Here is a 115,343-nt window from a genome sequence, read left to right as displayed (position 1 = left end):
CAACACAATCAAAAAAGAGTTTGTTACGTAAAAAAAAACAACTTTACACCTTTTAAGAATTAATGAATTTAAACTGTTTTAACGCTCTAATTTTAGGGTAAAAAAAAACTATAAAAATTAGAAAAGAATAAGCAATATATATATATATATAACTAAAATACATAAAGGAATAAGCTTGCACCAAGATTAAATGAAGTACCTTTTTTAAGACGAAACCTCATCTTCTTTAAGCTTATTAATAAATTTTGAAGGACTGATACCAAGAACGCTTTTAAAACTTGCAGAAAATTTACTATGAGAAGAAAAACCACACTCTTCAGCTAAATAACTAATTTTATAATTTAAGTACTCTTTATCTGTTTTTAATTTCTCTTTAATATATTGTATTCTTAACTCATTAATATAATTAGTATAATCTGTATTTTTGTTATCCTTAAGATACCTTCTAAAATATTTAGAATTGATATTTAACAAGCCTAATAATTTAGGTAAAGACATATTCTTATCTAAAAACTCATCCGACTCCTCAAATTCTTTTAATTTGGCTTCAAGGTAATTCTCTGTCTTTCGAGAAATGGTGAAATCTGATGATTTACTACCAACATCAACAGGATCCTTCTGTCTAGTAGTACTTGTTTTTTTTCTGATAAAGTAAAAACCAAAAGCAGAAAACAATACTATAAACACTACTACATACATTATTGTACCGTTCGATTTATTTTTACCTGGGCGCTCTTGTAGTGAATTGTAAGCACTATTTATCATCAATCTTTTTTCTGCTGTATTTTTAGCTAACTGAGTATTATATTTAGTATTATACAACGTAAAACTATCTATTTCTTTAATTTGAGAGTAATACTCAGACACACTTTTAAATACACGTTGTTTTAAAGAACCATGATTACTATTTTTTGAAATAGAAAGCGATCTCTTTAAATAAACACCAGCACTATCTAAATTCTTAGATTCTAAAAATGCATTTCCTAAACTTTGATATATTAAAGAGGCCCATATGGTATTACCTGCTCCCGCTTCATTTATAAAAAAATTGGACTTAGAAAAATGAGATATAGCCTTATCAACATCACCTAAAAACAAATAAGAACGTCCTAACATCTCTTCCGCATTAGCCAATACAAAACATCTAGTCTGTGCATCTTCTTCTTTCTCAAACGTAAGCATTGCTAACTGTAGGTGTTCTATCGTTTTTTTATAATCTTTTTCTTCTAATGCAAACTCAGCTAATTCTTGATTGCACATAGCAACATAACTGACTACTTGTTTTTTATCAGAAAAAAGGCTACTAACTTTTATTCCTTCATTCAAAAAACTTTTCCCTTTATCTAAAAAGCCAATCATTCTATATTGTGTAGCCAAAAAACCATAATTTCTAGCGAGTAAAACATATTCTTTTGCATCTTTCGCTATCTCTGAAACCTCCAACGCCTTAATAATCGCTTCTCCTCTTTTTTCTTGTTTAGCTAAAATATCTGCAATAAGCATTAGCGATTTAATTTTTTGCTGTTTATTGGCAGAATATAAAGAAAGAGAATCTGCTAAGTGAATTGCTTTAATAGGATTTGCAGAAGAAATATTTACAGCAACCTGATAATAGATAGAGTCAAATTTTTTAGACTGATTCTCTATTTGAGAAAAAACAGAAAAAGGAATTAAGAATAGAAGTAAAAAACGCATTTATACTGAAAATTTTTAATTTTAGTATCTCTAAAAATGACTATAAGCAAGTAATAAAACTAATCAATAGGATACATTTTCATTTTAAAGTATAAAGGTAAAATAATTATTTAATTTGAAACACAAAACATCTTAAAACAAAAGGTAAAAACAAAAAAAGGATAACATTAATTTGCTATCCTTTTTTGTTTCTAAATTTCTTATTTCTTGGAATTTACCATCCAATTTATACCAAATTCATCTGTACACCTTCCATAAAAACCCCATTCCTTCTCTCCGAATCCGGTATGCGTAATTCCATTTTTAGATAAATCATTAAAAACGGACTCCGCTTCATCTTTGTCATTAAAATCAACACTCATATGAACCTGATTCCCTGAATTTATTGGCGTATCGGGAGCAGCATCATAAGCCATAAAACCCACACCCTTACCTTTTAACTCTGCATGCTGTAAATTTTTTCTATACGAAGAAGGAACATCTATTTTTTTATCTTCGTAAGTTGTCTTGTTTTCTATTTTTGCGTTAAATAATTCTCCATAAAAATTTAATGCTTCTTGACAATTTCCATTAAATGCTAAATATGATTGTACTTTCATTTTTATATATTTTTAAAGATTAATATTCTATTTCAATACAAAAATAAAATTTATGTAGAATCCCTTTTAACTTAGATGATATTTATATTAACGCTATCTGTTTAATAAACTTGAAACTAAAAGACTAAAAAAAGAGACACAAATATCAAAAGAACAACAACATTTAATACTTCGTCTACTCACAAACTATAAAAGAAATTTAAATAGTAACTTTGGATGTAATACATCATCTTTTGACAAACCGTGATTACATCTGCTAGAAAAGGTAGTATTCCCGTATTGGAAGAAAATAAATTTGATAACATAAAATTACAAATGAATAGCTACAACGTAAAATTAATAAAAGATACAGAAATAAATATTTCAGCAGATGGCAATAATCCAATTTGGAAAAAAGCAGATTCTTTAACCAATTTTACATCTCCTTGGAATGACAAACCTGTAAAGAAAATAGAATTGAGAGCCCTTCATACTTCAGAAAAAATATTCTTCCAATTTAAAGTAGAAGATCATCAGACACACATACATCCTTCTGGTGATAAAAATAAAAGCATAAATGATTCTGATAGAGTAGAATTATTTTTTAGAAGTAATACTTCTTTAGACCCATATTACTGTTTAGAAATAGATACTACAGGTAGAATTATGGATTTTAAAGCTCGTCCAAATAGAGAATTCGATTTTAATTGGAATTGGCCCACACAAGAAATAGCAGTTAAAACGTCAGTAAACAAAAATAACTTTATTGTAGAAATTGAAATTTCACTTCAATCTTTAAAAGATCTAAACTTGTTAAAAAATGGAGCTATAGAAACAGGAATTTATAGAGCAAAATACAACCAACAAGAAGACAATACATTTAAACCTACTTGGATTACTTGGATAAACCCAAACACAGAAACTCCTGATTTTCATACACCAACCTCATTTGGCGTATTATTGCTTGATAAGTAATCTTACAAAACCGACACAATTACCAACACAAAAAAAAAGCTAAAAATAAAAAACCCTTTTAATCAAATGATTAAAAGGGTTTGCAGTTGGCCTACAAGGACTCGAACCTTGAATGTCGGTACCAAAAACCGGTGTGTTACCAATTACACCATAGGCCAATACTGTAATGCGGGTGCAAATTTAAACCTTTATTTAGAATCTGCAAACATTTTTTTATTTTTTTTTACATTTAACAAACATTTAAGATGAAATTATCAGTTATAATACCAATCCCAAACTAATTTAATTCATATTTATTAGTAAATTCGCCACACATTATTAAAACGACTATGACATCAGCAAACTTTAAAAAATGGGACATCATCTTAGGATGGGCAACATTTGTAATTGCTTTAATTACATACTACCTTACACTAGAACCAACTGTGAGTGCCTGGGATTGTGGAGAGTACATTTCTACATCCGTTAAATTAGAAGTTGGACATCCACCGGGAGCGCCTTTATTTCAAATGTTAGGTGCATTTTTTGCAATGTTTACTACAGATATTACACATATTGCTAAAATGGTAAACTTTATGTCTGCATTAGCAAGTGCATTCACCATTTTGTTTATGTTTTGGACTATATCTAATTTAGCTCTAAAACTTGCTTTAAAAAATGGTGAAGGTTCAGAAGGTAAATACATAGCAATTTTAGGAAGTTCTGTAGTAGGAGCTTTGGCATACACTTTTTCAGATAGTTTTTGGTTTAGTGCCGTAGAAGGAGAAGTATACGCAATGTCATCTTTTTTAATGGCTTTATTATTCTGGTTAGGTTTAAAGTGGGAAAGCGAACTACACACAGCTAGAGGAAACAAATGGTTAATTTTAATCAGTTTTGTGGTAGGATTATCATTTGGAGTACATATTCTTTCTTTGTTGGTTATTCCGGCTATTGTAATGTTATATTTCTTTAAGACGTATAAAAACATCAACATAAAAACAACTGCTATTGCAACCGTAATTTCTGTTTTAGCGTTAATGTTTGTCTTTAAATTCTTATTTCCGTTTACATTAAAATTCTTTAGTGCTTCAGAGTTATTTTTTATCAATTCTATAGGAATGCCTTATAATTCTGGAAGTATTATTGCTGCAATTATTTTAATTATATTATTTTACTTAGGATTAAACTACACTCGTAAGAAAAATAAAATTCACACAAACACCTTAATCCTTTCTGTATTATTTATTATGATTGGTTTCTCTTCTTGGATGATGTTACCAATTAGAGCAAACGCAAACACCACAATTAACGAAAATAATCCTTCTAGTGCACGTGAATTATTAGCGTATTATGATCGTGAACAATATGGTGATGCTAATGTTTTTTATGACACGTATTACTCAAATTCTTACGACAGAGAGCAAGACGCAAAGAATCCTTACAAAGATGATAAGCCAAAATATGAAAAATTAAATGGTAAATACGAGATTGTAAATAACTACGAAGGAGTTGTACCAAACTGGTCTGACAAGCACAAAGGTTTTATACCAAGAATGGTAAACCCTGCTTCAGAAAAAATGTACAAATCTATTGCTGGAATTCCGCAAAACAGTAAACGTAGACCTACTTTTGCAGAGAATGTAAAGTTTATGATGAGCTATCAGTTTGGCTACATGTACGGACGTTATTTTATGTGGAATTTTGTTGGAAGGCAAAATGATATACAAGGAAACTTAGATATTTTTAACGGAAATTGGATTAGTGGAATTAATGCATTAGACGAAATGAGATTAGGTTCACAAAAGGATCTACCTTCTCAAACCTTAGAAAACAAAGGAAGAAACAAATACTACTTTTTACCGTTAATTTTAGGTATTATTGGTTTATTATATCAAATTAAATGGGATAAAGAAAACTTCTTTACACTCTTCTTATTCTTTGCGTTTACAGGATTTGCTATTATATTTTACACAAACCCTAAACCATTTGAACCTAGAGAAAGAGACTATGCCGTTGTAGGAAGTTTCTACATTTTTGCCATTTGGATTGGCTTTGGTGTACTTGCACTCTATGAATACTTTAAGAATTTTGGTAATAAAAAAACAATTGCCATTGCAGTTTCTTTGGTTTCTCTATTAGCAGTACCAACTTTAATGGCTTCTCAAAACTGGGATGATCATGATCGTTCTAACAGATACACAACACACTTAAACGCGAAGGCATATTTACAAAGTTGTGACGAAAACGCCATTATGTTTACCATTGGAGACAATGATACATTTCCACTTTGGTACATGCAAGAGGTAGAAGACTTTAGAACAGATGTAAAACTTGTAAACACTTCACTTTTTGCTACAGATTGGTACATAGACCAAATGAAAAGAGCTACCTATAAGGCAGCTCCTATTCCGTCTCAATTAGAACACGATCAATACAAATACGGAACTTTAGATGTTGCTTATTCTATGGATCACCCGCGTTTTAAAGACTCTGTGATGACTATTAAAAACTTTATGCGTTGGATTGCTTCAGATAGTGATGCAACTTATGTAGAAACAGAAAATGGGCTGAAAGAAAAGTTTTATCCGACTAATAAAATTAGACTTCCTGTTAATAAAGAAGCGGTCTTAAAAAGCGGAATTGTAGCACAAAAAGATGCTGATAAAATTTTACCATACATAGACATTACTATTGATGATAGAGCTTTGTTTAAGAACAGAATTTTAATGTTAGATATTCTTGCCAATAACAATTGGGAAAGACCAATTTACTTTACAGGTGGCGCAAATGCTCCAGAAGAGTACCTTTGGCTAAAAGATTACCTACAGTTAGATGGTTTGGCTTACAAGTTAGTACCTATTAAAACCCCTATGGCTAACAAGAGCTTGTTTGATATGGGTAGAATAGACACCGAAAAAATGTACACCAATGTTCAGAAATGGGATTGGAGAAATATTAACGATGGTAAAATTTATTTAGACGAACAAACCAAAAGAAATTCAATTTCTATGCGTAATAGCTTATTGCGTTTATCTGAAGCTTTCGCAAAAGAAGGAGACACAGCAAAAGCTTTAGAAATTTTAGATTTATCATTAGATAAAATGCCTATTAAAGACTTTGATCATTATAGTTTATCTATGGGATACCCAGAAGCTTATTACAATCTAAAAGACAGTAAAAAAGCTAGAGAAACTGCTAGAACATTGATTGATTTATTTAAAGAAAAATTAATTTGGTTAAGTACTTTCTCTATGGAAGATACTGAATTAATTTTTGATGACATTGATACTACGTTGTACATGTACAGAAACATTATTACACAAGTAGAACAAGGCGAAGTAGATAAAGAATATTTAGATGACTTACAAAACGAATTTATAAGCATTGTAAAACTATTTGATCATCTAATGCCAGATGAAGAATAACACCTTTTAAATGAAAAGTTATTTCCCCAGAACGCCACGTTTTATGATGAGATTTTTCTCTACATATACGTGGCGTTTTCTTTCTGATAAAAAAGAGATTTTTCTCACTTTTGATGATGGACCTACGCCAGAAATCACCGAGTTTGTTTTAACTGAATTAAGAAAACACCAAGCAAAAGCCACCTTTTTTTGTATTGGAAAAAACATACAAAATCATCCAGAAATATTCAGTAAACTTATTTCTGATGGTCATAGCATTGGCAACCATACCCAAAACCATTTAAAGGGCTGGAAAAGTGAAACCAACACCTATGTAAAAAATGCTTTAGAGTGCGAGCAAACAATTAAACAATTTAACACTTCAACAATTACACAGAAACTCTTTAGGCCTCCTTACGGAAAAATAAAAAAGAACCAAGCAAAACAACTAATTGAAAAAGGTTACAAAATTATTATGTGGAGTGTTTTATCTGCAGATTTTGACACCAAAATTTCTAATGAAAAGTGTTTAGAAAACGTTTTAAAAAATACTGAACCAGGAAGCATTATTGTTTTTCATGATAGCGTAAAAGCTTCTGAAAGAATGAAATATGCGCTACCTAAAGTATTAAAACATTTTTCTGATAAAGGATTTGTATTTAAGTCAATATAAAAAAAATAAATTGTTATTTCGAAATGAGCCTTTTCGGTGATTGAGAAATCTCATCGCATAGAAACACAAATTATGCGTCCTAATAGTATTCTCTTAGAAACTCGAAAAGACAAAAGTTAGCAAACAAAAAAATTCTAGCCATTATCGTAACGGCATCCTTTTTGTTTTTTTTTTAAACAAAAAGATATAGTGGAAAGCAGGAAATAGCTTCTAAAAATTAAAGATACTTGAGCACCAAACCAATTAAAGTATTTGCATCTTGAGCACCTGTTTGGCGCCATTTCATTTCGCCATTTTTATAAATCATAAAAGTAGGATTTCCTTTAACTAACAACGCTTCTGCAAGCGCTTCATTTTTAGCGATGTCAATCTTAATTACTTTAGCTTTATCACCTAAAACGGCAGCAACATCTCTTAAAGTATGTACGGTATTATCTACCTCGCTCCAATCTTTATAAAAGTCAATTAGAACAGGCTTTTCAGCACTTATTAAATCACCAAATTTTGCCATAATATAGATTTTTTAAGGGGGAAAAAACGTATAAATAATCACTTGTAACTTAACAAATATATAGAAAAGTAATTAAATGGTCTGAGGATCAGCCTTTTTTCAATTCTATCACTGTAATTTCTGGCCAAATACCTACTCTACCAGGAAATGCATGGTAACCAAAACCTCGGTTTACATTAATGTATCTACCATATTCTTCATACAAACCTGCCCATTGTTTGTAAACGTATTTAGAAGGACTCCATTTTAACCAACCCGGAATTTCGATTCCCATTTGCAAACCATGTGTATGCCCACTTAACGTAAGTTGATAGTTAAAAGGATCTTGTTTTACTTTGATTTCCCAATGGCTTGGATCGTGACTCATTAATATTTTAAAATCTTCTTGTTTTATGTTTGCCGATGCCCTTGCAAGGTCTCCCGCTTGGTTGAATCCTTTTCCCCAATTTTCTACGCCTAATAATGCAATTTTTTGTCCGTCTTTTTCTAAATAACGGTGCTCGTCTAGTAATAAATCGAACCCTATTTTCTGGTGAATATCTTTTACTTTTTGAAAATTATCTATTTTGTCTTGCGGATTATCCCAATCCATATAATCGCCATAATCATGATTACCAAGAATGGAATATTTACCGTCTTTTGCTTCTAACTTATCAAAAACATCCATCCAATCATCCATTTCATCTGCTTTATTATTTACAATATCACCTGTAAATAACATTATGTCCGATTTTTGCTGATTTATCAAATCTACACCATATTTAATTTTTTCTTTGTTGGTAAAACTCCCAGAATGAATGTCTGAGATTTGCGTAATGGTATAACCATCAAAAGCATCTGGTAAATCTTTAAAGCTTAGTTGGTATTTTAAAACTTTGTAATTGTATTTCCCTTGAATAATTCCGTAAATAAAAGCTGCAAAAGGAATTGCTGCCAAACCTAAAGCAATCTGCGAAATAAACTTTCTTCTACCTACAAGCTGTTTTGTTTCTCCGCTTGAAATTGCAGAAAATAATTTTAAAACCCAACGATATGCATCTTCTCCAAAAAGCAAGATGATAATAACCAATTTAGGAATAGAAATTGTTAGCAACAAACCCACGGCCATTTGAAACTGTGGCGTTTGCCCTACACTTCTAGAATATGTTAAGAAAGTGATGAAAAAATTAATGTATACCGCGATACTTATCAATAGAAAAGAATAACGAACTATTTTACTTTTAGAGACTGTTTTAAACGCTTGAAACGTATAAATTTCTACAAGCGTGATAACAATAGTTAATATGATTAAAGGAAAAACCCAACGTGGCATAAATAAATTTTAAAATGTTGGCAAAGGTAGGTTTTTAAGTTTCGATTGGATTTTAACGTCTTGTTAAAGTTTTGTACCTTTCTCGCATCTCAAAAAACACTATTTTTGAGGTCAAATTTTCATCAATTTAAACCACAAAACAAATATAATGTCAGATCAAAAAAGAGTTTTTTTAGTGGATGCTTTTGCATTAATTTTTAGAGGATATTATGCTTTTATAAAAAACCCAAGAATTAACAGCAAAGGTTTAGACACATCTGCAATTATGGGTTTTATGAACTCGCTTTTAGACGTGATAAAGCGTGAAAGACCAGATCATTTAGCGGTTTGTTTTGATAAAGGTGGAAGTGTAGACAGAGTAGAAATGTTTGAAGCTTATAAAGCCAACAGAGATGAAACACCAGAAGCGATTAAATTAGCTGTTCCTTACATACAAGAAATCTTAAAAGCCATGCACATTCCTATTATGGTAAAAGAAGGTTTTGAGGCAGATGATGTTATTGGAACACTTTCTAAACAAGCAGAAAAAGAAGGTTATAAAACCTATATGGTAACGCCAGATAAGGATTTTGCTCAGTTAGTTTCTGAGAATATTTTTATGTACAAACCTCGTTTTGGTGGTGGTTATGATATTTGGGGTGTTGATGAAGTTAAAGAAAAATTTGGTGTAGAAAACCCTGAGCAAGTCATCGATTTCTTAGGAATGATGGGAGATTCTGCAGATAATATCCCAGGTTTACCTGGAGTTGGAGAAAAAACCGCAAAGAAATTTTTAGCTGCTTACGGTTCTATGGAAAATCTTTTAGCAAATACGCACGAGCTAAAAGGAAAAATGAAAGAGAAAATAGAAGCAAACGGAGAATTAGGTTTGCTTTCTAAACAATTGGCAACAATAATGTTGGATGTTCCGGTAACTTTTGATGCCAAAGACTTTGAATTAGATCAGCCAGATAAGGACAAGGTAACAGAACTGTTTAACGAGTTAGAATTTAGAAATCTATTAACCAATTTCTTACGAACTTTTGCTGTAGAAAACGCTGAAAAAGCGAATTCTGCCGAAAATTCTATAGATGTCCCTTCGAGCGCAGTTGAGAAATCATCAACTAAAAAAGCAGCTCCAGTTCCTGAAGGTCAGTTTGATTTATTTGCAGCACCAGGAAGCGGAAGTGTTTCTGAAGAAGAAATTGCATCTGGTTTTAAATCGATAAAAGATACGAGTCATTTTTACCAACATATAGATTCGCCTTTTGCTAGAAAATTATTACTTAAAAAATTAATGGAACAAACTTCGGTTTGTTTTGATACAGAAACTACGGGTTTAAGAGCTTTGGAAGTGGAATTAATAGGAATTGCTTTTTCTTACGAAGTTGGTAAAGGATATTATGTTTCTTTCCCTGAAGATCAAGAGGAAACAAAAGCCATTTTAGAAGAATTTCGTCCGTTTTTTACATCCGATGGAATCGAAAAAATAGGTCATAATTTAAAGTATGATATAAAAGTGTTATCGAATTATGAAATGCCTGTAAAAGGGAAGTTATTTGATACCATGATTGCGCATTACTTAATCAATCCAGATATGCGCCACAATATGGATATGTTGGCAGAAACATACTTGAATTATCAACCGGTTTCTATTGTAGATTTGATTGGTAAAAAAGGGAAAAATCAGCTTTCTATGCGTGTTGTGCCGGTTGCAGATCAAACAGAATATGCGGTAGAAGATGCAGACATCACGTTTCAATTAAAACAACTTTTTACTGGTGAATTAGAAAGCGGAAATGTTAGCACTCTTTTTAATACTATTGAATTGCCTTTAGTTTCGGTTTTAACAGCCATGGAAATTGAAGGAATTAACATCGATATTGATTTCTTAAAAGAATTATCTGTTGCCTTAACGGATGACATCAACAGACTTGAAAAAAATATTTACGAACAAGCAGGTGAAGAATTTAATATTGCTTCACCAAAACAATTAGGAATTGTGTTGTTCGAGAAAATGGAATTAGTTAAAAAACCTAAGAAAACAAAAACAGGTCAGTATAAAACAGGCGAAGATATTTTATCATTCTTAGCAAAAGACCATAAAATTATTAGAGATATTCAAGAATATCGTCAGTATAAAAAATTACAAAGCACGTATGTAGATGCATTGCCAAATGAAGTGAATCCGAAAACAGGAAGAATTCATACGGAATATATGCAAGCGGTTGCTGCTACAGGAAGATTGAGTTCTAACAACCCGAATTTACAGAACATTCCTATTAGAACAGAAAGAGGAAAAGAAGTTAGAAAATCGTTTATTCCAAGAGATGAAAACTATGTATTATTAGCGGCGGATTATTCTCAAATAGAATTAAGAATTATTGCAGCTTTAAGTGAAGAAGAAAATATGATGGAAGCTTTTAAAAACGGCGAAGATATTCATGCTTCTACCGCTGCAAAAGTTTTTAACGTTCCGTTGGATGAAGTTACAAGAGAACAAAGAAGTAACGCTAAAACAGTCAATTTCGGAATTGTCTATGGAGTTTCTGCTTTCGGATTAAGTAATCAAACTGACTTATCTAGAAGTGAAGCTAAAGAATTAATTGACACCTATTATGCAACGTATCCGAAGTTAAAAGCATACATGTCTGCACAAGTAGATTTTGCTAGAGAACATGGATATGTAGAAACCATCTTAAACAGACGTCGATATTTAAAAGATATCAATTCTAGAAATGCCATGGTTAGATCTGGTGCAGAAAGAAATGCTGTAAATGCTCCTATACAAGGTTCTGCTGCAGACATTATAAAACTAGCCATGATTAACATTCATAATCGATTTGAAAAAGAAGGTTTTAAATCTAGAATGCTTTTACAAGTGCATGATGAATTGGTTTTTGACGCGCATAAAGACGAGTTAGAAATTATTAGACCTATTATAAAGTACGAAATGGAAAACGCTTTTAAAATGAGTGTTCCTTTAGATGTTGAAATGGGAATTGGAGAAAACTGGTTACAGGCACATTAAAAAACAAATCAATGAAATATTTAAGACTTTTAATCATCATTACGGTATTTGCTTCGTGTTCTAAAAACATCTATCAAATATCTAAGAACACCTATCATAAAAAAGCAAAACAATTAGGGAAATCTCTAGTTAAAATTGAGTCAGACACCATAGGAAACAGAACGACTAAGGTTATAGAATCTCAGAATTTTAATTTAAGAAAACCTAATTTAGTTGTTATACATCACACTGCCCAAGATAGTTGTATGCAAACCTATAAAACCTTTGCTTTAGAGCGCACACAAGTAAGCTCTCACTACGTAATTTGCGATGATGGAACCATTACACAAATGCTACACGACCTGGTTAGAGGTTGGCATGCAGGTAATGGAAGTTGGGGTAAAAACACCGACATAAACAGCTCCTCTATTGGTATTGAACTAGATAATAATGGTACAGAACCTTTTTCTTATGCTCAAATTAATAGTTTAACTTTCTTATTAGAAAAGCTGACGAAAAAATATAAAATACCTGCGCAAAATATTATTGGTCATTCGGATATTGCTCCTGGAAGAAAAACAGATCCGAGTGCATTATTTCCTTGGAAATCATTAGCAGAAAGTGGTTTTGGAATTTGGTATACTGAAGAGGATTTAAAGACCGTAACACTTCCGGTAGACTTTAATATTACTTTTGCTTTAAAATATATTGGCTACAATACAGACAATATTAAAAATGCTATTTATTCTTTTAAACTTCATTTTAACCCTAAGGAGTTATCTCATGAATTAACGGAAAAAGATAAAAAGATATTATTTTTAGTGATGAAGGAAATTTAAAATACTTTCAGCAATTATTCATTACACCTCACTTTCTACTATAACCTGTAGAAAAACTTATTAAAAACGATAAATGGAATTAGATTATATTGAAAACATAGACGGACATGATCAGAACATTGTTCGTTTATACAATTTTGACAAAGCAGAAGCAATTCTATTTAGAGACCTAATTGTAGATACCATTATTGATAAAAAACAAAAGTTAGATTTAGCTACCTTAGATTTTATAACGCCACGAAATTGCAATTTAATTTTCGGTTTATTTAAAACTGATGAAGGAATCTTAACCAAAGATAACGAAACTTTTTTTTGTATTTTAACCCTAGAAGGGTTTAGAAATATGGCAAGACTTTTGGAACCTTTTTGCAAAAAAGAGTCTAAAGGATATGAATATTTATATGAAATTGACAACCCTACAGATTTATTATTTTGCCCCACAGCTACTTTTGATGAGGAGTAAATTATTCAATAAAAATCAATAGACACGAAATACCGCCCCCTTTAAAAACATACAATATTCCTCCTTTTTAAATAACAAAAAACTCCACTGAATTTCGTAAATTAGTAGTCTGTAAAACAGGAACATTTTACAGTAATAAAGTAATAATTCAAGACAAAGTGACAAAAGAATGTTATGAAAAGAAAAATCGGAATTATTTACTCTTCTATAGACGGACAAACTAAAAAAATTTGTGAAGAACTAAATGCTCATTTCAAGAAAGAGCAAATAAAATCAGCACTATTTTCAATTGAGAATTTTAATGATAATTTATCGGAATTTGACACACTAATAATTGGAGCAAGTATTAGGTACGGAAAACACAACAAACAAGTTTATGATTTTATCTTAAAAAACAAAGAGTACCTTAAAGAAATAAAAACAGCCTTTTTCTCAGTTAATTTGGTAGCAAGAAAAGAAAATAAAAACAGCCCTTCTACAAATCCATATCTAATTAAATTTATAAAAGAGATAAACTGGACTCCTGATTTATTAGAAGTGTTTGCCGGTAAATTAGATTATAAATCATACTCTTTATTAGATAGAATTATGATTAAACTAATTATGAGATTAACTGATGGTCCTACAAAATCCAAAGAACCTATAGAGTTAACTGACTGGAAAAAAGTCAACGATTTTGGTATTAAAATAAGTCAAAATTATAAAGAGACGAAACACATCACCTTGTAAATTTAACAACAAGGCAATGCTCCAATCAATTAAAAAATTATTTCAATAATTCTGGCGTATTAAGAATCAATTCTATTTTTTTGATAATTACAGTAATTTGACTCAATTGTGCTTCAATATTTCTAAAATATAGACTGATATCTCTATTTACCCAACTTTCAGAAATTACTCTGGCCCCCAAACTAATTCTTAAGACTGCACTTTGTATATCGTCTTCAAACTTTACGTTTACTGCCTGCCCAATATGACATTTTTGTGCTGCAAGTCTTATAATTTCTAAAGAAGCTCCTTCAAATTTATTGGAAAGATCAGAATTCAAAAGCGCATAAAGTTTTTTCACTTTATCAACAGACAATGCTTCTTTATTTTTAAGGATGAAAAAAGGAAAAATAGTTCGAATATTTCTTATTCCAAATTCTTCGTCATTATTTGTATTTAAATTAGACTCATAACCATAAACAGGTTCTAAAAAAGTAGCTTCTTTTATAGAGTCTTCTACAAAATTACAAAACATTTCTATTCCCATATTTCTATATAAAATAGGTGTTTTATAATATCGTTCCATCTCTACAATTGCAGCATTCCAACGCATATAAGAACCATAATTAAATCCGTCCGATAATTCTTTAGAACAAAACCAATTAACTGGCCAATCAGAATGATTAAAATATTGCGTTAATCCTTTTGGCAACTTCTTTTTGGCATCATTAATTTGCAGACTTACACATTCCGGAAAAATTAATGCTCCAGAATACGGAGGTCCTGTAAAATATTTACTTCCGGTAATACTAACAATATAACCCTTGTTTAAATAGTTCTGAATATCTGTAGGATCTAATCTTAACTGTGCTGCATCAATAATTACTTGCAATGACAAATCTTTAAGAGCATCTATTTCTCGCATCATTTTTACACTAGGTGACTGATAACCTAATTTAGAATGATCCATCACGTGTAATACAACTTGTCTTCCTAATTTATGAGTTTCAGTAATTGCTGTAAAAACTTCAGAATCTAATTTTTCTGTTGATTTTAATGCTCCTTTTTCATCTCTAAACGGAATTTTAATAAGATCTACGTCTCTAAAACCTTCCATTTTATCACCTTTATTCACCGGAAAATTTAAAGCTGTATTATTTTCGAAATGACATCCTTTTAATGCAGCAGGAACTCCACTACCCGTTTCATCGGAAGCAACTAAAATATGTGTAATTTCTTTGTCTGTAACAATTTGACTAATAGCTGCTATTTGAAGTGATGAATCTGTACCTGAAGGAGAAAAAATTATTTCGCAAGCATCATTTAAAGTAAAAATTTTTCTCAAATTACTTTTTAATAATTCAGAAAATTCTATGGCACTCTCTTTAAATCCATTTTTTAAGCTATTCTTAATTAAAATACTTCTAGCTTTATCTGTTTTATCAAAAGCAAAATTAGAAACACTAGTTGCTGTAGAAGAGGCAAACGTAAAAGCTTCTGGTCTTGGAAAAGGCCTGCAACCATATTTATTTAATAAAGCTATTTCATCAATATTTAATCTATGGTCACCACCATCCATTAATAAATACTCTGTTGGTTTTGCAAGGTTATCAATAATAGGTTTCCAAGATTTTTCAAATACTTTACTCCCTGTATTTAATCCATGAAACGCTTCTAATTCTTCATGCTCTAATAAAGATTCAGCACTTAGACTGTCTTCATTTTTAATCAAATTAATTAAAAAATAATCAACATTTTCTAACTTTTCTTTATCCTCTTTAGGTAGCAACTTGTAAAAAATTCTAGTTACTTCTAAGGCAGCAATATTACATAAAGAAGTATCTTTTTTTTCACTTTCTAAGGCTTTATACCAAAGTTGCCATTCTATTCCGTATCGTAAATAAACCAATGCCAAAACTGGGTTTCTTAAATATAAAGCACCAATTATTATCGATTCATTCGGAACAATTTTAAAAACTTTTGGTACCGTATTAGAAGTAATAATATTAATGTTATTTATTTTTGGTACCGTATTAAATCTCTTTAAAACATGAACTAGATAATTAATATTTTCTTTTTCAAATAAAGAAGTTCTTTTATATTGATCTTCTATCGCTATATTATTTGTCATAAGTGCTTTATTTTAAACGTTTATTACAACGTCGCTTTCTCTAATGAGTATCTTTTACAGATTATTTAACCTGTAAATATTTAGTGTTTTTTCAGGTGCAAAACTCTGAAAAAAAAGGGTTAATTAATGAATTACTTTGTTAATTTTTTATTTATATAAACTGCAATACCACAGAACTGTTTCAGTTTTTAACTCTGCATTATTAAATCAATCACAAAAAGAGACTGTATAGGTTTTTAACCAGATATAATCAGCTTTTAAAATCATTAATTTTATACCGTTTCTTTAAAAAAATAAGCAGCTAGTTTCTTTTCAATAAAACTTGGAATTCTTTTCGGCAAACGAGACAGAAAATCTACAAAAACAACATCTGACTTAGCTTTACTTAGCAACTCCTTTTGTTCATTTGTTATTTCAAAATCAAAACTGAAACGAACTTTTGGCATTTCTTTAATAATTGTTTTTATAGTAATCAACTCATCAAAGTGAGCTGGTTTTCTGTATTTTATATCAAAAGAAACTACAGGTAACATTATTTGATTTTTCTCTAACTTGACTTCATCTAAACCCAATTTTCGCAATAATTCATTGCGTGCTTGATGACAATAGACTACATAATTGGCATGGTAAACATAGCCCATTTTATCGACTTCTCCATAACGAGGTCTTAATTGAAAAAGATTAGTTATCATAACAATTCTGCTCTGATTTTTTACCACTAAGTTGATTCCCCATCTGATGCTTTTTAGTCTTTAAATAATGTATAGATTACTAATGATGACATGCGTGTGCATGCTCTTTTTTATGTTTGTGACCATGACTTGCACAACTAACATCTGTATCAGAAATTTTACCTTCAACAAACTCTAAAATAACGTCTGCAGATTTACCAGAACAACCGCGTATTACGCCAATACCAGCAACCACTAACTTACTCATTGCACTATCACCAATATTACCCGCCAACATAAATGTTACACATTCCTTTACTAAAACACTAACAATATTAGATTTACAACCACACTTACCATCCGACTCTAACAATTTTAAGTCTAAAATTTCATTTGTATTAGAAAAAGTATAGATTTCATAAAACTTACATCTTCCAAAATGGTCTGCAATCTTGTTGTCTTTTGTTATTGGTATTGCTATTTTTTTCATAACGAATCATTTATTATCACTATTGTTCTCGTATTGTCTTTTTTACGTCTTCCTTTTCTAAAAGGTCTATTTTTTGGAGATTGATTGGCATCGGATTTAGTTTTTCTACATTCTCCTAATTTCATTCCTGTTTTTGGACCTAAACCTTGTGGACCATTGTTATCAAAATTTGGCATATTCTATTCATTTAGATTCACTAACTCATCTTTATCATTGGCAGGACAATCACCACATGTTGTAGGATTTGTAACACCATCAATTAATTTAAAACACGTTTTACATTTGTACCAATCTTTTTCAAATTCAAAGTTCCCTCCTTTAATAACAATCGACTTACCTTCCACAAAACCTTGTCCAATTTTTTTTAACGCACTGTTATAAATTCTAGTAAGCGTAGGTCTAGAAACCTCCATTTTTTCTGCCGCAGCATCTTGAGAAAGATTATCATAAATAACCAACTTTACAGCCTCATATTCTTCATACTGCATATCGACATGCTCCGTATCACAAAACCGAATTCCAAACGGCTTAAAACCCAGCATTTTTGGTGGATGATTTACTTTTCTTTTCTTGTGAGGTCTAGGCATCTCTTAAATTTTACACAAAATTAATGAACCTACGTTCATAACAAAATAAAAACAGCATTAATTATCAAAAAAAATTAGATCTTTATTTCTTATCAAACTAACTAAACCTATTTGTGCTATTTTATAATTAAATTTGCGGTCTATAAGAATAATCAATGAGCATCATTTCTAAAGACATACAAAAAGCCATACAATTATTAACCAATGAAGAATTGGTTGCCATACCTACGGAAACAGTTTATGGTTTAGCAGGGAATATTTTTAGCGAAAAAGCAATTAAAAGTATTTTTTTAACTAAAAAGCGTCCGTTTTTTAATCCGTTAATTGTACACATACCTTCTGTTGATGCCTTAGACGGAATTGTAACGCACATTCCTGAAAAAGCAAAGTTATTAGCAGATGCTTTTTGGCCAGGATCTATGACTTTGGTCTTAAAAAAGAACAAAAATATTCCTGATATTATTACTGCAGGCAAAGATACGGTTGCCGTTCGTGTACCTAATCACCAAGTAACTTTAGAGTTATTAAGACAATTACCATTTCCTTTAGCAGCACCAAGTGCAAATCCTTTTGGAAGCATAAGCCCTACAAAACCAGCACATGTAGAACGTTATTTTAAAGACGATATAAAAATGGTGCTGGATGGTGGAGCTTGTACAAACGGAATTGAATCTACCATTATTGGTTTTATAAATGACGAACCTATTATTTACAGATTAGGTGCTTTGGCATTAGAAGATATTGAAGCGGTTATTGGTAAAATTAGCATTAAAAACAAAGAAGAAGTAAGTCCGGATGCTCCAGGAATGTTGGCAAGACATTATGCACCTGCTACTCGTACTTTTTTGGTTGATGATATTGCGAATGAAGTTAAAAAGCATTTAGGTAAAAAAATTGGTGTATTACCTTTTAAAAATTCTTTGAATGATGTTTCTCTAACAGAAATTATATTATCAGAAAAAGGATCTTTGCACGAAGCTGCATCAAAATTATACGATTCTTTACACGAATTAGACCATCTAAAATTAGATGTAATTATTGCAGAAAGATTCCCTGAATTTGGTTTAGGAAAATCTATTAACGACCGTTTACAAAGAGCAACTTTTAGCCTTTAACTTGATATTTTTTTAATTTGACTTATTTTCAAAAATTTAAAGCAGATATTTCTGACATTAAACTTCCAGAAAAATTTACTTTTCCGTTTTATTATCAACCTCATAAATTGGCTATAATTGCCACAAATGAGTTGCAAGAATATTTAGAAAATCAGACAGATTTTAAACATAATTTTGGTCTTACGGAAATAGAAAACGAACTAGCAATTGGTAAAATGTTTGGTGTGTTGGTGGTTAAAAACAAACAAAATGAAATTGGTTATTTAGCTGCCTTTTCAGGAAAATTAGCTGATAAAAGTTTGCCTTTAAAATTTGTTCCTCCTGTTTTTAATATGAGAACAGAAGGAAGTTTTTATATAAAAGGTGAAAAAGAGATAGACCAAATAAACGCTCAATTATCTCTTTTAAAAAAAGATAGAAGTTATTTAAAACTAAAGAAAACGGTTCAGAAACTATCCAAAGAAATAGAAGAAGATTTAGTCCTAGAAAGAAAAAAACTGAAACTTCAGAAAAAAGATAGAAAGAGAAGAAAAACAAACGGACAAGCAACTTTAAATGAGAAAGATTTTAACAACCTCAACAAAGTATTAGTCCAAGAAAGTTTTAACGACCAATTTTATTACAAAGAATTAGTAGAATACTACGAAGATAAAATCGCAAAAAAAAGGACAGAATTAATTCTTTTTGAAGACAAAATTGCAGCATTAAAAAAAGATAGAAAAGAAAAATCAAATTATTTACAACAAACTCTTTTTAGTAAATACGCTTTCTTAAATCAAAAAAAAGAGCAACGTAATTTATTAGATATTTTCAACAATCCTGCAATAAAACCACCAGCTGGTTCAGGTGAATGTTCTGCTCCTAAATTACTACAACATGCTTTTTTAAACGACTATACTCCTATTTGTATGGCAGAATTTTGGTGGGGAATTTCGCCAAACTCAGCAATTAGAAAACACAAGAACTTTTATCCTGCCTGCCAAGGTAGATGTAAACCTATTTTAACACATATGTTAGATGGTATTACAATGGATGAAAATTTATTGTTAGAAAATTTAGCTGAAAAACAAGAATTAGAAATCATTTATGAAGATGATGTTTTATTGGTTGTAAATAAACCAACCGAGTTTTTATCTGTACCAGGAAAAGATATTTCCGACTCTGTGTACACTCGAATTAAAGAAAAATATCCAGACGCTACAGGGCCATTAATTGTACACCGATTAGACATGTCTACTTCTGGAATTTTATTATTGACCAAAACAAAAGAAGCTAATAAAGTATTACAAAGTCAGTTTATAAATAGAACAGTAAAAAAACGATACGTTGCTTTATTAGACGGAAACTTAACCGAAGAAAGCGGAAAAATAAAACTTCCTTTACGTGTAGATTTAGACGACAGACCCAAGCAATTAGTAGATTTTGTTCATGGAAAAAATGCAGAAACTGACTGGAAAATCATCCATAGAGAAAATGGAAAGACAAAAGTCCATTTTTACCCAATTACAGGACGAACACATCAATTAAGAGTTCATGCTGCTCATATAAACGGATTAAACACCCCAATTATTGGTGATGATTTATACGGTAACAAAGAAAACAGGTTGCATTTACATGCTGAATTTATAGAGTTTTCACATCCAACAACTCACAAGAGAATGAGCTTTACAGTGGCACCAGATTTTTAGAAAAACGAAAATCCGATCCCTAAAGAAACACTGTCTAATCTATTATTTTCGAAACCAATGATTCCTTTTCTATGAAAATCTAAACGAACTATTGTGTTCCATCTTTCTTCCCCTGCAACCTGAGTACCTAATCCTATTCGGTAATAATTTCCGTCAGGATAATTACTAGATGGACGCCACATTTTTCCGTAACTCACTTCTGTAAAAAAATTATCTCCTTCATCTTCGGTTATATTATATTTTAAACTCACGTAAGTTGGAAAAGCACTTACGGCATAATTCCAATGATAATCGAAACCACCATTTACACTTATAGCAACTCTTTTTTTAATTTCATACCCAAAGCCCATTCTAAAAAAAATTGCCGAAGGAATTAAAAATGTTTCACCATCATCTGGATCTAACGTATAATGTTCATTAACTGCAAAAGTTAAATTTGCTGAACCTGTAAAAAAAGGTTTTCCAAGTTTTTCTTGTGATAGTAAAGTTTGAATCGTACAAAAAAATAGGAGTAAAAGTAGTATTTTTTTCATTGCATCATATTGGGTACCAAAACTTAAGCAATAACTATTCCATTGCCTATATTCTTGTTAATATTTAATCCTTTAGTATTTTTAAAAATATATTTCTATCAATTTCTTGGGCTCCTAAACTCGCTAAATGATCATTATACATTTGGCAATCTATTAAAGTATACTCTTTCTTTTCAGCTAGATGAATAAATGCCAATTTAGAAGCATTAGAAACTTTACTATACATACTTTCTCCACAGAAAATATTGTTGATCTCTAAACCGTATAAACCACCCACTAATTGATTGTCTTGCCAAACCTCTAAAGATTTTGCAATACCTTTATTATGTAAATTAATGTAAGCCTGCTCCATATCATCAGTAATCCAAGTACCAAAACCATCACTTCTTTCAATGTTTTTACAATGGTAGATTACTTCTCTAAACGCTTTATTTTCTGTGATGGTAAACTCACCTTTATTAATGATTTTTCGCATCGATTTAGAAACTTTAATTTCACCGGGAAACAACACCATTCTTTCCAACGGACAATACCAAACAATAGGTTCTCCTTCTGAAAACCAAGGAAAAATTCCATTTTTGTAGGCACAAATTAACCGTTCATCAGATAAATCTCCACCTAAAGCGATAATTCCATCATTAGTAGTAAATTCATAGGGCGGAAATTCAATTTTATCTGTAAGCCAAATCATAGAAATTTATTTGTTGCTAAATTAAGGAATTCATAAAAGAGTAGGAATATAAATTATTGTTCACTTTATAAAAATTAAGTCCTTATTTTTGTACTCTGTTTAAAGAAAAAGAGAAATCTAAAAATGGCAAAAAAAACAAAACAAAAAACAAAAACGCATAGAGCTAAATTGATGCACTCTTATTTCCATAGAACAGGGTTCTATATGTTTATATGGGAGAGTTTAAAGAAAGCTTTCTGGCCAATTGTAATTGTTGTTGCATGTTTATTTCTTTTTAACGAATATGTATACAACATTAATGATGGATTACATCATTTTACAGAAACAGTTTCTAGACTTACAGTTTTAATATTCTTCTTTGTTTCTGAAACCTTGTTAGGCTTGGTACCTCCAGAAATATTTATTGCGTGGTCTAAAAAAACACCAGACCCAATATTAAACTTAGCAATTTTAGCTACTTTATCATATTCTGGTGGTTTAGTTTCTTACTTTATAGGTAAAACTGCATTAAGAATTAAATCTGTTAAAGAATATTTAGAAGTAAAAATGGCTAAGAATTTAAAAAACACTCGAAAATGGGGTGGTATTTTAATTCTAGTAGGTGCTTTGTTTCCATTACCCTTTTCTATTGCTTGTATTGCTGCAGGAATGATAAAATACCCATTTAATAAAGTTATCTTTTTTGGTTTATTTCGTTTTATTAGATTTGCAATATATGCTTGGGCAATTTTTCAGGTTGTAGATTAAATTCAGATTAAAATAATTATATTAGTATTATGGGATTAACAAATAATGACATTTTAAAAAAACTACGTGTAGCTCATAAATTACGAGATACAGATATTGTAGAGATTTGTGCTTTGGTAGATTTTAAAGTAAGTAAAGCAGAACTAGGTGCCTTATTTAGAAGTGAAGAACACCCAAAATATGTAGAATGTCAAGATCAAATATTACGTAATTTCTTAAACGGATTGGTTGTTCATTTACGTGGACCAATGCCTAAAAAAGGTGAGAAGAAATAAGTTTTTATTTTTTTGATGTTTAGATTGTTTGGCTTTTAGACACAAGAAACAAGGCTAACAAAAAAATAAACAAACCTTTATAAAATATAAAAGAGAGATTTCAATAATGAAATCTCTCTTTTTATTTGTCTTGATTCTTAATGCTAAAAATCTTGATGCTATTTAAAACGGTAAATCGTCTGGCTCTTCATCTGTAACTTTAGATGCTGGCTGAAATTGATCTACTGGAGGCAAATTACCACCACCTGCAGCTGCTTGAGATAAATTCTCTATTCTCCACCCAACTATTGAGTTAAAATATTTAGCTTCACCTTGTGGGTTAATCCACTCTCTACCTCTTAAATTGATAGATACTTTTACATCTTGCCCAACTTTGTAATTGTTTAATAAATCAGTTTTATCTTGTTGAAACTCGATATTAATCATTTGCGGATATTGATCATCTGTTGTAACCACTAATTCTCTTTTTTGAAATCCGTTTGATCCAAATGTTTGAACGTCTCCAATTAATTTTACTTTACCAATAACTTCCATAATTTCTAATTTAATAAAAGTACTTTCCAAGCACTTTCTACATCATTCTTTTTTAAATACTCTTGGGCAAATGTATGTTTTTTTGTGGTTTCTAGTCCAATAAACTCTAAATGATCTTTCTTAAAGTTATTAACATCTGCTTCTGTTGGCAATTGTTCTACATTACCTAACATGCCTAAATTATTCCCCGTTAACACCGTACTATTTCTTATTTCTAAAGGTATTTTGTCAACTCCAATACCTAAAGTACTTACTGGTTTTGGTATCTCAAAAAAACCATCTTTAGCCCTAGTATAAAAATTACCACCAGCTCTTGCTACCAAGTCTATTTTATGCTGATCTATGCTTCCGTCATCTCCTAAAACGTCTTCAGCAATATGTACTTTAACCACCTCGCAAACTATTAAATTTCCAGCCCCACCTTCATCACCAGTAAGAATAACATCATTTACTTTGCATTCTAATTGCACTGGAGATTCTGCTACTCTAAATGGTTTTATAAGATCTGAAAGCAACATGGTAAACCCAGCTTTTTCAAATTCATTTACCCCTTGCGGATATTCTGTACTACTTAAAGACATTTGCTGTACCATGGCATAATTCACCACATTTATAACCACTTCTTTAGTAGACAAGACATTATCTAACGTGTGTTTTGTAGTATTATCTTTTACTCTTCTGGCAGGCGAAAAAACTAATATAGGCGGATTTGCTCCAAAAATATTAAAAAAACTAAAAGGAGATAAATTCGGGTTTCCATCTGCATCAACCGTACTTGCAAAAGCAATAGGTCTTGGCGCAATGGCGCCTAATAAATAACCATGTAATTTTTGGGTAGAAATCTCTTTTGGATTGATGGATAGCATACTTATAAATTTTACTAAATGCCATTTAGAGCACAACTAAAAAGTTTAACGAAATTATATATCTTCGTTTTATACTTTTATCAGAATAAAATTTTGAAAAAAAGTAAAAATGCTAACTGGCAAATATTATTTGCATTGTAAAGATACTATCTAATCTTTAAATGAGTTATACAGAGGAAACCTTATATTTGTTTTGATGAACATCTTTTCTAATACCCTTTTATTTAAACGAATTACCATTCTTGTTTCGTTTATTATTGTTTCTTTAATTTTATGGAACACCTATACTTTCTTTCAGAAATTTAAACATGAAGAGCGTATAAAAATGGAAATTTTAGCAACTGCCCAAAAAGAAATTGCTAGCGATACCAACTTAGATGCCAATGTAGATTTACCCTTAAAAATTATTGAGAATAACAATAATATTCCTATGATTTTGGTGAATGATAAAGGAGAAATAGAATATTTTCAGAACCTTGATTCCGTAAAAGCTTTAAACCCTAAATATCTAGAAAAACAGCTGCTAGAAATGAAGGCAGAAAACCTACCAATAGAGGTTAGCTATAAAGGAAAAAATAAACAGTTTATTTATTATCGGAATTCAGATTTACTAAACAGATTAACCTATTATCCTATTGCGTTAATTTTAATTTTATTTCTATTTTTGAGTGTTATTTATATGTTTTACAGCTCTAATAAAGTTGCAGAAACCAATAAACTTTGGACTGGTATGGCTAAGGAAACGGCACATCAAATTGGTACACCTTTGTCTTCTCTTTTAGGATGGATTGCCATTTTAAAAATGGAAAAAGTAGATGACAAATATGTAGAAGAAATAGAAAAAGATGTTAGTAGATTAAATACCATTGCCAATCGTTTTTCTAAAATTGGTTCTACGCCAGAGCTTGAAAAAGAAAATGTAGTTGCCATAACAAAACAAGCTTTCGATTACCTAGAATCTAGAAGTTCTAAACAAATTTCTTTCTCTTTTACAACTTCAGATACAGAGATTTACACCAATTTAAATACAGAGTTGTTTGGTTGGGTTATAGAAAACCTTATTAAAAATGCTATTGACGCCATGTTAGGCAAAGGCCTACTAGACCTAAACATAGAAAACACACCTAAAAAAGTAAAAATTACAATTTCAGACACCGGAAAAGGAATGTCAAAAAAACTATTTAGACAGATTTTTAAACCGGGTTTTACGACCAAAAAACGTGGTTGGGGCTTAGGTTTGTCGCTATCTAAACGTATTGTTTCTGATTATCACAAAGGAAAAATATTTGTGCAAAAATCTGAAATAGGAAAAGGAACTACTTTTGAGATTCTGTTAGATAAAGTGTAGTTTTTTTAAAACAACACACAAATACCTTTCATAAAACGAGAAAAAGCTTTAAAACACTACACACAGCTACTATTACTCTTTTTTATCAAAAAAAAAATACCGTTTAAAGAAAGTAACTTGCAATTCGTCTAACCTACAAAACGAATCAAATAATAATATCCTAATTTTAAAGAATCTTCTATAAATTTGTATCGCAACAGATTAACTTATAACACTTTGCACATTGTTATACAAATTTTAAAAGACTTATAAAATGAAACATAATTTACATAAAATATTTATCTGTATAGTTTTATTAACCATAACACAAGTTGGTTATAGTCAATTAAGTGACTTACACTTCCTTCCGCCATTAAAACAGGATGCTAATAACCAAGCTATTCAGCAACAAACCATCTATTTATCTACACCAGAAACTTCAAGTTTTAATGTAAAGATCTATAAAGGAACTAGTACTACAGCAGTTGCTACTTTATCTCTATCAAAAACAACTCCAAAAACATACAACCCAGGTAACGGAGACAACAATATAACTTTAGTAACCAACGCAAACACAGGTATCGTATTATCTAATAGCGGGTTACGTTTCGAATCTGAAAATGGTGAAAAATTTTATGTAAACTATAGAGGTAGATCTGCTTCACAAGCAGCTTCAATTACCTCTAAAGGTAGAGCAGCCTTAGGTCAGAAATTTAAATGGGGGGGCGCTCCTATTGAAGCGAATCACAAAACAATGAGTGCTACATTAGGTGTAATGGCTACTGAAGACAATACCTCGATAACAATAAGTGGTTATAATACAGAGTGTAAATTTAGAGCTACAAGTACTGTTGATGGTATTACTGACAACACTATAAATATTACATTAAATAAAGGACAGTCTTATGTTCTTGAAGCTGCAAAAGATGCTACTACAGCCAATATAGACGGATGGATTGGCGCTTCTATTGTGTCTGATAAAGATATTGCTATTAGTAACGGAATGTTAAATTTTGGTGTAAACCCTAATAGTGCTGCTAGAGATGCTGGTGCAGACCAGCCTGTACCTGAAGACAAATTAGGAAAAGAATACGTTTTTGTACGTGGTAACGGAGGTTCAAGCAATGAGTTTGTGATTATCATAGGAACCCAAGCAAACACAGAAATCTATGTAAATGACGAAACCACTCCTTATGCTACAATTGGTGTAGGAGAATATGCAGAAATACCATCTTCTAAATATTCTGGGACTTCAAGTGGTGAAAATATGTTTGTTTCATCAACAAAAGACGTTTATGCATATCAAGTTCTTTCAGGAGATACATCTATTATAACGGTAAGTTTAAATTTCGTTGCTCCCGTAAACTGTTTATTGCCTGACACAATGGATCAAATTTCTAATATTGAAGATATTTCTGGAATTACAGCTTCTGGAGGTTTATATATTATAGCATCAACTACAACACCAAACTCAGCTATTGAAGTCTATAACGGTGCTGACGGTACTACTCAAATTAATTTACCTACAGAAAAAACTGTTGCAGGTTCATCTGACTGGAAAACGTTTTATATTACAGGTCTTACAGGAAATGTATCTGTAAAGTCTACAGGTCCAATAGCTGTTGGGTTTTTAGGTTTTAATGGAGCTAGAGGTATTGCTGGTTATTTTTCTGGTTTTGATACCGTACCTGTTACTGAATTAGCTATAACCGGTGGAGGCTGTTTGCCAGATGGAACCATTGAGGTAGTAACTAAAAATTTTGAAACCTATCAATGGTATGACAATGGTGTTTTAGTACCTGGTGAAAACGGACCTACATATACCCCAACAACATCTGGAGATTATTACGTACGTGTTTCTAAAGGAGGTTGTACCTATGATTCTCAACCAATTTCTGCTTATTATTGTAACCCAGATATCATTATTAACAAAACTGCTGATAAGACTGAAGTTATGGAAGGAGAAAACATTACTTTTAAAATTATAGTAGAAAGTAAAGGTGTTAATCCTGTTACAAATATTAACATTTCAGATGTAATGCCTAATGGCTTAACAGTTGTTAGTGCAAGCCCAAGTACTGGTTCCTGGACAGCTCCTAATTGGACATTAGGAAATCTTACAAGTGGCCAAGTTGAAGCAATTACAATTATCGCAAAAGTAGATCCAATGACAGGAATTAACTCAATTGCCGCTACAACAAATACAGCCACAAATACGCAAGATCAAACAGACAATAATATCACCAGTGATGCTCCTTCTGTTTCTTTTAACATCTTAAGAGATTATGATGGAGATCTTATAGCAGATATATATGATATTGATGATGATAACGATGGTGTTTTAGACACTACTGAAGGAAATAACGACACCGATAACGATGGTATACCAAATCAATTAGATTTAGATTCTGATGGTGATGGTTGTCCAGATACTATTGAAGCTAGTGTACCTGCGGTATTAGAAAGTGCAAACGTAATTAATAATACCACTACAAATACTGCAGATGCTGTAATAAACATTTCAAATAACCCTGTTGGAGACAATGGATTAGCGGCTAGCTTAGAAACTAATGATAATACTACAACCTTTATAAACTATACATCAACCTACAATACATATGCGTTAGATAAAAATACAAATGTATGTGGAGTGGCTATGATTACACAAATATATCAAACAAACACAGAACGTTGGATAGAAATTACCAACAAGCATGCTGCAAATATTGTTGCACCAAATGCAGCTATTATTGCACTCTTTAAAAACACCTCTGGAGATCAAACAGATAATACGCCAAATGCTTTTGTCTCTAACACAAATGCTATTAACCCGGGTGAATCTCTATTAATATCTGCAGGAACTGTTTCTAACAAGCTTTCTACAGCTTCTGAAATAGTTGATACAAATGTTACAGATTTTGATGATGCCAATGATATTATAGCCTTAACTAGAATATCTAATACGAATGCTTGGGCATCAAGGATTGATGTGATAGCATCTATAGAAAACAATACAAGCTATGTGCGTATTGATGAAGTTTTTGCACCAAATAAAACTGCAGATACAACAGAATGGGTTGCTTTTATAGACGATGACATTATTACCTATTCAGATGACGCAAATGATAATGCTATAGAACGTCATGCACATGATCCTTTATTATCTGAAATAGCTACAGCTAATGATGAAGCCAATATAAAACCAGGTTTACATAGATTTCTATTTACAGACAGAACTACCGTATTAGGTAGTAGTGTTTGGACAAACGGATACCCAGATAGATCTAGAAATGTAAAGGTTTCTGAAGATTATAATCATACAGGTAAGTTAAGTGCTAGAAAATTAGAAGTTAAAGAAAGTAGTATTTTTACAATTACAGATAACCTATTAGTAGTTACAAATGAAATAATTATTAAAGATACAAACGATGAAATACGCTTAATTAGTTCAGACAATACTAATAAGGCACAGTTAATTCAAACGCATAAAACAGCATCTAAAGTTACTGGAAACGGTAAATTATTAGTAGACCAAAACTCTACAGTACCAAGTAAGTACAGATACAATTATTTAAGCTCTCCTGTACATACTCTTAATGCTACAACATTTACTATAGAAGATGTTTTAAAAGACGGCACAATACCAACCTCTGCAACTTCTACAATTACAGACATTAACTTTGTGAGTGGTTATGATGGTAATACCACATCTCCTATTTCTATAGCAGATCATTGGATATACACATATGCAACAGGATCTAATGGAAGATCTGGTTGGTCTCATAAATACAAAAGTGAAACAATTTCACAAACCGATGGATTTACTTTTAAAGGTCCTGGTGCTGCACAAAATTATACTTTTGTTGGTACTCCTAAAGACGGAGAATTAACAACTACTATTAATGCAGGAGACTCTTATTTAGTAGGAAACCCGTATGCATCTGCAATGAGTAGTAAAAAGTTTATTCAAGATAATTTAGACGTTACGAACGGTAGTTTATATTTTTGGGAACATGTAGGAGAAGAAAGCTCTAGTAATGGTTCTGAAGGACATAATTATGGTGGATACGTTGGTGGATATGCTGTTAGAAACTTATCTGGAGGCGTTGCTGCAAACAGTGTAGTTGACAATAATAACAGTAATAATGGCACACCTACTTTAGGTAGTGGATCTTATACAGAGCCAAAAGCCTTTATAGCAATCGGTCAAGGTTTTTTTATACAAGGAGATGATGTACTTTCTGGACCTATTGTTTTTAACAACAGCCAAAGGGAATATGTACAAGAAGGAGCAAATTCTTATTTCTTTAAAAGTGAAAATAAAAAATCTGCTGCTAAAACAAGCCTTACAAATACATTACCAATTATTAAATTAGGAATGAGTTATACAAATGATAATAACTTTAATCTACATAGACAATTAGCCATTTCATTTAAAGACAATAACTCTTTTGATTTTGATAAAGGATATGACACAGAAATTTATGATGTAGGAACTACTGATATCTATTGGAAGTTTCCAAACTCTGATGAAAAATATGTAATTACTGGTGTACAAAGTATTTCTGAAGAACTAGAAATCCCTTTAGAGTTGGTTATTTCTAAGAACGGACAAGTAACAATTAGCATTGATGAATGGAATGCGATTGACAGAAACGTTTATATTATAGATAAATTAACAAGCACCTCTTATTTACTTAATGATGAAAGTATTGTTTTAACACTTGCAAAAGGAACCTACACAGACCGCTTTGTACTTGCTTTTTCTGAAACTACTAAAAGCCAAGTATTAGGGATAGAAGATGCAATTTTAGAGAACAACGTTTCTATTTACTTAGATAATAACTCCAAAGAATTGGTAATTGATAACAACAGTAATTTAGAATTAAAAAAGGTAACTTTATTTAATTTATTAGGTCAGAAAGCGGCTGAATGGAATACTATTGAAACCAATACAATCCAAAATAGATTGAAAATTAATACTATTTCTGAATCTATTTATATTGTAAATATTGCTACAGAAAAAGGGAATATTAGTAAAAAGATATTAGTAAAATAAATTTTCTATAAAATATTTTTGATTGAATATTTAAAACCACGTTTTCATAAAAGAAAACGTGGTTTTTTTTTATAAAAATATTATAATGTGAATTATAAAAAAAGACATTTAAAAACCTCTTTTTTACCCCCTTTTTTATTTTATTCAAATTTTGATAAAATACTTGCAGCTAAAGCAACAAATTCATCATTTGTTAATTTTACTTTTTGGCTAAATTCCATATCTTCCATTGCGTTTGTTGGTACTAAATGTACGTGTACATGTGGCACTTCTAAACCAATAACACTCATACAGAATCTTTTACATGAAACTGCTTTTTCTAAGGCTTCTGCAACTCGGTAAGAAAAATCCATAAGGCTTAAATAATCTTCTTTAGATAAATCGAATAATTTGTTTTCTTCCTTTTTTGGAACTACCAAAGTATGACCTTTGGCATTTGGATTGATATCTAAAAAAGCAATATAATTATCGTCTTCTATAGCTCTTTTAAAATAAAGCGCTATCCTCATATAAAAGAAGTAACTAACTGTATATCTACCTTATAAAGTAAAATCAATTAATAATATTCTAAAGTATTTAAGCCTTTATCTTACAACAACTTATATTATTATTATTATATTAGCATTATTATAAAATAAAACACTCTAAATCCCCCCAAAATGAGAGAAAGTTTACATAAAATAGTTATCAGTATTATTTTATTAACCATAACACAGGTTGGTTATAGCCAATTAAGCGATTTACACTACCTACCGCCATTAAAACAGTCTGCTAATAACGCAGCAATTGAGGAACAAACCATCTATTTATCTACACCAGAAATTTCTAGTTTCGATGTAAAAATATATAGAGGTACTAATACTACAGAACTTGCTACTTTATCACTATCAAAATCTACCCCACAAACCTATTCTCCAGCCTCAGGAGACAATGATATAACCCTAGTAAGTGATGCACACACAGGAATCGTGTTATCTGATGGAGGCTTACGTTTTGAATCTGCAAGCGGAGAAAAATTTTATGTGAATTACAGAGGAAAATCTACGAACCAAGCAGCTTCAATTACCTCTAAAGGTAGAGCTGCTTTAGGTCAAAAATTTAAATGGGGAGGCGCACCAATTGAATCCAGCCATAGTACTGTTAATGCAACATTAGGTATTATGGCTACAGAAGACAATACCTCGATAACAATAAGTGGTTATGATACAGCTTGTAGGTTTAGGTCTCCAACTGCAATAGACGGCATTAATTCTAGCACTATAAATATTACTTTAAATAAAGGGCAATCTTATGTACTTGAAGCAGCTAAAGACGGTGCCGCAGCCAACATTGATGGTTGGATTGGTGCATCTATTGTATCTGATAAAGACATAGCCATCAGTAACGGAATGTTAAATTTTGGTGTCACTAATAGAGGAGCTAGAGATGCTGGTGCCGACCAACCTGTACCAGAAGATAAATTAGGTAAAGAATATATTTTTGTGCGTGGTAATGGAGGATCCACTAATGAGTTTGTGATCATTATAGGAACGCAAGCAAATACAGAGATTTATGTAAATGATGAGACTTCGCCTTTTGCTACAATTGGTGTTGGAGAGTATGCCGAAGTACCCTCTTCTAAATATTCTGGTACCACTGCAGGTAAAAACATGCACATAGCAACTACAAAAAACGTATATGCCTATCAAGTTATTTCCGGAGCCGATCATCCTAATACAGTAGGTTTAAATTTCGTAGCCCCAGTAAACTGTTTATTACCAGATACCATGGATCACATTTCTAATATAGAAGATATTGCTGGACTTACAGCATCCGGAGGTTTATTTATTATAGCATCAACTACAACAGCAAACTCAGCTATTGAGGTTTATGCCGATGCTACTCAAATTATTCTACCCCCAGAAGAAACTGTTTCAGGTACTACCGAATGGAAAACATTTTATATTACAGGACTTACAGGAGACGTTTCTGTAAATTCTACAGGCCCCATAGCTGTTGGGTTTATAGGCTTTAATAATGCTAGAGGAATTGCCGGGTATTTTTCTGGATTTGACACTGTACCTGTTACAGAATTAGCTGTTACAGGTGGAGGTTGTTTACCAGGCGGTACTATTGAAGTCGTTACTAAAAATTTTGAATCTTACCAATGGTATGATAATGGTGTTTTAGTACCAGGAGCAACAGACCATACATACACCCCTACAACATCTGGAGATTATTATGTACGTGTTACTAAAGGAGGTTGTTCATATGATTCTCAGCCAATATCTGCTTACTATTGTAACCCAGATATTGTGGTAACCAAAACTGCCGACAAAACCGAAATTCTAGAAGAAGAAACCATTACTTTTAAAATTACAGTAGAAAGTAAAGGTGTAAATGCGGCTACAAATGTTAATATCTCAGATGTTATTCCTAATGGTTTAACAATTACTAGCGTAAGTACAAGTATAGGTTCTTGGACAGCTCCTAATTGGACTGTAGGAGACCTTATAAGCGGACAAGTAGAAACCATTACAATTGTAGCAAAAGCAGATGCAATGACAGGTATTAGCACTACTTCTGCTAAAGTAAACACAGCTACAAATACACAAGATCAAGTAGATGATAATACCACTACAGATTCACCTTCTGTTTCTTTTAATATTTTAAGAGATTATGATGGAGATGGCATCGCAGATATTTATGATATTGATGATGATAATGATGGTATTTTAGATGTTGATGAAACAGGAACAGGCGGATTAAATCCATTAGCAGATGATGACAGTGATGGTGTACCTGCTTATTTAGATGACGATGATGCTAATGCAGCTATTGGAGATGATGATACTGAAGTACAATCCATTTTTGACCAAGATAATGATGGTATACCAAACCATTTAGATTTAGATTCTGATGGAGACGGTTGCCCAGATGCAATAGAAGCAAATGTGCCAACTACATTTAAAGAAGCGCCTGTAAGTAATTTAGATACAGATAATACAACAACCATAATAACCAATATAGCAAATGCAGTTATAGATACTACACAAGACCTAGTTGGTGCCAATGGATTAGCAAATAGCTTAGAAGATGTAGACACAGATGCAGCAGCTATTAATTACACATCAACATACACTAATTATGCTTTAGACACAGCATTAAAAGCATGTGGTACATCAATGATAACACAAGTATATACTACAGGTACAGAGCATTGGGTAGAAATTACAAACATAGACCCAACAAATATTGTTGGTATAAATGCAGCAACATTAGCATTATTTAAAGACGGATCTGACCCAACAACAGCAACATCTCCTGTAATTTTTGCCAATACAACAACTATTCAACCAGGTGCTTCTATTTTAATTACTAATGATCTTAATAATGCTTCATTAAGTAATGCTAACGTTACGCCTATTACTAATGCAAACGTAATAGATTTCTCTGATGCAGATGATGTATTAGTACTAACAAAAGGTACCGCAAATTATGCTTGGAACAGAAGAGTAGATGTTGTAAGTGCTATTGCAGACAATACAAGTTACGTGCGTATAGATGAAATTTTAGTACCAAACACAACTTATACAGAAGATGAATGGGTTGCTTTTATAGATGATACTATTATTACGTATTCAAATGCAGCAAATGATAATGCCATAGAACGTCATGCACATGCGCCACTTTTATCTGAAATTGCTAATGCAGATGACGCCGCTAATATAAGACCTGGTTTGCATAACTTTGGACGTACTAGAAGATCAAATACTGCTTGGTCTAGCGGATACCCTGACAGATCTAGAAAGGTCCAAATTTTTAAAGACTTTAGTACTTCTGATAAATTAAGCGCAAGAAAACTAGAAGTTAGAAACAGTATACTTAGTATTACAGACAATTTACTAGTAGTTACTGATGAGGTTGAAATTACAAATACTACCGATCAAATACGATTAATTAGCTCTGATGACACCAACAAATCGCAACTAATACAAACCCACGAAACAACAGCCAAAGTAACTGGTGATGGAAAATTATTAGTAGATCAAAATTCTACCGTACCAAGTAAATACAGATATAACTATTTAAGTTCTCCGGTAAATACAATTGGAGAAACCAATTTTACGGTTTCTAGTGTTTTAAAAGATGGTACAAACCCATTAGACGCAACCTCTACTATTGGTAATGGAAGTGACGATATAGCTAAAGAGATTACTTTTGTAGCAGGTTATGATGGTGACTATACAAAATCACCCATAGAAATTGCTGAATATTGGGTATATACCTATGCAGCCTCAGCAGGCGGAAGATCTAATTGGTTACATAAGTATAAAGGAGGCACCATTTCGCAAACAGATGGATTCCTACTTAAAGGACCAGGTAGTTTAAATCAGAATACAAATGGACAGAATTATACGTTTGTTGGTACACCTAAAGACGGAACATTAACAACCACTATTAGTGCAGGAGATTCTTATTTAGTTGGTAATCCGTATGCATCTGCAATCAGTGCTAAAAAGTTTATAGAAGATAATTTAGAGACCACTAACGGAAGTTTATATTTCTGGGAACATGCAGGTGAAAAAGCTTCTAGCAATGGATCTGAAGGACATAATTTTGGAGGATATATAGGCGGATATGGAGTAAGAAACTTATCTGGTGGAGTTGCGGCAACTAGTGTATCTATCAACAATAATAGTGATAACGGCACACCAACTTTAGGTAACGGTTCTTATACAGAACCAAAAGCCTTTATAGCAATTGGACAAGGATTTTTTATAGAAGGAGACGATGCTGCCTCTACAGGTGCAGATAATATTCAATTTAACAATAGCCAAAGAGAGTATATCCAAGAAGGAAACGATTCTTATTTCTTTAAAAGTGAAAACAAAAAATCTGCAAGCCACACAAATACATTGCCTATTATTAAACTTGGAATGAGTTATACTAATGATGAAAATTTAAACCTACACAGGCAATTAGCTATTTCATTTAAAAACAATAACTCTTTTGATTTTGACAAAGGATATGACACAGAAATTTATGATGTAGGAACGACTGATATCTATTGGAAGTTTCCAAATACTGATGAAAAGTATGTAATTACTGGTGTACAAAGCATTTCTGAAGATTTAGAAATCCCTTTAGAATTAGTAATATCTAAGAACGGACAAGTAACAATTGGTATAGATGAATGGAATGCGATTGACAGAGACGTTTATTTAACAGATAAATTAACAAATACATCTTATTCTCTTAATAGTAAAACTATTGACTTTACACTTGTAAAAGGAACGTATACAGATCGTTTTGTACTTGCTTTTTCTAAAACCACAACATTAGGTGTAGAAGATGCTATTTTAGAAAATAAAGTTACTGCCTACTTAGACAACAATGCTAAAGAAATTGTAATTAATAACAACAGTAATTTAGAATTAAAAAAGGTAACTTTATTTAATTTATTAGGTCAAAAGGTAGCTGAATGGAATACTATTGAAACCAATACAATCCAAAATAGATTGAAAATTAATACTATTTCTGAATCTATTTACATTGTAAATATTGATACAGAAAATGGAAGAGTTACTAAAAAAATAGTAGTAGAATAATTTATTTTAAGAAAAATAAAAACTAATTTCTAATCGTTAAAAATCCTACTATATATAATAGTAGGATTTTTTATTAGAAGCTATTTCCCGCTTTCACTACTCGCTTTTTTTATACTAAAACAAGTTTAGCATAAAAAAGAGCTCAAACAGACCGTTCAATCAGGGCTAAATTTCTTTGCAAACTAATTGTTTGTAATTTATACAGTATAGTTTTCAAGCAAGAAATCTAATATTTTATAAATACAAAAACCTAAAACCATTCCTATTAACATCCAATAAAAACGTTGTTTTTTGTCCGTTTCTACAATTCGCTTATCTAACAATTCTTCATTATTTTTCAATTCAAGTATAATTTCTTTTTTATCGAATTGTTTATAATTTGATTCTAATGTTAAATCGCTAGATTTTAGTTTTACTTTATGCTTAATTCCAGAAAAAGAGAACTTCTTAGATATTATTTTTCCATTTAACAAAACACTTTCAACTCCAAAAAAAGAATTTAAAAACTCAATTTTATTAAATTCTACAATAAATTCAGCGTATTTCATTTTTAATTAGAGTTATTAGTCTTTATTTAAATTCTGATGAAATACTTGCCGCTAAAGCAACAAATTCATCATTTGTTAACTTTACTTTTTTAGTAAACTGAATATCTTCCATTGCATTTGTTGGTACTAAATGTACGTGTACATGTGGCACTTCTAAACCTATAACACTCATACAAACTCTTTTACATGAAACTGCTTTTTCTAAGGCTTCTGCTACTCGGTAAGAAAAATCCATAAGACTTAAATAATCTTCTTTAGATAAATCGAATAATTTGTTTTCTTCCTTTTTTGGAACTACCAAAGTATGACCTTTGGCATTTGGATTGATATCTAAAAAAGCAATACAATTATCGTCTTCGGCTACTTTGTAACAAGGAATTTCTCCTTCTATTATTTTTGTGAAAATGCTCATTTTTTTTTATTGAATTGATTTATAAATTAGATCTAAACTATACTCGACCTGACAAACAGTAGTAAAGGTAAAAAAAGAATTCGGGTTTTAGCAGTGCTAAAACCCGAATTTATAATGGAAACTTGTATAAAAAGTCTATTTGTATTAAGAAATCCAAAAAGCCTGCAAACAAGTCTAGCCCTGATTGAAGTGGCATCCTTTTTTTATTTTTCTTAAAAAAAGATACAACGGAAAGCAGGAAATAACTTCTAAAAAAACTATCTAGAAATATTTACAATTTCGAATTTCATAATTCCGTTTGGTACTTTAATTTCTGCAACATCACCAACTTCTTTACCTAACAAACCTTTACCAATTGGAGAGTTTACAGACAATTTACCGTTTCTAACATCGGTTTCTGAATCTGCCACCAACGTGTACGAAAACTCCATTTTGTTTGCTACATTTTTTATTTTTACAATAGAATGAATCAATACTTTAGAAGTATCTAATTGAGATTCATCTATAATTCTTGCACTAGAAATAACATTCTTTAACTTGGCAATCTTAAATTCTAGGTGAGATTGTTCTTCTTTTGCAGCATGGTATTCTGCATTTTCACTTAAATCTCCTTTATCTCGTGCATCTGCAATTTCTGTAGTTACTCTTGGGCGCTCAACTTGCTCTAGTTGCACCAATTCATCTTTCAATTTCTTTAATCCTTCTGCTGAATAATAAGATATCTCGCTCATTTTTTTTTATTTTAATTTCTAACCTCAATTTAATAACTTCTTAATTTTATTAAAAACAAGTTGCTTTTACACTAAAAAAACCCAACACGGGTTTATATTAAAAAATCCCATTGCCCTAACAGGAATGAGATTGAATAACAAATATACAAAATATTTGTAACTTGCTAACGTTTTAAATAAAATGAAACTTTTGTATGATTAAAAAAATAGTATTATTCTGCTGCTCAATGATTGTTTTATCATGCTCAGATAACACACAAATTAATGATTGTTTTTTAGATGTAAATGTCTCTGAAGTTTTAAATACAAGGCTTCCATCATACCAATTGTTAACTATTAATGGTACTAGCAATACATATTCAATTGGTGGTAGACAAATACATATTATTAGAAATAATGCTTCAGATTTTATAGCTTTTGATTTAGAATGTCCAGATAGGAACTGCAATGCACCCCTAGATATTATTACAAATGCACCAATTATAACTTGTACTTGCCATGATAGAAATTATAATTATTTACAAGGTGGAAAACTAATTGGAGAAGAAGGATGTGGCATGTTAATGTACACTGTGAACCTAATTGGAAGTGATGGGGTTCAAATAAGAAATTAAAATTGTAGATTAGTTAAATTGAGTTGCTTATTTTTGCCTAAACACAACAATTCTCAACGTGAAAAACTATTATTCTTCAGATTTTAAATTAGGCGTTCTTGGTGGAGGTCAATTAGGTAGAATGCTTTTAGCAGAAACTCAAAAATTAGACATTCATACTTCTATTTTAGAAACGAATAAAAACGCACCTTGTGCAGAAATCTGTAACACGTTTGTGGTTGGAGATTTATTAGATTTTGATGCTGTTTACAACTTTGGTAAAACCGTAGATGTTTTAACTATCGAAATTGAAAATGTAAACTTAGATGCTTTAGACAAACTAGAGGATGAAGGTTTAACCATTTTTCCGAAACCGAAAGATTTACGCATTATTCAAAATAAAGCAAGACAAAAGAATTTTTATGTAGATCATGAGATTCCTACTGCAGAATTTTCTCATTTTGCGCACTCCACAGAGATTAAACATTCCTATGAAAATAATACGATAGATTTTCCTTTTGTTTGGAAAGCGGCTCGTTTTGGTTATGATGGTAATGGTGTTAAAATTGTTAGAAATATAGAAGATTTAGAATCTTTACCAAATGTTGAATGTATTACTGAAAAACTGATTCCGTTTAAAAATGAACTGGCAGTAATTGTAGCTAGAAACGCTGCTGGTGCAGTAAAAACCTACCCAGTAGTAGAAATGGAATTTCACCCAGAAGCAAACCAGGTAGAATATGTAATTTGCCCTGCAAGAATAAATGATAAAGTAGCAGAAAAAGCGAGAGAAATAGCTTTAAAAGTAGTAAGCGATTTAAATTTTGTTGGTTTATTGGCTGTAGAAATGTTTCAAACCGTAGATGACAAAATCTTAGTAAATGAAGTAGCACCAAGACCTCACAATTCTGGGCATTATTCTATAGAAGCGAGTTATACCAATCAATTTGAACAACACATACGCTCAATATTAAATCTTCCGTTAGGAAATACAGATAGTAAAGTTGCCGGAATTATGGTAAACTTGGTTGGTGAAGAAGGTTTTTCTGGTGATGTAATTTATGAAAACATAGAAGAAATCTTAAAGATTGATGGTGTTACGTCACATATCTACGGAAAAAAAGAAACACGTCCTTTTAGAAAAATGGGACATGTTACTATTGTAAATAAAGATATTGAAGTTGCTAGAAAAGTAGCACAAGAGGTAAAAGAAACGATTAGAGTTATTAGTAAAAATAATTAACATCAAACAATCATCAGTTATTAATGATAACTGATGATTGATAATTGAAAAAATATGGTAGGAATAATAATGGGAAGCGATTCTGATCTTCCAATAATGCAAGAAGCAATAGACATTTTAGAGAGTTTTGATATTAAAATAGAAGTAGATATTGTATCTGCTCACAGAACTCCAGAAAAACTGGTTGAATACTCTAAAAATGCACACAAAAGAGGTATTAAAGTAATTATTGCTGGAGCAGGTGGCGCAGCACATTTACCAGGAATGGTAGCCTCTATGAGTCCATTACCTATAATTGGAGTTCCTGTAAAGAGTAGAAACTCTATTGATGGTTGGGATTCTGTTTTATCTATTTTGCAAATGCCAGGTGGCGTACCAGTTGCAACTGTAGCTTTAGATGGTGCAAAAAATGCAGGTATTTTAGCGGCTCAAATTATTGGTGCTTCAGACGAGCTTATTTTAAATAAAATAATCGCCTACAAAGAAGAATTAAAATTAAAAGTAAATCAAGCTTCAGAAAGAGTTAGAAAATAATCATTTTTAAAATAAAAAAACTCAGAATTTATAAAATTCTGAGTTTTTTTATTTCTTTTTTTTAATGACTAATCTACAAGCACTATTTTTTTATTTAAGCTTCTATTATCTTGTAGTTTAGCACTTACAATATACACTCCTGATGATAGATTAGAAGTATTCATTTTCTGTTCTCCTTTAAAAGAGGCTACTTTTCTTCCCTGAACATTAAACACAGAAACCTCATTTATATCATCTGCACTATTATTATATGTTGCTATTAATTCTTTTCTTTCATTAAGATATACCAAAAATTTGTTTGCATCCATTTCATATGAATCTGCACTTAATGTTTTTAACTTATTTTTAGTGTAAACAACTTTAAATCTTGTATTATTTTCTCCAACAGCATCAACAGTAAAATTATATTCTGACTGCTTTAAATCTGCAGTAACTCCTTTTTCTGTATCTAATAAATAGATATAATAAGCTTCTTCTATTTGTTCCTCTTGTATACCTATAGAATAATCACCTAATTCATCTACAACAAACCCTACCTTAATTGTTTTAGTATCCTCTTTTAAAACAGGTAAACCTAGTATAGTTGCTTTGTGTTCATCTTCTACAAACGAGTAAAACTCCATAGATTTCTTCTCTACATCAAAAGGAGCATCATACAACCTATCAAACTTATCTGTTGCACCCTCTAAGAAACCGATCAATAATGTTTTTGTTATATCATTATGATTAAAAGTAAACCAAGAGCGCCCTTGTTTTTTTATACTATTAGCACTAACCTCATTGCTTTTAAGAAATTTAGTATTTAACCCCTCTACTTGATGCGTAGTTTTAAAAGTGATTTTTAAATTAGAATCTGAACTTGTTGTTTTTATAAAGAAACCTTGACCAGAGCCTATAACACTATTTACTGTGGGAGTTGAACCACCTGTTTTATTATATTCTATATAATCTGCTTGTCTATTTTCACCTATATGAACAGAATTCTGATCCCAAAGATACATTGTTCCTTCAATTTCACTATTATCTGGATCATTAATAACCAACTCCCAGTCTATTGCTGCAGGATATGGATTTCCTACTAAATTATCTCCACTTGTAGACCAAACTACTCCATCAAAATCTAAACCTTCTAAATTAGACGTATTGTATATATCTACTTCTATATCACCTTCATTAATTTTACCAGAAAAAGTTCTTAATTGTCCTCCCGTACTTTCATTACGAACCGCATACCCAATTCCTGTATTAAAATCTGCAACACCAGTAGCAACCCAATCTGAATTTGAAACACTTGCATCGAACTTATAAATGTTAGATGCATCTGGAAAAACAGTAGCAATATTAGAATCTGAACTAATAACCGGAGAACTCCAATATGAAAAGAATTTATTGCTAGAATACGTTGGAGTAACTTTTTGAATGTTAAATGTACCTGTATTTACACCTGCTTTTTTTTCTCTTAAAATTAAACTAGCATCATCTAAAACAGTAATAGTACCATTATTTGTTAAATCATAAGAAACCTCCATCGCTCCTCCTGCATTAACCGTAATACTAGCATTAGTATCAACTATTAAATCTCCTACAACAATGTGTGTTGATATTTCTGGGTAATTACTAGAAACCTGTATTTGTGCTCTTTCTTTTTTTAATGAATTTGGTACAATTCCATCAACCCAATTAGAACCCGAATTCCAATCTGTACTTGTAGCGGATGTACTCCAAACAATTGTAGGAACTGCAGATACTGCCCCCTCTGCAGCAACATCAGAACTATTTAAATAGGTAAATGTATCTCCATCTAAAGCAGCAACCAAATCATTAGTACCAACAGTTGTTATAATGTCTGTCCTATAATCTACAAGTTCTGTAATTGTTCTTACATCATTCCAAACTCTAAACCCCCAAATGTATCCTTTAAAATAATATTCATCGCCACCATCATCATTTGCAATTGTATTAAAACAATACTCAGACATACCAGTGACTGTCCATGTTCCACAAGAAGGGAAACGCAAAGTTTCATTTTTATACCCTAACCTTATTGAATTATGGCTTCCTAATTGATAGCCAGAAATTTGCCCCATTAAAGCACCATCTAAATACCATTTTAAAGCATTATTTGAAGTAGCTGTCATTGGGTTACTAGTTGCATTAGCAGCTATAGCATTGTCAAACACCAATGCCACATGATACCAAGTATTTGATAAAATAGCTTCCCTATAAAAAGTACCATTCCATATTGGTGTATAATCTGTTCTATTATAAGCCCCTACATATAAATAGCCACTTTCTACATATATAATAACAGCTCTTGTACCACCTCCTTCTTTCATTATAACTTGTTTTGTAGAGGAAGTTGCATCTTCAACTTTAAAAGAAGTTTCATAAGTTCTGTTATTAGTTACTGTACTGTTAATATTTGTAGTATTTGGAACAATTACAGTATCATCTACACCATCAAAATATAGACCATCATTAGCTGTCTGTCCATAACTACAATAAGTAATTAAAATTATTATAAAATTAATAAATACGCTTCTCATAATCAGGGGGATATTAAATATTAATATAAAGGTAACTCTAAAATAAACCTTCCTTTGTAAAAATTGGATAAAGTTAATTATTTATTCGGTAAATAGAAGTTTTTTTACTGATTACAAGCATAAAATTGATAGAATATCTATCTTTGATCTTTATATACTAAGAATTCATGAACCCACTTTTACAAGATTTTAATACACCGCCTTTTTCTAAAATTTCTAATGAAGATTACAAGCCTGCAATTAAAAAAGGGATTGAAATTGCCAAAGCAGAAATTGATGCAATTATAAATAATGTTGAACAACCAACTTTTGAAAATACAACGGTTGCTTTAGATTTTTCTAGTGAAAAATTGAATAAAATTACCAGTATTTTCTTCAATTTAAATTCTGCAGAAACGAATGATGAAATTCAGAAAATAGCGCAAGAAGTTTCTCCTTGGTTAAGTGAGTTTAGTAATGATATTACTTTAAACGAAGCTTTGTTTAAAAGAGTAAAATCGGTTTTTGATGCTAAAGAAAATTTAGATTTAACTCCAGAACAAACCATGCTTTTAGAGAAGCAATATAAAAACTTTGCTAGAAATGGTGCTAACTTAAATGAAGCTGATAAAACAAAGCTTCGTGAAATTGATGCACAGCTTTCTAAATTATCTTTAAAATTCGGAGAAAACGTATTGGCAGAAACGCATGCTTTTGAGCTTCATTTAACTGATGAAAAAGATGTAGCTGGTTTGCCAGAAAGCGAAAAAGAAGCAGCAAAAGAAGTAGCAAATTCTAGAGATAAAGATGGTTATGTTTTTACCTTAGATTACCCAAGTTACATTCCTTTTTTAACGTATGCTGACAACAGAGAATTACGTGAAAAAATGGCCATTGCTGCTGGTAAAAAAGCGTTTCAAGACAATGAGTTTAATAATGAACAAGTTGTTTTAGACATTGTAAGCCTTCGTCAAAAAAGAGCTAATTTATTGGGCTATAAAACACATGCTCATTTTGTTTTAGAAGAAAGAATGGCAGAAACGCCAGAAAAAGTAATTGAATTTTCTAACAATCTTTTAGAAAAAGCTAAACCTGCTGCTTTAAAAGAATTTGAAAATTTAGAAAACTTTGCTAAGAAATTAGACGGCATAGACCAACTTGAAAAATGGGATGGTTCTTACTATTCAGAAAAACTGAAGAAAAAATTATTCGATTTAGATCAAGAAGCTTTAAAACCATATTTTAAATTAGAAAATGTAATTGATGGTGTTTTTGAAATTGCCAATCGTTTATATGATTTAAAATTTGAAGAAATAAATAACATCGACAAATACCATGAAGATGTTAAAACATATAACGTAACAGATGCAAACGGAAATTTTGTATCGCATTTTTATGCAGATTTTCATCCTAGAAAAGGAAAAAGAAACGGTGCGTGGATGACAAGTTACAAATCTCAACAAATTAAAAACGGAATTAACGAAAGACCACAGGTTTCTATTGTTTGTAACTTTACCAAACCAACCGCAACCAAACCGTCTTTATTAACGTTTAACGAGGTTACAACGTTGTTTCATGAATTTGGTCATGCACTACACGGAATGTTAGCAAACACAACCTACAATAGCTTATCTGGAACTTCTGTTTCTTGGGATTTTGTAGAATTACCAAGTCAGGTTTTAGAAAACTGGTGTTTCGAAAAAGAAGCGTTAGAATTGTTTGCAAAACATTACGAAACGGGAGAAGTTATTCCGATGAAATATGTAGAGAAAATTAAAGAATCTGCAAGTTTCCATGAGGGAATGCAAACCTTACGTCAGCTTAGTTTTGGTCTTTTAGATATGCAATGGCATGGACAAGATCCATCAGAAATTACATCAATCAAAGAATTTGAAAACGCAGCTTTTGCAAACACAAAATTATATCCTGATGTTGCAGAAAACTGTATGAGTACTGCTTTTTCTCATATTTTTCAAGGAGGATATTCTGCAGGATATTATTCTTACAAATGGGCAGAAGTTTTAGATGCAGATGCTTTTGAGTATTTCTTAGAAGAAGGAATTTTTAACAAAGAAGTTGCAACTAAGTTTAAAGACAATATACTTTCTAAAGGTGGAACAGAAAAACCTATGGAATTGTACAAACGTTTTAGAGGAAAAGAACCAAAACCAGATGCGCTTTTAAGAAGAGCAGGTTTAATTTAATATTCAGTTTTCAGTCGCAGTTTTTAGTACATTTTTGACTAAAAACTACGACTGAATATCTTTTACTTTCTTTCCATTTATACTTTACAACAAGTAGTTAATATAATACGTACATTTTTCTAACTTCCTTAAAAAAAGTTAAGTCATTTTGCCAACTTAATTGTATTTCTTCGAATGACAAACCTGCTTCAATTTGCTCTTGTAATTCTTTTGTTCCCGCTAATTTTAAAAAGAATTTATTAAAAAACTTTTCTTTATCAGCTGTTTTCGCATAAGATTCTATAAGCCATTCTAAATTTAAACTGCTTAATTTTTTATGAGTCCGCAAATCTGTACCAAAACAAACTTCTCCTTCATGCTTTGGATGTTTTGCCCCAAAATTAGGTTGTGGCGTAAAACTAAAGTCAAAAGATTCTTTTGCTAAAAAAGGCGAGCCGAAAATTTGAAATTGCATTTCTGTACCTCTACCTGCACTAACATTTGTCCCTTCAAAAAAACACAAACTAGGATACAAATTAATAGATTTTGCATTTGGTAAGTTTGGTGAAGGCAGTATTGGTAAATCATACTCAGAATTATGTGTGTAATTCTTTAAAGGAATTACTGTTAGATTACATTGAATTCCGTTTTCCAACCATTTTTCACCATTAATCATTTTTCCATATTCTCCAATTGTCATTCCATAAACTGTAGGAACTGGGTGCATCCCAACAAAACTTTTTGCTTCTTCTTCTAACATAGGACCATCAATATAATGCCCATTAGGATTTGGTCTATCTAGTACTATAAGTGGAATATTTAATTCTGCACAAACCTCCATAACATTATGTAAAGTAGAGATGTACGTGTAAAAACGGACTCCAACATCCTGAATATCAAATAGTATTACATCCAAACCTTTTAAATGCTCATGAGATGGTTTTCTGTTTGCTCCATATAATGAGATAATTGGTAAGCCTGTTTTAGCATCAATACCATCTTCTACATGTTCACCTGCATCTGCCTTTCCTCTAAAACCATGTTCTGGAGCAAAAACTTTAGTAATCTCCACATCTAAAGAAACTAAAGAATCTACCAAATGTACATTTGTATCACCTTTAAAAATAACACTTGTTTGGTTGGCAACAATACCTACTTTTTTACCTTTCAATAAATCTAAGTACTCTGCTGTTTGATTGGCAGCAACAATAATTTTAACATCTTCTTTTACTGCTATCATGCTAGCTTTTTCTGTTTGCTTTTCTTTGTTAGGCTTAGCATTGCAGGAAACTAAAACAAGAGATAATAGTATAATTAAATTTTTCATGATTGTAAATTATAAAGATGATTTTAAAATTTTTAATGTTGCTTGTTTACCCGATTCATCAACAATTTTTAAAAAGTAGACTCCATTTGAAAAATTAGAGATATCAATAGCTGTTTTTTGCAAACCTACTTCTTTAACTAATTCCCCTAAAGTATTATAAACCCCAATTTTAGCGAATTTTATATTTTTTTCATTTGAAATATTAATAATGTTATTGGTAGGGTTAGGGTACACAGATATAATATCATTCAAATAAGAATGAACATTAGCCGTTGAGCCAAATTTAGTATTGATTAATTCCCAAAGCTCTGGTCTTGTTCCATCATAATTTAAAGCCCAAATACCAACACCTCCTAAATTATTTTCTATTGCCAAATCGTATTTTTTTGAAATACTCAATTCATTATCTGCCCAAATCTGATTCCAATTTACACCATCATTCCAAGTGTACCACGGAACCTCAAAATCACTGTTCCATATCCAACCTCCATAAGCACTTGCATCTATAGAAGTGTCTTTATACCTGGTTGATTTAACATGCGAAACTGTTGCAGATTCAGAAACATTTGTTGCGGTTTTCCAATGTTGACCATAATACGGAATTGCCATCACTAACTTTTCTGGATTATTTGTAACAGGCACTTTATAAGTTCCGGTTTCTACGGTTCTTTTCACAAATCTTTTCCAAGAAGTGTGGTGTGTTAAAGGAGCTACTGGCCCTGCATTGGCAGATGAACCAGACGTATAATCGTATGCCATTATAATTAAATAATCTACACTATCTACTAAATCATCCATAATCCAACCTCCCCAATTTACGGCAGGACCATCAAAAGAAACTTCTTTCCCTGGTAATTCTTGATGAATATAAGCCGTTAAAGCAGCCATAAACGTATTTAACTCAGCTCCTCTGTGCGCACTTGCTATTCCTTCAAAATCGATATTAACACCATCTAAATTATACATTTCAATTAAATTTTTAACATTGGTAAAAAAAGTGTTTTTCTTAGTTGTATTTGTAAACAACTCCCAAGCTACTGCGTCTGCACCGTCTGCTCCACCAAAATTTACAACAGTCATTATCACTTTTGTACCTGCTGCATGTGCTGCATTAATTTCTGTTGTCCAGGGCCAACCTGGAGGTGTAGAAATAGCTGCATCTAATTGTACTCTAAAATCAAAACAGGCCAAATGCGTTAATAAATTATATTGAATATTATTGTGTGCGCCACTACTTTGCTCCCAATAAGGTAAAAAACCAAAAACTTTCTTTGATAATGCTTTTGCGCTTTTGCTTTGCAAAGGAATAATTTCTGAAACAATTTTACCTAAACTTTTTTGATGCTTAGCAGAACCACCAAACTCTTCAGCTTGTAATTCATGAATTCCTTTCTTAATAATTTCTTGAGATAAAAGGCTATTACAAGAGAAAAAGATAAATAAGGAAATTACTGTGAAATGTAATAATTGTTTCATAATTCTTGGTTTTAAGTTAGTAGTTTTAGTTTTTTACAATATGAATCTGTCTTAAGTTATTTTTATTTTAAAATTTCAATTCCTACACCAGCAATAAACTCATCATTTAGCGATGCTGATAATTTTCCTTTTGTATCCTTATTCCCTATAATTATTTCGGCAGATACACTTTGAGCTATATCCGTATTTTCATAAGAAATAATAGCTGCTTCTATATTTTCGAAGTCTAAATTCTCTAAACTATATTGACTTGCAAATACATCTAAAACAACCTTGTTACTTTTTGCTATTTCTTCTATTTTTAATTTATCCTCATCAGATATTTTTTTAGTTAATCTACTATTCAATCGATGGTAACTAACGATTACTTTATCATAGGTTTTAAGTTTTTTAAGCAATTCTGGTTGTTTTAAATCAGAAAAATCATCAACTTTTAAGTGTGATTTTAAAGCATTTAAAAAAGAAGCAGAATTTCCATCACCTAAACCTACAAATGCTATTTTTTCATTTCCATCCTTTTTAATAGGAAGAATTTCATTATTCTTTAAAGCAGTAATGGCATCTATAAAAACAGCTTCGTTTAAAACATCATTTGTTTCATCGTTTAAATCGCTAATAAGATTTTCTATTTCAATAGGTTTAAAATTATTTAAATCAACATCAAATTTTGATGCTAGAATTTTCTTTACAGAATGTGCTAATCTTTCTTCAGTTACCTCCTTATTATTATAGGCTTCTATAATTTTTGAAATTCCTTTAGAAACATCTTCTCCCATTAATAAAACATCATTCCCTGCTTTAAATGCCGCTAAATCTACATCACCTGGTTCTTTAAAAGTAGATACTCCTTTCATCTCTAATGCATCTGTAAATATTAACCCTTTAAACTGAAGTCTTTCCTTTAAAATATTAGTTACAATTTCATGAGATAAAGAAGAAGGTAGACCGTCGTTTTTTTCTAAACTCGGTACATTTAAGTGACCAACCATTACACCAGCCATATTGTTTTTGAATAATTTTTTATACGGATACATTTCTACTGAATCTATTCTTTCTTTAGAAAGTGTAACAGTTGGAAGCGTTTTATGAGAATCTTTATCGGTATCTCCATGTCCCGGAAAATGTTTTGCACACGCCAATACATTCTGACTCTGCATCCCTTCTGTATAAGCCAATGCTTTCTCCGTTACGTTATATTTATCTTCAGAAAAAGAACGCACACCAATTATTGGATTTTTAGAATTTGTATTGATATCTACCACAGGAGCAAAATTTATATGAACGCCTAAACGACTGCAATGCTCGCCTATTTTCTCACCAACCTTCATCACCAAACCATTGTCTTGCACAGCACCTAACGTCATGTTATATGGAAATCTTACAGTGCTATCTAAACGCATATTTAACCCCCATTCTGCATCCATTGCAATTAACAAAGGTACTTTAGATGTAGCTTGATATAAGTTTGTTTGCTTTGCCTGTCTTACTGGTCCTCCCTGAAAAAACACCAATCCACCAATGGCGTATTCTTTAATTAATTTATTAAGAGAATCCGTATGTTTTTGATCTTTATTAGAATAGGCTGCAATCATAAACAATTGCCCAACTTTTTCTTTTAAAGTCATTTTATTATAGATGCTATCTACCCATTTTGTTCGTTCTGTATCTTCTGATGATTTGTTTACCGCTTGTTTTTTATCGCAACTTGAAACAACGAATAATAAGACTAAGAGTGTAGTAATTAATTTTTTCATTTTTAGTAATTAAATTTTTATAAATATTTTATTTCTGTACAATAAATACACTAAACACCAGAAAAAGACAATATGAGCAACTGCAAAAAGAAGTGACCCATTCATATTTCCGGCAATAGGGACAAATATATCTTGATATAAATATTGTTTTGCTGATATAGCTTCTCCTTGTGAATTGGTGATTTTTATTAAATAAATGATCGTTTTTGCAAACAAACCAGAAAACACAAAAATGAATAAAGGATTTGTACCAAAATGGATAAATGGTTTAGACCATGCTGTGTATTTTTTTTCGTCGATAACCCATATTAAAAATGCCAATAATAGCATTGCCCATCCTGCGGAAAAACAAACAAACGTACTTGACCAAAGCGATTTATTAATAGGAAACACAAAACCCCAAATGTAACCGAGTAGAACAAGCCCAATTCCGTAACTTAAAAGTGTAACTATTTTAGTTCTATTCTCAGATCGTTTACTTAAAAAATTACCCGTTAAACTCCCAATAAGTACTGTTGCAATTGATGGTAACGTAGATAGTAATCCTTCTGGATCAAAAGGAAAACCTAGCCCTTTCCATATATGATCTGATCCAAATAAATACAAATCTATTTTACCTACTAAATTGGTTTGTGGACCAAAAGGATTTTCGGGAATAAAGAAATATAAAATAGCCCAATATCCGAGTAAAATAAATACTGTTATATAAATTAGATTTCTTTTATTGAAGAACAAACAAAGAGTAGCACCTATACCGTAGGCAATTGCTATTCTTTGTAATACTCCAAAATACCGAACTGTTTCAAAATTAAATTTCGGAAATAAATTTAAAAACAATCCGATAGCAAAAATTATTAAAGTTCTTTTAACAATCTTTTTGAGTGCTCTTTTATGCTCATTTTCTCTAAAGTTTTTAAAAGCAAAATGTATGGAAACCCCTACAATAAATAAAAAAAAAGGAAAAACAGCATCTGTTGGTGTAAAACCATTCCATTTTGCATGTAACAATGGCCAATATACATAAGACCAACTACCGGGTGTATTCACCAAAATCATAGAGGCAATTGTAATGCCTCTTAGAACATCTAACGCTATTAATCTTTCTTTTTTTTCCATCTTTATAGAATGTACTATTTCACCACTTCTTTATATGCTTCTATAGATTTCCGAACACTTTTATGTTGTTTCAATAACTTACTTGCTAATTCTGTATCAATATTTAATTCATCCATCACCATTTTTACACCTCTAGAAACTAGTTTTTTATTAGAAAGCTGCATGTCTACCATTTTGTTTCCTTTTACTCTGCCTAGTTTTATCATAACCGTTGTAGAAATCATATTTAAAGCCAATTTCTGAGCAGTTCCTGCTTTCATTCTTGTGCTTCCTGTTACAAATTCTGGCCCAACTACTAATTCTATAGGATAATCTGCTTCTAACGCAACAGGAGAACCTTCATTACACGTAATACACCCCGTAACGACGTTCTGCTCTTTTGCTTTTTGCATACCTCCTATTACGTAAGGTGTAGTACCAGATGCTGCAATTCCTATTAAAACATCTTTATCTGAAATATCATGTTCTTGTAAAGTTTTCCAAGCTAATTCAGTATCATCTTCGGCATTTTCTACTGCTTTTCTAAGTGCAATATCTCCACCGGCAATAATTCCGATTACCCAATTATCAGAAACGCCATACGTTGGTGGGCATTCTGATGCATCTAAAACTCCCAACCTTCCGCTTGTTCCTGCTCCAATATAAAACAGACGTCCACCGTTTCTCATTTTTTTATGAATCACATCTACAAGTTTATGTATAGATGGAATTGCTTTTTCAATTGCCAAAGGAACCAATTTATCCTCTGTATTCATATTTGTGAGTAACTCTGTGGTACTCATCTGCTCTAAATTATTATAATCTGATGCTTGCTCTGTAGTTAATTTATTCGTCATTTTTGTTTCGTATAAGGATTAAACATAGTATAGTAAGGCATGCATTTAATAAAATGTTCATAAAACCTAAATCAAATGAAAACTTAACTTTAACTATGTAATTTATGTAATAAGTAAGTAATGGCATTAAAACACAGACATAAGGTACAGCCGTATCTTTTATTTTTATTTTAGTGAAAATACCCAAAAGGTAAAGCCCTAATAACGGACCGTAGGTATATCCTGCTACTTTAAAAATTGTTGTAATTACGTCTCCCTTACTTCCTGAGAATAACATTATAATAATGAAGATTACAATAGAGAAAGCAAGTAAAACATAATTTTTAAGACGTTTTTTTTCTTTTGAATTTTTATGAGTAATATCTAAAAAATCATGTGTAAAGGATGTAGTTAACGCCGTTAATGATGAATCTACACTAGAAAATGAAGCAGCCGTAATTCCTAAAATAAAACTGATTGCTGCTACTGTACCAAAACTCCCCAAAGAAAGCATTGGAAATAAGTTATCGGTATGAATAAATTGACCGTTTTCTATTTCTAATTGAATTCCGAATTTTTCTGCATATAAATACAACATCACTCCTAAACCTAAAAATAGAAATTGTGCTAAAGCCAAGAATAAACTAAAGGTAAGAATGTTACGCTGTGCTTCTTTTTTGCTTTTACAGGTTAATGTTTTCTGCATCATATTTTGATCTAAACCAACCATGGCAACTGCAATTAAAATCCCTGAAATAAACTGCTTAAAGAAATTGCTACCAGAATTAAAATCCCAATTAAAAACCTTAAAATATTTATGGTTTGTAACAGATGTTATGGTTTCTGAAAAACTTAAGTTTAAAGAATCTTTAATGATATATATCGATACAACTGCTGCCAATAATAGAAAAAATGTTTGAAGCGTATCTGTCCAAACAATTGTTTTAATACCAGATTTGTTTGTGTACATCCATATTAAAATCAATATGATAATTACCGTTAAGAAAAACGGAATATTCAACGCATCAAATACGGCATATTGTAAAATTTTTGCTGCTAACAATAATCTTAAAGCAGCACCAAACGATTGAGATATCAGAAAAAATAAGGAACCTGTTTTATAGGTTCTAGGACCAAATCTTGTTTCTAAATAACTATAAATAGAAACGAGTTGTAAATTGTAATAAATAGGAATTAACACATACGTGATAAAAATATATCCGACTACATTACCAAAAACAAATTGTAAATAATAGAAATAATTATTACTTACCATTCCTGGAATAGAGACAAATGTAACACCAGACATTACAGCTCCAATCATTCCAAAAGCAACTACTTGCCATGGAGATTTTCTATCTCCGGTGTAAAAAGAATCATCACTTGTATTTTTTGAAGCAAAGTGAGATATTAACATTAATACTCCAAAATAAGAGATAATGATTAATAAAATTATGGTTGAATTCATGTACTTTATTGTTTAACGTTTTAAAATCTAAATCTGTCGATTAAAATATTTTTACTTTTTAATAATTCTAAAAACGGCTGTTTCATCTTCATTACCCACCACTTTTAATAAATAGATTCCTTTAGAAAATTCTGAAATATTAATTTTATTCAAATCAGATGTACTTTCTTTTATTAAACGTCCATTTAAATTATAGATATAAAGTTTATTAATAACCAAATTGATATTTGCCTTTATATTTATAATGTCTGATGTAGGATTTGGAAAAACACTTAATTGATTTTTAAATTGATAATCTACATTTGCCAAAGCTGCGTCTACCTTAATCTGAATACAATTGGTATTATTAACCTCATCACTTTCGGTTAATTTACCTTCATTATCAGCAGAAAATAGGATAAAATAAGTTCCAGCAGCGGTATTACTAGGAATAGTAAGAGTTTCACTCTCGTTTTGAGAAGTACTATCACTACCAAGATTAGAACTACTCTCTCCAAGTAAAACATCATTCTCACTCAAATCACAATCCGTAGACAAGTAATAACCAAGACTAAAACTTGGTAAATTAGTAGACAATTGAGCCCCTGAATAACTTTGTGTAGCAGTAACATTAATGTTATTTCCTGCATTTACAACTAATGGACTTACAGTTGTATTTATCACCTTTATATCTGCTGACTCTTCAGTACTATTTATTGTAATTTGTATGCAACTTACATTATTAGTTTCATCACTTTCGGTTAATCCACCTTTATTATCTGCGGAAAAGAGGATAAAATAAGTTCCATCAGAAGTATTATTAGGAATGGTAAGCGTTTTACTCTCATTTTGAGATGCATTATCACTACCTAAATTAGAACTACTTTCTCCAAGTAAAACATCATTTGAACTCAAATTACAGTCTGTAGATAAATAATAACCAAGATGAATAGTTGGTAAATCTGCAGCGAGTTGAGAACCTGAATAATTTTGTGTAGCTGAAACATCTATAGTTTCACCTGCATTTACGCTTGTTATATTTACAAGTCCATTTGAAATTGTTACATCTTCAGCAATTACTGCTTCTGAATATGTTGCTACAATATCGTACGCACCTCCACTACCATCATCTGCATCTACAACTAAATAATACGTTTGCCCTGCAATACCATTTTCAAAGGTTGCTGATGACGAACTTACGGCTCCTAAACAATCTGAAGGATCGCAACTTCCTAAAATATAAACATCTAAATCTCCTGAAAAATTAGATAAACTAACTGTTATTGTACCGTCTGCCGTAGGTGTTATTTTATGAACTCTTTCCGGACCTGTTTCTGTCCAAGAGTTGCACCCGAAAGTAGAAACTTTTGAACCAGCCGTAGAGCTACTTCCTGAATAAGTAACACCATTACTTAGTTCTATTGCACTTGAGCAATCTAAACCTGGTGCTGGAGTTGTATCTGTATAACATGAAAACGCACTTATAGAAGTTCTAATACTTGGTAATAAATTATAAAGATCTGTACCAGGACAAGCGGTTGCTCCACCATCTTTATGACCTGAAACATTGTTTAAGTTAAGACCCGATGATGCATGATAACTAGCACCTGCGACATCTATATTTTTATCTGTTGCCTCCCAAGATATTATATTCTTTAAAGAAGTTAAAGCTTTTGCAGAAGGAGATTCTAAAGTAAAATCACCAATCATACAAACACCCATTGTCCCTGCATTATGCCCACTAAAATGTGCTCCAGCAACACCATTTCCTCTTCCTTCATAAATAACACCATTTCTATCGATTAACCAATTGTATCCAAGGTCAGACCATCCGTTGGTGTTTACATGTAAATCCCAATAATACCTGATTTTTTCTGCGTAATTAGTATTCGCTGGAAAAACAATTCCATCTCCGGTATGGTGCACTATAATATGAGTAGGGGTTGTGTAACTTGGACTTGTTTGAGCAGGACGCGTACCATTTGTATCCCAACAAGCTCTTCCGCAAAAGTCGGGTTGCGTACAATCTGCAAAACAAAAATACGATGACATAAGAACGAATAAGAATATTATTTTTTTCATAAAGGGAGATTATTTTTCAAATGTGTATATTCTAAATATCACTTCACTTTTTGTTATTTTACTTGATTTAAATTGGACTTTTTGTACCGAAGTTTTTAAATTTTGTGGCGAAAAGACTTTACGGTTTGGATTTTCGACATGATCATTTTCTTTAAGTTCTACCCAATCAGACCAAGCATCATTTTCTAGAGTTTTATAAAAAACTGTATAATCATCATTATATTTAGAATACGCTGAAAGCATAGCTCCTGATGTTGTTGATAAATCAACCTCTACAGGTTTTCCTATTATATTTTTTTGATCATCTTCCTTTGAAAAAGTTTGATCAATAACAAAAACATTGTCTTCTTTGACAATGGAAACTTCATTGTTGTTCGGTGTAGTTTGTGTAGTAACCTTCGGCTGAACCTCCACGTTACTCTCCTCCACTTGTTTCTTAGAATTATCTTTACAATTACTAAGTAAAAGTAAAAGGATAATAAAGTAAGGTATTATTGATTTATGATTTTTCATATGTATACAATCTTAATTCTTATCCTCTTAAATAGTTATATATTAAAAAATTAGTTTTCCTATATTTGACTTCAAATTAAATTCTTTAAAATAAGGAGTGAGAATCGACTTTCATACCATCTCACCCCTTACTAATTCAAAAAAAATAAAAAAAACAAACATTAAATTAATTAGTTGGGGGACTCGCTTTATAATTAATTTTTATCCCACCACATTCTTGTGGTTAAAAGATCTCCTCCTTGTACAGCTATTGCAGCTTCAACATTGGTCGAATTATTTAATTTTTCGGATGCTGGATAAGGAAGTCTTCTAGGAATTTCTCCATTGGTAAGCGTTGCTGCTACATTTGCAGGAACTAATTCTGGATAGCCTGATCTTTTCCAGTTAGAAAAAGTTTCTAAACCATTACCAAAAGTAGCTACCCAATATTGCTCATTTATCATTTTTAAAGCTTGCGTTGGCACAAACGGATTAGCACTTAAATAATCATTTATTTGAGTAGTTGTAATATCTGCAGCACTTCCATACATAGATAAATATTGCATTGCCGCTGTTACACCTGCATTATAGTGCGTTTCTACATTTGATGATCCTCCAGCTAAACCCCAACGTTCTGCAGATTCTGCCAACATAAACTCTACTTCTGCATACGTTTGAAAGAAAAATGGAGCATCATAAATTACAGTTCCAGAACCTCCAAAAATGTTAATATTTGGTTTAGAGTTTGCTTCACCCCTTGTTTCATCGTTGATATCTTGTCCAAATTGTAATGCAAAATCAGTATTTCCATCAACTGTAGATGCTAAAACAGAAACTCTTGGGTCGTTTCTTGTTTTCATAAAATCCATAAAAGTTTTAGAAATCTTAACTTGTGTGGATGCTCTAGAAGTAAAACCTTTTGTTAATGGGTTTACGTTTGGTCCTCCATCATTTGCAGAGTTTTCATATTGAATATATGCAATATCCTCATTGCTTGTCATTACACCTCCATCAATTGCTTTGGTTGCCCAAGATTTAGCAGCAGCTTCATCTACTTTTACCATTCGAAGTGCTAAACGTAACATTAATGAATTTGCAAACTTATTCCATTTTGCAACATCACCCGAAAACATTAAATCTGCAGAACCAAAAGAACTTGTTCCGCCAGCACTTAAAGTTGCGGTTGCACTCTCTAAAGACAATAACATGTCTGCATAAATAGCACTTTGCTGATCATATTTAGGAAAACGAATTCCTTCTAAAAAACCTTTACCAGCTTCACTGTAAGGAATATCTCCATACACATCTGTAATTCTACTAAAAATTAATACTTTTTGCACTTTAGTAATTGCCAAATCCATAGTTGCAGTTGGCTCTGTACTTAACTCTAATTGCGCTTCTAAATCTGCAATATTTTTTACCGTAGTACTAAATTGCTCTTCAAATAACCAATGTGTATTTCCTTCTTTATATAAAAATGATGCATACGACGTATTGTTTAAATGTTGTACGTTTTGCATTAAGTGAATTATATTCCAAAATAAATAGGCTACATAACTGCTACCACCTGTATATATTTGAACATAAGTGAATTTTGTAGAAGGATCTAATTGTACTGGTTTTGTTGGATTTACATTAAGTTCTTCGAAACCATCGTCACAAGCACTTAAAGTAAACATTATAATTATGAATGAAATAAATATTTTTTTCATGATCTGTTTTTTTAAAATTTAACATTTATTGCGAATCCATAACTTCTAGTTGATGGTGTTCCGAATCTTTCTATACCCTGAGAGTTTAAATTGTTTAATGAAGCTTCTGGATCTACATTATCTATTTTTTTAGAAATATAAAATAGGTTTCTTCCTATTAAAGAAAGCCTTACATCACTTACAAAAATATTTTCTAACGTTTTTTTCGGGAAACTATAAGCTACACTTAATTCTCTAAATTTTATAAAATCTGTACTATAAACAAACTCTTCTGAAATACCAGAGTTTTCTTCACCAATAAAACCATAATAAGTTCTTAAGTTTTCTGGCGCTACTGTCATTGTAAATGGGTTTCCTGTCGCATCATCTATACCAGATACCACTAAACCATCTTCTCTACCTTCTAATGTTTTTTCATGCAAACCTCGCATCATTAACTCTCTGTTAGTACCAGAATGAACACTTCCGCCAAACTTAGCATCAATTAAAAAGTTTAATGAAAAGTCTTTGTATTTAAAAGAGTTAGAAAAACCTAAAGTATATGGTGCAACACCTTGTCCTAAAATTTTATTTTCTCCCTGAATTGGTTTCGGAATAGAACCTGTTGTATTGTACATGATGTTACCATCAGCATCTCTTTTGTATGAAGAACCCCAAATTACACCATAATTTTCACCAACTATATGAGAAATAATTGCTGTTCTAGAACGCGTCTGGCTACCATCAACATTAATAGCAGTATCCTCATCATCTGTGTGAACGATTTCACTGTCATTATATCCAAAATTAAAAGAAGTGTACCATGAAAAATCTTCAGTTTTAATTGGAGTACCACCTATTAAAAATTCAAACCCTTTATTTTGAAGTTCTCCAATATTAAGAATTGACGATGTAAAACCAGATGATTGAGATGCAGAAGCACTTACAATATCATTGGTAGTTTGATTTTGATAATAAGCAACATCTAAATTTAAACGATTCTGAAAGAAACGTCCGTCAAAACCTACTTCAAATTCATTCTTCTGAAAAGGAACTAAGTTAGGATTAGGAATAGAATTACCATTTAACTGCCCGAAAGATTGTCCTTGAAAAGAACCTGTAATTGCATAATCTAAATTTAAACTATATGCATTACTGGCTCCACCGGCAACTTGTGCGTAACTTGCTCTAAATTTAGCATAATTAACCTGTTCTGGTAAATCAAACAATTCGTTTAATAACAAACTCTGACTTAGAGACCAGTAAAAGCCATTATTTGGAGTTGTTTTCCCAGGAAAAGATAGTGTAGAGAACCAATCATTTCTTCCTGTAAATGTTAAGTAAAAATACTTATCATAACTTACTTCAAAAGACCCATAAAGTGAATTTGTTTTTGTTTTTGAATATCCAAAAGTTGGCTCTGGTAAAGTTGTATTATTAATATCTTCTAAACCTTCTACAATAAAACCTCTACCCAATGCACTTAAAGATTCGAATGATGATGTTCTTGTATTTGCTCCGATAATTGAGCTTGTAGAAATTTTTTCTGTTAAAGCTTTATCAATACCTAACATTAAGTCTCCATTAAACAATGTATACGTAGATTTTGCTTGCGTCATTTCACCTGCTGGTCTGTATGCTGTTCCGAAAGGTGTTACTCTTCTTCTACTTAAATCATACGTATCTATACCTGCACGACCTGTTACATATAACCAATCATTAAAATCATATTTTAAAGATGTAGATGCTGTAAACCTATTTTTTTTATCATCATTATTAAAAGCATCTGTTGCCCAATATGGGTTAGAAATAAACTGACTTGGTTGAAATAACAGCTCTGTACCTTCCTCATTAAAGCCTGGTTGTAAGTCTGTAATATTTAAACTGCTTGGCAATACATACGCTACTGTATTAGCATTCCCTGGTGTATCACCAATATTAATACGATTATGTACTTTTTCAATAACATATTTAGCATTAACTGTAGATGTTAATTTAGGTGTAATATTTGCAGAAGCATTTAATGACATTGACTTTCTATTTAAAGTCGTATTCGGAAAAATATCATCATTATCTAAATTAGAAAAAGACAAACGATAATTATATTCCTCTCCTCCTTTTGATAATGCTACTGTGTTTATAACTGTAGAACCTACGTTATAAAATTTATCTAGGTTATTTCCTGTATTAGAATAAGGTCTTTTAGTACCATCCCAATTATAAACCATTGAGCCATCTAATTTATCTCCCCAAGATTGTAAAGAACTTACAAAAGAATCATCAATTGCATTGGCTATATTAGAAATTTCAACTGGCTGACCACTACCATCATACTCATAACCTGGTCTTAATCTATTATTCCCTTGTCCGTAAGTAGTTTGAAAATTTTGTAAATCAGTATTAATTTTATCAAAAGTAAAAGAACTAGAAAGCTCTACGCCCATTCTTTTTTGACCTTTTCCTGATTTTGTAGTAATCATAATAACCCCGTTAGATGCTAAAGAACCGTAAAGTGCGGCAGCAGAACTTCCTTTTAAAACGGAAACACTTTCAATATCATCTGGGTTTAATGAAGAAATATCATCTCCTCCATCTCCTGTTCCATCATTGGTTGCACCAACTACAGAACCGTTTGTATTGTTAATAATAGGAATTCCGTCAATTACATATAAAGGTTGGTTGTTTCCTGTTAACGAACTTGCTCCACGAATAATTACCCTACTAGACCCAGCAGCTCCTCCACTACCTGCAGAAATATTTACACCAGCAACTCTACCTTGTAAAGAATTAACAGCACTTGTGCTTTTTACTGCAGACATATCTTCTCCACCAACTTCCGTTAAAGAATACCCTAAAGATTTCGCCGCTCTTTTAATACCAAGTGCGGTAACCACAATCTCATCTAAACCAGTAGCATCTGCTTCTAACTCTGCGTTTATAACTTGATTTTCTCCAGTTAAGGTTATTGTAACCGTTTTATAACCAAGATAACTAAAGGCAATTGTTTTTCCTTTTAAATCTTCAGCCTTAATAGAATAATTCCCATCAAAGTCGGTAACACTCCCCTTATTAATTTGACTAATAAAAACGCTAACTTCCGGCAACGGTATTTCACTGCCTTTCTCTGTAACAACTCCCGAAATAGTCTTTAATTGAGCAAATGTACTTTGCACAATCAAAAACACTATCAAGGACAATGTTAGTTTGTAATTTTTTTTCATCTAGTTTAAATTTGAATTATTTAAGGTAAAGATATAAAAAAAACAAAAAACTGCAAGTTAATTGCATGAATTTGCAATATTTAATAAAATTATTCGAAAAATTAAATATTTCAAGAAAAAAACACGCATCCATTGCGATTTTAAGAATTATCAAAAATTACTAAATAAGCACAAAATCAACCAAATACAACAATAAATGAATGTATCACTAAGGAAAATGAACAAAACTTGCTTCATTTAACATTAATTGAAAATTAGTTAATTTTTGCGTTTTTAATTACAAAAACGCAAAAAAACGGCAAAAAAAATCTTTTTAAACAAAAAGCATTTGCAAAATGGTTAAATAAAATCTTACTTTTGAAAAAATCATTTTTTTATGAAAAAGAAAGAGAGACAGCAGAAAGTAGTAGATGAAGTAAGTATTAACAGACAGGTAAGTTCTACTTTTTTGGCTGAAAAACTAAATGTTTCAGAAGACACTATTAGAAGAGATATAAAGGAATTAGACAAGAAAGGTCTACTAACCAAAGTACATGGAGGAGCAATTTCTACCATGCAAAAACTCTACCATTACAATGAAGATGTAATCTACAAAAGAGAAGAAAAAGTTATTATTGCTAAGAAAGCAATTACTTTAGTAGAAGACGGAATGGTTATTATAATGAGTGGAGGTACTACAAATTTGATGTTAGCAAAATTATTTCCAAAAAATTTAAAAGCAACCATTTATACATATAGCTTACCAATTGCTATGCAATTGGCAGAACACGCAACTATTGAAACTATTTTTATTGGTGGTAGAATACAAAGAAACTCGATGGTAACAACTGGTATAGATGTAATTCAATATTTATCTAACATTACTGCAAACCTTTGCTTTATAGGCGTAAGTGCTTTTAATGCAGAACAAGGAATTACAGGTGAAGGATACGAGGTTGCCTTGGTTAAAAAAGCAATGATTGATTCTTCTGAACGCAATGTGTACTTATCTACTTCCAACAAACTAAATATCAGACTAAATTATGATATTTGCCCACTTAAAGAAATTGATATTGCCATTACAGATTTAGAACTAGATGACCCTATATTAAAACCCTATATTGACTCTGGCTTAGTTTTAATGTAATATTCATTAAGAAAAAAAGGAGCGATTATTAGAATAAACACAACAACATCAATGAAAATGCTTTTTTATAAAAACACCAAATCAATATATATTATTGCTTTATTTACTTTACTATTTATTAGTTGTAGTAAAAAAATTTATAATAAAGATGTAAAAAAAGGCAATGAAACTCAAAAAAGCATTGAAATTGACAAAAATGTTGAAACTGAAAATAACATTGAAGTAAAAAAAATTATTGACCTAAAAAAAAGGGTAGTTCCTGCTCCAGAAAGAGAATTCAGAGCTGCTTGGATTGCTAGTGTCGCTAACATAAACTGGCCAAGTAAACGAGATCTTTCTAGCAAACAACAAAAAGAGGAAGCTATTAAATTATTAGACCTTCTCCATAAAAATAATTTTAACGCCGTTGTATTACAAGTTAGACCACAGGCAGATGCCATGTATAAAAGCGACCTAGAACCTTGGTCTTATTTTTTAACAGGAACGCAAGGTAAAGCACCTTCTCCATATTATGATCCTTTAGAATTTTGGATTAAAGAAGCGCATAAAAGAGGACTAGAATTACATGCCTGGTTAAACCCTTATAGAGCGCACCACACCACCGGAGGCGAAGTAACAGCAGCTTCTATTGTTAACAAACAACCAGAATTAGCTGTAAAACTAGAAACTGGTTTTTACTGGCTAGATCCGGGAAATAAAAAAACGCAAAACCATAGTTACAAAGTTGTTATGGATATTGTTGAAAGATATAATGTAGACGGAATTCATTTTGATGATTATTTTTACCCATACCCTTCTTACAACAACAATAAAGATTTTCCTGATGATAAAAGCTGGAAAACATACTTAAACACTGGTGGAAAATTAAAAAGAGATGATTGGAGACGAGACAATGTAAACCAATTCGTTAAAAGTATTTACACAAACATAAAAGAAACAAAACCTAACGTAAAATTCGGAATTAGTCCATTTGGATTTTGGAGACCTAATTATCCTGCATCAGTAACTGCTGGTTTTGACCAATATAGCGAGCTATATGCAGATGCAAAACTTTGGCTAAACGAAGGTTGGATAGATTATTTTACACCGCAATTGTATTGGCCAATTAATAGAATGGATGTTAGTTTTCCTGTTTTATTAAATTGGTGGATAGGAGAAAACACCAAAGAAAGACACCTTTGGCCAGGAATGAGTATTGGTAGACAAAAAGGAGAAGAAGCCATAGACGAAGTCATCAATCAAATTATGATAACCCGAGGAATGACCTCAAAATCTCCAGGAACCGTGCATTGGAGCATTGCGCCTCTAGTTGATTCACCTGAACTTACGGAAGCAATTTTTAATGGTCCTTATAAAAAGCAAGCATTAACACCTAGTTATCCTTGGTTAAGCACAACAGCACCTGAAGCTCCAACTGTAAATTACTCTAAAGATAAAGACAATTTATCGGTAACTTGGGCACATAAACATATTGATAAAATTGCCAATTGGGTAGTGTATTACAAATACAACTCTAAATGGGATTATAGTATTCATGGTAATTTTACCAATTCACAAAACATACCTTTAGTTAAGGTTGATAATAAAAATTCAAGAAGCAACTTAAAAGCTATTGCAATAACCGCTGTTGATAAATTTGGAAACGAGAGTATTGTAAAGGAAATTAAATTATAGAAATTAAAACAAATTACTAAATACTATTCTTAGCTTCAATCCATTTACTCATGTATTTTGTAGCTTGTAACGTTTGATGTTGCAATAAATTCCCTAAAAAATTCTGAGTTCTGTGTTGTTCTAAATTTTCTTGAATTTCTTTTATTTGATTGATAAAAAGCACACCTAACTTCTCTTTATCATATATTTCATTGATAATTTCAGCTCCTGTTAATTGATGACTTTTCCACATATTTTTATTTCTATATAGTTCTGCGGAAATCAATGCAAAATCAGAAAAATCATTTTCTACAAAACCATTCCAAGGAAATCTATCACACATTCCTTCTGCTCCAATTTCTGTAGTTACGCTTGGCGTTCCACAAATCATGGCTTCGGTCAGTTTTCCTTTTATTCCTGCTCCAAAACGTAACGGAGCTAAAACAACTCTCGCATTTCTCACTACTTCTTTAGCGTCTTCTGCAAAGCCTTTTACTATAAAACCTTCTTTTTTATTATGTAATTGATTTATTTGTTGATTCGCATACGCTCCATAAATATGAACTTCTGCTTTTGGAAGTTGCTCTCTAATTTCACTCCAAATTTCTGTTTTCAAAGTTAAAACAGCGTCCACATTTGGTTTGTGAAAGAAATTACCAATAAACACAAAATTTGCTCTTTCATCAAAAGACTTCCATTTTCCTTGTTGATTTTCATCAATCCTATCTAATAAAAAAGGTAGATAATACAAGATTTTTTCATCAACCTTAAAAACAGATTTTAATAAATCCATTTCATACGTAGAGATAATCAAACTCATGTCGCAACGTAAAATAGAGGCTATTTCTCTTTTTGCATCATCAGATTTTAATAATGCTTCTGTTGTAAATTCTTCTCCTTTTTTTAATTGTTGATGACGTGTTTTTCGTAGAAAATGTAAATCTTCCGTATCTAAAATCCGAATTGCATTCGGGCAATTTTCCGCAACGCGCCAACCAAATTGTTCTTCCATCATAAAACGATCGAACATGACAATTGTTGGTTGTAACTCTTTTATAAAATCATCAAAAGAAGCATTGTTTAATTCAATAGAAACTTCATCAATTCCTAAAGAATTTAAACTTGTAGCTTTTTCACTTTTTTGCGCAGGAGAAGCAAAAGTTATTTTAAAATTATGTTTTAAAAACTGCTCAATTAATTGCATCATTCTACTTCCGGCAGCAGAAGAGTTTGGCTCAACCCAAACGTAACCAATAATTAAAACATTTTGTATTGTCAATTCTTTCAAATCATTTTTCATTTAAAACCCTTTTCTTTTTAAAACTTATTTAGCTAAAATTTAAGAAATTCAGATTGGTAAAACTACTTATTTCTTACTTTATTCTATGAAAATATATGTATTTTTGTTCATCAATATAAGAAACAAAGCGAAAGGTTACACTTTACGCAAAAAAACGCAATCATGAAATACGATATTATTGTAATTGGATCTGGTCCTGGAGGATACATTTCTGCAGTTAGAGCATCTCAATTAGGTAAAAAAGTAGCAATTATTGAAAAATATTCAACTTTAGGAGGAACTTGTTTAAATGTTGGATGTATTCCATCTAAAGCATTATTAGATTCTTCTCATCATTATTATGATGCTGTTAACCATTTTGACGAACATGGAATTTCTGTTGAAAACCCTACGTTTGATTTTGGTAAAATGGTAGAAAGAAAAGCCAAAGTTGTAGAAACAACTACCGGAGGAATCACATATTTAATGGACAAAAACAATGTTGATGTTTTTGAAGGTTTAGGTTCTTTTGAAGATGCAACACATGTAAAGATTACTAAAAATGATGGTTCTTCAGAAATAATTGAAGGAACTAATATTATTATTGCAACAGGTTCTAAACCGTCTACTTTACCATTTATTTCTTTAGACAAAGAGCGTGTAATTACTTCTACCGAAGCTTTAAAATTACCTGAAGTACCAAAACATTTAATTGTAATTGGTGGAGGAGTTATTGGTTTAGAGTTAGGTACGGTTTACAAACGTTTGGGAGCAGATGTTACTGTTGTAGAATATGCGCCAAAAATTACGCCAACTATGGATGCTGATGTTTCTAAAGAACTTACAAAAGTTTTAAAGAAACAAGGTATTAAGTTTGCTGTAAGTCATGGTGTTACTTCTGTAGAAAGAAATGGTGATGAAGTTACCGTAAAAGCAAATAACAAAAAAGGTGAAGAAGTTACTTTTACTGGAGATTATTGTTTGGTTGCTGTTGGTAGAAAAGCATATACAGAAGGCTTAGGTTTAGAAAAAATTGGTGTAGAAGTTAACGAGCGTGGTCAAGTTACTACAAACGATCATTTACAAACAAATGTTTCTAATATTTACGCAATTGGTGATGTAGTTAAAGGAGCAATGTTAGCTCACAAGGCAGAAGAAGAAGGTGTTGTTGTAGCTGAATATTTAGCTGGCGAGAAACCACATATCGATTATAATTTAATTCCTGGTATTGTGTACACTTGGCCAGAAGTTGCTGCTGTTGGTAAAACAGAACAAGAATTAAAAGATGCAAAAGTAGATTACAAAGTTGGTAAATTCTCTATGAGAGCTTTAGGTAGGTCTCGTGCAAGTGGAGATATAGATGGTTTTGTAAAAGTTATTGCAGATAAAAATACAGATGAAATTTTAGGAGTTCACATGGTTGGTGCACGTGTTGCAGATTTAATTATGGAAGCTGCAGTTGCAATGGAATACAGAGCATCGGCAGAAGACTTAGCAAGAATTTGTCATGGTCACCCAACATATTCTGAAGCGGTAAAAGAAGCTGCTAAAGCTGCTTGGGACGGAAAGCCTTTAAATGCTTAATCAGTAAAAATATATAATTTTAAAAATCTCGAAATACATTTATTTCGAGATTTTTTTTTGCGCTTCATTTTCTTCTAAAGCTGTATAATCTAGTTTCCACCCAATGGTTTCTACAATATTCTCCATTAATAAAATAGCTTCTAAAGCTTCTTTATTTGCCAATTTTATTAAATTACTTTCTGGTATTTTATTCAATACGTGTTCTTTTGCGTCTTTATTTAAACTGGTAAAATCTTCTGTACCAAACTTATTTAAATAACCATTTTTTATGTCGTAAAACTTAATATCACACTCAATAGAAACCACTTCTGGCTGCGGAAAATTTGACAAAACAATTTCCTTTTTTTCTGTATTAGCTGCTAATTTAATTTTTCTAAAATCGAACCCAATGTGTGCTTTTGCCTGAATTAAAACAATCGCTTTCTTTTTACTACTGAATCCCCAAAAGTTTTCTTTGGTATTTTCATGATGATAAATTTCAGAAAAATCTCCTTCTACAGTAATCAATTTAGACACTTTCTTTATTTTATCCAATAAAATAACAGATTGCTTTTCTACTAAATCCTTTTTCTTTGATACTGAAAATCGTTTCGATATTAGGTAGGAAACCCCTAAACCAATAACCAATCCTAAAATAATTAATTCCATAATGTAAATATACTACCAAAAAATAAATCTAATAATATACTTCTTAAAAATAGCTTCTTTCCCAATCCTTTTCTTTTTAAAAAGTTGTCTATTTTTATAACATGAAAAAAAATATGCTGTTAATTTCTTTTTTTATGATTATCTCTAATCTAAATAGTCAAGAAAGTAAAACTCCAAAAACACAACCTTCTAAATTTTTGTCAAACTTTTATTACAGTGTAAATTTTGGTGGTATTTTTTATCCTTTTTCTAATGACAATTTAATTGAAGGCTATAAAACAGAAACCTTCAGTAAAAACTATTTTTCAGGAAAATTAGGTTTTGGGTATAAAATAAAAGAAAACCTAGCATTACAATTTGGAGTTATTAGACCTGCTTCTTGGTTTAAATATGATAATGTAAATAATATTGGTTATTACAGAAGTGTGTGGATTAATGCCTGGTATTTATCACTCAAAAAAAACATCAACCTAACTAAAAAACTATCCTTTTTTGGAGAAGTTGGCGCTGCAAATGTTACAAGAAGTGGTTTTTCTATTGAAGATAAAGTAATTTATGATGATGCTCATTTTGGAAGCTTACTCTATGGTTTTGGATTCAATTACCAATTAAATGACCGGTGGAAACTAGCCTTAAACGGAACCTTTTTTCCAAAATCAGACAAACACAATCAACCATCTATTTCACAAGCCTCTGTTGGGTTTGAATACCATATTCAAAAAATACCTGAAGAGTTGGCTCTAGCATACGAAAATGATGAAAGGTATTTCTTTCCAAAAAATATTTTACAAGTAAGTTACGGAACCAGTAAAATTGGTTTTGGTGCAAACCAATTTTTCGGAATGAGCTTAAAAGTTGGTAATTTCGAAAGTTTCGGAATTCCGGTTTTTTGGGTTGGTGATGTAAAAGCAGAAAACTCATTTTCTATAACCTACCAAAGACTTGCCTTTAGAACACAAAAACTTTTTTCTCTAGATTGGGGTGTTAGTGTTACCGCTTTTAACACAGAAGCCACCAATACAAATGTGTTTGCGTTTTCCATTTTTCCTACTATGCGTTTTTACTTAATGCGAAGAGATGGTTTTGATATGTACACCAATTACTCGTTAATTGGCCCCACTTATTTAACAAAAAGTAACATAGATAATTTAGAAACAGGACCAAAAATTACGTATCAAGATACGATGGGTTTAGGCGTTTTCTTCGGAGAAAAAAGAGCTTACAACGCAGAACTTAGAATTATGCATTACTCTAACGGAAATATTTTTACTAAAAATTCAGGTGTTGCAATTCCTATCCAATTTACAATTGGAAAAACATTTTAATGCCAACATCAAATCAATTTAAAAATTTACATCTCAAAGAAATAAGAATTGTATTTTTGAAGCGAATATGCAAAGAACAACTCGCACTTATACTGTTGATAACACTATTGAATTTAAAGATAATTTATTGTCTTGGGCACAACAATTTGAAACTGTTATTTGGTTAGATTCTAATAACTACCATCAAAAATACTCTAGTTTCGATGCTGCTTTAGCTGCAGACGATTTTACGTCTATAAAAACAGATTATTACAACGCTTTTGAGAAATTAAAGGAATACCAAACCATTACCAAAGATTACATTTTTGGTTACATCACCTATGATGTTAAAAATGATGTTGAGCAACTTTCTTCCAAAAATTTTGATGGTTTAGATTTTGCTGACTTGTATTTTTTTCAACCTAAAAAGCTTGTTTTTATCAAAGGAAACTCTGTAGAGTTTCAGTATTTAAGAATGGTTGACGATGAAATTGACAGTGATTTTGATGAGATTCTTAAATCTAAAAATCCAGCAATCCAGCAATCTAAAAGTGACATCAAAATAAAACTACGAATTCACAAGGATGAATACCATGCAAAAGTAACCGAAGTTTTAGAGCATATAAAAAGAGGTGATATTTACGAAGCTAATTTTTGTCAAGAATTTTATGCAGAAAACGCCACTATAAATCCGATTGAAGTGTATAAACACCTCAACCAAATTTCCGAACCTCCTTTTGCCTCTTTTTTAAAGTTAGATAATCAATACGCCTTGTGCGCATCACCAGAAAGATATATTAAAAAAGAAGGCACAAAAATAATTTCTCAACCTATAAAAGGAACTGCAAAAAGATTGGTTAGCGAATTTGATGACGCACAATTAGCTTTAGATTTAACGCGAGACGAAAAGGAACGTGCAGAAAATGTAATGATTGTAGACTTGGTAAGAAACGACCTGTCTAAAACAGCCAAAATAGGCTCTGTAAAAGTAGAAGAACTCTGCAAAGTATATTCTTTTAAACAGGTGCATCAATTAATTTCTACAGTAGTTTCTGAAGTGGAAGAAAATACACACCCAATAGACGTACTACAAAGTACCTTTCCGATGGGAAGTATGACCGGAGCTCCAAAAGTTTCTGCTATGAAAATTATTGAAGATTTAGAAGAAACCAAACGTGGTTTATACTCTGGAACGATTGGTTATTTTACCCCTGAAAACAATTTCGACTTTAATGTAATTATAAGAAGTATCTTATATAATGAAGCAGAAAAATACATCTCTTACTCTGTTGGTGGTGCCATTACAGCACAATCTGTAGTAGAAAAGGAGTACGAAGAATGCTTGCTAAAAGCAAAAGCAATGAAGTTTGCTTTATTGAATTCTAAGTAAACAGTAATCATAAAATAATTATCAATAAATATGACAACATTAAAAAAAACAGCTACTTTACTACTAATTGGGTTCTTGTTTCTTTCACTTTTTACTTTTGCTCAAAATGAAAAAATCACTTATGGAAATCCGTCTGAAGTGGGTATGGATTCACTCTACATTTACACCAAAGTAGACTCCATAATGAATGTTGGAATACAAGAAGAAGCATTTCCTGGTGCACAAATTTTAGTTGTAAAAGACAGTAAAATCATTTTTAATAAAGCCTACGGTTTTCATACGTATGATAGCATTCAAGCAGTAAGTTTAGATGATATTTACGATTTAGCTTCTGTAACAAAAATTACAGGACCTTTACCTGCATTAATGAAACTTCATTCTGAAGGAAAGCTAGATTTAGACAGTCCTTTTAGCAATTACTGGAAACCTTGGAAAAAAAGGAAAGACAAAAAAGAGCTTACTGTTAGAGAAATTTTAGCGCATCAAGCAGGGTTGAATCCGTACATTATTTTCTTAAATGAAGTTTTAAAGAAAAATGGTAAAATCAAAACTCGTTTTATCAAAAGTAAAGCCAGTAAAAGATTTAAAAATGAAGCTTACGAAGGACTTTATGTTAAGAATCGATTTAAAAATAAGGTCTTTAGACAAATTAACAGATCTAAAGTTTCTGATGTAAAAAAATACAAATATTCTGGTTTAAGTTTTTTAATTTATCCGGACTTAATTTCAGAAATTACTAAAGAAGATTATACGGAATATCTGCAAACCAATTTTTATGCCCCATTAGAAGCAACCACTTTAAGCTACAGACCAAAATCTAAAAACTTTAACAACTTAATTGTACCAACAGAAGTAGATGATCTTTTTAGAAAAGGACTTACAAAAAACTGGGTTCATGATGAAAACGCAGCTCTTTTAGGCGGAATTTCAGGTAACGCAGGTTTGTTTGGTACTTCCCTAGATTTGGCTAAAATTATGCAAATGTATGCCAATTACGGAGTTTATGATGGTAAAATATATATTTCTGAAAACACGGTAAGAGAGTTTACCAAAATTCAATATCCAGAAAACGAAAACAGAAGAGGTTTAGGTTTTGATAAACCGTTAATTGACAATGCTACATTATCTATAAAAGAAGCTTACCCTGCACCAGAAGTGAGTCCAGAGAGTTTTGGGCATAGTGGTTTTACAGGAACTTTTGTTTGGGCAGATCCAGCAAATAATTTGGTTTTTATATTCTTATCAAACAGAGTATATCCCAATAGAAATCATAGAAATATATACAATCTAAATATAAGACCAAAGCTGCAGCAGGTGTTTTATAAAGCAATAAAAGACAATCAATAATTTTATCTAAATTTACATGATGATACCAAATCAAGACGAACTTTTTCAAAAAACTTTAGATAGTTTAGACGAAAAACCAACAGAACAAAATATGTTTAACATGTTTTTAAAGTTATACCCAAAGGAATGGAAAGATTTAAAAATTACCTTCTCTAAATTTAACAGAAGTAAACAATTTGGTAGAACTATTCCGTTGCCAAAACCAGAAGTTTCTATCAGAAAAGAGATTCGTGCTTGGTTAAATAAACAATAAAATGTTTAATTTTATAGGATGTATTTTAGACACCTATTTAGACATCAAACATTGGTTTGATACAAAAAGAAGGAGGAAGTATGAAAAAGAAAACAACCTACCAAAAAGTATTGTTTGGCACCCAATGACAAAACCATTGTTTATTTTCTTTATCATTATTACTCCTGTTATCTTCCTATTTTCATTCTTCATTTTCAAAAATGAGAATCAGAGAAAGACAACAAAAAGAATGCTGGAAATTTCTAAACTTTTAGAAGCAGAAAAGAAACAATTTAGAAAATACCCTTCAGCATTAAAAGACATTATTAGAAATAACCCGTTAAGAAGCAATTTAACAATGGATTATTGGAAATCTACTTTTGTATATATTCCATCTAAAGATGGACAAAATTACCAATTGACTTCTTTAGGAGGAGATGGAAAATTAAATACAAAAGACGATATACAATACTCTTCAAATTAAATAACACTATCACATTTAAAATTGTTATTTTTGAGGTATAATGCTAAAAAAACTAGAGAACCACATCAACCAGAACCTTTCTTTTTTAAAGGATAAAAAGTTATTAATCGCCATTTCTGGCGGAGTAGATTCTGTAGTTTTAGCACATCTTTTATCAACATTAAAATTTAATATTTCTCTTGCACACTGCAACTTTAATTTAAGACCAATTGAATGTGATATAGACGAGGAGTTTGTAAAAAATTTAGGAAAGAATCTAAACACCAAAGTTTTTACAATTCATTTCAATACAACAGAATTTGCCAAAGAAAACAAACAATCTACACAAATTGCTGCAAGAAACTTACGATATAATTGGTTTAATGAACTGATAGAAAAACACCAATTTGACTACATTTTAACAGCTCATCATGCAGATGATAACTTAGAAACTTTTCTAATTAATTTAACGCGTGGTGCTGGTTTAGATGGATTAACGGGTATTCCAGAAATTAATGGAAATATTGTGCGTCCACTTTTAAAATTTTCTAGAGAAGAGATCTTAACTTTTGTAAAAGAAAATAATATTTCTTGGCGAGAAGATAAAAGCAATGCATCTACAAAATACATCAGAAATAAAATTAGACATCAAATTCTTCCTGTTTTAAAGGAAATAAACCCTAGTTTGTTAGAAACTTTTGAAAAAACAACGGCACATTTAAAAGAAAGTCAGCAAATAATTGAAGATAAAATTGATGAAATATCAGCAGAAACGATCGCAACAGAAAACAATATTTTAAAAATTGATATTTCTAAAATCGAAAAATTATCGAACCCGAAGGCTTATTTATATCAGCTTCTAAAAGACTATAATTTTACGGAGTGGAATGATGCTGCCGATCTAATTTCTGCACAGTCTGGAAAGCAAATTATCTCTAAAACACATACATTATTAAAAGATAGAGGTTTTTTATTACTTTCTAAAAAAGATTTCTCTACTGCGCTCGAAACGACAACGGAGATAGACGAAAACACAAGTATAATTACAGAACCTATCCATTTAAAACTTGAAGAAGTACAAGAAAAATCGACAGAAAACAAACAAACCATTTATGTTGATAAACAAAACTTACAATTCCCTTTAAAGCTTAGAAAGTGGCAAGATGGAGATTTCTTTTACCCTTCTGGAATGAAAGGAAAAAAGAAGTTAAGCAAATATTTTAAAGACGAAAAATTCTCGCTTTTACAAAAACAAAATACATGGCTGCTTTGTAATTATGACAATGCCATTATCTGGGTTATAGGATGTAGAAAAGACAATCGTTTTGATACAAACAAAAAAAACAATACACTCTTAAAAATTTCAATATAAATTTAAACCAATAGAATTATGAAGAAGTTACTAGTTTTAATTGCCTTTACAACCATATTATCTTGTAAACCAAAACCTGAAGAAACTGTAGACTATGCCATTATTTCTGGTAAAATTGAAAATACAGATTCTAAAAAAGTAATCATTTACGATCAATATACAATGGGTAAAGTTGCTGATATAACGATTGCAGAAGATGGTACTTTTAGAGACACTTTAAAGATATCTACCGATTTTTACGCACTGCGTCAAGATAAAGATTTCACAAATTTATATATTACTAAAGGAAGCGTTTTAAAAATTGAATACGATTCAGAAAAAAAAGACTCTACGCTACAATTATCAGGTAGTAATAGCACTATTAATAAATACTTATCAGAAAAAAATAAGGTTATAGCAGCTACAACTGGAGATCAAAAAGAAATGTATCTAAAAGATGAAGCAAGCTTTAAAGCACATTTATTAAATATAAAAAAAGCAGAAGAAGATTTATTAATAAAAACAAATGATATTTCTGAAGAATTTAAAAATAAGGAACTTAAAAACATTAATTACAGTTATTTATCTACTTTACAGAATTACGCTCCTTATCACGGATATTACACTAAAGACAAAAGTTTTAAAGCATCAGAAAACTTTTTAGATGAATTAAAAAATATCGATTTAGAAAATGAAAACGACTATCTTTTTTCTCCAGGATATAGAGGTCTTGTTGATAATGCATTAGCAACCAATGCTACAGCATTAGCAAAAAAAGATTCTATAGCAGATGATATTGCCTATTTAAAATTGACTGCGAAAATAAAAAATGATAAAATAAAAAATAAATTATTGTATGATGCCGCTAAATACGGAATTACTTATACAGACAATTTAGAAGAATTTTATACGCTCTTTACTAACAATTCTACTAACCAAGAAAACAACAAAGAAATAACAACGGCTTACAACAAACTAAAGGCTTTGGCTAAAGGAAGTCCGTCTCCAAAATTTATAGATTATGAAAACAATGCAGGCGGAACCACTTCTCTAGACGACTTAAAAGGAAAATATTTATATTTAGATATTTGGGCAACTTGGTGCGGACCTTGTATTGCAGAAATACCTTCTTTAAAGAAACTAGAAAAAGAGTATCATGGTAAAAACATTGAATTCATTAGTATTTCTATCGACAAAATGAAAGACCATGAAAAATGGAAAAAAATGATTGTTGATAAAGATCTAAAAGGAATACAGTTATTTGCAGATAATAATTGGGAATCTAAATTTGTAGAAGAATACCTAATAAAAGGGATTCCACGTTTTATATTAATTGACCCAAACGGAAATATTGTAAACGCAAATGCACCAAGACCGTCTGACCAAAAATTAGTTGAAACGCTACAATCTTTAGAATTATAAAGATTAAAAACTATACGATACAATTTATTAAAAAAAGAAGCTATTCGTCGTACAGATATATCAAAATATTTTTGCTCAAATAAAAATAAAAAACTTCATAAGTAATAGAAAATAAACAATTCACTAAAAAGGAATCAAATTTATATCGTTTTCGCAAATAAAAACATGATTATTCATTAAAAAGCACACTTAATCATTTCCCTTTTTCGTAATTTTAATCCCGTAAAATCATAAGAAAATGAACAATTTACCTAAGCTAGATAGATTTAATGAAAACGTACTGTCTAAATATCAAATTTATAACAGTATTTTCTCAACGCTACCTTTTGACACCATAGACGATACTGGGGTTTTATTACCTCTTTTACATAAAGTTTGTAACAAAGGTTTTAAATTAGAAAAAAACCCTACAGAAATTGTAGAACACTTTTTTAATAAATACCAAGACGAACCTTCAGAAAAAGAAAAATCTGATTTACTTTTTCGTTTTATTCAATTTATAGAACGTCAAGTAGTTTTATTTGATGCTGTAGAAGATGCTGCATATCCTATTGTAAATAATATGGATGGTTTTGGAACGTTAAGAAACTCTAAGGAACTAGCGCTTTTAAGCAATAAAAAAGACGAACTAAAAAAGCATTTAGAAGATTTTAAAGTACGTATTGTATTAACGGCACACCCAACGCAATTTTACCCTGGGTCTGTTTTAGGTATCATTACAGATTTAGACAAGGCAATACAAAATGATGATTTACTACTCATTAGAAAACTATTAGCTCAATTAGGGAAAACACCTTTCTATAAAAAAGAAAAGCCCTCTCCTTTTGATGAAGCTGTAAGTTTAATTTGGTATTTAGAACACGTATTTTATCATTCTGTTCCTAAAATATACAACTACATTCAACATCATATTTATGATGGTGAACCGATAGAAAATGAAATTATTGAACTTGGTTTTTGGCCAGGTGGAGATAGAGATGGAAACCCATTTGTTACTACTAAAATTACTTTAGATGTTGCAGAAAGATTGCGTCAAACAATTTTAAGAAATTATTATAGAGACATTAGACGTTTAAAAAGACGTTATACTTTTGATGGTGTGCAAGAAATCTTTGCAAGGTTAGAAAAAAGACTTTACAAGCATGTTGTAAGAAGCTATACAAAAGTTAACTTTTCTCAAAAAATCTTATTAGATGAGCTATATGCTGCCAGAGAAATTATTGTAAATGATCATCAATCTTTATTTGTAGAAGAATTGAATGATGTTATCAATAAAGTTAGAATTTTCGGTTTTCACTTTGCAACTTTAGATATTAGACAAGACAGTAGAGTGCATCACCAAGCATTTACACAAATTGTAGAAGATTTACTTAAAACAGGAGATACTACTTTTCCTAAAAACTATTTAAATCTTTCTGATGAAGAACAAGTTGAAATTTTATCTGTTGTAAAAGGAAGTATTGACCCAAGTATTTTAACGGATGAAACTTCTGTTAAAACCATAGAGTCTATTTATGCTTTAAAAGAAATTCAGCAAAGAAATGGAGAACGTGGAGCAAACCGTTACATTATTAGTAACAACCAAAGTGCTTTACACGTAATGCAAACTTTTGCAATGTTAAACTTATGTGGTTTTGAAAATGAATTACCAGTAGATGTAATTCCTCTTTTTGAAACAGTAGAAGATTTAGAAAATGCAGAAGATGTAATGAGAACTTTATACTCTAATAAAGTATATAGACACCATGTTGCCAAAAGGAAAAACAAACAAACGATTATGTTAGGTTTTTCTGATGGAACAAAAGATGGTGGCTATTTAATGGCTAACTGGGGTATTTTTAAGGCAAAAGAAGCTTTAACAAGAATCTCTAGAGAATTTGATATTGAAGTAATTTTCTTTGACGGACGTGGTGGACCACCAGCTCGTGGAGGAGGAAAAACACACCAATTTTATGCTTCTTTAGGCCCAACAATTGAGGATAAAGAAATACAATTAACCATACAAGGACAAACAATTAGTTCTAATTTTGGTACACAAAACTCATCTCAATACAACTTAGAACAATTATTAAGTTCTGGTATTAAAAATGATGTTTTTACCAAAGATCAATTAAATGATAGCCATAGAGAATTGATAAACGACATGGCTGCTACAAGTTACCAAAAGTATGTAGATTTTAAAAATCATCCTAAATTTTTATCGTATTTAGAAAAAATGAGTACGTTAAAATACTATGCAAAAACAAATATTGGAAGTAGACCAAGTAAACGTGGTGGCTCTGACAAGTTAGACTTTTCTGCATTAAGAGCAATTCCTTTTGTTGGTAGCTGGAGTCAGTTAAAACAAAACGTACCAGGTTTCTTTGGTGTAGGTACTGCACTTAAAAAATACGAAGATGCTGGTAGATTTGAAGAAGTAAAAGAGTTTTATCACGCTTCAGATTTCTTTAGAACTTTGTTAGAAAATAGTATGATGAGTTTAACCAAATCTTTCTTTGGTTTAACTTCTTATATGTCAGATGATGAAGAATTTGGTGAATTTTGGACTCTAATATTCACTGAGTACGAAACTACTAAAAGACTGCTTTTAAAACTTACCGGAGAATCTGAATTAATGGAAAATTTCCCTGTAGGAAAAGCATCTATAGAAATTAGAGAACAAATTGTATTGCCTTTATTAACAATACAACAATTTGCTTTAAAGAAAATTCAAGAACTTCAAAAAACTGGCGGAAGCGCAGAAGAAATTGAAGTGTATGAAAAAATGGTAATGCGTTCTTTATTTGGTAATATTAATGCAAGTAGAAACTCTGCTTAAAAACTTATTTATCAAATAATTATAGTATATTTATAAAGTAAAATTACGTACCATGAAAAAATACGCTTTCTTACTTTTAACTTTATTTGTTGGTAGTTTTTGTTTTTCACAACAACAAACTACCAACAATAATTTTATTCCTGTTAGTATTTACACTACTTCTTTTCAGCTCAAAGCTGATGATACTCCTTCTTATTCTTCCATAAACAAGGACTTAAATTTTAAAAAACAATATAAATTTTCAACGGTTTCTTTTGAAGAAGTTGATGATAACCAATTTTTAATTTCTACTGAAAACCTTACTACAAAAGCCACTAAATTTATCTATGACGATTATAAAAGTTATAGAGATGAAAACTTATTAAAAGGCTTTTTACAAAAACACGATCCTACAAGATGGGATCCTATCAACTTTACATCACAGAAGCTTAATTAATTTTCTTTAATATTTTTTTTAATTATTTAAAATAATATCATTTATTTCTTTTAGAGCACTTGTACCACTACCTCTATAAACAATTTTATTATTAGAATCTATTAATATTAATGTTGGATAGTATTTGATATTCAAATCCCTTATAATTCCAGCACCCATTCTTGATCTTTTTACAAAGAAATGATTCCATTTCATGTCATTTTCATGAACAAAATCTTTCACCTTTGTAACCTCTTTATCATAAGAAATACTTAATAAATTCACATTTTTGGCATTTTTAGAATAGAAAGATTTAAGTTCTGGAATTGCATCTTTACATGGTTTACACCAAGTACCCCAAAAATCTAATAAAGTATATTTTTTATTTTTAGAGAAGATATACAATTTAGTTTCATCTCCATTTAGATCTACAATTTTTAAATTGTTTATTGTTTGTCCTGTTCTAAATCCATAAATTTCTTTTTTATTAGTTACTCTAAGTATTAATTTAGAAACATTATTAGTAATACTATCAATAACATAAATTTTATTTGCTAGCTTAATTGAGTCTTTAATTCGATATTCAAAATTACCATTAACAGTAAAATCATTTTTATTAAACTTTAAAGAATCTGGTTTTATTAAAACTGTTAGCCAAGAATTATAATACCCTTGTATTGCTATGTTATATTTTTGTTTATCAACCTCTAAAGATCCTGACCAATAATCTTTTAGTTTAATAATTAATCTTGACTTCTTTAAAATATCATTATTTGAATATGAGAACTGATAATCATTTAAAGATGGATAAACGATAGCTTTTCGTTTAAAATTATTTATTTGAGAATCTTTAAAATTCCAATAATTGAAATTTATTAAAGGTATATTTCTTATCGCTAAAGAATCATCTGCGTCTATTCTGAAGTTATTATCAAAGTATATAGGATTATCATCCGAAAAATCACTATTATTATTATCATCAACAATAATAACTTGTTTGGTTTTAGTAAATTTTATTGCTGTTAATAATAGTTTTTGTTCTGGTTTTTTAATTTCTATAGTACTATCAATATTTTTTTTAATAAACTCATCTCTATTCAAGTATCCTTTCTGATACATTTCAAAATAAAATTTTCGATAATCAGTATAAAGTGTAGAAATTATAATAGAATCGTCTTTTTTAAATTTAGATAGTTCTAATTGTTTATTATAATATTCTGGAAACTTTTCATTCAATGAAAAAATTCTCCTTGTATCAAATTGTCTATTAAACGCAATATCTTGATTAATTACCAAAGTTAATTCCGTTTCTATATTTTTAAGTTTGGTTTTAGTTTTGCATCCAAAAAATATGACCATTATACTAATAATAATAATTACTCTCATACATAACTAATGTTAAAAAAATCAATATATAAAAAAATACCCAAAACCAAACCTTAATTAATTTTCTTTATCTTTAGAAAAAAGAAAAAGAATGCTTGTAAAAGTCTATGGCTCTGCTGTTTTTGGTATTGAGGCAACCACAATTACCGTAGAAGTAAATATTGATAAAGGAATTGGCTACCATTTGGTAGGCTTACCAGACAATGCCGTTCGAGAAAGTTCTTATCGAATTTCTGCTGCACTTAACAATAATAACTACAAACTTCCTGGAAAGAAAATCATTATTAATATGGCTCCCGCCGATATTAGAAAAGAAGGTGCTTCTTATGATTTAACTTTGGCTGTTGGAATTTTAGCCGCATCAGCTCAAATAAAATCTGAAGCTATTCATGAATACATTATTATGGGCGAACTTTCTCTAGACGGAAGCTTACAACCCATAAGAGGCGCCTTACCAATTGCCATAAAAGCAAGAGAAGAAGGTTATAAGTATTTAATTCTTCCGAAAGAAAATGCTAAAGAAGCTGCCATTGTAGATGATTTAGAAGTTTTAGGTGTCGAAAATATATTAGAAGTCATCAATCATTTTAATGATGATAAAAAAATTGAACCAACCATTGTTGATACAAGAGCTGAGTTTTATAAAAACATAGATTTCCCAGAGTTCGATTTTTCTGATGTAAAAGGACAAGAATCTATAAAACGATGTATGGAAATTGCCGCTGCTGGCGGACATAATATTATTTTAATTGGTCCTCCAGGATCAGGAAAAACAATGTTAGCAAAAAGATTACCATCTATTTTACCACCAATGACCTTACATGAAGCATTAGAGACTACAAAGATTCATTCTGTAGTTGGTAAAATTAAAAAGGAAGGCTTATTATACCAACGTCCTTTTAGAAGCCCACATCACACAATTTCGAATGTAGCTTTGGTTGGCGGCGGACAATACCCAAGACCTGGAGAAATTTCGTTATCTCATAATGGTGTTTTATTTTTAGATGAATTACCAGAGTTTAAAAGAGATGTTTTAGAAGTTATGCGTCAACCTTTAGAAGATAGAGAAGTTACTATTTCTAGAGCAAAATTTACAGTTACTTACCCAAGTAGTTTTATGTTAGTGGCAAGTATGAACCCGAGTCCGAGTGGTTTTTTTAATGATCCAAACAGCCCAATGACCTCTTCTCCACAAGAAATGCAACGTTATTTAAGTAAAATTTCAGGACCATTATTAGACAGGATCGATATTCATATAGAAGTAACTCCTGTTCCCTTTGCAAAACTATCTGAAGAACGCAAAGGAGAATCTAGTGTAGCAATTAGAGAACGAGTTACTGCTTCTAGAGAAATACAATCTGAACGTTTTAAAGATTTCGAAAACGTACATTATAATGCACAAATGAGTGTAAAACAGATTCGCGAATTCTGTAAATTATCACCAGAAAGTTTATCACTTTTAAAAACTGCAATGGAAAAATTAAACCTTTCCGCAAGAGCCTATGATCGAATATTAAAAGTATCTAGAACTATTGCAGATTTAGCAAATTCTAAAGACATTTCTCCAGATCATATTGCAGAAGCCATACAATATAGAAGTTTAGATAGAGATGGTTGGCTGGGATAAAATTAATTTTTCTAAACGCAAATTCGCAGAGAATTACAGTTAATAATCTGTTTGTTTTTTTTACTAAATGATGAGCTTTGTTTCTGAAAAAGCAATGAATTTTCACTAAATTTAGCTACGCTTTCTTTTCAAATAAATATTATAAAGTAGACCAAACATAATTAAACAGACACCTAATAAAGTCCATAAATTATAAATTTCATCAAACCAAAAAGCACCAATTACAATCATAAAAATAACTTCTAAATATTTTAAAGGTACAACTACGTTTGTTTCTCCAGATTGTAATGATTTTGTCATGTATAACTGACCAACATACCCAAAAAATCCTAAACTTAATAAAAGTAACCACTCTGTTAAATTAGGCGTTTTCCAATATTTTATAGACATAATTCCGCCAAATGAAAATGCTAAAATCATAAAATAATTTATAATCACTAGAGGATTTTCTGAATCTCCTAGTTTTCTAATTACAATAAATATCAACCCTAAAAAAATTGCAGATAAAATCGCAAAAATTACTCCCAAAGAATTAACATCTGCCCCAAAACCCTTAATAACTAAAACTCCAATAAAAGCGATTAAAAATAAGACCCATTGAACTGATTTAATCTTCTCTTTTAAGAAAAATAATGCAAAAATAGCCCCAAAAATAGGTGATGTATATCTTAAAGAAACCGCGGTTCCTAAAGAAAGATAATTTAAAGACATAAAAAAACAGGTTAGAGAAATAACTCCAAAAAGGCCCCTTAGAAACAATAGTTTTTTGTTATTTCCTAAAATAGGAATCTTCGCTTTTATAATTAATGGAATAGTGAATAACAGCGTACCAATAGATCTAAAAAACACAATTTGATACGCATCAAAAGCACCTAAATATTTTACAACTGCATTCATTAACGAAAATGCTATGACACTAAAAATCATGTAAAAAATGGCTGTTGAGCTTTTCATAAAGAAGAAAAATTTACTACTTAAAAAGTATTTAATAATCATCAAAAATACCATAAAAAAGACATTTTATAATTATTAAGTCAATAAATATAAAAACAAATAACCAAAATACATTATTATCAGTAAAAAGTTAATTTTACTAAATTTTCAATATCAATAACACATTTTAACACCTTATTATTGTAAAATAAATAAACAAACATACGTATTATTAAATTTTTCATACTGTAAAAAATAAATAGTTTTATAATTTAGTTGATGTAAATTCTTATAAAATTCTAATAGATGAAAACAACAAATTTTAATAGACGTGAGTGGTTAAAAAAAGGAGCATTAACCCTAGGTGCAATGGCTTTAGTACCTCATGATATATGGAGTAGCAACGTACTAACCGCTCAAAAAGAAGGCAGAACTTTCTTATACAATTCTAACAACTATTTTAATGAATTTACACCTCCTATAATAGAAGAGGAAAGTACATTAACCATTTTAAGATCTAATGAAAACCCTTACGGACCACCACCAAAAGCAGCAAAAGCTTTTCAAGATGAAGTTTTTAAAGGAAATAGATATGCTTGGGAATCTTTAAACGATCTAAAAACTAAAATAGCCAAAAACGAAGGCATTAACACTAACCAAATTTTAATGGGCCCTGGTTCTTCAGATTTGTTAGAAAAAGTAGCCATGGTTTTCTTTCAAGAAGGTGGTAATGTAATTAGTGCAGACCCTAGTTATATGTCTTTAATTGTAGTTGCAAAATCTGTAGGTGGTAATTGGAAATCTTATAAATTATTAGAAGATTCTCAACACGATTTAGATGCTATGGAAGCAGGAATTGATGAAAACACAAAATTAGTATACATATGTAACCCTAACAACCCAACAGGTTCAATTACAGACGCTAAAAAGTTAAAAGAATTTTGTAGCAGAGTGTCAGAAAAGGTACCTGTTTTTGTTGATGAAGCTTATATTGAGCTATCTAAAAACGGAATTAAAGACTCTATGAACTCTTTAGTTGCAGAAGGTAAAAATGTAATAGTAGCAAGAACGTTTTCTAAAATTCATGGAATGGCTGGCTTAAGAGTTGGGTACGCTATTGGTAAAAAAGAAACTTTAGATATTATAAGCGAAATTACACGTGGCGGAATGGGAATTACAGGTCCATCAATAGCCGCAGCAATTACTAGTTTAGAAAATATCGAGTTTTTAGATTCTTGTAAAACCAAAATTGCAGATGCTAGAACATATACAATGGGTTATTTAAAAGAAAAGAATTTTTCTTGTTTACCGTCTGAAACAAATTTTATAATTTTTGAAATCCCTATGGAAGGAAAAGAGTTTTTAAAGAAAATTTACGCTAAAAATGTGGCTGTAAAATCTTTTAAATTTTGGGATAAAAATTGGTGTAGAGTAAGTATTGGTACCATGGATGAAATGAAATTATTTACGAATGCTATGACAGAAATTTTTGCATAATTTATGGATGGCGCTTTAGAAAAATCAATTTCATTTATCCTATTTATTTTAATAGGAGTTCTCTTAAAAAAGAAAATATCTACCGGAGAACAAACTAACGGATTAAAAAGTTTAATTCTAACACTTGCATTACCTGCAACTATATTTATTGCTTTATTAAAAGTAAAAGTTGATGGAAATTTAATTCTATTTCCAATTTTAGCTTTAGGTTTTAATGTAATACTTTTTGCGGTTACACCTATATTATTAAAAATTATTGGTATTGATATAAATTCAGATAAAGGTAGAAGTGCCAAACTACTAATACCTTCTTTAGCTCCGGGTTTATCTTGTTTTGCTTTTATATTAGAATTTTTAGGTGATGGTTCTTTGGCAAAAGCTGCAATGGCAGATTTAGGTAACAAGTTTTTTGTGCTTTTTTTACTCTATTTAGTAGCCTTAAAATGGCATTATAAAAATGCAGATTTTGAAGCAAATTCGCTAAAAACAAAATTAAAAGGACTTTTTAAAGCATTACTTTACGAGCCTGTAAACTTATTTATAATTGCAGCATTGGTATTGGTTTCATTTGGAATTACACTAGACAAAATTCCTGGTTATTTATCAATCACCTTAACAAGGTTGAGCTATATAATGACGCCTTTAGTCTTACTTTTTATTGGTTTAGCTGTAAAAATTAAAAAAGAACAATTTCTTCAATTGTTTTCTTTACTCCTTTTAAGAGCTGCTTTTACATTGCTTTTAATTGCTGGAATTATTTTATTTGCAGATATAACAATCAAAAAAGATATTTTAGTAATGATTGCTTTTGCTTTAAGCTCTGCTAGTTTTTGGCCTTTTGCACATATTTCTGCCATAAACCTAAAAGAGAAAAAAGAAAATACCCTAGAAAAAACTTTTGATATTAATTTTGCCTTATCAATTTTAGCACTTTCTTTGCCTATTTCAGTTTTATTAATTTTAGGAATATTAACAACTGGTAATACTTTTACCAATATAGATAACATTTTAATATTAGGCACAACACTCTTCTTTATCGGAATTTTGTACCCAGTATTCATTAAAATAAAAAGAAATGTAGTTTCTAAAAAAAGTGATAATACTTCTAGTATTAAAAAAAATAAAATCCAGCTTTCTGCTGATAAATAAAGCAACAACTATTAAAAAAATAAAAACCCTTTCATATTAATGAAAGGGTTTTCTTAAATTATTTAGAGAAATTAAAAACTCCAATTTTTATAACTACTAGAGCTCTCTAATTGTTCTTCGATAGTATCATCTAATTCTTTAAAAAAGTCGATACCTGTTAAAGCTTCTACTTTATCTACCGAAACCACAAATTTGTACAAAGGCAAATTCGATTCTTTATGAGGCATCAAAAATGCCAACATTTTAATTTTTCCGTTTGTTTTATCTAAGATTACTTTATAAAACTGATTTGGTACAGCAACAGCTTCACTACCAATTGTTTTTAAATTATTTTCTAAAACGCCTCCAGTAATTACAAATACACCATCGTTTTTCTTTGCCCAATAACGTACTTTCTGTTCTAAGCGATTCCAAACACCTGCGTTAAATTTGTGTTCTTGCGGACTGATATTACTTGTTAAAAAAGTTTCGTCGTGCGCAACTTTAGAAAAACGTCTGTCTGCTGCAGGACATAAATGCCCTTTATCATAACCAGACTTTTTATAATTACGCCAATGTGCAGCTTTGGTTTTTACTGCGTTGTCAATTTCAAAATAAGGTCTTTTGTAATTGGTGCTACTTAAATCGGATGCTTTTAACTCATACGCAACCCATTCTGCTTGTTCGTGTTTTTCGCTATAGGATAATGAATAATTTTGATGATGTACCACTTGGTTTGTAGTACTTGTTGGCAAAAAATACTGGTTGGTAGTTGCTTTTGGTGTTTTACCATTTTCTATGATACTTTTTTCTTTTTGAGCATCTAATAGTTCTTCAGAACCTAAAACAGCTACTAAAATGATAATGGCTATTATGGATAGTACTTGTTTTCTTTTCAAGGTGATTATTTTAAGTTGTAAAGGTATGAATAAAGATAAAGTTAATACACTTCATAAATCATATGAGATTCCTCAATCTCCTAAAAAGGCTCATTTCGGAATGACAGAAAGAGAAAATGACAATAGTGTTACTAAGAACTGTTCTTTAAAATAGTATTCTTTTTTTAATCCTAAAATTTCGCGTTAAGGATTGAGCGGTCTGTTTGAGCTCTTTTTTATTTTTCATAAAAAAAGCGAGTAGTGAAAGCCTGTTAAAACGCCCAAAAAAAGCATAATTATTATGAGATTCCTCAATCGCCTAAAAAGGCTCATTTCGGAATGACAAGGTGTAAAAAAAACGGAAATTAGAAGCAAAGAAAAACCCTCTCAAATTAATGAAAGGGTTTTGTATATTTTGCAATCTAAAAAACAAGATTGCCGCGTCATTACTTCCTCGCAGTGACAAATAGTTTTAGTATCTATAGTGTTCTGGTTTATAAGGACCATCTACTGTTACACCAATATAAGATGCTTGCTCTTCGCGTAATTCTGTAAGCTCTACTCCTATTTTTGCAAGGTGTAATTTTGCTACTTTTTCATCTAAATGTTTTGGTAACATGTATACATCATTTCCGTAAGCATCAGCGTTTTTCCATAATTCGATTTGCGCTAAAGTTTGGTTTGTAAATGAGTTAGACATTACAAAACTTGGGTGACCTGTTGCACAACCTAAGTTTACTAAACGTCCTTCTGCTAATAAAATAATATCATTTCCGTTGATATTATATTTATCAACCTGAGGTTTGATAGTATCTTTTGTATTACCATGGTTTTTGTTTAACCAAGCCATGTCAATTTCATTATCAAAGTGCCCAATGTTACATACAATAACTTTGTCTTTCATAGCCTCAAAATGACGACCTTGAATAATATCTTTGTTTCCTGTAGTTGTAATAATAATGTCTGAATTACCAACAACAGTTTCTAATTTTTTAACTTCAAAACCGTCCATTGCAGCTTGTAAAGCACAAATAGGATCGATTTCTGTAACCGTTACAATAGAACCAGCTCCTTTAAATGATGCTGCTGTACCTTTACCTACATCTCCATAACCACAAACAGTAACACGTTTACCTGCTAACATAATATCTGTTGCTCTACGAATTGCATCTACTGCAGATTCTTTACAACCATATTTATTATCAAATTTAGATTTTGTAACAGAATCGTTTACATTAATTGCTGGCATTGGTAAAGTTCCGGCTTTTACTCTTTCGTAAAGTCTATGAACTCCAGTTGTAGTTTCTTCTGATAAACCGTTAATTCCTGCAGCTAATTCTGGATATTTATCTAAAACCATGTTCGTTAAATCCCCACCATCATCTAAAATCATGTTTAATGGTTTTCTATCTTCACCAAAGAATAAAGTTTGCTCTATACACCAGTCAAATTCTTCTTCAGTTAATCCTTTCCAAGCATAAACGGCTGTACCTGCTTCTGCAATTGCTGCTGCTGCTTGGTCTTGTGTAGAAAAAATATTACAAGAACTCCAAGTTACTTCTGCACCTAAAGCTTGTAACGTTTCTATTAAAACTGCTGTTTGAATTGTCATGTGAAGACAACCTGCAATTCTAGCTCCTTTTAAAGGTTGCTCGTTTTTGTATTCTTCTCTTAAAGACATTAAACCTGGCATTTCTGCCTCTGCCAATAAAATTTCTTTTCTTCCCCAAGCTGCAAGAGAAATATCTTTAACTTTGTTTGGTACGTAAGCTATTTTTGTGCTCATATTATGTATATTTATATTCTAATTTTTCGAACTGCAAAGTTACGACATCCATTTTAAAAAAGTATGCCTCTTTACAAAAGTTTAACGATTAACAAAAACACTAAAGTATTCATTTGGAAAATTGAAGAAACCTTTAACGATTTAAATACAAACGTTTTACTTACTGATAAAAGTCAAGCTCGTTTAGACGGAATGAAATCTGACTTACACCAAAGAGGATTTTTAAGTGTGCGTCATTTATTAAAAGAAGCTGGTTATTCTGATTCGGATTTAGTTTATGATGAATTTGGAAAACCACACTTAAAAGATGGAAAATTTATTTCTATTACACATTCCTTCACTTTTTCTGGGTTGATAATTTCTGAAAATTTACATGTTGGTATTGATATTGAAATGCAACGTGATAAAATTCTGAAAATTGCACACAAATTTACGCATGTTAAAGAGTATGTAACCATTGCAAACCACGATGCTTTAATTAGCAAACTAACCATTGTTTGGGGTGGAAAAGAGAGTTTGTATAAAATCTTCGGAAAGAAAAAATTACGCTTTTTAGAAAATATTTATATTGAAGATTTTGATTTTAAAGACGCAAAAACGACTGGAGAAATTAGATATGATGGTAAAACTACCGCCTATCATATTGAGTTTTTAGAGTTTGAAGGTTTTACTTGTGTGTATGCTTTTTAAAAAGCGATCTAAAAATATTAAAGAATGATGAAAAAACAAATAGATAAACCAAGAGATGTATCTGCCCATGCTATTTTTTCCATCATCGAATTGCAATTATCTAAGAATTATAAAACTACAAGGGTTTCTAATTCGAGATTAAACATTAGAAAAATATATAATTATGCTTCTGCAAACAATAGAGAAGTAACTCATAAACAATTGAATTTTAAGGATTCTGGATACTTTATTGTAAACGATACTTCTATATTATTTATGATGAACCTTAGAAAACAATTCATTTTTTGGATAATTCTATGGATATTTGGCATACTTATTACTTGGAAAATATGGAACGCTTCTCTTTTACTCTCACTCTTTCTTATTACAACACCTATTTTAATAATTTGGTTGATTAGAACTGTTGCCTTAAAAAAGTTTATGTCTAATGAGCTTGTTGAGATTTCAAAACAATTAAGTAATTAAAAAATCACTAGATGTAACAAGATACATAATCAGAATAGATAAATTTGTATTTTCGCAGTTGTGAATATTTATCAAAACATTTTATTAGCAAAAAAAGAGGGCAAAAAATTACTTGCCGTTTTAATCGATCCTGAAAAAATAGACCTAGATAATATTGCTACTTTTTTTGAAAAAGTACATCAATCTATTGCTACGCATATTTTTGTTGGTGGTAGTACAGATAAAGACAACGTAACGAATACAGTTGTTACTGCAATTAAAAAAACAACACATTTGCCTGTTGTTCTTTTTCCAGGTGATGTTTCTCAAATATCACAAAAAGCAGACGGAATTCTATTTTTAAGTTTACTTTCTGGCAGAAATCCTGAATATTTAATTGAACAACAAATAAAAAGTGTTCCGTTTTTAAAGGATTCATCTTTAGAAATTTTACCAACGGGTTACATTTTAATTGACGGTCAAAAAAATACAGCTACTCAAAAAGTAAGCAATACAAAACCAATTTCTCAAGAAAATACCGAACTCATTTTAAACACCGCTTTAGCTGGAGAGTTTTCTGGAAAAAAATTGATTTATTTAGAAGCAGGAAGTGGCGCCAAAATACCTGTGGACACAAATATTATCAATGTTGTGAATAATAATTTGTCGATTCCTTTAATTGTTGGTGGCGGTATTAGAACTAAAAAACAATTAGAAATAGCTTTTAATGCAGGGGCAGATATAGTGGTTATTGGTACTGCTTTTGAAAAAGATGAAGCTTTTTTTAATCAACTTAAAAAATAATACACTACAATTTTTCCTCTCAGTTTGTCATTTCTACGCAAGGAGAAGAAGAAGATGTCCTATAACATTGATCCCACAACACTGAACTACAAACTTGTCATTTCGAAGTATTGAGAAATCTCATAACAGTTATACAACAACAACCAAACCTTATGTGATTTCTCCCAAAAGGTCGAAATGACAAAATTGTGTATAGCATAAACTGAACAAAAAGAAACCTCAACAATTGTCATTTCTACGCGAGTAGAAATCTCATAACATTAGACTCCATAACATTGAAGCATAAACTTGTCATTTCGAAGTATTGAGAAATCTCATAACAGTGATAACATAATAACAACCAAGATTTATGTGATTTCTCCCCAAAGGTCGAAATGACAAGATTCTATTTTTTAAGTAATTTTAAATGAATTATACTTTTTGCATTTACTAATAAAAACTGAAAAGATTACATTTACAACTTCAAATAAAATTAAATGTCAGAAATTATCGATTTCCTTTTCGGACAATACAAAACCTATTCTACTATTGATATTGTTTTAGAGGTTGTTGCCATAATTTTCGGTTTTTTATCGGTATGGTACTCTAAACAGAATAAAATTTGGGTTTTCCCTACAGGAATGATTAGCACACTTATTTTTGTGTACCTACTTTATAAGTGGGAACTTTTGGGGGACATGATGATTAATGCCTACTATTTTGTAATGAGTATTTATGGCTGGTATATCTGGACTTATAAAAATGATGGTGAGCATGAAACGCCAATTTCTAGGACCACTTTAAAAGAAAAAAAACTAAGTGTACTTATCTTCATTGCCACATTAATTTTTGTGTATGGAGTCTATACGTATTTCGAAAAATGGACTAGTTGGACCGCTTATGTAGATACTTTTACAACGGCAATTTTCTTTGTGGGTATGTGGCTAATGGCAAAACGAAAAATAGAAAATTGGATTTATTGGATTGTTGGAGACATCATTTCTACTCCTTTGTATTTTTATAAAGGATTTACTTTTACTAGTATTCAATATTTAATATTTACTTTTATAGCCATATCTGGTTATTTAGCATGGAAAAAGAACTTAAACAAGACCCGATTAACATCGTAAAAGTTGTTTTATTCGGGCCAGAATCTTCAGGTAAAACAACACTTTCTCGTCATTTAGCACGTTATTATAATACGGTTTGGGCGCCAGAATTTGCGCGTGAATATTTACAAGAAAAATGGAATAACGAACGTAAAACTTGCGAAAAAGAAGATTTACTTCCTATTGCAGTCGGACAAATGAAATTAGAAAATGCTTTGGCTAAAAAAGCTGATAAAATTTTAATTTGTGATACCGACTTACTAGAAACCAAAGTATATTCCGAAGAGTTTTATGGTGGTTTTGTAGATGAAAAATTAGATGAAGCTGCAGATGAAAACACATACAACTTGTACTTATTAACGTATATAGACACACCTTGGGAAGAAGATGATTTACGAGACAGACCAGAGCTACGTTTAGAAATGTTTAATGCTTTTGAAAAATCTTTAATAGACCATAACAGACCTTATATTTTATTAAAAGGCGATAAAGAAACTCGCTTAAGGAATGCCACAGCAGCTATTGATAAAATAATTGCTGATAAAGAAAATTTACATTCGTTTTCTGATTCCTTACAAGATGTAGACATGCATTTTCTACATCAAAATACGGGTGATTTTGGCACTCCGTTTGAGTATTAAATAACAGAATAAGTGATAAGTGATAAGTGATAAAACTATCGAATATTTATCTAAAAACGCTACTATTTTACTTTTTATAGACTTTATTTTTAGAACAAATGAACAAAGAAAACATCTTAAAAGAACTTAATTTTAAAGGCATTAGGAGTTCTGGTGCTGGCGGGCAGCATGTAAATAAAGTATCTTCTAAGATTGAGTTGACTTTCGATTTAGAAAACTCTCTTTTTCTTTCTGAGAACGAAAAAGAGCTTTTAAAAACCAAGCTTTCTAATAAACTAACAAAAGAAAACACCTTAATTTTATTTTGTGATGAATCTCGTTCTCAACATAGAAATAAAGATTTAGCTATCAAACGATTTTTAGAATTATTACGCGTAAATTTAATTCGTCCGAAAAAAAGAAGACCTACAAAACCAAGTAAATCTTCTGTTCGTAAAAATGCTGAAAAGAAAAAAAGAACTTCTGTAAAAAAAGCATTGAGAAAGAAACCTGGGTTAGATTAAAACTAGGTCATTAATCAATAATTAACAACCTTGCTATTTCTAGCAATTCTTTCTTTTCTTCTAAAGTTCTTTCTAACGGAAGTTGGGCTAAACCAATTAACCTTCTCATTATTTCAATACCTGTTATTTGCAAAAAAAGAGGCTCATCTAACTTTAATTTATACGCCTGTTTTATTCTAGAAATCATTAATTTATTTCCAGTTGCCATCACCATATGCGCTGCCATAACACCCAAATCAAATTCAGCAAAACCTTTAAAACTAAATTCGGGGTCAATTACATACACCTCATCTTCTTTGGTCATCCAACTACCCGGATAATAGTCTCCATGTAAAAGAGTTGTTCCTTCTGATAAATAACGTTCTCCGACTAAAGTAATTTGTTCTTTTAATTTTTCATCATTTTTATAAGCTTGTGATACTGCTTCTAATCCATCTTGAATGGTATCTAAAGAAAAACCATTATCAACAGCAAAAGGTAAAACAAATATATGTTGATGATTTAAAGCGCGTAATTCTTTGTTTTCTGGATACGTATTAGAAACTTCACTTTTATGGATATTAGAAAGTATATCCACCAAAAGTTGAATTGATTCCGTTTCAATAACACGGTTTTTATAAAGAAAACTCATGTCTTCGCAATTTCCTAAATCTTCTAAAATTAATACATAATTTTTTGCATCATAAGCAAGAACTTTAGGAATATGACAAGTTATTGCAGGACTTTCAATAGCTTTATAAAACTGATATTCTACATCAATTCGGTCTTCTGGCGCAGGAATATCTTGATACTTCTGTACAAAAGGACGCGATTGTTTTACAATAAAAGAACGTTGATTTGTTGTTACACGCAACACCACATTCATATTACCTTCTCCTGGTTTTTCTGCGGATAAAATTTCTTCAGACTCCTTTAAAAAATTGATTTCTAATAGAAATTCTTTGATGATTTTTAAATCTGTATGTATATCAATATACTTCATATTATAATTTATTAAGGTGTTTCCAAAAAGCTTTTTCCATTGCTTTTTTATCTAAATCTGTGTACACACCAATAGTTCTTTTTGTGTTTTCTTTTGGTGTTTGTAAAGGCGTTATCGTTGCATATTCCGGATTAATTAAAGCCTCAATAAGAGCAACGTCCCACATTACCCATTTTTTCTTTTTAGGATCTTTTTTTGTCCACCAACGATTGTAAGTATCCCAACGATCTACTAAGATGTCTTTAATGCCGCCTTTTCCTTTTAACTGCTTATCTATCGTTTTCTTTTTAAAAACTAAATGCTGAGAAGTAGTTGCCGTCATTACATTAAACTCTAAATTAACCGTATTTAAAAGTACATCCACTGCAAGTGGATCATTACCCGAATTGAATTCTTTTTTGTTATACGTGTTTGTTTTTACCGTGTGCCAAAAACCAAGATAATTTACACGGATTTTAGAAATGATAGAAGGATCTTCTAAAACTGCAGAAGCAACATTGGTACAAGATCCCAAAATAACCAAATCTAACTTTTCGTTACCTTTCATTTCGTGTGCTTTTTCTATAATAAATTTAGAAGCTTCCGAAGGAGAAGGCGTTGTCATAGATGCTAACGGAACGTTACTACCTAAAGGCAATTTAATCTCTGGGTGGTTCATCACTTTAATGATTTGCTCATTAATAGCCTGACTTTCACCAACCGTATTTTCTGTTGCTTGTGGTGATGTATGAAACTGTGCAGAAGTAATACCTAAAAGATTAAATACAGGTTCATCTATTGCACGAACCAACGCAAAAAGGTCATCAACCTCATTTGCTGTGTCTGCATCTATAATTAAATGTATCGGTTTTTGTTGTGCTTCTGCAAAAGCTGTAACAAATAAAAAAGTTATGAATATATATATCGTTTTCATGTAATTGGTCATTATTATATATGATGTTTAATTTTAAGATGATAACCTAAAGTTTTATATGTCGAAAATTATAGGATTACATATCTTTATTTCTAATTTAAAAATTAAATAAATTAATCTTTCTCCCACCAACCTTTACTATTAATATTGTCTCCACCAATTCTTTCTGCAGCTTCTTTATAATTAGCGTTGTTAGAAGCTTGTTCTGACTCTGGATACAAATAACGAACTGGGTAACGGCCTTGATTAAGATTATCTGGACCAGCTACTAAATTAGGAATTCCTGTTCTACGAATATTAAACCAAGCTTCATGACCTACAGAAATTAAACTCAACCATTTTTGAGTCATAATTTTTGTGATATCTTCTTCACTTCCATCTAAAGCAATAGCAGTTCTTGTAAAATAATCTGTAGGAATTTCTGTATTGTAATAATCAAAACTAGCTGCAATTCCGTTTTGGTAATACGTATTTGCATCACCAGAAATAAAACCTTTTACAACAGCTTCTGCCAAAGCAAATTGAGTTTCGGAATATTGCATGTATTGTGCATCTACGCCATTAGGAGTATCTCTAAAAATAGTTCCGAATAAAGAAATATTATTTAAGTCTACACCACTAGCGGCAATACTATTACTAGATTGTCCGTTTAATAAACCATGAAATTCTACAGTTGTATTAGCAGTTGCATTTGTAGGTTTATATAAAACTGCCATTCTAGGATCGTTCCAAGATTTTAAAATTTCTTCTACAGTAATCGTCATGGTATGTTCATTATTAATACCAGAAGCTGCATTAAATAAAGGAAACTGATTTGGTGATGTACTTAAATAAGGAAGAACAGCATTATCGTTGTTAGACTGCATAATGTTACCGGAATCTGCCAAAGCTTGTAAATCTGAAAAATCACTTAAACGTTTACTAATACGCACTAAATAACGGACTTGCAAAGAGTTGGCAAATTTTATCCATTTACTTAAATCGCCATTAAATAAAACATCACCTTCAATAATAGCATTGTTGTTTTCTAATGTTGCGACAGCATTTTTTAAAGTAGCCAAAATACCTGTTTCAGGATCTGTATAAATACTTTCTTGCGTGTCATATTTAGGCGAAAAAACACCATCAATAGCTCCTAAAGCTGCTGTATATGGAACATCATTCCATAAATCGGTAAGTTGAGAGAATAAATAACTTTTCATAATATCACCAACTGCATTATAAGCACTGTTTGTGGTTTCTGAATTTTGTATCGATTCTATGTCAGAAAGCAAACCAAAAATAGCGTTCCAATACTCGCTATTAGATCCCATTTCATAACGATCTATACGTTCAAACTCAATACTAGCAGAAAATTGAGCTAAATAATTAGCTTGTCTGAAACCTTGGTCGTACGCATTTAAATCTGAAGAAACCGAAAGAACATTGGTTAATAAAAATTGCGGAGCAACGGATTCTGGGTTATTGTTATTTGTATTAATTTCTTCGAAATCTTTAGTACACGCAGTAAAAAATGTACTAAAAACGAAGACTCCTAAAAATATATTTTTATAATTTTTCATTTTCTTAAAATTCAGTTTTAATACTAATTCCTAAACTTCTTGTAGATGGGTATGAGAAATCTTCTACACCCTGTGTTGTACTTTGTCCTTGTAAAGCATTTAGTTCAGGGTCAAAGTGAGGGTTTTCTGTAAATAAGAATAAATTACTACCTGTTAGCCCAATTTTTATTTTTTGGAAACCAATTCTATTGACTAAGCTTTTATTAAACTTATAATAAATACTTAATTGTCTTAATTTTAAATAAGAAGCATCATATAATGCACTTGCTTCATTACCACGATCAAAAAAGCTATTATTGTATGTTTGTGCAGAAACATTAGTAGTGTTTGCAACATACTGTGGTGCTGTATCTGTACCTATATTAACTACACCGTTACCTACAATACCGGTTTCTCTACCTATTAAAGTTTCTTGTAATACACCAGAAGTGCTTCCTAAAGCTTTAGTTCTTGAAACGATTGTTCCTCCTTGTCTCCAGTCGAATAAAAAGGATAGGTTTATATTTTTATAGGTGAAATTATTATTAAAACCTACTTGAAAGTCTGGATTATAATTTCCTAATAAGCGTAAATTAGGATCTTGTACAGGTAAACCATTAGCATCATGAAGAATTTCTCCATCAATTTCTACAAAACCAGTACCAAACATATCTCCAACACGACCACCTTCTTGGGCAATATAAAAAACACTATTAGATCCGCCAGAACCAGAAAATACGTCTGCGGAACCTGTTACAAATTGATCTACTCCTTCGGGTAATTCTGTAACAATACTTCTAGAAGTAGAAAAATTTACAGAACTTTCCCATTTAAAATCTTTCTTTTTAATTAGAATACTACTCAATAAAACTTCTAATCCTCTAGTACGAACTTCACCTCCGTTTATATTAAAATTACCGAAACCACTCGCTTGAGAAATAGGACTAGATATAATTTGATCTACACTAGTATTTTGATAAGCAGAAACATCTACTTGCAAACGGTTGTTTAAAAACCAAGCTTCAATACCAGTTTCTAGAGCATTTAATCTTTCTGGTTTTAAATTAGAGTTCTTTAGTACATTCTCATTAGTTACACGAAAATTGGTTCCGTAATTTTGATTTAATAAAAAGTTCTGATTGTTTTGATAAGGATCTGTATCATTACCAACACTAGCGCCACTAAAACGAAGTTTTAAGAAAGAGATTGCTTCTGGTAATGTCACTAACTTACTAATTACAGCACTTACTCCTGCAGAATAATATCCAAAAGAATTGTTATTGGCAGGTAAAGTACTACTCCAATCATTTCTATACGAAACATCAAAATAAAGAGCATCTTTATAGTTTAAATTACCAGTTGCATATACACTATTTATTCTTTTAGTAAACGTATTACTTTCTGCAACCAAAGCAGCTTTGGAGTTTGCAAGTGTAAAAATATCTGGAATAGCTAGTTGAGGTGCTAAAGTATAACTGTATTCAATTTCTTGATCAAAACGGTTAGCACCTGCACTTACATTATATTTCCAATTTTCATTAATTACATCATCATAAGAGATTAATACATCTGTATTTAATTCTTTAAAAAACACATTGTCTTCTCTGTAAGAACCTTCTAGATTAGCATTGGTACTTACAGCACGCCTAAACGCTCGTTTATCATTATATGTATCTAAACCAGTACGTACCGTTGCAGTTAATTTGTCTGTAATATTGTAAACGGCAGCGGCGTTTCCTAAAAATCTGTTTTTATTAAAACTATTGGTGTTTTCAAAAACAGTTAAATAAGGGTTTGTTAACCAGTTGTAGTTTATATCAAAATGTTGAGAACCTTCTTGTCCTGCTTGCCAATAATTTTTAAAGGAATTAATATTTGCTTGTCTACCTGTCCAATTAAAACCATAAAGAGGGTTTTCGTACCCGTATCCTAAATTAGGACGGTTACCACTTCTTGTATTAATATAATTAACAAAAGCATTTACATGTAACTTTTCGTGTACTTCTTGGTTTAAACTTAAAGAGATACCATCTCTTTTTAAATTGGTATTAGGTACAATTCCTTCGTTTATTAAATTACTATACGAAAACCTACTACTTCCTTTATCGCCAGAAGAGCTAATAGCAATATTATTTTGCTTAGTAATTCCGGTTTTAAAAAAATTACGTACGTTATTAGGGTTAGAAACCCAAGCAGTAGGTGTAATAGGCGTTAAAGTTCCGTCTGCTTGTGTTCTTGCAATAACGTCTCCAGCACGAACCGTGTTTCCGTTAATATCTACAGATGGACTATCAAACTGGTTGATTAAAAAACCTTGATCTAAACGTGGGCCATAACTACTTAAACCACCATCGTTAACGCCAGCGCCAGCACCATTTTGAAATGAATATTGACCATTAGAACCACCACCATATACATTTTGATAATCTGGTAAGGTTAATAAAGTTTCTAAGGTTAAAGAGCTATTAATACTAACACCTAGACCTTTTTTCTTTTTACCTCTTTTAGTAGTGATTAATACCACTCCGTTAGCGGCTCTTGCACCATATAAAGCAGCAGAACCTGCTCCTTTTAAAATAGAGATAGAAGCAATATCATCTGGACTAATTTCAGAAGCTCCGTTACCATAATCTACTTCTTGTAATGAGCCATCATTTACTAAATCACTTGTAATTTGCTCATTACTAATAGGCACACCATCAACAACAAATAAAGGTTGGTTAGAGCTACTTAAAGAGTTCTCTCCACGAATAACAATACGAGAAGAAGATCCTACACCAGAAGAACCATTGGTTACTTTTACACCAGCAACTTGTCCGGCAAGGCTATTTACCACGTTCGTAAGCGTAACTTCTGTAAGAGCAGCAGGTTTTATAGTGGTTACGGAAGAAACTAAAGATTGTTTTTCTCTTTTAATTCCTAAAGCAGTAATTACAACTTCGTTTAAAGTTTCTTGCTGAAATGAAGCCGGAAACAATAGCAATTTTACCACCGACTCTTCATTAGAACGAACATCTACCATATCTGAAATAGTGGTTCCGTATGTTTTATTTCCATCAAAAATAACTTGATAACCATTTAAAACGGGAATGGAGTTAAAAGAAGCTTTACCTAATTCGTTTGTGGTATTTTTTACTTCATAACCTTGTTGATCGTTAACAAGCGTAACGCTTATATTTTTAATTGGTACTTTGGTATTATAATCTATGGCATAAACCACAAGATCTCCTTGGGCGCTTAGGCTAATAGTAAATAGCACAAGTAAGCCGAAAAATAAATTCTTCATTAGTTTGAGTTAAAAATGTATGTAAAATAATAAGTCCTGTTTTTACAGAAAATTGTACTTATAATTAATTACAAACCAATGGAGGTCCTTTATTGTATAGGTGGTTTAAAGAAGCTTCTTTAAATTTTTGTAGAATGAATTTGCTTACTTTTAAAATTACTACTTGTAAGTTTTGTAATAATTTAAGTGCTTCTATTTTTAGAAAAGAAAGTGACGCAATGTTTTTAGAAATATCTAACTCTTCATCTAAATCATATAAATAAGGAAGTGTAGCTGTTGTTATTTCTTTTTCTGATAAAAGTGTTTTTAACTCTTTATATAATGTTGATGATTCCCAAGAAAGCGAAAGAAAATCTGCTGCATTAAATTGGTCTTTACGTAAACCTAAAAGATAGAAACCACCATCGTAAGAAGGACCAATAGGCACCTCTTTGTTCCCAACTGCATTTAACGCAGTACGAAGATGTTTTTTTTCTAAACTTAAAGTATCATTACCAACCGTTATAACATTATCATATCCTTTTTTAAAAAGGTCTGAAACAGTATTTACATAACGTTCTCCAAAATTATTTCCTTTTTGATCTTTCTCTGTGTAATGAAAATAGTCTACACCTAAAGAACTAACTTTTTCTTTAATAAGAGCATTCAGTTTGCTAACCGTATCCTTTTTTTGAAGGAAAGGCTTACGTAAATTTTCGGCTTCTTGCGAAAGCGAAAAAATAAGAATTGCAGTTTTAGAATGTTTTAAATCTATCAAAAATCTATTTTAAAATCTAACAGTCGTAATTATATAAAGCAAATTACAAAAGCTAAAATAATATTTAACAGCTAAGTTACTCGTTTTTAGATAAATCATTTTTGAGTTTAAATTTTATTTTAGGAAATGTAATTGCTTTTACAAAATACTGAAATTGGTAACTAAACTTAGCCCTGATAGCAGCGGCATCCTTTTTTTTGTTTTTTCAAAAAAAAGATATAGCGAAAAGCAGGAAATAGCTTCTAAAAAAAGTGCTTTTGTTATTCTCTATGTCAAAAAACTGAGGTAATTTTGCAGCGTTCTCATAAAGGGGTGCTTTAAAAAGCTGAGATCATACCCATTGAACCTAGAACAGGTAATGCTGTTTAGGAAACTAGTACTTTAAAAAAGTGTAAAAGCTTTTTATAGGTGCAGAAGTAGAAGCTTCAATAATTAATTATTCAACATAAATCACAAGAATAATTACCTCTTTTTATTCGTTTTAAATTTTTTAAAATGAAAAAAATCACATTTTTTTTATTCTTGTTTACAAGCATTCTTGTAAACTCCCAGACATTTACACTTAACGGAAAAGTAGTAGATGAAAATAATAATTCTTTGCCAGGAGCAACTATTTTGGTACAAGAAACTAAAAAAGGAACCGCTACGGATTTTGATGGAAAGTTTAGTGTAGATCTTCTTAAAGGAGCTTATACCATTCAGGTTTCATTTATGGGTTACAAAACAGTTTCTAAAGAAATTTCTTTATCACAAAATAATACAATTGCGTTTTCTTTAGTACCAAATTCAACAGTTTTAGAAGAGGTTTTGGTTTCTGCTGTTCGTGTAAATGCAGATGTGCCTGTAACTTTTTCTAACTTATCTAAAAAAGAAATTGCAACCCGTAATTTAGGTCAGGATATTCCTATTTTACTAAATTACATGCCTTCTGTGGTTTCTTCTAGTGATGCTGGTGCAGGTGTTGGTTACACTTATATGAGCGTTCGTGGTTCTAACGGAGAGCGAATTAATGTTACCGTAAACGGAATACCTTATAACGATGCCGAAAGTCACGGTTCTTTTTGGGTAAATTTAAGCGATTTTGCTTCTTCTACTCAGAATTTACAATTACAACGTGGTGTTGGAACCTCTACAAATGGTTCTGGTGCTTTTGGTGCAAGTTTAAATATTTTAACGGATGCGGTTTCTGAAGAGGCTTCTGCAGAAATATCGAACTCTTTTGGTTCTTACGGAACAAGAAAACATACTGTAAAATTTAGTACTGGTAAAATTAATGAGCACTTTGAAGTTGCCGGACGTTTGTCTAACATTAAATCTGATGGTTATGTAGATAGAGCTTCTGCCGATTTAAAATCTTACTATTTACAAGCAAGTTATACGGATGAAAACACGTTGATAAAAGCAATTACTTTTGGAGGTAAAGAAGTTACTTACCAAGCTTGGGAAGGTTTAACTGCAGATCAATTAAAGGAAGATAGAAGACAAAACCCGTATACGTACGAGAATGAAGTAGATGACTATGACCAAAACCATTATCAATTACATTGGAATGAAAAATTGAATGAAAATTGGTCTACAACCTTAGGTTTAAACTACACAAAAGGTGCTGGTTTTTTTGAGCAATTTAAAGAAGAAAGAGATGCAGCAGATTATGGAAATTTAATTGTTGATGGAACAGATGTAATTGTAAGACGTTGGTTAGAAAATGATTTTTATGTAGTAAACTTTAATACCAATTACAAAACAGATAAACTTAATTTTATTTCTGGAATTTCGTATTCTAATTATACTGGAGATCATTTTGGTGAAGTAATTTGGGGAGAAGATTTAGCGCCAAATGTAAATATTAGAGATCGTTATTATTTTTCTGATGCAAAGAAAACAGACTTTTCAATCTTTGCAAAAGCTACTTTTGATATTAGCGAGAAATTGTCTGGTTATGCAGATTTACAAGGACGTTTTGTTGGTTACCAAACAAAAGGAATTACTTCTGACATTGCTGCTATTAATGTTGATGCTAATTTTAATTTCTTTAACCCAAAGGTTGGATTAACTTATAAGATTAATAACGATAATAACTTATACACTTCTTTTGCGGTAGCAAATAGAGAACCTAATAGAAATGATTTTGAAGGCGGAGTTACAACACACGAAACTTTAAATGATTTTGAATTTGGATGGCGTTTAAAAAAGGAAAGCTTTAAATTAAATACCAACATCTATTATATGGATTATAAAAATCAGTTGGTTTTAACAGGTGCTTTAGATGATGTTGGTGCGCCAGTAAGAGCAACTTCTGGTAACAGTTATCGTTTAGGTTTAGAAATTGATGCAGACATTACTTTAAGCGATCATTTTTCTATAAAACCAAATGCTGCATTTAGTTCTAATAAAAACGAAGACTTTTTTATAACAAGAAACGGAATTGATACACCAGAAAGTTTAGGAAATACAGACTTATCTTTTTCTCCGGAAGTTGTTGCAGGAAACATGTTTATATACAAGCCTATAGAGAACTTACAGATTTCATTTTTATCGAAATATGTTGGTAAACAATTTATGAGCAACTTTAGTAGTAAAATTTCTAACAATGATGTTTTAGATGATTATTTTACATCTGACTTAAATATTGTTTATGAAATAAACCCAAATAAGATCTTTAAATCTATTGTATTTTCTGCTTTAATAAATAACATTTTTAATACAGAATATGTAGACAGAGGTTATTATTACACGTATGATGATACTTGGTCTGATCCAAACCAAATTACAACTCTAGACGGTGCCGGTTATTACCCACAAGCCACTAGAAACTTCTTAGTTGGGGTTACTTTAAAGTTTTAAAAAACATCATTTTTAGTCTTTTTTGATTAAAAATAACGCAAAAAACAAACAAAACGAGCATTTTCTATTGAAAATCGCTCGTTTTTTCGTATATTGAAAATTATGAAAAATTCATTTTTATACATTAATAATAACACAAGCATTTATAGTCTCGCTTTTTACGATTTAAAAGGTCATTCTAATAAATCAATTGCACCCGCTTTCTAGTTTTTCTATTCCTTAATTTTTTAAGAAAATTAAATCCGTATTAATCTTCAACTTCATATTAAGTGTTCTTACACTTATTTAAAACTGTACATATGAAAATAATTAAAATACAAAGAAAAACTAAATATCAAAAATACTATTCCTCTGCAATGGGAACTTTAAATTCTAGAGTAACTTATATTAAAAAATATTTTTTAGGAATTCCTATTAAAACCATCCATGAATATCGAGAAACGTATTATGGAGAAGTGAAAACGTGTGATGATTGCAATTTATTTATTTAAAATTAATCTTTAAAAAACCGAAACAATATATGAGACAACTTAAAATTGTAAAACAAGTAACCAATCGTGACGCCAAATCTTTAGAAAAATATTTTCAAGAAATTAGTAAAATTGGGTTAATTACTGCTGATGAAGAAGTAGAATTAGCTTTAGAAATAAAGAAAGGAGACAACAGAGCATTGGATAAACTTGTAAAAGCAAATTTAAGGTTTGTAGTTTCTGTTGCTAAACAATATCAAGGTCAGGGTTTAAAGCTATCTGACTTAATTAATGAAGGCAATTTAGGACTTGTAAAAGCAGCAAAACGTTTTGATGAGACAAGAGGTTTTAAATTTATTTCTTATGCCGTTTGGTGGATTCGTCAATCTATTATGTCTGCTTTAGCAGAACAATCTCGTATTGTACGCTTGCCTTTAAATAAGATTGGTAGCATCAATAAAATACGAAAAATATATGCTCGTTTAGAACAAGGAGAACAGCGTATGCCTACCAACAAGGAAATTGCGAAACAGTTAGACATGACAGAGGATGAGGTTGAGCAATCTTTAAAAAATTCTGGTAGACATATATCTATGGATGCACCGTTTAAGGAAGGTGAAGATTCTAATTTATACAATGTCTTACAGTCTGACGAGTCTCCAAGACCCGACAAAAACTTAATGAGTCAATCTTTATCCATTGAAATAAACAGAGCTTTAGATACACTTTCTAACAAGGAAGCAAAAGTGATAAAAATGTTTTACGGCATTAATCTTCCGAGTCCTTATAGCTTAACCGAAATTGGGGCAACTATTGATTTATCTAGAGAGAGAGTCCGCCAAGTAAAGCAAAAAGCTATTAGACGCTTACAACATCAATCCAAAACACATCTTTTAAAAACATATTTAGGGTAAACCATTTGCTTCCTTAATGAAATTACTTTTTAAAATCTCAAGCAAAAGCTTGAGATTTTTTTTGGTTAAAATAAGTATTTTCCCTCTTGAAAACCTTATCCTAAAAATGTAATTTAGATAACGATTGATATAAGTTATTAAAACAGCGAATATCAGAATGAGTTAGCAAACATTACTCACTCAACATAATAAAACACATAAATTAAATAAAATAACAACAGAGTTACGGAAAAGTATAATACAAGTAAAACAAAAATTAATTTCTTAAGAAACTTTTTAAACGATTTAAATAATTTCTTACACTTTTTTTTGAATTTTGAAGATGAAATTCCATCAAGGAACTTTTTAAAAATAAGACATACTAGCGGTATGCCAAGTTGAATAATTATATCCATTTTGGTTTTGAGTCGTCGCTAGTTATACTCTTTGTTCTTTTACTACAGCAAATATAGCCTTTATTATCAACGCTTTAATATTTACTTACAAACACTATAAACAAGTTTTTAACACTTACTAAAAGACTTATCTAATCTATAAAAATAATGATTAGTTTAGTGCTTTATCAAGAATCCGTACACCTCTGTTACGTCCGATTTTCCGGCGAAAAATCCTCGTACACAAAAACGCAACTCCCTATACACATAAACATTAACTAATCCCTATAAAAAAGCTACTCAGCTTCCAACAACAATACAATTTTATTAAAATCTGCTGCACTATTAATGACTGTTCTGTACTCTTCATACATAGCAACTTCAATAATATTTTCTTTGTAATATTCGTTGGCTGTTACCGTTAAGATATTTCCTTTTAATTGATAAGAAGATTTAAAAAAGAACAATTCTTTTCCGTCTTTCACATAGGAATTGTTAATATTAATATCATCTAAATTGGTGATTTTATAACCATCAGGAATATGAAGTGTTAAAGTTCTATTATACCCTCTATGAAACTGTCCTTCTAACGGTAAAACTCTTTCTTTTTCTTGGTACATTTCTATTTGTTGTCCAATTAAATCACCCAACTTAAACAAATACTTTCTTCCTGCTTTTTCTACAAAACCTTCCGTGGTAAAATCTACTTTTATCTGTAAAGGCTTTATTCCGAACAATTCTGCATCGGCATTTATTAACTCTCTTTTTTCTACATCAAAATCATATGTCATGCTTTCTACAAAACTATCTACCAAGTCATTTCTAGCATCTTTACCCTGAATTAAATGCATAAAAGGCTGTATGTTCATTGCGTAATATCCGCTAAAAGCTCTATCTAAATGAACGCTGTTTTCGGTTAAATTATCCTTATTAAAATCGATGGTTACATTCATTACATCCAAAACCTCATCCACTTTTACAGGTTCTATATATTTAATTCTTCCGGTAACCGTTTTTTGATCTCCAACAACTCCTTCTTTTAAAAATAGTCCGTAATTATCCGTTACATAAGGTATTGGAAAACCATATCTTGTTCCGGATGCATTTGGAGATAAATATTTGTTAGAAGTAGGAAAATACAGTAAAAAGTCGGTTAAAAAATTTGTTGCTTCAAATTCTGGGTCGAACTTAATTTCATTTCTATCAGTTGTTATCACCAATTCGTGCTCAATATTTAAAGTTCTTAAAACAGCAATATATAGTTTGATAACTCCACTTTCATTGGCTACTTGCGTCTTTAAAATAAGGTCTAAATCTTCTAAGTCATCATTATAAGTATCTTGCGAATACACCGTTGATTTTATATAAAAATCTAATTTTCTGATACTACTTTCTTGATCTGCATTTTTTGGTAACGCTAATTCCTTTATAAAATCATCCAGTAAACCTTTAGTTTTTTCTGAATATTCAGGATAATAAGAAGCATACACATTTAGTGCAATATTTCTGTAAGAGATAATATCTTCGTCCATATTATCGATATTTTTATCCATTTTATAAACGATGAAACCTCTTGAAGCATTGTAAGGTGCTTGGTATTCGTTTTCTAATTTTTCTACCTTAGAAACATGTAATTTATAATGTATTTTATCTGTACTTATGGTATCTCTTTCTACATCTGGTAAATTATTATAACTCTTAAATTTAAACAACAAATTACTTGGCGAGAACAAATCGAATTCTACTTGATCTTTATAGTACCCATCTTGAATGTAAAACTGTTTACCTGTATAACTTGGCGGCCTTTTTACCACATACATGTACTCAATAAAACTGCCTTTTGTAATGCCTTCTAAAGCAAAATATGTATACGTATTACCGGTTTCTTCGTCTTCTGCAGTTAGTATTTTAGATTTATCTAAATTGATAATTTTTCCATCGGGAGTAATCACTCTTGCTTTATTTACTTGTGTTTCTGCTTCCGATGAAAACGGTAAGTAGATTTTGTTATACTCCTCAATTGCATCATCAGAATTTAGCCATAAAACTTTGTGTTCTAAATAAAACTCCACTAAATCTTCATTCTGAAAATAAAACTCTGTCACTGTCTTTTCTTTAACAGCAATCATGTCTTCAGAAATTTCTTTATCTACTTTATACTTTGGTTTTACCTCCCAATCGTAACTTTCAAAAAAAGGTTTTTCTTGTGCGGTTACAATCTGAAAAATACATAAGAAGGCTATTAATAGGTAAATTTTGTTCTTCATCATTCGTTTATTTAAAACCATGTCTTAACTGTCTCCCTAAATTTATTTCAGGGTCTTAAAATAAGAAGTTGTTATATGAGATTCTGAAATAAATTCAGAATGACACATCATGATTATTGGTCAATTCGTTTTGTTATTATTCTTTTTTTAAAACTACAATTTCTTTATAATTTCTTTCAATTTTCTGAATCTCTTTATTTACTTCTTTTTGTTGCTCTGTCGATAAAACTAAAAAGTTTAATTCAATTTCATGATTGTAAATCACCTCGTTTCCTTTTACTTGGTATGTAATTTTAGAAACTAATAAGTCATTCGAAACGGTTAAAGATTCTGGTAAATAATCTACTTTATAACCTTTAGGAATTTCTAACTTAGTGGTATAATTATAATATCTTTGATACTCGTATTCAATCGCATTTTCTCTATTTTTATCCGTTTTATAAGAAGAAATCTCTTTATTCAAATTTAGGTTGATGTAAATCTCATCACCTAAATTTTTAGCATAATTTTTAATTTCGAAATCGTAATCGACGATAAAATCATTGTCGTAATGATACTTATTCTTTTCTTTAAAATTATTGATTTGAAATGTGTTATTCCCTTTCCCAAAGACACTTTTGTAGAATTTCTTCAACTTCGTCTCTGAATTTCCAGATTCTAACTTGTGAAAAATATCAATTTTTGGATATCCAGAAATCGTTATTTCAGAAGACCCAATAACCCTGCCGTTTTCAATTTTGAAATTGGTTACATCTATAATTGCATTTTCTTTAGCAGCTATAATTGGTACCTTTTTAATCTTAAAATCTTTTCCATAACCTACCAATGCTTCTTTTCCCTGAATAAAAGAAGTTGGCATTCCGAACTTAATATACCTACCCGTAGCATCTAAATAATACGTTTCCCCATTATTTTCATAAGAAAGAATCATGTGGTTGTCTACAACTGGCGTTGGAACTTCTTTATAAGTATAAGGAATACTTCTGGTACCAATCCATGTTAAATTTCCTTTTACGCCTGCAATTTCTAACATTCTGTATAAAATGCTCGAATTGTCTTTACAATCTCCATACTTTTTTCTAAAAACATCATTCGATTCTCTGGGTATAAATCCGCCTAAAGCATACTCAAAAGCAATGTATTTTATGTTTTGTTGCGTCCAATAATAAATAGCTTTTACCTTTTCTAATTCTGTTTTTTTATCCGCAGTAATTTTAGAGACCAAAGCGACTAGCTCTGTACTTGGAGCCTCTGTATTTACATTTTCTACCATCGAATAATACCAATTATACAAATCTGCAACTTCACCTAATAACCTTTTATGCTTGTTCTTAATTTTATAAGAAGTAATAATTGGAACAATGTGAGGCAAGATGGTTTTATAACTTGGTGTATTCGACTCAAATTCATATTTCGGTTGATTGTTTATTGTCCAACTATAAATATCCTTCCCTCCTTTTTTCTCTTTACTGAATGTAATTTGAACATCAGAAATATTAAACTCCTTAAATTCTAGTGTTACATTTTCATCGGCAATAATGGTTACCTTGTTTTGTTCAACAGGAAAATAATCACCAAAATAAAAAGGCATTAAAAAACGAGGGTTTTTAATTTCTTGACTATATTTTAACCTAGATTTTGATCCTTTTTTTAAATTTGGATATACAAAGTTTAACAATGTAGAATCATCATGAAAAGACTGATTCAACTCATCTTTTTCTGTAAATTTATCTACTTTATTTTCTACATACCCATTATCTTCATAAGAAAAAGAAGAAGCTTCTATGTTCTTTAATTCGAAAAAAGCAGAGAAATTTAAGGTGTTTTTAGAGTTGTAAGTTGCAGCATCGTTTAAATACAAATCTTCTTCAATAAACTCTTGATGTATTTGTAAACTATCATTAACAACCGTTATTGTAATAATAGTTTCTTGCTGCAAACGAACTCTTGCATCTTCTGGATGTAGTTTATGATACTTTAAAAATTCAGCAGAAAACTGAGCATTTAAGCTTGTTACAAACAATAAAAAAAATGCAATAAAAACGGATTTATAAATGCTCAACCTTGTTTATTTTTATAAATCTAAAATACAAAAAAGAGAGAACAAAAACCTGAATTTAGGTGCTTGTTCTCTCTTTTTTATGTGTTTTTTAACGTTAGGAATCAATTCTACCAACCGCACAATTCACAAAAGATTTTGCTTTGTGTACAATCGTATTTTTTATTATCATTTCTAGACATCCTCGTGTAGAAATTTTCAAATTAAATTTAGTTTTCTTGTTTCCATTTGTTATATCCACCTAAAACATTGTAGACTTCATAACCATTTTCTTTAAGAATTTTAGAGGCTTTTACACTTCTTTTTCCACTTCTACAGTATAAATAAACTGGTTTAGATTTGTCTAATTTATCTGAAGCTTTTTCTTTAAAATCAGCATCAAAATAATTTGCAAAAATCGCTGTTTCTATAGTACCCTCATTTATTTCTGCAGGTGTTCTAACATCCATTAGTTGAATTTTTTCTTTAGAAAGTAACTCTTTTAATTCTTGTGTAGAAACAGACTTAACATCTTCTTGTGAATTACAATTTATAAAAAAGAAGCTCATGAATAAAAGGCATAAAACATTTTTCATCATTTTTTATTTTAAAGTTGATGGACAAACAGCTGCTGTTCTTTCTATATTAGAATTTCGTATGGCAGCATAACCGCCAGCAACATCAATTACATTGTGAATACCTCTTGCTTTTAAAATAGAAGCAGCAATTACAGAGCGGTAACCTCCACCACAATACACATAAAAATCTCCTTTTTCTGGAAACTCAGAAATATGATCATTTAAAAAATCTAACGGTGTATTTTTTGCCACAACTGCATGTTCACTTGCAAATTCACCTGGTTTTCTAGCATCAAAAACTACTGCATTTTCTTTAATTTTATTTTCTAAAACATCAACAGAAACAGACGTTAAGGTATCTATTTCTTTACCTGCTTTTTGCCAAGCATCAAAACTACCTTCTAAATATCCTAAAACATTATCGAAACCAACTCTAGACAAACGGGTAATGGTATCTTCTTCTCTTCCTTCTGGAGCAACTAATAAAATTGGTTGTTGAATATCTTTAATCAATGCACCAACCCAAGGAGCAAAACCGCCATCGATACCAATAAAAATAGATTGCGGAATGAATCCTTTTACAAACTCTGTTTGATGACGAACGTCTAAAACAATTGCACCAGTTTCATTTGCAATGATTTCAAAATCTTTAACAGACAATGGCTTTTCACTGTTTTTAATAACATCATCAATACTTTTATAGCCTTCTTTATTCAACTTTACATTTAAAGGAAAATAAGCTGGAGGAGGCAACAAACCATCAGTTACTTCTTTTATAAACTCTTCTTTAGTCATGTTTGCTCTTAAAGCGTAATTGGTTTCTTTTTGATTACCAATAGTACCAACCGTTTCTTTGCTTAAGTTTTTACCACAAGCAGAACCCGCCCCGTGTGCAGGATATACAATAACCTCATCAGCTAAAGTCATTACTTTAGTACGCAAACTATCAAATAAAAAACCTGCTAAATCTTTTTCTGTTACATCACTTTTTTGAGCCAAGTCTGGACGACCAACATCACCTAAAAACAAGGTATCACCACTAAAAAGCGCATGGTCTTTACCGTTTTCATCCTTTAATAAATAACAAGAGCTTTCCATTGTATGACCAGGTGTGTGTAATACCGTAATGGTAATATCTCCTACTTTAAAAACCTGGTTATCTTCTGCTATAATTGCATCGAAATTAGTTGTTGCTGTTGGACCAAATACAATTTGTGCACCCGTTTTTTCTGCCAATGTAACGTGTCCGCTCACAAAATCTGCATGAAAATGCGTTTCGAAAATATATTTAATTTTTGCATCGTTTTTAGCTGCGCTATCTATATAATCTTGTACTTCTCTTAATGGATCTATAATAGCAACTTCGCCATTACTTTCTATGTAGTAAGCCCCTTGAGCTAAACAACCTGTATAAATTTGTTCTATGATCATTTTTATATTTTTAACACCTACAAGGTTTTAAAATTCTGAATTCACTTCAAAAATTTTACTTATAGACTTAGTTACTAATTATTTTTAATGATATGCTTGATGTATGTATTTCGCATATTTTTCTTGTTGTTTTCTATCTCCAGTTTTGTAGAATTTTACGGCATCATTAGAGCGCATAAAAAAGTGATTGATATCTATAATTGATAAAATTCCGCTTCTAAATAAGTCGTCTCTTACTGGACCTTTTACGCCTGCTAGTAAAAAAGTAATCCCTTTCTTTTTATAGTATTTAATACGCTCTTTTAGCATTTCTACTCCTGTACTATCTACTCTGTTTATGCTTTCTGCATCTAAAACTATCAATTTTAAAGCATCTCCTTTTCTATATGCCATTTCATCTAATTTGTCTCTAAAATAGCTAGAATTTGCGTAAAATATTTGTGCATCAAATCTAAAAATTAAGACATCGTCTTCAATAATAACTTCTTCAAAACGACTTCTATTTCTGTAAAAATTAGAGTTGGGTACTTTCCCTAATTCCGCCACATAAGGTCTAGAGGTTCTATAAATTAACACTATTAAAGACAACCCTACGCCAACAATAATTCCAAATTCGATTCCTAATAATAACGTACCAATAAATGTGGCTAACATCAACCAGAAATCTAAATGATTTGCTCTCCATAAAAAAGCTGCTTCTTTAATATTTACCAAATTAAAAACGGCTACTATAATAATTGCTGCCAAGACTGTTTTTGGTAAATGATAAAATAACGGTGTTAAAAATAATAGCGTAATAACAACCATTACAACAGAAATTAAAGCTGCCATACCTGTTCTTGCTCCACTTTCTTGGTTAATTGCAGAACGAGAAAAACTAGAAGTAGTTGGATATGCTTTAAACAGCGACCCCACCATATTACTAATTCCTAAAGCTATTAATTCTTGATTGGGTCTTATTCTATATTCATCTTGTTTTGCTTCTAACGATTTTCCTATAGAAATGGTTTCTAAATAGCCAACCATTACCAACGTAAATGCAATTGGTAATAACTCTCTTATTAAGTCAATATCAAACTCTGGAATTCCGAAAATCGGCAACCCAGAAGGAATGTCTTTTACAATAGAAACATCACCAAAAGAAGCTCCAAAATACTTTAGCACTACAATTCCTAAAATAACAACTATTAAGGCGCTTGGTATTTTTTTATTGATTTTTCTGAGGATGATAATAATCACGACAGAAATTAATCCGATAATAGTTGTTGGGTGATTAAAATTGTTAATCCTACCAAAAACATCTGCTACAACATACTGCAATTGATCACTTTGCACAAAATCTACTCCAAATAAATTCCGAAATTGATTGAACCCAATAATTAACGCTACCGCGGATGTAAAACCAGTAATAACGGGCTTTGATAGAAAGTTTACAATAAACCCCAAACTAAAAACTCCCATTAAAAATTGGATTGCCCCAACCATTAAAGCTAACAAAACAGCTATTGCAATGTAACTCTCAGAACCTGCCAAAGCTAGGGTAGATACTCCTGTTGCCACAATTAAAGAATCCATTGCTACAGGACCAATGGCTACTTGCCTTGATGATCCAAAAACAGCATACATAACTTGGGGTACCAAAGCACAATACAAACCGTAAATTGGTGGTAAACCTGCAATTAAAGCATATGCAATTCCTTGCGGAATTAAAATAATACCAACAGTTATACCAGCCAATAAATCTCCCTTAAAAAGAGATGTATTGTAGTTTGGTAACCATTCTAAAATTGGTATTATCTTTTTTATATTCATTAGCCCATACTAACCTCCCAAAATGGAAGGAATTCTTATTTTTTTATCTTTTGTCTAAATACTAAAACAATTCCCCTTGACTTTTTCCTTTAACTCTTCCTAAATGTGTATATGCTAATTCAGTTACTTCTCTTCCTCTTGGAGTTCTCATGATAAAACCTTGCTGAATTAAAAAAGGTTCGTACACTTCTTCAATAGTTTCTGTATTTTCGGAAACTGCCGTTGCAATGGTACTTAACCCAACTGGTCCTCCTTTAAACTTATCGATAATGGTCATTAGAATCTTATTATCCATTTCATCTAAACCGTGTGCATCTACATTTAATGCTTTTAAGGCATATTTTGCAATTTCTATGGTAATACTTCCATCTCCTTTGATTTGTGCAAAATCTCGAACTCTTCTTAATAAAGCATTTGCAATTCTTGGTGTCCCTCTACTTCTACCTGCAATTTCTATTGCAGATTCCATAGAAATAGGAACTCCTAAAATGTGTGAACTTCTTTGAATAATTGTGGTTAACAATTCTGTTTTGTAATAATGTAATCTACTGCTTATTCCAAAACGAGCCCTCATTGGAGCGGTTAACAAACCAGATCTAGTTGTTGCTCCAATTAAAGTAAAAGGTTCTAAATTTATTTGAACTGTTCTGGCATTTGGGCCAGATTCTATCATAATATCAATTTTATAATCTTCCATTGCAGAGTATAAATATTCTTCTACAATAGGACTTAATCTATGAATTTCATCAATAAATAAAACATCACGTTCATCTAGGTTTGTTAATAAACCCGCCAAATCTCCAGGCTTGTCTAAAACAGGACCAGAAGTAACTTTTATCCCTACTTCTAATTCATTTGCTAAAATATGTGCTAAAGTTGTTTTCCCTAAACCTGGAGGTCCGTGAAAAAGTGTATGATCTAAAGCTTCTCCTCTTTGATTTGCTGCTTCCACAAATATTTTTAGGTTATCTATGGCCTGATCTTGTCCTGTAAAATCATCAAAAGAAAGTGGACGTAATTTTTTTTCTACGTCTAAATCTTCATTAGATAAGTTGTCGTTTTCAGGATTTAGGTTTTCATTCATAACCACAAATATAATTGATTTTAAAGTACAGTTTTGTAAGATTTGTTACATAACAAAAAAACCTTTCTTATTAAGAAAGGTTTTTTATAATACAATAGCTAATTTTTTATTTTTTTAAGACCTTATTCGTAAATATACCTTGGTTTGTTTTTACATTAACAATGTATATAGATGTTGGTAAATTACCCAACTTTAAGTCAATCTTTTCATTAGAAACATTTGGTGTCCAACTTTTAATTTGTTGACCTAATACATTAAATAGTTCTACTTTTTCTATAAATAAACTAGTCTTATTAAATATCGATATTTTATTTGAATTATCATCCATATAAACTTCTAAATTAGAACTTAAAATCTCATCCGTTACAGATAAAACTTTAGCTTCATTAAAGGTGATAAAAAACCTGTTTTCATAAATCCCTTTAGACAATTCTAATTCAACTACCTCATCAGTTTTTAATTCTTTAGTGGTATTTTCTAAAGCATCTAATAAGTAAATTTTACGGTCAATATTTTCTAATTCATCTATTCTTATAAAAAGAGGTTCATCAGAATCAACAAGAATTGTAAGTGGCACTTTTAAAGCATCATTTATGCTCTCAACTCCTGCAATAGCTAATTTCTTATGATCCATTTCATCAAAATCCCAATAGACATCAGACGACTGGACATCTATCATTACACTTTCATAACCATAATCAAAACCATAAGAATGATTTTCATTAAATGAAATACCTATTTGCCTATGAAGCTTTAGATAGTCTTTATTTGTAAAGTCTAACCCTAGTTTTAAAATAGGAAGCGAACTATTAGCTGTTTTCTTCTCTTCTGCTTTAAAGAAATGAGGTTCAGTTACCTGATAACTTCTTTGTTTGTTATTAAAATTAATGGTTCCTCCATCTGCATCTGAAAAAACAAAAAATCCCTGACCTAAAGCAATGTATCTTGTTGGTGTAGTATATGTATAAGAATCTGTCAATCCGTTTGTACCAACAACACTTGTAGCAGCTGTTGCCATAGAAAAAGTTAATTGTGCATAACCACCTTCATAACCCGCTTTTATGTGCCCTTGATCTGTTGCTTCCCCAGAATGTTCCCAAAAATAAAGCGTCCCATCAATAGTGTCTTCATTATTTAATATAAATGCTTTTCCATCTAAAGTACCTGCATATGGGTTTCCTAAAAGACTATTGGTATCTGCAGATAAGTTAAATGAAATATCTCCATCTAATGGACTTCCAGAAAATGTAAAATATTGTGCATTAGCACCTGTACCTTTCATAATATATCCTAAACCCTTAGATAAGTAACCCGTTTCTTTTAATTGCACCCAATCGTTATTTCCTGTACTATTAAAGTAAGCCCAAATCCAATAACTAGCTATTTGTATAGGACTCGCAACAGCTCCATCGTAACCACCAACAAAATTAATATCTGTAATTGTTGAAGTAGCAGTAAGCTCACCACCAGCATCTTTCATAATTTCTGAAACTCTATACGTATTTCCGCCAATAAACTCTACCACAGGTGATGACCAATAATTATACCTGAACACATTAGGAACCTGGCTTTTTTGATCTATTAATAGTTTTCCATTACCGGTTACATTACGATTACCATCGTGTACTTGCACAAACTGTCCAGTACCTAAAATTCTAATCTGTGCATTTAAATTAATATTCGTGTTGTTTAAAACAATTAACGCATTATTACTAACACTTAACACATTACTACCTTGCACATCTAATATTCTTGCATTTAAATTACCTGTAGCATGCGTATACGTTTCTCTAACAATTACACTTCTAGACTTATCTGGAAAACCATTACTCCACGCAGCTCCTGTACGAATAGTTGGACTTATTCTATGCAAACCTAAACCACAATTTGTTTCATTAATTGGTGTTTTTACTTCTGATAAAAGCGGCGCATTTGCATGTCTTACAATTGTAGGAATTGGTTTTGTATCTCCAACAACTTCTATTGAATCATCTACAAAAGAAAGCCATTCTGCCACAGTAAAAGTGGTATTTGCTTTCGTTATTTCATCGATACGAACCAAAGATGTTGTGTTACTAATATTCTTAACAACATCATATCTATTTTCCCAAGCAGATTCATTTATGGTTTTTGAAAGGATTAAAGTGTCGTCTCCATCTGCTAAATCCGCAATACTAGCATCTGTTATTTCTATAGGATTATTTATAAAAGTAACTTCCGGAAGTGATGCAACAGATTTTATAACAACAGAGCCACCTGCAGGTATACTTGTTATTGTTAAATCTGCCGTAGGCGAAATAGCACTTGCAGAAGTAATCCCTAAATCTTTAAATAAAACTAAACTGATATTAGTTACAGTTGTTGTTCCAATATTTGTTAATTCAATGGCGTTACCTGACGCCGTTTGATAAACTTGACTAATAATTACAGGCAGCAAACTACAACTTGAATCTTGTACTAAATCATCTTGACTACTTCCTAATAATTGACCATTACTAGTTGCTACAACAGGAATACCTTTTTCATCTACATCTCCTTTTAATCGATTGTTACCATCTACATCTGCAAAAGTAAAAGTAGCACCACCTTCTAAAGCATCCGGACAACCATCTCCATCTGCATCCACATCAAATTGATCTATAATTCCGTCTAAATCGAGATCATATCGATCATCTATATCATCTGAATTAGAGTCTACGAAACCACTAAGACTTGGATCTTTGTAATCTATAATTCCGTTTTTATTTGTATCTGCAATTGGGTTTCCGCTATATGCATTTTCTGCAGTATCTAAAACACCATCGTTATCGTCATCTAAGTCAATAATATCAATAACTCCATCTAAATCAGTATCAGTAGTATCACAAGCTAAAACACTTCCATTTTGGCTATCACCAATATCTTGTCCTGCTCCAGCACCAGCTTCTGTTAAAGTTGGTATCCCTTGTGCATTTACTGTTCCGATAATTACAAAACTAGCATCTAAATCCG

The 115,343-nt window shown here is 31.0% G+C and carries 89 protein-coding genes, 1 tRNA gene and 1 riboswitch (1 of these 91 running past the window's edge); of the genes, 43 read left to right on the top strand and 47 right to left on the bottom strand.

What is annotated here, in order from left to right; all coding sequences use genetic code 11:
- Positions 1-204: 204 nt before the first annotated feature.
- Entirely contained in the window at positions 205-1,695 is a 1,491-nt protein-coding gene (locus H0I27_RS02385) for a helix-turn-helix domain-containing protein (protein WP_218732333.1), read from the bottom strand.
- Positions 1,696-1,895: 200 nt separating this feature from the next.
- Positions 1,896-2,294, bottom strand: coding sequence for a VOC family protein (locus H0I27_RS02380; protein WP_218732332.1), 399 nt, complete (start codon positions 2,292-2,294; stop codon positions 1,896-1,898).
- A gap of 243 nt (positions 2,295-2,537) precedes the next feature.
- Between H0I27_RS02380 and H0I27_RS02375 the strand changes: the two genes are divergently transcribed.
- Entirely contained in the window at positions 2,538-3,248 is a 711-nt protein-coding gene (locus tag H0I27_RS02375) for a carbohydrate-binding family 9-like protein (protein ID WP_254713130.1), read from the top strand.
- 86 nt (positions 3,249-3,334) lie between these two features.
- Here H0I27_RS02375 and H0I27_RS02370 read toward each other — a convergent pair.
- Positions 3,335-3,406: transfer RNA gene (locus H0I27_RS02370), tRNA-Gln, on the bottom strand.
- 171 nt (positions 3,407-3,577) lie between these two features.
- Here H0I27_RS02370 and H0I27_RS02365 point away from each other — a divergent pair.
- Positions 3,578-6,655 (top strand): DUF2723 domain-containing protein, encoded by a 3,078-nt coding sequence (locus H0I27_RS02365; RefSeq protein ID WP_218732331.1) that lies wholly within the window; start codon positions 3,578-3,580, stop codon positions 6,653-6,655.
- A 10-nt stretch (positions 6,656-6,665) separates the two neighbouring features.
- Positions 6,666-7,307 (top strand): polysaccharide deacetylase family protein, encoded by a 642-nt coding sequence (locus H0I27_RS02360; protein ID WP_218732330.1) that lies wholly within the window; start codon positions 6,666-6,668, stop codon positions 7,305-7,307.
- A 217-nt stretch (positions 7,308-7,524) separates the two neighbouring features.
- Here H0I27_RS02360 and H0I27_RS02355 read toward each other — a convergent pair whose 3' ends face one another.
- Both H0I27_RS02355 and H0I27_RS02350 read right to left on the bottom strand, forming a co-directional pair.
- Entirely contained in the window at positions 7,525-7,818 is a 294-nt protein-coding gene (locus H0I27_RS02355; RefSeq protein WP_218732329.1) for a co-chaperone YbbN, read from the bottom strand.
- An 88-nt stretch (positions 7,819-7,906) separates the two neighbouring features.
- Positions 7,907-9,130: a metallophosphoesterase gene (locus tag H0I27_RS02350; protein WP_218732328.1), complete on the bottom strand. Its 1,224-nt coding sequence runs from the start codon at positions 9,128-9,130 to the stop codon at positions 7,907-7,909.
- A gap of 148 nt (positions 9,131-9,278) precedes the next feature.
- On the opposite strand from H0I27_RS02350, the gene polA reads away from it, so the two are divergent.
- The 4 genes from polA to hemG all read left to right on the top strand — a co-directional run bounded on the left by polA (position 9,279) and on the right by hemG (position 14,150).
- Positions 9,279-12,140 (top strand): DNA polymerase I, encoded by a 2,862-nt coding sequence (polA, locus tag H0I27_RS02345; RefSeq protein ID WP_218732327.1) that lies wholly within the window; start codon positions 9,279-9,281, stop codon positions 12,138-12,140.
- Positions 12,141-12,151: 11 nt separating this feature from the next.
- Complete coding sequence (locus H0I27_RS02340; protein WP_218732326.1) at positions 12,152-12,958, top strand: N-acetylmuramoyl-L-alanine amidase; 807 nt, start codon at positions 12,152-12,154, stop codon at positions 12,956-12,958.
- A gap of 73 nt (positions 12,959-13,031) precedes the next feature.
- The gene (locus H0I27_RS02335; RefSeq protein WP_218732325.1) at positions 13,032-13,421 is read left to right on the top strand and encodes a hypothetical protein; all 390 of its coding nucleotides are present in this window, start codon (positions 13,032-13,034) and stop codon (positions 13,419-13,421) included.
- Positions 13,422-13,595: 174 nt separating this feature from the next.
- Positions 13,596-14,150 carry a menaquinone-dependent protoporphyrinogen IX dehydrogenase gene (gene hemG, locus H0I27_RS02330; RefSeq protein ID WP_218732324.1) on the top strand — a complete coding sequence of 185 codons (555 nt, stop codon included), beginning with the start codon at positions 13,596-13,598 and terminating at the stop codon, positions 14,148-14,150.
- Positions 14,151-14,187: 37 nt separating this feature from the next.
- Here hemG and H0I27_RS02325 read toward each other — a convergent pair whose 3' ends face one another.
- The 5 genes from H0I27_RS02325 to H0I27_RS02305 form a co-directional block, all read right to left on the bottom strand.
- A complete protein-coding gene (locus tag H0I27_RS02325) occupies positions 14,188-16,260 on the bottom strand; it encodes a hypothetical protein (protein ID WP_218732323.1) in 2,073 nt (690 codons plus the stop codon).
- 272 nt (positions 16,261-16,532) lie between these two features.
- The gene (locus H0I27_RS02320) at positions 16,533-16,952 is read right to left on the bottom strand and encodes a thioesterase family protein (protein ID WP_218732322.1); all 420 of its coding nucleotides are present in this window, start codon (positions 16,950-16,952) and stop codon (positions 16,533-16,535) included.
- 79 nt (positions 16,953-17,031) lie between these two features.
- Positions 17,032-17,421: a NifB/NifX family molybdenum-iron cluster-binding protein gene (locus H0I27_RS02315; protein ID WP_218732321.1), complete on the bottom strand. Its 390-nt coding sequence runs from the start codon at positions 17,419-17,421 to the stop codon at positions 17,032-17,034.
- Complete coding sequence (locus H0I27_RS02310) at positions 17,418-17,597, bottom strand: DUF5320 domain-containing protein (RefSeq protein ID WP_218732320.1); 180 nt, start codon at positions 17,595-17,597, stop codon at positions 17,418-17,420. The genes H0I27_RS02315 and H0I27_RS02310 overlap by 4 nt, the downstream gene beginning before the upstream one ends.
- Positions 17,598-17,600: 3 nt before the next feature.
- Complete coding sequence (locus H0I27_RS02305) at positions 17,601-18,008, bottom strand: DUF134 domain-containing protein (protein ID WP_218732319.1); 408 nt, start codon at positions 18,006-18,008, stop codon at positions 17,601-17,603.
- A gap of 155 nt (positions 18,009-18,163) precedes the next feature.
- Here H0I27_RS02305 and H0I27_RS02300 point away from each other — a divergent pair, with 155 nt between their 5' ends.
- Together H0I27_RS02300 and H0I27_RS02295 are read left to right on the top strand one after the other, a co-directional pair.
- The gene (locus H0I27_RS02300) at positions 18,164-19,123 is read left to right on the top strand and encodes an L-threonylcarbamoyladenylate synthase (RefSeq protein WP_218732318.1); all 960 of its coding nucleotides are present in this window, start codon (positions 18,164-18,166) and stop codon (positions 19,121-19,123) included.
- A gap of 17 nt (positions 19,124-19,140) precedes the next feature.
- On the top strand, positions 19,141-20,811 hold the full coding sequence (locus tag H0I27_RS02295) for an RluA family pseudouridine synthase (protein WP_218732317.1): 1,671 nt from the start codon (positions 19,141-19,143) through the stop codon (positions 20,809-20,811).
- Here H0I27_RS02295 and H0I27_RS02290 read toward each other — a convergent pair.
- Together H0I27_RS02290 and aat are read right to left on the bottom strand one after the other, a co-directional pair.
- Positions 20,808-21,344, bottom strand: a complete 537-nt coding sequence (locus tag H0I27_RS02290; RefSeq protein WP_218732316.1) for a hypothetical protein — start codon at positions 21,342-21,344, stop codon at positions 20,808-20,810. The genes H0I27_RS02295 and H0I27_RS02290 overlap by 4 nt on opposite strands.
- A 64-nt stretch (positions 21,345-21,408) precedes the next feature.
- On the bottom strand, positions 21,409-22,035 hold the full coding sequence (gene aat / locus H0I27_RS02285) for a leucyl/phenylalanyl-tRNA--protein transferase (RefSeq protein WP_218732315.1): 627 nt from the start codon (positions 22,033-22,035) through the stop codon (positions 21,409-21,411).
- A 123-nt stretch (positions 22,036-22,158) separates the two neighbouring features.
- Between aat and H0I27_RS02280 the strand changes: the two genes are divergently transcribed.
- Positions 22,159-22,782, top strand: coding sequence for a YqaA family protein (locus tag H0I27_RS02280; protein ID WP_218732314.1), 624 nt, complete (start codon positions 22,159-22,161; stop codon positions 22,780-22,782).
- Positions 22,783-22,811: 29 nt separating this feature from the next.
- A complete protein-coding gene (locus H0I27_RS02275; RefSeq protein WP_068449322.1) occupies positions 22,812-23,057 on the top strand; it encodes a DUF1456 family protein in 246 nt (81 codons plus the stop codon).
- A 162-nt stretch (positions 23,058-23,219) separates the two neighbouring features.
- Here the strand turns inward: H0I27_RS02275 and H0I27_RS02270 are convergent, their stop codons facing one another.
- Positions 23,220-23,591, bottom strand: coding sequence for a DUF3127 domain-containing protein (locus H0I27_RS02270; protein WP_165733870.1), 372 nt, complete (start codon positions 23,589-23,591; stop codon positions 23,220-23,222).
- Positions 23,592-23,596: 5 nt separating this feature from the next.
- Positions 23,597-24,457, bottom strand: coding sequence for a flavin reductase family protein (locus H0I27_RS02265; RefSeq protein WP_218732313.1), 861 nt, complete (start codon positions 24,455-24,457; stop codon positions 23,597-23,599).
- Positions 24,458-24,653: 196 nt separating this feature from the next.
- Between H0I27_RS02265 and H0I27_RS02260 the strand changes: the two genes are divergently transcribed.
- Entirely contained in the window at positions 24,654-25,805 is a 1,152-nt protein-coding gene (locus tag H0I27_RS02260) for a HAMP domain-containing sensor histidine kinase (RefSeq protein ID WP_218732312.1), read from the top strand.
- A 253-nt stretch (positions 25,806-26,058) separates the two neighbouring features.
- On the top strand, positions 26,059-30,843 hold the full coding sequence (locus H0I27_RS02255; RefSeq protein ID WP_218732311.1) for a T9SS type A sorting domain-containing protein: 4,785 nt from the start codon (positions 26,059-26,061) through the stop codon (positions 30,841-30,843).
- 140 nt (positions 30,844-30,983) lie between these two features.
- Here H0I27_RS02255 and H0I27_RS02250 read toward each other — a convergent pair whose 3' ends face one another.
- Positions 30,984-31,352, bottom strand: coding sequence for an HIT family protein (locus H0I27_RS02250; protein ID WP_218732310.1), 369 nt, complete (start codon positions 31,350-31,352; stop codon positions 30,984-30,986).
- 150 nt (positions 31,353-31,502) lie between these two features.
- On the opposite strand from H0I27_RS02250, the gene H0I27_RS02245 reads away from it, so the two are divergent.
- Positions 31,503-36,434, top strand: a complete 4,932-nt coding sequence (locus tag H0I27_RS02245; protein WP_218732309.1) for a T9SS type A sorting domain-containing protein — start codon at positions 31,503-31,505, stop codon at positions 36,432-36,434.
- A 197-nt stretch (positions 36,435-36,631) separates the two neighbouring features.
- On the opposite strand, the gene H0I27_RS02240 is transcribed toward H0I27_RS02245, so the two are convergent.
- The 3 genes from H0I27_RS02240 to greA form a co-directional block, all read right to left on the bottom strand.
- Positions 36,632-36,982, bottom strand: coding sequence for a hypothetical protein (locus H0I27_RS02240; RefSeq protein WP_218732308.1), 351 nt, complete (start codon positions 36,980-36,982; stop codon positions 36,632-36,634).
- A gap of 22 nt (positions 36,983-37,004) precedes the next feature.
- Positions 37,005-37,394: an HIT family protein gene (locus tag H0I27_RS02235; protein WP_218732307.1), complete on the bottom strand. Its 390-nt coding sequence runs from the start codon at positions 37,392-37,394 to the stop codon at positions 37,005-37,007.
- Between the two features lie 257 nt (positions 37,395-37,651).
- Entirely contained in the window at positions 37,652-38,125 is a 474-nt protein-coding gene (gene greA / locus H0I27_RS02230) for a transcription elongation factor GreA (RefSeq protein WP_068449307.1), read from the bottom strand.
- 227 nt (positions 38,126-38,352) lie between these two features.
- Between greA and H0I27_RS02225 the strand changes: the two genes are divergently transcribed.
- From H0I27_RS02225 to purE, 3 genes are read left to right on the top strand one after another with little or no spacing between them, the layout of a single operon-like run.
- A complete protein-coding gene (locus H0I27_RS02225; RefSeq protein WP_218732306.1) occupies positions 38,353-38,739 on the top strand; it encodes a Rieske 2Fe-2S domain-containing protein in 387 nt (128 codons plus the stop codon).
- A gap of 58 nt (positions 38,740-38,797) precedes the next feature.
- Positions 38,798-39,961, top strand: a complete 1,164-nt coding sequence (locus H0I27_RS02220) for a 5-(carboxyamino)imidazole ribonucleotide synthase (protein ID WP_218732305.1) — start codon at positions 38,798-38,800, stop codon at positions 39,959-39,961.
- A 54-nt stretch (positions 39,962-40,015) separates the two neighbouring features.
- Positions 40,016-40,495, top strand: a complete 480-nt coding sequence (purE, locus tag H0I27_RS02215) for a 5-(carboxyamino)imidazole ribonucleotide mutase (protein WP_068449301.1) — start codon at positions 40,016-40,018, stop codon at positions 40,493-40,495.
- A 68-nt stretch (positions 40,496-40,563) separates the two neighbouring features.
- Here the strand turns inward: purE and H0I27_RS02210 are convergent, their stop codons facing one another.
- The gene (locus tag H0I27_RS02210; RefSeq protein WP_218732304.1) at positions 40,564-43,041 is read right to left on the bottom strand and encodes a T9SS type A sorting domain-containing protein; all 2,478 of its coding nucleotides are present in this window, start codon (positions 43,039-43,041) and stop codon (positions 40,564-40,566) included.
- A 167-nt stretch (positions 43,042-43,208) separates the two neighbouring features.
- On the opposite strand from H0I27_RS02210, the gene H0I27_RS02205 reads away from it, so the two are divergent.
- On the top strand, positions 43,209-45,224 hold the full coding sequence (locus H0I27_RS02205) for a M3 family metallopeptidase (RefSeq protein WP_218732303.1): 2,016 nt from the start codon (positions 43,209-43,211) through the stop codon (positions 45,222-45,224).
- Between the two features lie 97 nt (positions 45,225-45,321).
- Here H0I27_RS02205 and H0I27_RS02200 read toward each other — a convergent pair whose 3' ends face one another.
- From H0I27_RS02200 to H0I27_RS02155, 10 genes are all read right to left on the bottom strand, one after another.
- The gene (locus H0I27_RS02200; protein ID WP_218732302.1) at positions 45,322-46,530 is read right to left on the bottom strand and encodes an exo-beta-N-acetylmuramidase NamZ domain-containing protein; all 1,209 of its coding nucleotides are present in this window, start codon (positions 46,528-46,530) and stop codon (positions 45,322-45,324) included.
- Between the two features lie 9 nt (positions 46,531-46,539).
- Positions 46,540-48,006, bottom strand: coding sequence for a glycosyl hydrolase family 18 protein (locus H0I27_RS02195; RefSeq protein WP_218732301.1), 1,467 nt, complete (start codon positions 48,004-48,006; stop codon positions 46,540-46,542).
- Positions 48,007-48,068: 62 nt separating this feature from the next.
- Complete coding sequence (locus tag H0I27_RS02190) at positions 48,069-49,760, bottom strand: glycoside hydrolase family 3 protein (protein WP_218732300.1); 1,692 nt, start codon at positions 49,758-49,760, stop codon at positions 48,069-48,071.
- A 9-nt stretch (positions 49,761-49,769) separates the two neighbouring features.
- The gene (locus tag H0I27_RS02185) at positions 49,770-50,876 is read right to left on the bottom strand and encodes an acyltransferase family protein (RefSeq protein ID WP_218732299.1); all 1,107 of its coding nucleotides are present in this window, start codon (positions 50,874-50,876) and stop codon (positions 49,770-49,772) included.
- A gap of 14 nt (positions 50,877-50,890) precedes the next feature.
- On the bottom strand, positions 50,891-51,712 hold the full coding sequence (gene murQ, locus H0I27_RS02180) for an N-acetylmuramic acid 6-phosphate etherase (protein ID WP_218732298.1): 822 nt from the start codon (positions 51,710-51,712) through the stop codon (positions 50,891-50,893).
- Positions 51,702-53,159, bottom strand: a complete 1,458-nt coding sequence (locus H0I27_RS02175) for a sodium:solute symporter (RefSeq protein ID WP_218732297.1) — start codon at positions 53,157-53,159, stop codon at positions 51,702-51,704. Before H0I27_RS02175 ends, murQ begins: the two co-directional genes overlap by 11 nt.
- A gap of 51 nt (positions 53,160-53,210) precedes the next feature.
- Complete coding sequence (locus tag H0I27_RS02170) at positions 53,211-55,220, bottom strand: N-acetylmuramoyl-L-alanine amidase (RefSeq protein ID WP_218732296.1); 2,010 nt, start codon at positions 55,218-55,220, stop codon at positions 53,211-53,213.
- 9 nt (positions 55,221-55,229) lie between these two features.
- Positions 55,230-55,733, bottom strand: coding sequence for a hypothetical protein (locus tag H0I27_RS02165; RefSeq protein ID WP_218732295.1), 504 nt, complete (start codon positions 55,731-55,733; stop codon positions 55,230-55,232).
- Between the two features lie 194 nt (positions 55,734-55,927).
- Positions 55,928-57,424 carry a SusD/RagB family nutrient-binding outer membrane lipoprotein gene (locus H0I27_RS02160; protein WP_218732294.1) on the bottom strand — a complete coding sequence of 499 codons (1,497 nt, stop codon included), beginning with the start codon at positions 57,422-57,424 and terminating at the stop codon, positions 55,928-55,930.
- Between the two features lie 11 nt (positions 57,425-57,435).
- Positions 57,436-60,624, bottom strand: coding sequence for a SusC/RagA family TonB-linked outer membrane protein (locus tag H0I27_RS02155; RefSeq protein WP_218732293.1), 3,189 nt, complete (start codon positions 60,622-60,624; stop codon positions 57,436-57,438).
- A 376-nt stretch (positions 60,625-61,000) separates the two neighbouring features.
- Between H0I27_RS02155 and H0I27_RS02150 the strand changes: the two genes are divergently transcribed.
- On the top strand, positions 61,001-61,750 hold the full coding sequence (locus tag H0I27_RS02150) for a DeoR/GlpR family DNA-binding transcription regulator (protein ID WP_218732292.1): 750 nt from the start codon (positions 61,001-61,003) through the stop codon (positions 61,748-61,750).
- 51 nt (positions 61,751-61,801) lie between these two features.
- Positions 61,802-63,424: a glycoside hydrolase family 10 protein gene (locus tag H0I27_RS02145; RefSeq protein WP_218732291.1), complete on the top strand. Its 1,623-nt coding sequence runs from the start codon at positions 61,802-61,804 to the stop codon at positions 63,422-63,424.
- A 16-nt stretch (positions 63,425-63,440) separates the two neighbouring features.
- Here H0I27_RS02145 and H0I27_RS02140 read toward each other — a convergent pair whose 3' ends face one another.
- Positions 63,441-64,703 carry a glycosyltransferase gene (locus H0I27_RS02140; protein WP_254713129.1) on the bottom strand — a complete coding sequence of 421 codons (1,263 nt, stop codon included), beginning with the start codon at positions 64,701-64,703 and terminating at the stop codon, positions 63,441-63,443.
- A gap of 162 nt (positions 64,704-64,865) precedes the next feature.
- Here H0I27_RS02140 and lpdA point away from each other — a divergent pair, with 162 nt between their 5' ends.
- Positions 64,866-66,266 carry a dihydrolipoyl dehydrogenase gene (gene lpdA, locus H0I27_RS02135; RefSeq protein ID WP_218732290.1) on the top strand — a complete coding sequence of 467 codons (1,401 nt, stop codon included), beginning with the start codon at positions 64,866-64,868 and terminating at the stop codon, positions 66,264-66,266.
- Positions 66,267-66,305: 39 nt separating this feature from the next.
- Here lpdA and H0I27_RS02130 read toward each other — a convergent pair whose 3' ends face one another.
- Positions 66,306-66,914 (bottom strand): DUF4230 domain-containing protein, encoded by a 609-nt coding sequence (locus tag H0I27_RS02130; RefSeq protein WP_218732289.1) that lies wholly within the window; start codon positions 66,912-66,914, stop codon positions 66,306-66,308.
- Between the two features lie 101 nt (positions 66,915-67,015).
- On the opposite strand from H0I27_RS02130, the gene H0I27_RS02125 reads away from it, so the two are divergent.
- The 9 genes from H0I27_RS02125 to H0I27_RS02085 all read left to right on the top strand — a co-directional run bounded on the left by H0I27_RS02125 (position 67,016) and on the right by H0I27_RS02085 (position 77,677).
- Positions 67,016-68,239, top strand: coding sequence for an acyloxyacyl hydrolase (locus H0I27_RS02125; RefSeq protein WP_218732288.1), 1,224 nt, complete (start codon positions 67,016-67,018; stop codon positions 68,237-68,239).
- A 67-nt stretch (positions 68,240-68,306) separates the two neighbouring features.
- The gene (locus H0I27_RS02120; protein ID WP_218732287.1) at positions 68,307-69,608 is read left to right on the top strand and encodes an anthranilate synthase component I family protein; all 1,302 of its coding nucleotides are present in this window, start codon (positions 68,307-68,309) and stop codon (positions 69,606-69,608) included.
- 30 nt (positions 69,609-69,638) lie between these two features.
- Entirely contained in the window at positions 69,639-70,955 is a 1,317-nt protein-coding gene (locus H0I27_RS02115) for a serine hydrolase (protein WP_218732286.1), read from the top strand.
- A gap of 19 nt (positions 70,956-70,974) precedes the next feature.
- On the top strand, positions 70,975-71,208 hold the full coding sequence (locus tag H0I27_RS02110) for a hypothetical protein (protein ID WP_218732285.1): 234 nt from the start codon (positions 70,975-70,977) through the stop codon (positions 71,206-71,208).
- A gap of 1 nt (position 71,209) precedes the next feature.
- A complete protein-coding gene (locus H0I27_RS02105) occupies positions 71,210-71,671 on the top strand; it encodes a hypothetical protein (RefSeq protein WP_218732284.1) in 462 nt (153 codons plus the stop codon).
- A gap of 40 nt (positions 71,672-71,711) precedes the next feature.
- The gene (gene tilS / locus H0I27_RS02100) at positions 71,712-73,022 is read left to right on the top strand and encodes a tRNA lysidine(34) synthetase TilS (protein WP_218732283.1); all 1,311 of its coding nucleotides are present in this window, start codon (positions 71,712-71,714) and stop codon (positions 73,020-73,022) included.
- An 18-nt stretch (positions 73,023-73,040) separates the two neighbouring features.
- Positions 73,041-74,423, top strand: coding sequence for a TlpA disulfide reductase family protein (locus H0I27_RS02095; RefSeq protein ID WP_218732282.1), 1,383 nt, complete (start codon positions 73,041-73,043; stop codon positions 74,421-74,423).
- 238 nt (positions 74,424-74,661) lie between these two features.
- Positions 74,662-77,241, top strand: a complete 2,580-nt coding sequence (locus H0I27_RS02090; protein ID WP_218732281.1) for a phosphoenolpyruvate carboxylase — start codon at positions 74,662-74,664, stop codon at positions 77,239-77,241.
- Between the two features lie 52 nt (positions 77,242-77,293).
- Complete coding sequence (locus H0I27_RS02085; RefSeq protein ID WP_218732280.1) at positions 77,294-77,677, top strand: hypothetical protein; 384 nt, start codon at positions 77,294-77,296, stop codon at positions 77,675-77,677.
- An 18-nt stretch (positions 77,678-77,695) separates the two neighbouring features.
- Here the strand turns inward: H0I27_RS02085 and H0I27_RS02080 are convergent, their stop codons facing one another.
- Positions 77,696-79,042, bottom strand: a complete 1,347-nt coding sequence (locus H0I27_RS02080) for a TlpA disulfide reductase family protein (protein ID WP_218732279.1) — start codon at positions 79,040-79,042, stop codon at positions 77,696-77,698.
- Positions 79,043-79,133: 91 nt separating this feature from the next.
- Here H0I27_RS02080 and H0I27_RS02075 point away from each other — a divergent pair, with 91 nt between their 5' ends.
- The gene (locus H0I27_RS02075; RefSeq protein ID WP_218732278.1) at positions 79,134-80,669 is read left to right on the top strand and encodes a YifB family Mg chelatase-like AAA ATPase; all 1,536 of its coding nucleotides are present in this window, start codon (positions 79,134-79,136) and stop codon (positions 80,667-80,669) included.
- 111 nt (positions 80,670-80,780) lie between these two features.
- Here the strand turns inward: H0I27_RS02075 and H0I27_RS02070 are convergent, their stop codons facing one another.
- Positions 80,781-81,623, bottom strand: a complete 843-nt coding sequence (locus tag H0I27_RS02070) for a DMT family transporter (RefSeq protein WP_254713128.1) — start codon at positions 81,621-81,623, stop codon at positions 80,781-80,783.
- A 285-nt stretch (positions 81,624-81,908) separates the two neighbouring features.
- On the opposite strand from H0I27_RS02070, the gene H0I27_RS02065 reads away from it, so the two are divergent.
- Together H0I27_RS02065 and H0I27_RS02060 are read left to right on the top strand one after the other, a co-directional pair.
- The gene (locus tag H0I27_RS02065; protein WP_218732277.1) at positions 81,909-83,099 is read left to right on the top strand and encodes a histidinol-phosphate transaminase; all 1,191 of its coding nucleotides are present in this window, start codon (positions 81,909-81,911) and stop codon (positions 83,097-83,099) included.
- A 3-nt stretch (positions 83,100-83,102) separates the two neighbouring features.
- Positions 83,103-84,248 (top strand): permease, encoded by a 1,146-nt coding sequence (locus tag H0I27_RS02060; RefSeq protein WP_218732276.1) that lies wholly within the window; start codon positions 83,103-83,105, stop codon positions 84,246-84,248.
- Between the two features lie 71 nt (positions 84,249-84,319).
- On the opposite strand, the gene H0I27_RS02055 is transcribed toward H0I27_RS02060, so the two are convergent.
- Positions 84,320-85,126 (bottom strand): DNA/RNA non-specific endonuclease, encoded by an 807-nt coding sequence (locus tag H0I27_RS02055; protein WP_218732275.1) that lies wholly within the window; start codon positions 85,124-85,126, stop codon positions 84,320-84,322.
- 25 nt (positions 85,127-85,151) lie between these two features.
- Between H0I27_RS02055 and H0I27_RS17705 the strand changes: the two genes are divergently transcribed.
- Complete coding sequence (locus tag H0I27_RS17705) at positions 85,152-85,280, top strand: hypothetical protein (protein ID WP_302849952.1); 129 nt, start codon at positions 85,152-85,154, stop codon at positions 85,278-85,280.
- Between the two features lie 297 nt (positions 85,281-85,577).
- Here H0I27_RS17705 and ahcY read toward each other — a convergent pair whose 3' ends face one another.
- Positions 85,578-86,891: an adenosylhomocysteinase gene (ahcY, locus tag H0I27_RS02050; RefSeq protein WP_218732274.1), complete on the bottom strand. Its 1,314-nt coding sequence runs from the start codon at positions 86,889-86,891 to the stop codon at positions 85,578-85,580.
- 63 nt (positions 86,892-86,954) lie between these two features.
- On the opposite strand from ahcY, the gene H0I27_RS02045 reads away from it, so the two are divergent.
- The 6 genes from H0I27_RS02045 to arfB all read left to right on the top strand — a co-directional run bounded on the left by H0I27_RS02045 (position 86,955) and on the right by arfB (position 91,061).
- On the top strand, positions 86,955-87,581 hold the full coding sequence (locus tag H0I27_RS02045) for a 4'-phosphopantetheinyl transferase superfamily protein (RefSeq protein ID WP_218732273.1): 627 nt from the start codon (positions 86,955-86,957) through the stop codon (positions 87,579-87,581).
- Positions 87,582-87,605: 24 nt separating this feature from the next.
- A complete protein-coding gene (locus H0I27_RS02040) occupies positions 87,606-88,046 on the top strand; it encodes a hypothetical protein (RefSeq protein ID WP_218732272.1) in 441 nt (146 codons plus the stop codon).
- A gap of 60 nt (positions 88,047-88,106) precedes the next feature.
- The gene (locus H0I27_RS02035; protein WP_254713127.1) at positions 88,107-88,829 is read left to right on the top strand and encodes a geranylgeranylglyceryl/heptaprenylglyceryl phosphate synthase; all 723 of its coding nucleotides are present in this window, start codon (positions 88,107-88,109) and stop codon (positions 88,827-88,829) included.
- Between the two features lie 476 nt (positions 88,830-89,305).
- On the top strand, positions 89,306-89,938 hold the full coding sequence (pnuC, locus tag H0I27_RS02030; protein ID WP_218732271.1) for a nicotinamide riboside transporter PnuC: 633 nt from the start codon (positions 89,306-89,308) through the stop codon (positions 89,936-89,938).
- The gene (locus tag H0I27_RS02025; RefSeq protein WP_218732270.1) at positions 89,899-90,558 is read left to right on the top strand and encodes an AAA family ATPase; all 660 of its coding nucleotides are present in this window, start codon (positions 89,899-89,901) and stop codon (positions 90,556-90,558) included. Before pnuC ends, H0I27_RS02025 begins: the two co-directional genes overlap by 40 nt.
- 98 nt (positions 90,559-90,656) lie before the next feature.
- Positions 90,657-91,061, top strand: a complete 405-nt coding sequence (gene arfB / locus H0I27_RS02020; protein WP_218732269.1) for an alternative ribosome rescue aminoacyl-tRNA hydrolase ArfB — start codon at positions 90,657-90,659, stop codon at positions 91,059-91,061.
- 10 nt (positions 91,062-91,071) lie between these two features.
- On the opposite strand, the gene H0I27_RS02015 is transcribed toward arfB, so the two are convergent.
- From H0I27_RS02015 to H0I27_RS01995, 5 genes are all read right to left on the bottom strand, one after another.
- The gene (locus tag H0I27_RS02015; protein WP_218732268.1) at positions 91,072-92,043 is read right to left on the bottom strand and encodes a phosphotransferase; all 972 of its coding nucleotides are present in this window, start codon (positions 92,041-92,043) and stop codon (positions 91,072-91,074) included.
- 1 nt (position 92,044) lies between these two features.
- Positions 92,045-92,956, bottom strand: a complete 912-nt coding sequence (locus H0I27_RS02010) for a nucleoside hydrolase (protein ID WP_218732267.1) — start codon at positions 92,954-92,956, stop codon at positions 92,045-92,047.
- 113 nt (positions 92,957-93,069) lie between these two features.
- Positions 93,070-94,518 (bottom strand): SusD/RagB family nutrient-binding outer membrane lipoprotein, encoded by a 1,449-nt coding sequence (locus tag H0I27_RS02005; protein WP_218732266.1) that lies wholly within the window; start codon positions 94,516-94,518, stop codon positions 93,070-93,072.
- Between the two features lie 4 nt (positions 94,519-94,522).
- Positions 94,523-97,783, bottom strand: a complete 3,261-nt coding sequence (locus H0I27_RS02000) for a SusC/RagA family TonB-linked outer membrane protein (protein ID WP_254713126.1) — start codon at positions 97,781-97,783, stop codon at positions 94,523-94,525.
- A gap of 64 nt (positions 97,784-97,847) precedes the next feature.
- On the bottom strand, positions 97,848-98,540 hold the full coding sequence (locus tag H0I27_RS01995) for a DUF2064 domain-containing protein (RefSeq protein ID WP_218732265.1): 693 nt from the start codon (positions 98,538-98,540) through the stop codon (positions 97,848-97,850).
- 298 nt (positions 98,541-98,838) lie between these two features.
- A riboswitch (TPP riboswitch) is annotated at positions 98,839-98,929 on the top strand.
- 106 nt (positions 98,930-99,035) lie between these two features.
- On the opposite strand from H0I27_RS01995, the gene H0I27_RS01990 reads away from it, so the two are divergent.
- The 3 genes from H0I27_RS01990 to H0I27_RS01980 all read left to right on the top strand — a co-directional run bounded on the left by H0I27_RS01990 (position 99,036) and on the right by H0I27_RS01980 (position 102,768).
- Complete coding sequence (locus H0I27_RS01990) at positions 99,036-101,384, top strand: TonB-dependent receptor (protein WP_218732264.1); 2,349 nt, start codon at positions 99,036-99,038, stop codon at positions 101,382-101,384.
- 299 nt (positions 101,385-101,683) lie between these two features.
- The gene (locus H0I27_RS01985) at positions 101,684-101,875 is read left to right on the top strand and encodes a hypothetical protein (protein ID WP_208890862.1); all 192 of its coding nucleotides are present in this window, start codon (positions 101,684-101,686) and stop codon (positions 101,873-101,875) included.
- 29 nt (positions 101,876-101,904) lie between these two features.
- Positions 101,905-102,768, top strand: a complete 864-nt coding sequence (locus H0I27_RS01980; protein WP_218732263.1) for an RNA polymerase sigma factor RpoD/SigA — start codon at positions 101,905-101,907, stop codon at positions 102,766-102,768.
- A 670-nt stretch (positions 102,769-103,438) separates the two neighbouring features.
- Here H0I27_RS01980 and H0I27_RS01975 read toward each other — a convergent pair.
- The 7 genes from H0I27_RS01975 to H0I27_RS01945 all read right to left on the bottom strand — a co-directional run.
- Positions 103,439-105,409, bottom strand: a complete 1,971-nt coding sequence (locus H0I27_RS01975; RefSeq protein ID WP_218732262.1) for a DUF3857 domain-containing protein — start codon at positions 105,407-105,409, stop codon at positions 103,439-103,441.
- Between the two features lie 136 nt (positions 105,410-105,545).
- A complete protein-coding gene (locus tag H0I27_RS01970) occupies positions 105,546-107,471 on the bottom strand; it encodes a transglutaminase family protein (RefSeq protein WP_254713125.1) in 1,926 nt (641 codons plus the stop codon).
- A gap of 206 nt (positions 107,472-107,677) precedes the next feature.
- Positions 107,678-108,046, bottom strand: a complete 369-nt coding sequence (locus H0I27_RS01965) for a rhodanese-like domain-containing protein (protein ID WP_254713124.1) — start codon at positions 108,044-108,046, stop codon at positions 107,678-107,680.
- A 3-nt stretch (positions 108,047-108,049) separates the two neighbouring features.
- Complete coding sequence (locus tag H0I27_RS01960; protein ID WP_218732261.1) at positions 108,050-109,456, bottom strand: rhodanese-like domain-containing protein; 1,407 nt, start codon at positions 109,454-109,456, stop codon at positions 108,050-108,052.
- An 84-nt stretch (positions 109,457-109,540) separates the two neighbouring features.
- On the bottom strand, positions 109,541-111,268 hold the full coding sequence (locus H0I27_RS01955) for a SulP family inorganic anion transporter (RefSeq protein ID WP_218732260.1): 1,728 nt from the start codon (positions 111,266-111,268) through the stop codon (positions 109,541-109,543).
- Positions 111,269-111,329: 61 nt separating this feature from the next.
- Positions 111,330-112,352, bottom strand: coding sequence for a Holliday junction branch migration DNA helicase RuvB (gene ruvB, locus H0I27_RS01950; RefSeq protein WP_218732259.1), 1,023 nt, complete (start codon positions 112,350-112,352; stop codon positions 111,330-111,332).
- A gap of 106 nt (positions 112,353-112,458) precedes the next feature.
- On the bottom strand, positions 112,459-115,343 hold the 3' portion of the coding sequence (locus H0I27_RS01945) for a T9SS type A sorting domain-containing protein (RefSeq protein WP_218732258.1). The gene runs 1,474 nt beyond the window's last position; only the last 2,885 of its 4,359 coding nucleotides appear in the window; its start codon lies off the right edge, out of view — the gene reads right to left on this strand; the stop codon is at positions 112,459-112,461.

Source organism: Polaribacter sp. HaHaR_3_91, assembly GCF_019278525.1.
Classification (GTDB): Bacteria; Bacteroidota; Bacteroidia; order Flavobacteriales; family Flavobacteriaceae; genus Polaribacter.
Note: the sequence above shows the minus strand (reverse complement) of the source record. Positions and strands in the feature narration are given on the sequence as shown.

Coding starts and splice junctions, on each gene's coding strand:
- H0I27_RS02385 (WP_218732333.1), bottom strand. CDS start 1,695: ATGCGTTTTTTACTTCTATTCTTAATTCCTTTTTCTGTTTTTTCTCAA.
- H0I27_RS02380 (WP_218732332.1), bottom strand. CDS start 2,294: ATGAAAGTACAATCATATTTAGCATTTAATGGAAATTGTCAAGAAGCA.
- H0I27_RS02365 (WP_218732331.1), top strand. CDS start 3,578: ATGACATCAGCAAACTTTAAAAAATGGGACATCATCTTAGGATGGGCA.
- H0I27_RS02360 (WP_218732330.1), top strand. CDS start 6,666: ATGAAAAGTTATTTCCCCAGAACGCCACGTTTTATGATGAGATTTTTC.
- H0I27_RS02355 (WP_218732329.1), bottom strand. CDS start 7,818: ATGGCAAAATTTGGTGATTTAATAAGTGCTGAAAAGCCTGTTCTAATT.
- H0I27_RS02350 (WP_218732328.1), bottom strand. CDS start 9,130: ATGCCACGTTGGGTTTTTCCTTTAATCATATTAACTATTGTTATCACG.
- polA (WP_218732327.1), top strand. CDS start 9,279: ATGTCAGATCAAAAAAGAGTTTTTTTAGTGGATGCTTTTGCATTAATT.
- H0I27_RS02340 (WP_218732326.1), top strand. CDS start 12,152: ATGAAATATTTAAGACTTTTAATCATCATTACGGTATTTGCTTCGTGT.
- H0I27_RS02335 (WP_218732325.1), top strand. CDS start 13,032: ATGGAATTAGATTATATTGAAAACATAGACGGACATGATCAGAACATT.
- hemG (WP_218732324.1), top strand. CDS start 13,596: ATGAAAAGAAAAATCGGAATTATTTACTCTTCTATAGACGGACAAACT.
- H0I27_RS02325 (WP_218732323.1), bottom strand. CDS start 16,260: ATGACAAATAATATAGCGATAGAAGATCAATATAAAAGAACTTCTTTA.
- H0I27_RS02320 (WP_218732322.1), bottom strand. CDS start 16,952: ATGATAACTAATCTTTTTCAATTAAGACCTCGTTATGGAGAAGTCGAT.
- H0I27_RS02315 (WP_218732321.1), bottom strand. CDS start 17,421: ATGAAAAAAATAGCAATACCAATAACAAAAGACAACAAGATTGCAGAC.
- H0I27_RS02310 (WP_218732320.1), bottom strand. CDS start 17,597: ATGCCAAATTTTGATAACAATGGTCCACAAGGTTTAGGTCCAAAAACA.
- H0I27_RS02305 (WP_218732319.1), bottom strand. CDS start 18,008: ATGCCTAGACCTCACAAGAAAAGAAAAGTAAATCATCCACCAAAAATG.
- H0I27_RS02300 (WP_218732318.1), top strand. CDS start 18,164: ATGAGCATCATTTCTAAAGACATACAAAAAGCCATACAATTATTAACC.
- H0I27_RS02290 (WP_218732316.1), bottom strand. CDS start 21,344: ATGAAAAAAATACTACTTTTACTCCTATTTTTTTGTACGATTCAAACT.
- aat (WP_218732315.1), bottom strand. CDS start 22,035: ATGATTTGGCTTACAGATAAAATTGAATTTCCGCCCTATGAATTTACT.
- H0I27_RS02280 (WP_218732314.1), top strand. CDS start 22,159: ATGGCAAAAAAAACAAAACAAAAAACAAAAACGCATAGAGCTAAATTG.
- H0I27_RS02275 (WP_068449322.1), top strand. CDS start 22,812: ATGGGATTAACAAATAATGACATTTTAAAAAAACTACGTGTAGCTCAT.
- H0I27_RS02270 (WP_165733870.1), bottom strand. CDS start 23,591: ATGGAAGTTATTGGTAAAGTAAAATTAATTGGAGACGTTCAAACATTT.
- H0I27_RS02265 (WP_218732313.1), bottom strand. CDS start 24,457: ATGCTATCCATCAATCCAAAAGAGATTTCTACCCAAAAATTACATGGT.
- H0I27_RS02260 (WP_218732312.1), top strand. CDS start 24,654: ATGAACATCTTTTCTAATACCCTTTTATTTAAACGAATTACCATTCTT.
- H0I27_RS02255 (WP_218732311.1), top strand. CDS start 26,059: ATGAAACATAATTTACATAAAATATTTATCTGTATAGTTTTATTAACC.
- H0I27_RS02250 (WP_218732310.1), bottom strand. CDS start 31,352: ATGAGGATAGCGCTTTATTTTAAAAGAGCTATAGAAGACGATAATTAT.
- H0I27_RS02245 (WP_218732309.1), top strand. CDS start 31,503: ATGAGAGAAAGTTTACATAAAATAGTTATCAGTATTATTTTATTAACC.
- H0I27_RS02240 (WP_218732308.1), bottom strand. CDS start 36,982: ATGAAATACGCTGAATTTATTGTAGAATTTAATAAAATTGAGTTTTTA.
- H0I27_RS02235 (WP_218732307.1), bottom strand. CDS start 37,394: ATGAGCATTTTCACAAAAATAATAGAAGGAGAAATTCCTTGTTACAAA.
- greA (WP_068449307.1), bottom strand. CDS start 38,125: ATGAGCGAGATATCTTATTATTCAGCAGAAGGATTAAAGAAATTGAAA.
- H0I27_RS02225 (WP_218732306.1), top strand. CDS start 38,353: ATGATTGTTTTATCATGCTCAGATAACACACAAATTAATGATTGTTTT.
- purE (WP_068449301.1), top strand. CDS start 40,016: ATGGTAGGAATAATAATGGGAAGCGATTCTGATCTTCCAATAATGCAA.
- H0I27_RS02210 (WP_218732304.1), bottom strand. CDS start 43,041: ATGAGAAGCGTATTTATTAATTTTATAATAATTTTAATTACTTATTGT.
- H0I27_RS02205 (WP_218732303.1), top strand. CDS start 43,209: ATGAACCCACTTTTACAAGATTTTAATACACCGCCTTTTTCTAAAATT.
- H0I27_RS02200 (WP_218732302.1), bottom strand. CDS start 46,530: ATGAAAAATTTAATTATACTATTATCTCTTGTTTTAGTTTCCTGCAAT.
- H0I27_RS02195 (WP_218732301.1), bottom strand. CDS start 48,006: ATGAAACAATTATTACATTTCACAGTAATTTCCTTATTTATCTTTTTC.
- H0I27_RS02190 (WP_218732300.1), bottom strand. CDS start 49,760: ATGAAAAAATTAATTACTACACTCTTAGTCTTATTATTCGTTGTTTCA.
- H0I27_RS02185 (WP_218732299.1), bottom strand. CDS start 50,876: ATGGAAAAAAAAGAAAGATTAATAGCGTTAGATGTTCTAAGAGGCATT.
- murQ (WP_218732298.1), bottom strand. CDS start 51,712: ATGACGAATAAATTAACTACAGAGCAAGCATCAGATTATAATAATTTA.
- H0I27_RS02175 (WP_218732297.1), bottom strand. CDS start 53,159: ATGAATTCAACCATAATTTTATTAATCATTATCTCTTATTTTGGAGTA.
- H0I27_RS02170 (WP_218732296.1), bottom strand. CDS start 55,220: ATGAAAAAAATAATATTCTTATTCGTTCTTATGTCATCGTATTTTTGT.
- H0I27_RS02165 (WP_218732295.1), bottom strand. CDS start 55,733: ATGAAAAATCATAAATCAATAATACCTTACTTTATTATCCTTTTACTT.
- H0I27_RS02160 (WP_218732294.1), bottom strand. CDS start 57,424: ATGAAAAAAATATTTATTTCATTCATAATTATAATGTTTACTTTAAGT.
- H0I27_RS02155 (WP_218732293.1), bottom strand. CDS start 60,624: ATGAAAAAAAATTACAAACTAACATTGTCCTTGATAGTGTTTTTGATT.
- H0I27_RS02150 (WP_218732292.1), top strand. CDS start 61,001: ATGAAAAAGAAAGAGAGACAGCAGAAAGTAGTAGATGAAGTAAGTATT.
- H0I27_RS02145 (WP_218732291.1), top strand. CDS start 61,802: ATGAAAATGCTTTTTTATAAAAACACCAAATCAATATATATTATTGCT.
- H0I27_RS02140 (WP_254713129.1), bottom strand. CDS start 64,703: ATGAAAAATGATTTGAAAGAATTGACAATACAAAATGTTTTAATTATT.
- lpdA (WP_218732290.1), top strand. CDS start 64,866: ATGAAATACGATATTATTGTAATTGGATCTGGTCCTGGAGGATACATT.
- H0I27_RS02130 (WP_218732289.1), bottom strand. CDS start 66,914: ATGGAATTAATTATTTTAGGATTGGTTATTGGTTTAGGGGTTTCCTAC.
- H0I27_RS02125 (WP_218732288.1), top strand. CDS start 67,016: ATGAAAAAAAATATGCTGTTAATTTCTTTTTTTATGATTATCTCTAAT.
- H0I27_RS02120 (WP_218732287.1), top strand. CDS start 68,307: ATGCAAAGAACAACTCGCACTTATACTGTTGATAACACTATTGAATTT.
- H0I27_RS02115 (WP_218732286.1), top strand. CDS start 69,639: ATGACAACATTAAAAAAAACAGCTACTTTACTACTAATTGGGTTCTTG.
- H0I27_RS02110 (WP_218732285.1), top strand. CDS start 70,975: ATGATACCAAATCAAGACGAACTTTTTCAAAAAACTTTAGATAGTTTA.
- H0I27_RS02105 (WP_218732284.1), top strand. CDS start 71,210: ATGTTTAATTTTATAGGATGTATTTTAGACACCTATTTAGACATCAAA.
- tilS (WP_218732283.1), top strand. CDS start 71,712: ATGCTAAAAAAACTAGAGAACCACATCAACCAGAACCTTTCTTTTTTA.
- H0I27_RS02095 (WP_218732282.1), top strand. CDS start 73,041: ATGAAGAAGTTACTAGTTTTAATTGCCTTTACAACCATATTATCTTGT.
- H0I27_RS02090 (WP_218732281.1), top strand. CDS start 74,662: ATGAACAATTTACCTAAGCTAGATAGATTTAATGAAAACGTACTGTCT.
- H0I27_RS02085 (WP_218732280.1), top strand. CDS start 77,294: ATGAAAAAATACGCTTTCTTACTTTTAACTTTATTTGTTGGTAGTTTT.
- H0I27_RS02080 (WP_218732279.1), bottom strand. CDS start 79,042: ATGAGAGTAATTATTATTATTAGTATAATGGTCATATTTTTTGGATGC.
- H0I27_RS02075 (WP_218732278.1), top strand. CDS start 79,134: ATGCTTGTAAAAGTCTATGGCTCTGCTGTTTTTGGTATTGAGGCAACC.
- H0I27_RS02070 (WP_254713128.1), bottom strand. CDS start 81,623: ATGAAAAGCTCAACAGCCATTTTTTACATGATTTTTAGTGTCATAGCA.
- H0I27_RS02065 (WP_218732277.1), top strand. CDS start 81,909: ATGAAAACAACAAATTTTAATAGACGTGAGTGGTTAAAAAAAGGAGCA.
- H0I27_RS02060 (WP_218732276.1), top strand. CDS start 83,103: ATGGATGGCGCTTTAGAAAAATCAATTTCATTTATCCTATTTATTTTA.
- H0I27_RS17705 (WP_302849952.1), top strand. CDS start 85,152: ATGAATAAAGATAAAGTTAATACACTTCATAAATCATATGAGATTCCT.
- ahcY (WP_218732274.1), bottom strand. CDS start 86,891: ATGAGCACAAAAATAGCTTACGTACCAAACAAAGTTAAAGATATTTCT.
- H0I27_RS02045 (WP_218732273.1), top strand. CDS start 86,955: ATGCCTCTTTACAAAAGTTTAACGATTAACAAAAACACTAAAGTATTC.
- H0I27_RS02040 (WP_218732272.1), top strand. CDS start 87,606: ATGATGAAAAAACAAATAGATAAACCAAGAGATGTATCTGCCCATGCT.
- pnuC (WP_218732271.1), top strand. CDS start 89,306: ATGTCAGAAATTATCGATTTCCTTTTCGGACAATACAAAACCTATTCT.
- H0I27_RS02025 (WP_218732270.1), top strand. CDS start 89,899: ATGGAAAAAGAACTTAAACAAGACCCGATTAACATCGTAAAAGTTGTT.
- arfB (WP_218732269.1), top strand. CDS start 90,657: ATGAACAAAGAAAACATCTTAAAAGAACTTAATTTTAAAGGCATTAGG.
- H0I27_RS02015 (WP_218732268.1), bottom strand. CDS start 92,043: ATGAAGTATATTGATATACATACAGATTTAAAAATCATCAAAGAATTT.
- H0I27_RS02010 (WP_218732267.1), bottom strand. CDS start 92,956: ATGAAAACGATATATATATTCATAACTTTTTTATTTGTTACAGCTTTT.
- H0I27_RS02005 (WP_218732266.1), bottom strand. CDS start 94,518: ATGAAAAATTATAAAAATATATTTTTAGGAGTCTTCGTTTTTAGTACA.
- H0I27_RS02000 (WP_254713126.1), bottom strand. CDS start 97,783: ATGAAGAATTTATTTTTCGGCTTACTTGTGCTATTTACTATTAGCCTA.
- H0I27_RS01990 (WP_218732264.1), top strand. CDS start 99,036: ATGAAAAAAATCACATTTTTTTTATTCTTGTTTACAAGCATTCTTGTA.
- H0I27_RS01985 (WP_208890862.1), top strand. CDS start 101,684: ATGAAAATAATTAAAATACAAAGAAAAACTAAATATCAAAAATACTAT.
- H0I27_RS01980 (WP_218732263.1), top strand. CDS start 101,905: ATGAGACAACTTAAAATTGTAAAACAAGTAACCAATCGTGACGCCAAA.
- H0I27_RS01975 (WP_218732262.1), bottom strand. CDS start 105,409: ATGAAGAACAAAATTTACCTATTAATAGCCTTCTTATGTATTTTTCAG.
- H0I27_RS01965 (WP_254713124.1), bottom strand. CDS start 108,046: ATGATGAAAAATGTTTTATGCCTTTTATTCATGAGCTTCTTTTTTATA.
- H0I27_RS01960 (WP_218732261.1), bottom strand. CDS start 109,456: ATGATCATAGAACAAATTTATACAGGTTGTTTAGCTCAAGGGGCTTAC.
- H0I27_RS01955 (WP_218732260.1), bottom strand. CDS start 111,268: ATGAATATAAAAAAGATAATACCAATTTTAGAATGGTTACCAAACTAC.
- ruvB (WP_218732259.1), bottom strand. CDS start 112,352: ATGAATGAAAACCTAAATCCTGAAAACGACAACTTATCTAATGAAGAT.